The sequence below is a fragment of the Mesorhizobium sp. M0518 genome, assembly GCF_040321125.1.
In the GTDB taxonomy this organism is placed as follows: domain Bacteria; phylum Pseudomonadota; class Alphaproteobacteria; order Rhizobiales; family Rhizobiaceae; genus Mesorhizobium.
The window spans coordinates 56,767-172,109 of the sequence record NZ_JAMYQY010000014.1 but is presented as its reverse complement, the minus strand read 5'-3'; the positions used below and the strand labels follow the sequence as shown (position 1 = coordinate 172,109).

The 115,343-nt window shown below is 60.6% G+C and carries 91 protein-coding genes and 12 pseudogenes (2 of these 103 only partly in view); 56 read left to right on the top strand and 47 right to left on the bottom strand.

From position 1 onward, the window contains the following. Positions 1 to 24: pseudogene (locus NKI66_RS20960) on the bottom strand (transposase) (it extends 816 nt beyond the left edge of the window). Between the two features lie 360 nt (positions 25 to 384). Here NKI66_RS20960 and NKI66_RS20955 point away from each other — a divergent pair. The 3 genes and pseudogenes from NKI66_RS20955 to NKI66_RS32690 all read left to right on the top strand — a co-directional run bounded on the left by NKI66_RS20955 (position 385) and on the right by NKI66_RS32690 (position 5,075). Further along, the gene (locus NKI66_RS20955) at positions 385 to 1,473 is read left to right on the top strand and encodes a D-alanine--D-alanine ligase family protein (protein WP_352752838.1); all 1,089 of its coding nucleotides are present in this window, start codon (positions 385 to 387) and stop codon (positions 1,471 to 1,473) included. An 802-nt stretch (positions 1,474 to 2,275) separates the two neighbouring features. After that, on the top strand, positions 2,276 to 3,724 hold the full coding sequence (locus NKI66_RS20950) for a serine hydrolase domain-containing protein (RefSeq protein ID WP_352752882.1): 1,449 nt from the start codon (positions 2,276 to 2,278) through the stop codon (positions 3,722 to 3,724). A 193-nt stretch (positions 3,725 to 3,917) separates the two neighbouring features. Then, positions 3,918 to 5,075, top strand: a pseudogene (locus NKI66_RS32690) (IS110 family RNA-guided transposase). A 461-nt stretch (positions 5,076 to 5,536) separates the two neighbouring features. Here NKI66_RS32690 and NKI66_RS20935 read toward each other — a convergent pair. Further along, positions 5,537 to 5,799: pseudogene (locus NKI66_RS20935) on the bottom strand (ATP-binding protein); the annotation flags it as partial. A gap of 44 nt (positions 5,800 to 5,843) precedes the next feature. On the opposite strand from NKI66_RS20935, the gene NKI66_RS20930 reads away from it, so the two are divergent. The 3 genes and pseudogenes from NKI66_RS20930 (at position 5,844) to NKI66_RS20920 (ending at position 7,547) form a co-directional block, all read left to right on the top strand. After that, a complete protein-coding gene (locus NKI66_RS20930; RefSeq protein WP_352752834.1) occupies positions 5,844 to 6,101 on the top strand; it encodes a serine hydrolase in 258 nt (85 codons plus the stop codon). Positions 6,102 to 6,202: 101 nt separating this feature from the next. Next, positions 6,203 to 6,766: pseudogene (locus NKI66_RS20925) on the top strand (serine hydrolase domain-containing protein); the annotation flags it as partial. Positions 6,767 to 7,403: 637 nt separating this feature from the next. Beyond that, positions 7,404 to 7,547, top strand: coding sequence for a hypothetical protein (locus tag NKI66_RS20920; protein ID WP_352752832.1), 144 nt, complete (start codon positions 7,404 to 7,406; stop codon positions 7,545 to 7,547). A gap of 43 nt (positions 7,548 to 7,590) precedes the next feature. Here NKI66_RS20920 and NKI66_RS20915 read toward each other — a convergent pair. Next, a pseudogene (locus tag NKI66_RS20915) lies at positions 7,591 to 7,779 on the bottom strand (IS110 family RNA-guided transposase); the annotation flags it as partial. 409 nt (positions 7,780 to 8,188) lie between these two features. On the opposite strand from NKI66_RS20915, the gene NKI66_RS20910 reads away from it, so the two are divergent. Next, positions 8,189 to 9,478: an ATP-grasp domain-containing protein gene (locus tag NKI66_RS20910; RefSeq protein WP_352752830.1), complete on the top strand. Its 1,290-nt coding sequence runs from the start codon at positions 8,189 to 8,191 to the stop codon at positions 9,476 to 9,478. Positions 9,479 to 10,044: 566 nt separating this feature from the next. Here the strand turns inward: NKI66_RS20910 and NKI66_RS20905 are convergent. After that, complete coding sequence (locus NKI66_RS20905; RefSeq protein ID WP_352752828.1) at positions 10,045 to 10,401, bottom strand: hypothetical protein; 357 nt, start codon at positions 10,399 to 10,401, stop codon at positions 10,045 to 10,047. A 781-nt stretch (positions 10,402 to 11,182) separates the two neighbouring features. On the opposite strand from NKI66_RS20905, the gene NKI66_RS20900 reads away from it, so the two are divergent. The 5 genes and pseudogenes from NKI66_RS20900 (at position 11,183) to NKI66_RS32680 (ending at position 14,992) form a co-directional block, all read left to right on the top strand. Next, positions 11,183 to 12,028: an autoinducer binding domain-containing protein gene (locus tag NKI66_RS20900; RefSeq protein WP_352752826.1), complete on the top strand. Its 846-nt coding sequence runs from the start codon at positions 11,183 to 11,185 to the stop codon at positions 12,026 to 12,028. Positions 12,029 to 12,093: 65 nt separating this feature from the next. After that, positions 12,094 to 12,229: pseudogene (locus NKI66_RS20895) on the top strand (IS5/IS1182 family transposase); the annotation flags it as partial. Between the two features lie 198 nt (positions 12,230 to 12,427). Beyond that, positions 12,428 to 13,250 (top strand): annotated as a pseudogene (locus tag NKI66_RS20890) (IS110 family transposase). Positions 13,251 to 14,330: 1,080 nt separating this feature from the next. Continuing rightward, positions 14,331 to 14,753: a GDP-mannose 4,6-dehydratase gene (locus tag NKI66_RS32685; RefSeq protein ID WP_502900953.1), complete on the top strand. Its 423-nt coding sequence runs from the start codon at positions 14,331 to 14,333 to the stop codon at positions 14,751 to 14,753. Then, positions 14,720 to 14,992, top strand: a complete 273-nt coding sequence (locus NKI66_RS32680) for a GDP-mannose 4,6-dehydratase (protein ID WP_502900952.1) — start codon at positions 14,720 to 14,722, stop codon at positions 14,990 to 14,992. The genes NKI66_RS32685 and NKI66_RS32680 overlap by 34 nt, the downstream gene beginning before the upstream one ends. A gap of 203 nt (positions 14,993 to 15,195) precedes the next feature. Here the strand turns inward: NKI66_RS32680 and NKI66_RS20880 are convergent, their stop codons facing one another. The 25 genes and pseudogenes from NKI66_RS20880 to NKI66_RS20760 form a co-directional block, all read right to left on the bottom strand. After that, positions 15,196 to 15,561 carry an exopolysaccharide production repressor protein gene (locus tag NKI66_RS20880; protein ID WP_352752878.1) on the bottom strand — a complete coding sequence of 122 codons (366 nt, stop codon included), beginning with the start codon at positions 15,559 to 15,561 and terminating at the stop codon, positions 15,196 to 15,198. Between the two features lie 65 nt (positions 15,562 to 15,626). Further along, a complete protein-coding gene (gene fdxB / locus NKI66_RS20875; RefSeq protein WP_352752824.1) occupies positions 15,627 to 15,944 on the bottom strand; it encodes a ferredoxin III, nif-specific in 318 nt (105 codons plus the stop codon). Beyond that, positions 15,941 to 16,144 (bottom strand): CCE_0567 family metalloprotein, encoded by a 204-nt coding sequence (locus NKI66_RS20870; protein WP_352752822.1) that lies wholly within the window; start codon positions 16,142 to 16,144, stop codon positions 15,941 to 15,943. The genes fdxB and NKI66_RS20870 overlap by 4 nt, the downstream gene beginning before the upstream one ends. Positions 16,145 to 16,169: 25 nt before the next feature. Then, positions 16,170 to 16,638, bottom strand: a pseudogene (locus NKI66_RS20865) (NifX-associated nitrogen fixation protein). A gap of 341 nt (positions 16,639 to 16,979) precedes the next feature. Continuing rightward, positions 16,980 to 18,139, bottom strand: a pseudogene (locus tag NKI66_RS20860) (TlpA disulfide reductase family protein). A 1,325-nt stretch (positions 18,140 to 19,464) separates the two neighbouring features. After that, entirely contained in the window at positions 19,465 to 20,346 is an 882-nt protein-coding gene (locus tag NKI66_RS20855) for a universal stress protein (protein ID WP_352752820.1), read from the bottom strand. A gap of 100 nt (positions 20,347 to 20,446) precedes the next feature. Then, the gene (locus tag NKI66_RS20850) at positions 20,447 to 21,232 is read right to left on the bottom strand and encodes a response regulator transcription factor (protein ID WP_352752818.1); all 786 of its coding nucleotides are present in this window, start codon (positions 21,230 to 21,232) and stop codon (positions 20,447 to 20,449) included. A gap of 27 nt (positions 21,233 to 21,259) precedes the next feature. Then, on the bottom strand, positions 21,260 to 21,739 hold the full coding sequence (locus NKI66_RS20845) for a NifX-associated nitrogen fixation protein (protein WP_286461356.1): 480 nt from the start codon (positions 21,737 to 21,739) through the stop codon (positions 21,260 to 21,262). A gap of 17 nt (positions 21,740 to 21,756) precedes the next feature. Next, positions 21,757 to 22,254 carry a nitrogen fixation protein NifX gene (gene nifX, locus NKI66_RS20840; RefSeq protein WP_352607313.1) on the bottom strand — a complete coding sequence of 166 codons (498 nt, stop codon included), beginning with the start codon at positions 22,252 to 22,254 and terminating at the stop codon, positions 21,757 to 21,759. After that, on the bottom strand, positions 22,220 to 23,602 hold the full coding sequence (gene nifN, locus NKI66_RS20835) for a nitrogenase iron-molybdenum cofactor biosynthesis protein NifN (RefSeq protein WP_352752815.1): 1,383 nt from the start codon (positions 23,600 to 23,602) through the stop codon (positions 22,220 to 22,222). The genes nifX and nifN overlap by 35 nt, the downstream gene beginning before the upstream one ends. Before the next feature lie 9 nt (positions 23,603 to 23,611). Then, positions 23,612 to 25,102, bottom strand: a complete 1,491-nt coding sequence (gene nifE / locus NKI66_RS20830) for a nitrogenase iron-molybdenum cofactor biosynthesis protein NifE (protein WP_352752812.1) — start codon at positions 25,100 to 25,102, stop codon at positions 23,612 to 23,614. A 56-nt stretch (positions 25,103 to 25,158) separates the two neighbouring features. Continuing rightward, positions 25,159 to 26,700 carry a nitrogenase molybdenum-iron protein subunit beta gene (nifK, locus tag NKI66_RS20825; protein WP_352752810.1) on the bottom strand — a complete coding sequence of 514 codons (1,542 nt, stop codon included), beginning with the start codon at positions 26,698 to 26,700 and terminating at the stop codon, positions 25,159 to 25,161. 124 nt (positions 26,701 to 26,824) lie between these two features. Next, entirely contained in the window at positions 26,825 to 28,327 is a 1,503-nt protein-coding gene (gene nifD, locus NKI66_RS20820) for a nitrogenase molybdenum-iron protein alpha chain (protein ID WP_352752808.1), read from the bottom strand. Positions 28,328 to 28,425: 98 nt separating this feature from the next. Continuing rightward, a complete protein-coding gene (nifH, locus tag NKI66_RS20815) occupies positions 28,426 to 29,319 on the bottom strand; it encodes a nitrogenase iron protein (protein WP_023763052.1) in 894 nt (297 codons plus the stop codon). Positions 29,320 to 29,791: 472 nt separating this feature from the next. Further along, on the bottom strand, positions 29,792 to 31,048 hold the full coding sequence (locus NKI66_RS20810; RefSeq protein WP_352752806.1) for a type II toxin-antitoxin system HipA family toxin: 1,257 nt from the start codon (positions 31,046 to 31,048) through the stop codon (positions 29,792 to 29,794). Beyond that, positions 31,023 to 31,349: a helix-turn-helix domain-containing protein gene (locus tag NKI66_RS20805; protein WP_352657335.1), complete on the bottom strand. Its 327-nt coding sequence runs from the start codon at positions 31,347 to 31,349 to the stop codon at positions 31,023 to 31,025. Before NKI66_RS20805 ends, NKI66_RS20810 begins: the two co-directional genes overlap by 26 nt. A 586-nt stretch (positions 31,350 to 31,935) precedes the next feature. Further along, positions 31,936 to 33,039, bottom strand: a complete 1,104-nt coding sequence (fni, locus tag NKI66_RS20800; RefSeq protein WP_502900955.1) for a type 2 isopentenyl-diphosphate Delta-isomerase — start codon at positions 33,037 to 33,039, stop codon at positions 31,936 to 31,938. Between the two features lie 28 nt (positions 33,040 to 33,067). Beyond that, the gene (locus NKI66_RS20795) at positions 33,068 to 33,970 is read right to left on the bottom strand and encodes a terpene synthase family protein (RefSeq protein WP_352752804.1); all 903 of its coding nucleotides are present in this window, start codon (positions 33,968 to 33,970) and stop codon (positions 33,068 to 33,070) included. Beyond that, a complete protein-coding gene (locus NKI66_RS20790) occupies positions 33,967 to 35,517 on the bottom strand; it encodes a hypothetical protein (protein ID WP_352752802.1) in 1,551 nt (516 codons plus the stop codon). Before NKI66_RS20790 ends, NKI66_RS20795 begins: the two co-directional genes overlap by 4 nt. A gap of 146 nt (positions 35,518 to 35,663) precedes the next feature. Further along, entirely contained in the window at positions 35,664 to 36,653 is a 990-nt protein-coding gene (locus NKI66_RS20785) for a polyprenyl synthetase family protein (protein ID WP_352752874.1), read from the bottom strand. A gap of 147 nt (positions 36,654 to 36,800) precedes the next feature. After that, positions 36,801 to 38,144, bottom strand: coding sequence for a cytochrome P450 (locus NKI66_RS20780; protein ID WP_352752800.1), 1,344 nt, complete (start codon positions 38,142 to 38,144; stop codon positions 36,801 to 36,803). Continuing rightward, the gene (locus NKI66_RS20775; protein WP_023715666.1) at positions 38,144 to 38,986 is read right to left on the bottom strand and encodes an SDR family oxidoreductase; all 843 of its coding nucleotides are present in this window, start codon (positions 38,984 to 38,986) and stop codon (positions 38,144 to 38,146) included. Before NKI66_RS20775 ends, NKI66_RS20780 begins: the two co-directional genes overlap by 1 nt. A 168-nt stretch (positions 38,987 to 39,154) precedes the next feature. Beyond that, positions 39,155 to 39,280, bottom strand: a pseudogene (locus tag NKI66_RS20770) (ferredoxin); the annotation flags it as partial. A gap of 1 nt (position 39,281) precedes the next feature. Next, complete coding sequence (locus NKI66_RS20765) at positions 39,282 to 40,571, bottom strand: cytochrome P450 (RefSeq protein ID WP_352733934.1); 1,290 nt, start codon at positions 40,569 to 40,571, stop codon at positions 39,282 to 39,284. Positions 40,572 to 40,662: 91 nt separating this feature from the next. After that, positions 40,663 to 41,865, bottom strand: a complete 1,203-nt coding sequence (locus NKI66_RS20760) for a cytochrome P450 (protein ID WP_352752798.1) — start codon at positions 41,863 to 41,865, stop codon at positions 40,663 to 40,665. 1,633 nt (positions 41,866 to 43,498) lie between these two features. Here NKI66_RS20760 and NKI66_RS20755 point away from each other — a divergent pair. The 9 genes from NKI66_RS20755 (at position 43,499) to NKI66_RS20710 (ending at position 53,546) form a co-directional block, all read left to right on the top strand. Then, positions 43,499 to 44,032 (top strand): peroxiredoxin, encoded by a 534-nt coding sequence (locus tag NKI66_RS20755; protein ID WP_023766875.1) that lies wholly within the window; start codon positions 43,499 to 43,501, stop codon positions 44,030 to 44,032. A 69-nt stretch (positions 44,033 to 44,101) separates the two neighbouring features. Continuing rightward, on the top strand, positions 44,102 to 45,538 hold the full coding sequence (gene rpoN, locus NKI66_RS20750) for an RNA polymerase factor sigma-54 (RefSeq protein ID WP_352752795.1): 1,437 nt from the start codon (positions 44,102 to 44,104) through the stop codon (positions 45,536 to 45,538). Positions 45,539 to 45,595: 57 nt separating this feature from the next. Continuing rightward, positions 45,596 to 46,813 carry an MFS transporter gene (locus NKI66_RS20745; protein ID WP_352752793.1) on the top strand — a complete coding sequence of 406 codons (1,218 nt, stop codon included), beginning with the start codon at positions 45,596 to 45,598 and terminating at the stop codon, positions 46,811 to 46,813. A 450-nt stretch (positions 46,814 to 47,263) separates the two neighbouring features. After that, positions 47,264 to 47,635 carry a type II toxin-antitoxin system RelE/ParE family toxin gene (locus tag NKI66_RS20735; RefSeq protein WP_352554126.1) on the top strand — a complete coding sequence of 124 codons (372 nt, stop codon included), beginning with the start codon at positions 47,264 to 47,266 and terminating at the stop codon, positions 47,633 to 47,635. Next, a complete protein-coding gene (locus tag NKI66_RS20730; protein WP_023801991.1) occupies positions 47,635 to 48,030 on the top strand; it encodes an XRE family transcriptional regulator in 396 nt (131 codons plus the stop codon). Before NKI66_RS20735 ends, NKI66_RS20730 begins: the two co-directional genes overlap by 1 nt. A gap of 66 nt (positions 48,031 to 48,096) precedes the next feature. After that, positions 48,097 to 49,440: a hypothetical protein gene (locus NKI66_RS20725; protein WP_352554125.1), complete on the top strand. Its 1,344-nt coding sequence runs from the start codon at positions 48,097 to 48,099 to the stop codon at positions 49,438 to 49,440. 92 nt (positions 49,441 to 49,532) lie between these two features. Beyond that, entirely contained in the window at positions 49,533 to 50,252 is a 720-nt protein-coding gene (locus NKI66_RS20720; protein WP_352554124.1) for an RNA polymerase sigma factor, read from the top strand. After that, positions 50,249 to 51,784 (top strand): ParB N-terminal domain-containing protein, encoded by a 1,536-nt coding sequence (locus NKI66_RS20715; protein ID WP_352752790.1) that lies wholly within the window; start codon positions 50,249 to 50,251, stop codon positions 51,782 to 51,784. Before NKI66_RS20720 ends, NKI66_RS20715 begins: the two co-directional genes overlap by 4 nt. After that, a complete protein-coding gene (locus NKI66_RS20710; RefSeq protein ID WP_352554122.1) occupies positions 51,774 to 53,546 on the top strand; it encodes a DEAD/DEAH box helicase in 1,773 nt (590 codons plus the stop codon). Before NKI66_RS20715 ends, NKI66_RS20710 begins: the two co-directional genes overlap by 11 nt. A gap of 183 nt (positions 53,547 to 53,729) precedes the next feature. Here the strand turns inward: NKI66_RS20710 and NKI66_RS20705 are convergent, their stop codons facing one another. From NKI66_RS20705 to NKI66_RS20675, 7 genes are all read right to left on the bottom strand, one after another. Further along, positions 53,730 to 54,287: an endonuclease III domain-containing protein gene (locus NKI66_RS20705; RefSeq protein ID WP_352752872.1), complete on the bottom strand. Its 558-nt coding sequence runs from the start codon at positions 54,285 to 54,287 to the stop codon at positions 53,730 to 53,732. Positions 54,288 to 54,333: 46 nt separating this feature from the next. Beyond that, the gene (locus tag NKI66_RS20700) at positions 54,334 to 55,779 is read right to left on the bottom strand and encodes a DNA cytosine methyltransferase (protein ID WP_352752787.1); all 1,446 of its coding nucleotides are present in this window, start codon (positions 55,777 to 55,779) and stop codon (positions 54,334 to 54,336) included. Continuing rightward, on the bottom strand, positions 55,763 to 55,960 hold the full coding sequence (locus NKI66_RS20695; RefSeq protein ID WP_023766888.1) for a hypothetical protein: 198 nt from the start codon (positions 55,958 to 55,960) through the stop codon (positions 55,763 to 55,765). The genes NKI66_RS20700 and NKI66_RS20695 overlap by 17 nt, the downstream gene beginning before the upstream one ends. Positions 55,961 to 56,371: 411 nt before the next feature. Further along, positions 56,372 to 56,992: a nitrogen fixation protein NifQ gene (locus NKI66_RS20690; RefSeq protein ID WP_023778156.1), complete on the bottom strand. Its 621-nt coding sequence runs from the start codon at positions 56,990 to 56,992 to the stop codon at positions 56,372 to 56,374. 342 nt (positions 56,993 to 57,334) lie between these two features. Further along, complete coding sequence (locus NKI66_RS20685; protein ID WP_352752785.1) at positions 57,335 to 57,526, bottom strand: ferredoxin; 192 nt, start codon at positions 57,524 to 57,526, stop codon at positions 57,335 to 57,337. Positions 57,527 to 57,566: 40 nt separating this feature from the next. Further along, positions 57,567 to 58,784, bottom strand: a complete 1,218-nt coding sequence (locus NKI66_RS20680) for a cytochrome P450 (protein WP_352752783.1) — start codon at positions 58,782 to 58,784, stop codon at positions 57,567 to 57,569. Between the two features lie 822 nt (positions 58,785 to 59,606). Continuing rightward, the gene (locus tag NKI66_RS20675; RefSeq protein ID WP_352752781.1) at positions 59,607 to 60,698 is read right to left on the bottom strand and encodes a hemin-degrading factor; all 1,092 of its coding nucleotides are present in this window, start codon (positions 60,696 to 60,698) and stop codon (positions 59,607 to 59,609) included. Positions 60,699 to 61,375: 677 nt separating this feature from the next. Between NKI66_RS20675 and NKI66_RS20670 the strand changes: the two genes are divergently transcribed. The 9 genes from NKI66_RS20670 (at position 61,376) to nifA (NKI66_RS20630) (ending at position 70,654) form a co-directional block, all read left to right on the top strand. Beyond that, positions 61,376 to 61,696: an iron-sulfur cluster assembly accessory protein gene (locus NKI66_RS20670; protein WP_352601193.1), complete on the top strand. Its 321-nt coding sequence runs from the start codon at positions 61,376 to 61,378 to the stop codon at positions 61,694 to 61,696. A gap of 444 nt (positions 61,697 to 62,140) precedes the next feature. Then, positions 62,141 to 63,307 carry a cysteine desulfurase NifS gene (nifS, locus tag NKI66_RS20665; protein ID WP_352752779.1) on the top strand — a complete coding sequence of 389 codons (1,167 nt, stop codon included), beginning with the start codon at positions 62,141 to 62,143 and terminating at the stop codon, positions 63,305 to 63,307. Between the two features lie 25 nt (positions 63,308 to 63,332). After that, positions 63,333 to 64,541, top strand: coding sequence for a homocitrate synthase (gene nifV, locus NKI66_RS20660; protein ID WP_352581873.1), 1,209 nt, complete (start codon positions 63,333 to 63,335; stop codon positions 64,539 to 64,541). Beyond that, positions 64,538 to 64,918: a nitrogenase stabilizing/protective protein NifW gene (nifW, locus tag NKI66_RS20655; RefSeq protein ID WP_352752777.1), complete on the top strand. Its 381-nt coding sequence runs from the start codon at positions 64,538 to 64,540 to the stop codon at positions 64,916 to 64,918. The genes nifV and nifW overlap by 4 nt, the downstream gene beginning before the upstream one ends. Positions 64,919 to 65,105: 187 nt before the next feature. Next, the gene (locus tag NKI66_RS20650; protein WP_352752775.1) at positions 65,106 to 65,957 is read left to right on the top strand and encodes an electron transfer flavoprotein subunit beta/FixA family protein; all 852 of its coding nucleotides are present in this window, start codon (positions 65,106 to 65,108) and stop codon (positions 65,955 to 65,957) included. Between the two features lie 16 nt (positions 65,958 to 65,973). Further along, positions 65,974 to 67,083, top strand: coding sequence for an electron transfer flavoprotein subunit alpha/FixB family protein (locus NKI66_RS20645; protein ID WP_023760372.1), 1,110 nt, complete (start codon positions 65,974 to 65,976; stop codon positions 67,081 to 67,083). Positions 67,084 to 67,092: 9 nt separating this feature from the next. Further along, on the top strand, positions 67,093 to 68,400 hold the full coding sequence (locus tag NKI66_RS20640) for an FAD-binding protein (protein ID WP_352752773.1): 1,308 nt from the start codon (positions 67,093 to 67,095) through the stop codon (positions 68,398 to 68,400). A gap of 11 nt (positions 68,401 to 68,411) precedes the next feature. Beyond that, positions 68,412 to 68,711: a ferredoxin family protein gene (locus NKI66_RS20635; protein WP_023678245.1), complete on the top strand. Its 300-nt coding sequence runs from the start codon at positions 68,412 to 68,414 to the stop codon at positions 68,709 to 68,711. A gap of 179 nt (positions 68,712 to 68,890) precedes the next feature. Next, positions 68,891 to 70,654, top strand: coding sequence for a nif-specific transcriptional activator NifA (gene nifA / locus NKI66_RS20630; protein ID WP_502900951.1), 1,764 nt, complete (start codon positions 68,891 to 68,893; stop codon positions 70,652 to 70,654). Positions 70,655 to 70,871: 217 nt separating this feature from the next. Here the strand turns inward: nifA (NKI66_RS20630) and NKI66_RS20625 are convergent, their stop codons facing one another. Further along, the gene (locus NKI66_RS20625; protein ID WP_352752771.1) at positions 70,872 to 71,042 is read right to left on the bottom strand and encodes a hypothetical protein; all 171 of its coding nucleotides are present in this window, start codon (positions 71,040 to 71,042) and stop codon (positions 70,872 to 70,874) included. On the opposite strand from NKI66_RS20625, the gene nifB reads away from it, so the two are divergent. The 7 genes from nifB to NKI66_RS20590 all read left to right on the top strand — a co-directional run bounded on the left by nifB (position 70,960) and on the right by NKI66_RS20590 (position 77,992). Further along, positions 70,960 to 72,369, top strand: a complete 1,410-nt coding sequence (gene nifB / locus NKI66_RS20620) for a nitrogenase cofactor biosynthesis protein NifB (RefSeq protein ID WP_352752770.1) — start codon at positions 70,960 to 70,962, stop codon at positions 72,367 to 72,369. The two genes, NKI66_RS20625 and nifB, sit on opposite strands and share 83 nt — an antisense overlap. Before the next feature lie 31 nt (positions 72,370 to 72,400). Continuing rightward, the gene (locus NKI66_RS20615) at positions 72,401 to 72,595 is read left to right on the top strand and encodes a 4Fe-4S dicluster domain-containing protein (RefSeq protein ID WP_023672218.1); all 195 of its coding nucleotides are present in this window, start codon (positions 72,401 to 72,403) and stop codon (positions 72,593 to 72,595) included. Positions 72,596 to 72,691: 96 nt separating this feature from the next. Continuing rightward, on the top strand, positions 72,692 to 73,012 hold the full coding sequence (locus NKI66_RS20610) for a nitrogen fixation protein NifZ (RefSeq protein WP_023760366.1): 321 nt from the start codon (positions 72,692 to 72,694) through the stop codon (positions 73,010 to 73,012). Continuing rightward, positions 73,009 to 73,221 (top strand): putative nitrogen fixation protein NifT, encoded by a 213-nt coding sequence (nifT, locus tag NKI66_RS20605; RefSeq protein ID WP_023802030.1) that lies wholly within the window; start codon positions 73,009 to 73,011, stop codon positions 73,219 to 73,221. Before NKI66_RS20610 ends, nifT begins: the two co-directional genes overlap by 4 nt. A 33-nt stretch (positions 73,222 to 73,254) precedes the next feature. Next, on the top strand, positions 73,255 to 74,160 hold the full coding sequence (locus NKI66_RS20600; protein ID WP_031213722.1) for an SIR2 family NAD-dependent protein deacylase: 906 nt from the start codon (positions 73,255 to 73,257) through the stop codon (positions 74,158 to 74,160). A 72-nt stretch (positions 74,161 to 74,232) separates the two neighbouring features. Beyond that, the gene (locus tag NKI66_RS20595; RefSeq protein ID WP_352752769.1) at positions 74,233 to 76,077 is read left to right on the top strand and encodes an ABC transporter ATP-binding protein; all 1,845 of its coding nucleotides are present in this window, start codon (positions 74,233 to 74,235) and stop codon (positions 76,075 to 76,077) included. A gap of 22 nt (positions 76,078 to 76,099) precedes the next feature. Further along, positions 76,100 to 77,992, top strand: coding sequence for an ABC transporter ATP-binding protein (locus NKI66_RS20590; RefSeq protein ID WP_352752768.1), 1,893 nt, complete (start codon positions 76,100 to 76,102; stop codon positions 77,990 to 77,992). Positions 77,993 to 78,585: 593 nt separating this feature from the next. Here NKI66_RS20590 and NKI66_RS20585 read toward each other — a convergent pair. The 3 genes from NKI66_RS20585 to nifA (NKI66_RS20575) form a co-directional block, all read right to left on the bottom strand. Next, positions 78,586 to 79,632: an LLM class flavin-dependent oxidoreductase gene (locus NKI66_RS20585; protein ID WP_352752766.1), complete on the bottom strand. Its 1,047-nt coding sequence runs from the start codon at positions 79,630 to 79,632 to the stop codon at positions 78,586 to 78,588. An 89-nt stretch (positions 79,633 to 79,721) separates the two neighbouring features. Beyond that, positions 79,722 to 80,861: a histidinol-phosphate transaminase gene (gene hisC / locus NKI66_RS20580; protein ID WP_352441435.1), complete on the bottom strand. Its 1,140-nt coding sequence runs from the start codon at positions 80,859 to 80,861 to the stop codon at positions 79,722 to 79,724. A 218-nt stretch (positions 80,862 to 81,079) separates the two neighbouring features. Beyond that, positions 81,080 to 82,846 (bottom strand): nif-specific transcriptional activator NifA, encoded by a 1,767-nt coding sequence (gene nifA, locus NKI66_RS20575; RefSeq protein WP_050591526.1) that lies wholly within the window; start codon positions 82,844 to 82,846, stop codon positions 81,080 to 81,082. 1,280 nt (positions 82,847 to 84,126) lie between these two features. On the opposite strand from nifA (NKI66_RS20575), the gene NKI66_RS20570 reads away from it, so the two are divergent. After that, positions 84,127 to 85,455: a dicarboxylate/amino acid:cation symporter gene (locus tag NKI66_RS20570; protein WP_023736285.1), complete on the top strand. Its 1,329-nt coding sequence runs from the start codon at positions 84,127 to 84,129 to the stop codon at positions 85,453 to 85,455. 302 nt (positions 85,456 to 85,757) lie between these two features. Next, complete coding sequence (locus tag NKI66_RS20565; protein WP_023736284.1) at positions 85,758 to 86,789, top strand: LacI family DNA-binding transcriptional regulator; 1,032 nt, start codon at positions 85,758 to 85,760, stop codon at positions 86,787 to 86,789. Positions 86,790 to 87,293: 504 nt separating this feature from the next. On the opposite strand, the gene NKI66_RS20560 is transcribed toward NKI66_RS20565, so the two are convergent. Continuing rightward, positions 87,294 to 88,319, bottom strand: coding sequence for a LysR family transcriptional regulator (locus NKI66_RS20560; protein WP_352752764.1), 1,026 nt, complete (start codon positions 88,317 to 88,319; stop codon positions 87,294 to 87,296). Positions 88,320 to 88,556: 237 nt separating this feature from the next. On the opposite strand from NKI66_RS20560, the gene NKI66_RS20555 reads away from it, so the two are divergent. The 14 genes and pseudogenes from NKI66_RS20555 (at position 88,557) to NKI66_RS20485 (ending at position 103,265) form a co-directional block, all read left to right on the top strand. Then, positions 88,557 to 89,150 (top strand): NodA family N-acyltransferase, encoded by a 594-nt coding sequence (locus tag NKI66_RS20555; RefSeq protein WP_023736281.1) that lies wholly within the window; start codon positions 88,557 to 88,559, stop codon positions 89,148 to 89,150. Next, a complete protein-coding gene (gene nodB / locus NKI66_RS20550; protein ID WP_023760354.1) occupies positions 89,147 to 89,806 on the top strand; it encodes a chitooligosaccharide deacetylase NodB in 660 nt (219 codons plus the stop codon). Before NKI66_RS20555 ends, nodB begins: the two co-directional genes overlap by 4 nt. A 14-nt stretch (positions 89,807 to 89,820) precedes the next feature. Continuing rightward, positions 89,821 to 91,179 carry a chitooligosaccharide synthase NodC gene (gene nodC / locus NKI66_RS20545; protein WP_352752763.1) on the top strand — a complete coding sequence of 453 codons (1,359 nt, stop codon included), beginning with the start codon at positions 89,821 to 89,823 and terminating at the stop codon, positions 91,177 to 91,179. Between the two features lie 35 nt (positions 91,180 to 91,214). Beyond that, positions 91,215 to 91,823: a nodulation methyltransferase NodS gene (gene nodS, locus NKI66_RS20540; protein ID WP_352675660.1), complete on the top strand. Its 609-nt coding sequence runs from the start codon at positions 91,215 to 91,217 to the stop codon at positions 91,821 to 91,823. A 34-nt stretch (positions 91,824 to 91,857) separates the two neighbouring features. Further along, positions 91,858 to 92,103: pseudogene (locus NKI66_RS20535) on the top strand (carbamoyltransferase N-terminal domain-containing protein); the annotation flags it as partial. A gap of 43 nt (positions 92,104 to 92,146) precedes the next feature. After that, positions 92,147 to 93,058 carry a nodulation factor ABC transporter ATP-binding protein NodI gene (nodI, locus tag NKI66_RS20530; RefSeq protein ID WP_023736276.1) on the top strand — a complete coding sequence of 304 codons (912 nt, stop codon included), beginning with the start codon at positions 92,147 to 92,149 and terminating at the stop codon, positions 93,056 to 93,058. 3 nt (positions 93,059 to 93,061) lie between these two features. Continuing rightward, on the top strand, positions 93,062 to 93,850 hold the full coding sequence (locus NKI66_RS20525) for an ABC transporter permease (RefSeq protein ID WP_023736275.1): 789 nt from the start codon (positions 93,062 to 93,064) through the stop codon (positions 93,848 to 93,850). 66 nt (positions 93,851 to 93,916) lie between these two features. Then, positions 93,917 to 94,867 (top strand): LysR family transcriptional regulator, encoded by a 951-nt coding sequence (locus tag NKI66_RS20520; RefSeq protein WP_352752761.1) that lies wholly within the window; start codon positions 93,917 to 93,919, stop codon positions 94,865 to 94,867. 904 nt (positions 94,868 to 95,771) lie between these two features. Beyond that, positions 95,772 to 96,284: pseudogene (locus tag NKI66_RS20510) on the top strand (beta-barrel domain-containing protein); the annotation flags it as partial. A 722-nt stretch (positions 96,285 to 97,006) separates the two neighbouring features. Beyond that, positions 97,007 to 97,807: a calcium-binding protein gene (locus NKI66_RS20505; RefSeq protein ID WP_352632591.1), complete on the top strand. Its 801-nt coding sequence runs from the start codon at positions 97,007 to 97,009 to the stop codon at positions 97,805 to 97,807. A gap of 397 nt (positions 97,808 to 98,204) precedes the next feature. Next, positions 98,205 to 99,980: a type I secretion system permease/ATPase gene (locus NKI66_RS20500; RefSeq protein WP_352752759.1), complete on the top strand. Its 1,776-nt coding sequence runs from the start codon at positions 98,205 to 98,207 to the stop codon at positions 99,978 to 99,980. Further along, positions 99,955 to 101,268 (top strand): HlyD family type I secretion periplasmic adaptor subunit, encoded by a 1,314-nt coding sequence (locus NKI66_RS20495; protein WP_352720444.1) that lies wholly within the window; start codon positions 99,955 to 99,957, stop codon positions 101,266 to 101,268. Before NKI66_RS20500 ends, NKI66_RS20495 begins: the two co-directional genes overlap by 26 nt. Positions 101,269 to 101,542: 274 nt before the next feature. Then, complete coding sequence (locus NKI66_RS20490) at positions 101,543 to 101,980, top strand: hypothetical protein (RefSeq protein WP_023813918.1); 438 nt, start codon at positions 101,543 to 101,545, stop codon at positions 101,978 to 101,980. A 175-nt stretch (positions 101,981 to 102,155) separates the two neighbouring features. Beyond that, positions 102,156 to 103,265, top strand: coding sequence for a DUF4432 family protein (locus NKI66_RS20485; protein ID WP_155930618.1), 1,110 nt, complete (start codon positions 102,156 to 102,158; stop codon positions 103,263 to 103,265). On the opposite strand, the gene NKI66_RS20480 is transcribed toward NKI66_RS20485, so the two are convergent. Genes NKI66_RS20480 through NKI66_RS20470 form a run of 3 tightly spaced genes read right to left on the bottom strand, consistent with a single transcriptional unit; the run spans position 103,262 to position 107,081 of the window. After that, positions 103,262 to 104,137, bottom strand: a complete 876-nt coding sequence (locus tag NKI66_RS20480; protein ID WP_352720442.1) for an alpha/beta hydrolase — start codon at positions 104,135 to 104,137, stop codon at positions 103,262 to 103,264. The genes NKI66_RS20485 and NKI66_RS20480 overlap by 4 nt on opposite strands. Positions 104,138 to 104,161: 24 nt before the next feature. Continuing rightward, positions 104,162 to 106,213 (bottom strand): Fe(3+)-hydroxamate ABC transporter permease FhuB, encoded by a 2,052-nt coding sequence (gene fhuB / locus NKI66_RS20475; RefSeq protein ID WP_352720440.1) that lies wholly within the window; start codon positions 106,211 to 106,213, stop codon positions 104,162 to 104,164. After that, entirely contained in the window at positions 106,206 to 107,081 is an 876-nt protein-coding gene (locus NKI66_RS20470) for an ABC transporter substrate-binding protein (protein ID WP_023813914.1), read from the bottom strand. Before NKI66_RS20470 ends, fhuB begins: the two co-directional genes overlap by 8 nt. A 606-nt stretch (positions 107,082 to 107,687) precedes the next feature. On the opposite strand from NKI66_RS20470, the gene NKI66_RS20465 reads away from it, so the two are divergent. Further along, positions 107,688 to 107,942 (top strand): hypothetical protein, encoded by a 255-nt coding sequence (locus tag NKI66_RS20465; protein ID WP_031213787.1) that lies wholly within the window; start codon positions 107,688 to 107,690, stop codon positions 107,940 to 107,942. A gap of 86 nt (positions 107,943 to 108,028) precedes the next feature. Here the strand turns inward: NKI66_RS20465 and ggt are convergent, their stop codons facing one another. The 3 genes from ggt to NKI66_RS20450 form a co-directional block, all read right to left on the bottom strand. Then, positions 108,029 to 109,768 carry a gamma-glutamyltransferase gene (ggt, locus tag NKI66_RS20460; protein ID WP_023813912.1) on the bottom strand — a complete coding sequence of 580 codons (1,740 nt, stop codon included), beginning with the start codon at positions 109,766 to 109,768 and terminating at the stop codon, positions 108,029 to 108,031. A gap of 300 nt (positions 109,769 to 110,068) precedes the next feature. Further along, positions 110,069 to 111,358 carry an L-rhamnose catabolism isomerase gene (rhaI, locus tag NKI66_RS20455; RefSeq protein ID WP_023813911.1) on the bottom strand — a complete coding sequence of 430 codons (1,290 nt, stop codon included), beginning with the start codon at positions 111,356 to 111,358 and terminating at the stop codon, positions 110,069 to 110,071. 12 nt (positions 111,359 to 111,370) lie between these two features. After that, positions 111,371 to 113,473 (bottom strand): bifunctional rhamnulose-1-phosphate aldolase/short-chain dehydrogenase, encoded by a 2,103-nt coding sequence (locus NKI66_RS20450; RefSeq protein WP_023813910.1) that lies wholly within the window; start codon positions 113,471 to 113,473, stop codon positions 111,371 to 111,373. Positions 113,474 to 113,657: 184 nt separating this feature from the next. On the opposite strand from NKI66_RS20450, the gene NKI66_RS20445 reads away from it, so the two are divergent. Continuing rightward, on the top strand, positions 113,658 to 114,467 hold the full coding sequence (locus NKI66_RS20445; RefSeq protein ID WP_023813909.1) for a DeoR/GlpR family DNA-binding transcription regulator: 810 nt from the start codon (positions 113,658 to 113,660) through the stop codon (positions 114,465 to 114,467). Positions 114,468 to 114,522: 55 nt separating this feature from the next. Then, positions 114,523 to 115,343, top strand: the 5' portion of a protein-coding gene (rhaS, locus tag NKI66_RS20440; protein ID WP_023813908.1) for a rhamnose ABC transporter substrate-binding protein. The gene runs 175 nt beyond the window's last position; only the first 821 of its 996 coding nucleotides appear in the window; its start codon is at positions 114,523 to 114,525; the stop codon falls past the right edge of the window.

Here is a 115,343-nt window from a genome sequence, read left to right as displayed (position 1 = left end):
CCAAAACCCGACCTGTCCCCGCATCCGTCTCTTCCCGGCAAATCACCGGCCGATTCAATCAGAAATGCGCCGAAATGGAGAGGTTCTTCGAGGTGTCCAGCTCTGCACCGACATAGGTTCCGGCTGGACTTGGCAGGCGACTCTGAGCGCGCATCGCAATACGCGTTGTCTGCGCCATGACCTGCTACGGGACTTATCCCTCCAATTGGGATCGTTGGCCTGGAACTGGATGTCCCAAAAACCGCGTTGAACTCATGCCTTACGTGCCGTTCGACCGCCCGAAGCCGTACCATCGTGGCCTGCGTCAAGCCACCAAGGCTGGCAGCTCCTGGAAACCACAATCTACTATAATCTGAGTCCTATCGGCAGATAAAGGAGATCAATATGCCTCTTGCAGTTTCGTTCGTATTCGGAGGCATCTCAAGCGAATATAATACATCCGTTTCGTCATTAACACACATCATCTCCTCATACTTATCTATGCCTCGCAGGGATCGATCATTCTCTGTTAAGAATATGTATCACCTCAGTCGCGATGATGGTCTTGTCCGAACAATTCCGTTCCACAACGATTTTACTATTTCCGAGCTTACGGCCTACCTCTCCGATACGAGCACCCTTCCTGGATCTACCCTTTCCGCCACTTTTGATGCGATCGAACGACGCAAGGAATACGTCGTAAATTTATTGCTCGGGCAGTTTGGCGAGGACGGAGGAGTTCAGACGATCGCAGCGCTTTCAGGTTTAAAAGGCACTTTCGGTGACCCGCAGGTTGCATCGTTGACGATGAATAAGTACGCAATGTCGTCATTCGTTTCCTCGATATTGCCCACTGACATCGTGAGAGTTCCGAAGACAACACTAGTAAGACCTCGCTATGTGGCTGACGCAATTCAAAGCGCAAAGTTACGTCATGGCCAAATTGTAGTGAAACCAAATTCGCTCGGCTCATCATTATTTACTGGACTGTTCGATAGCATTGCCGAGTCAGAGTACGATATCCGCGCCCTTCTTAGCGCAATATTCAAGTACGACAGCGGCGCTTTACTCCAAGAATTTATCCCTGGTGACGATTACTCTTGCGGGTGTATAATTACTTCGTCGGATATAATACTTCTCCCCGTCATTAAGATTGAGACTGCCAGAGATTTTTTTGGGTATGATGAGAAAAGTACCGACAGTCTGGCCGAGAGGAAAGTAGTTGGATCGCATGAAGATATGTCTGATAAGTTAAAGTACATAACAAAGTCTATTGCTAATAGCAGCGATCTATGCAATATTGCCAGAGTTGATTTTAAGGTTACTGATCAATATGAGGTATGGTTTTTAGAGTGCAACTCCATTCCATCACTGACGCAAAATAGCCTCTTCGTAAAAATGCTCCACCACCATGGAAAGACCGCCTTAGATCTGATATCCATGCTAGCATCAAAGTCAAGTTCATTCAAAAGGAAACCTCATCTTGTCGAATAAGAAATATTCGATCAAACCAGAACGCGACATTGTCGTGGGATTGCCCAGATGGCGCGGACCGGAAGCCATTTACAAGCGGCAGGTTTGCGATGGCTTCGCGGTTTTGATTACGTGTTGATTTCGACGATGCAGTGCTTCGACATCTTGCCGGCAGACAAGGGGTGCGAACCAGGCCCTCGATTGGCGGCTCTTGCCTCCAGCGCTACCCTGTGCGCATGACGCAGTGGAGACGTTTGTGGAGGGTTTGGCAGAAGCCGACACATTGCCCAGCATCACCCCTGGATTTCCTACAGCTTAGGGAAGCTTGCCGATAATCTTGTGGATCGTTCCTGGCATAAGGCTTCGTCCCAAGCAGGTTCCGGAAGGCCAGTCGCCACCGATTACCTGGCGATTTGTTGGGGTCGGCGGCTCCCGGATATGTCCTCTCCTCCTGGAATTCGCCATCAACCTTCTCAATTTTTACTAATCCGGGTCCTTGCCGACGGCCCTCTCGAGGCGGCCGTCGTTAGTGGCCTTGGCTTTAGTGCCGAAAGTCGCCACGGGATGGTTCGCGCCGTTTACTCAGATCAAGATGCAGGAGCCCGGGCAGCGATATTTCAAAACCGCGCCAGTTCTGCAGTGTATGTTTCAGCAGTTGACGCCTCCTGACGCGCACTTTGCTTTAGCCAGGGATACTATCCTCAATACCTCGTCGCCCGCGCCACTAATTCAGAAGGAAACTAGGCATGAGAATATGTCGGCGCGACCTGATTAAGATGAGCGTTATGGCAAATCCACATAGAGGGAGGTAACGGCGTTGAGTGTGAGACGCCGCACAGGCTCTACCGCGCTCAAGACCGAGATCGGCCGGCTATTCCGAGCACGTGTTGAGGAGGCGCGGACACCTGGTGTTTGTTTCGTCGTGTTCGACAGGGCAGGAACACTGTTCAAAGGGGCTGTTGGCAGGAAAAATGACGCAGGCGAGCTGCCCGATGCGCAGACATTTTTTCGGATCGCGTCCTGCACCAAAAGCTTCACAGCGGCGATGTGCCTGGTCCTGAGGGACGAGGGTGCATTGAACCTTGACGATGCGATAACGCACTTCGTTCCGGAGCTTCGTCCCATGCTTCCGCGATCGACACCGGTAGCACCAACTATCAGGATGTTGATGTCGATGTCTGGTGGCCTAGCCTACGACGATCCCTGGGCCGATCGACAGGAAGCGATCTCAGCCCTCGAGTTCCGTGAAATTCTTGCGTGCGGCATTCGATTCCACTCGGTGCCCGGGTCCAAGTTCGAGTATTCAAACCTCGGCTATGCGCTGTTGGGCCAGGTCATCGAACAGGTGGCCGGGCTACCCTATTGCGAAGCTGTGGCGAGAATGATTTTTCAACCCCTCGGCCTGCGCTCGACAGTTTTTGACTTCTCCGAGCTTCCAAGCTCAAATTTGGCGATCGGTTATCGTCGAGCGGCAGGAGAGTGGGTGCGATTGCCGTTTTCGGGGCCGGGAGCGTTTTCCAGCATCGGAGGAGCGATTTCGACACCATCGGATATTGCCAAGTGGAGCCGATGGCTGTTCGCCGCTTTTGACGCGGACGCTAAGGACGGGGACGTGCTCTCGGTAGCTTCGAGACGCGAAATGCAGCAGATCGCCTGCCCTATCCTACCCGCTAGGTGGATCGGCGCGGCCTGTCCGCAGGGCTACGGATTCGGTCTTGGTATTGAGGAAGACAGGCGTTTCGGCCGCATCATCTCTCATAGCGGAGGATACCCCGGCTTCAGCGCGCATATGCGATGGAGCATACGAGCGGGTATCGGCGTCGTCGCCTTCGAGAACGCAACCTATTCCGGAGCTAGGGAGCCGGCCACTGAGGCATTGGAGAAGGTACTTGATGCTCTGCCCGACATGCACCAAAGATCGGAGGTGCCGTCGGATGTCCGCTACCTAGCTGATCGCCTGATGTGTCTTTTGTCGGATTGGGACAGCGACACCGCTGATGAGATCTTTCTCGCCAACCTAGCGCTGGATCGTCCGTACCGAGAGCGCGCGTTTGAGATCGAAGAACTCATGGGTCAAGTTGGCCGACCGAACTTGGCACTGGCCGAGATCGTCGGCAAGGATTGCGAAGCATTTGGACACTTCGACCTGCTGGTGCCCTGTGAACGAGGTATTTTGCGGTGTTCGGTGCGTCTCGGACCAACCTTGCCGCCGCGCGTTCAGGAGCTTGCAGTAAGCTGCACCTTCGGCGTCGACGGCCTCAGGGGCAAGTGAGCGGACGCGGCCGATGCCGTGGCGCTGCAGACAGCGGTGTGATGAAGTGTGGGATCGCGTCCCCACCGGGTGGTTTAGCTCGTCGGTAGCAATCGTTCGCGAGCGCGGCCTCAACAGCGCTGTAGATGCTATGGGCGGCGGCGAGCGTGTGGCACCCTCGGCGCCGTTGAGCAGCTACCTAAGGAGCGCCCCCATGTCACCATTCCTTGATGCAAGCAAATCCCTTACCGCCCTTGATCAGGACAGCACGTTGGTCGCAGTGATTGAGATGAGCCAGACAAAGTGGCTCATTGCTGCGCGGTCCCTGGCTTTGAACGTAGTCCTCTCAAGAAGCTCGTTGCCGACCCGGATTCGGTGCTCAGGCTGTTGCGCCGCTGGCGCAGCGAAGCCACCCAAGCCGGGCGCGAAGTCCGACGCGTCATTGTCGCCTATGAGGCTGGACGCGACGGCTTTTGGTTGGCGCGCTGGCTCCAGGCGCGCGCTGTCGAGGCTTATGTCATACATCCATCTAGCGTCGCGGTTTCCCGCGAACATCGGCGCGCCAGACCGATCGCCTCGATACCGAACTGCTGATGCGCGCCTTTCTTGGCTGGCTGCGGGGCGAGAAGCGCCACTGCAGGCATGGCAGCCATCCCAACCATCAATGAGGAGGAGGCTCGCGTCCGAACCGTGAACGAGACAATCTCGTCCGCGAACGTACACGGATCGTCAATCGCATCAAGGCAATCCTCGCTCGCTTCGGCATTCGCGCCTTCAAACCCAATCTGCGCAAAGCTGCCGAGAAACTCGAGGCTCTGCATACGGCGGAAGGTATGCCCCTACCGGAACGAAGCCGAGCAGAGTTGCGCCGTAATCTCGGACGGCTTCACCTGTTGCGTGAACAAATCCACGAGATCGAACAGGGAGCGATTGCGGCAGCTCTCGGTGGTTCCAGACAAGGAGAAGGGTCCGTTCGCGGTGGTTCGCCTTCTTTCGCGGATAATCGGCGTCGGTATCGAGACTGCGGACATGCTGGTGAATGAGATTCTCTCACGCGGCCTGCGTGATCGGAGAGCCGTCGCTCGCTATGCCGGACTTACCGGGGCGCCGGATGACAGCGGCCAACGCAGGCGCGAGAAAGGTCTTGCGCGGGCCGGCAACGCTCGCGTCCGCTACGGCATGATCCTGTTGGCTTGGTATTGTCCAAAAGGACAGCGCGCTGGCGCACTGGTTTTGCGCGAGAACGGCCGATGGCCGTGGCGGTACGCGCAAGACAATGATCGTGGCTTTGGCGCGCAAGCTGCTGATTGCATTCTGGCGACTTGTCACGACCGGCGAGATCCCGACAGGAGTAGCCCTGCGTCCGGTATAAAGCATGGAGGAGCGTTCGACAGGACGAGCATTGAAGTTTGGCAGATGCAATAGCGTCTGCCGATAACGATCCGAGGTGGTGGTGATCCCGGTCGCTCACATGGCTTACGACGCGCCGCTGTAGAATGGGCCCACCGCCCGGAGCTTCCCCGCCGATGCTTATGGCTGCATCATGGTTTTTGATCCGCGAGGATCGACCGCATACAAGCTTGTGGCGCGTTTACGGCGCCTGATGGCGAGCTCCCCTCGGTTTGCAACATATAGACCTCTACAAACAGGGCACCTGCCGGCTTAATGTAACGTTGCCGCCGACGTGCGTATTCCGATGAAGCCGGCCACTGATTCCGATTTGAAGCCGGCCAGTCATTCCGATTTTATTCCGGCCGGCGTTCCGATTTGAAGGCGGCCATTTCTCGGACTGATCCTGGTCTGGTTGATGTTTGGATCGGGTTTTGTTTGAGGTCAAGCTTGGGTGTTTTCGGGTGCGCTTGGCGGGCGCTGTTTTCGCATGCTTTCACCGGTGAGATCGATGCGATAGGCGTTGTGAACGAGGCGTCCAAGATGGCATCGGCAAGCGTCGGATTTGCAATAATCTCCCACCAGCGATCCACGGGCGCCTGACTTGTGACGATGGTTGAGCGTCTTTCGTAGCGATCTTCAATGATCTCGAGGAGATCACGCCGCTGGTCATCGTTGAGTTTTTCCGGTCCCCAATCATCCAGAATATGGCGCTGCGGCAGGCACGGCAGAAAGGGGTGGGCGCGAGCCATTGACGATTAGGCATCCCGTTCGAATTTCAAGCGTTACGAAGCCCTTCGTCGCCGCTGCGATATTGCGGTTGTGGGAGATCGGCGAAGTCGAACTGGATCACTCGATTGGTTCTTATATTACGCTGGCGCAGGCGAACATTCTTGCGGGTGGCGGCTATGATGTTAAGGCCATAACCGTCCGACTTCTCCTAGCGCAGACCGCCGGGCTTGGCTGTATGTTCCGCACGGAAGCGTACGCTCAGCTGGTGCCAAGCTGATGTCTGGCGAGCTCAAGCATCGCTTCACTCTGGAAGAGCAACTACAGATGGCGACGGAGGCAGGCCCGGGTCTTTCGCCAGGAGAATAGTTTAAGTACCGCGACACGAACTATATTATGCTCGGCGCGATACTTGAGAATGTAACTGGCCAATCCATGGCGGCGGCGGCGCGGAAGCTTATCGATTTCGATCGACTTGGGCTTGCCGACACTTGGTGGGAAGTGCTTGAACCGAAGCCCGGAGGCATGCTCCCGCGGGCGCATCAATATAACTATGTCCAAGGTTGGGACAGCTACGGCAACGACCCTCCGTTCGATCTCTTCGGCGGCGGAATCGTATCGACGACGATGGATCTCGCAAGGTTTTTCTACGCATTGTTTAATGGGCACGTTTTCAGGAAAGCGGAAACGATTAAGGTCATGGAGTCTGTCGTCAAAACGGCGAGTCCCCGAGATCCGAACGCCTGCTACATCTTTGGCCACGGCCTGCAAATCCAGGAAGTTGGAGATTTCACCGTCTATGGACATGGCGGCTTATGGGGTGTCTATGCAGGATACGCGCCGGCGCTGGATATGTCGGTGAGCGTCATTGGGCTGAGAAAAGAATCCCTTGAACGATACCGCTTCGGTGCCTGGGAAGTAATGTCGGAAGCGGAGCGCCTTTAGGGCGAACGATAGCTGTCGGGATTGATGCATAGTCAGTACTTGACTGGAACAATCTGCCGGACCGAGACCGGACGACGCGGTCATCCGACGTTTTCGCGAGCGTCTTCATCGGCTGATATGTCGGCGCTTCGACTGCATCCCTCCCGGCGGATGGTGTTGGTGTTCGCAAATCTATCTTCCGCCGGCGGTCCCGGCCGGGCGCAGTTAACGCCTAGCCGCGGTTGGACGTCTCTCAGGCCTTCGCAGAAGCCCCATCCCGCAGGGCAATTTAGACGATGCGTTCGACCTGGCCGTTATCCGGTATGTGATCTTTGGCGCCTATTTGTCCTGCTGTTCTTCTTTAGAAACGGGCTTATGGTGAGTCCATCCGGGACGTGGGTCACCGGGAGCACGAAAGTGTGGGCAGGCCGTCTTTAGACCGTGGGCTGAGAGCCCGAGTTCGGTACATGGCCGCCCCTCGCGACTTTCCCGAATGCGCTCGAACGCGGATCAGTAGGTGTCGTGTTGCCCTCCAGCTTCCGTCTTTCGACCGAGCCAGGAAGGAGGGAATAGGCACGCGCATCATCGGACTGGGTATTCACCGTCGCCGAAGCCGTGGCATGGGAGGAGCGCAGGCTCAGGGACTCGGCCCGTCGACATGCGGCGCGATGTACTGGCGGCGTTCGCCGCGACGCTGTCGCCGAACGATGTCGTGGTGATCGAGACAACTGGCAACGAGACGTCCACTGCAGCTGTGGTTGCGCCGCATGTCAAGAAGGTGGTGATCGCCAACCCGAAATAAGGGCGTATCGTTGCCTGTCCCAAGATCAAAACGCGGCGGTCCAGAAACGCTGCAAGCGAGGGCCGTCATTCTTCACCCGGCCCGAACGCAGCGTGTTCCCGCTGTTGTCCTGAACGACGAGATGGCGCCAAGATCTTCTGTGGCAATCCAAGCCGATGGAGTAATCGTCAGGCATGGTCGCACTTCCTGCGTTATTGATCCTCGAAACCCCAATAAGATAGCCGCAAGGCAGGAAGTACGACTGTTCCTCGAACGCCGTCAACACGTTCGGCGACCCGATGTTGCAGTGACCGCGGCCACTTTCATGCCACCTGCTGCTGTGACTACCTGCCGGTCAGAAGAGGCGAAGAAGGAACCGCTGGGAGAGGGTAGCTGGCGCTATATTTCGGACGCTGAGCGACCGCGCCCGTATTATCGCAAAAACAATAGAATCCCACCGGTCGAATTGATGGGCCCTCACAGCCGTAAATTGTTCGCCGAACGGGGCCCTCACCATCCTAGTCGTTCAGTCGAAAAGAGGCCAAATCGAGTTCCAACAGTTAGCCAAGTTGTCAAATAGCTTTACAGAATCTTTACAACCGCAAATCGCTGAGAAGGGTAAGTTCACGACTTCCGCAAGCGACGAAACAGAGGTCACGCCAATGGCAAGAAGAGCGCTCATCCTGCTTGAAGGCCATGTAACAGGTAATGGTCTGCTATACGTCCAAGCGGCCCAGCGTCTTGGCCTTCGTCCAATTACCCTGTCAGTTGATCCAACTCGGTACGACTATCTTGCGGCGGGAGGATTTGAGGCATGCCGTGTCGATACAGACAATCTCGATGCGCTCATCCGCGAATGTTCCCGGCTACGTGTGACCTATGACCTTGCTGGTATCGCGAGCGCTAAGGAGTCGGTCTATGCGACAGTTGGCAAGCTCTGTTGCCATTTCGATCTACCGGGACCGAACCCCGCATCCATTGAACGGTGCTGCGACAAATTCACTCAACGTCAGCTCCTCGCGGAGGCCGGCATTCCAATACCTGCTTATCGCTTGGCAACGGATGCGGCGGATGTAAAGGGCTCTGCTGCGGAGATCGGCTTGCCGGTGGTTCTCAAGCCAGCCGTGGGTGAAGGCAGCAGAGGTGTCCGATTGTGCCGTAACGCCGATGAGGTGGCCGAACATACGAACTATCTGTTGGGTGGGAAGCACGTATGGCGGTCTTTGCCGAGGATACTGGTCGAAGAGTTCGCACAAGGCCCCCTTTATAACGTTTATACAATGGGAAATGACGTCATTGGGATTAGCGCCGCCGAATTTCAGCCCCCACCGTATTTCGTCTGTCGTGAGACCATCTTGCCGGCTCCGCTGACTGACGACGAGCATAAGCGTATCGCCGATGTTTCTCTGAGCTGTTTGCGAGCCCTCGGCCTTGGCTGGGGGCCAACCAATATTGAACTCCGGTGGACGAAGCGTGGCCCAGTCGTCATTGAAGTTAACCCGCGTCTTGCTGGCGCGCCTCATCCCCACCTGGTTCAACTGGCGTACGGTGTCGACCTCATAGCCGAGCACATCAAGCTTGTCATCGGCGACGAATGGGATTTGCGCAAAAGGCGTTCTTACACTGCCGCTGTGCGGAGCCTACTTCCTGATCGCGATGGCATCCTCGATTGGATCGATGACGACAGTCGAGCGGCTGCGGTATCAGGTGTGGCCGAGGTGAAATTCTTTGTTGAACCCAAGATGCCGATCGTCAGGAAAGGCGATTACGGAGACAAGCTCGGATATGTCGTGGCCGCCGCAACCAGCCGTGCTCGGACCGAGGCAATACTTCAGCGCGCCGTCGACTTAATCGATTGGTCGATCATCCCATTTCCGACCCTTGGCGAACGGGTACAATCTGCAAGCCCTCACCTCGCCGCACCAGCCCAGGTGCCGTCGGGTAAAAGGTGATTGTCGCCGAATATTGCTGCATGTCAGGATGTATATGGCCCCCCTCCCGATTGCAAAAGGTTGGCTGGCTCAGATTAATAGTCACAACTGCTGACGTATATCCGGCTTTGTGATGCGGCTCGGTTTTTCTTCGCCGCGAGCCTCGATGGGTTTCGCCTGCTTCCACCTCAAAAGCCTCCGCGACACTGGCTGACGCCATGCAGGTCCACGCATTAGGTTCGGGAAGCGAGGGGGTGACCGTTTGGCCATCTCCTGCATTTGCTGCACTTGCTGGGGTAGGACCTCCTTCCTTGTTCCCTTTTCAGCTTGCCTCGGGGTGCCGTTACCGACAACGCCGGCTCATAGCATGCGTCGCCGGCGAGAATGGCCCCTACGATGCTGCGTTCTTGTTGGCCAGGGCGACGGCCGCGACATTGGGATGGCGCCGTTGCCGCAAGTTGCCGACCCAGAGGATGGGCGGATTCTACATGCCGCCGCCAAAGCGGCGCGTGATCATCAATGCGTAAATAGCGGTCGCCTCGTTTGCTGATGCCGAACAAGCAAGCTCGCTGGCCGCTCGATCGCTGCTACGGCACGGCCCGGCCATGCCGCCAACTGGCGAACATTCTTGAAACAGGTTCGGCCCCAACTGCCCCGATTAATGCTGTCGCCGTCACCGGGCCAATACACTCGATCCTGCTCAGGCGCTGGCAGGGCTCGCTGTTGCGGAAGATGTCCCTCATCCGCCGGACATAGACGGCGATGCGCCGATAGAGCTCGACCATTTCCGCGTGCAATTCGATGATCAGCGACCGGACCAGATCGCTGAGGCCGCCGCCATCGCTGCCCCCCGACATCTCAGCGAGGCGGCGGTGCAGCTGCGCGATGTTGTGGGCAATGACTGCGCATTTTTCTGATTGTGAGCAGGTATTTCGCGCAATCATACGCAGCCGTTTCGACCGACGTGTTCATTGATTCAAGTGTTTGAGGCGAGAAGATTGGTCATTCCACCGCCGCCTTCTTCCGGGCTGTCATCGCCGACCGGCCGCATCCCGAACAGGGCTTTCGCACCTGCCTCGGCATTCTGGCGCAGACCAAGAGCTACAGCAACGCGCGCGTCGATGCTGCCGCCCGATCCATTCCAGCGGATCGCGGCTGTGTGTGCCGCTTTCCGGATAGTCGACCTAGAGATCCTCGGGGAAAGGCTTCCGCGACGCACGCTAGCGTTCGAACGCCCTGACCGCCGAATAGCGTACCGCCATCTCCGCCGCCAATTCATTCATAGGAGCCCTTCCAGGTTGACGAGTGTGGCGGTCGCCAGCGGCGTCACGCTTGTCTTGCTGGCGCTCGTCCGCAGGCCCTTCTATGAACTGGCCACGGCTGCTCCCGGGCCATCTCAGCGAGCGGCTTCATCGCGTCCTCCACACATGGTCAGACGCTGATCAATCCATGTCGGGTTTGTCGAATCTGGGACCTGCATCGTCTGGTTTTGCCCCTCTTAAAACGCTGATCCACACAACAAAACGACGCTGAACTCGTCTGAGAAGTTGGCACGAATTTTGAACCTCCCTCGCTGCGCCTCCACAGAAATGTAGGCATGTGTCGGGTTCCCGTAGGTCATCAGCGATGATGGGCAGCCGAAGCCGGCGGCGCACAGTCCCCTGTAGCCTGGCACATGAATGCACCGGTGGGCCATGCAGCTTGATTGGCAACAAAGGACAGATCATGGCAAACCAGCGAACGACTGCGGTGCCTCAAGTCCGAACGATGGCAAGAGGAGAGTTCCAGCAGTTTTCACTGGTCCCGTCGGACCGGCTTCCGGCAATAGTCGGGGACGCAGTTGCGGTCGAGTTTGGCCGATTTATCGACCAGTCTGAGTCAGCTATCGATTTCAAGCAGTTGTTCGACATATTGTCTGCTTTTGCCCTGAAACTTGACTTTCCGTGGGTCGGCTATTGCCGTCTTGCATACGATCAGGAGATTATGGAGCCGGCCGGAGACTGTCCAACTATAGTATTAAACTACCCTGATAAATGGCAGGAGCGCTATGTCCAAATGGGTTTTAGGAGAATAGATCCCATTATCAAAAGGAGTCGGAGGCAGGCGTGTCCATTCCGGTGGAGCGAAGTTTACAAAGACGGAAAAACCACTGAACTCGAGCGGAGTATTCTTGAAGAGGCCGCTACGTTTGGCTTAAGATCGGGCGTGAGCGTACCACTGCATGGTCCCGGTGGGAACTTTGCTGTCATGAGCTTTGTCCAACCTTGCTGTAGTGAGACCCAAAATAAGACAGTGACATATTTGCAGTCGACTGCGTTGTACTACCACCTGAGGGTCGCACGGTTCGTCGAATTGAGCGGCCTTGATAAAGTTCCGAACCTATCATGTAGAGAAAAGGAATGTATCCTCTGGGTAGCGAAGGGGAAGTCGTCATGGGATATTGGAGCTATTATTGGGATATCCGAAAATACAGTCAATTTTCATATAAAGAAGGTTCTGAAAAAGCTGGATACCAGCAGCAGAACCGCAGCTGCTTTAAGAGCAGCAAGCCTCGGAATTATCGAATTGTAAGAAGGGAGGCCGAAAACTTATTCGCCAGACAGATCACCCTTACGCTGGGCTACCTAAAATGCTGTCGCGTCCACCAACACGCAGCCACTGCAAAAAAGGGGTTGTGACGATGGTTGCATGGGACGTTCCCGCGGCGGGCTTACGACCAAAATCCACGCGCTCGTGAATGCCGAAGGCCTGACCGCTGGGCAAGCGGATGAAATCTGCCACCGCCATGCTCATGGCGGCGATCAAACTCGCCTCTGTCCGCATCTGGCTACGCAGTTATGGGTCTGCGCCCTAGATGCCGTAATGGCCCGGCCTTCGCGAGCATAGCCAGGTTGGGTGGCTGTCCCTCAGAATGATGGTGTTGAAACGGAGTCCGAGCGATCGGCTCCAAACATCATGAGAGGAACAGCCATGGAACACTATGCGGGAATCGATATCTCTCTGGAAGAGAGCAGCGTGTGCATCGCCAGACTGCATGCCGGGCTTGTGGCCGCCGGACGCGACGTGGTTCTGCTCGAGACACGGCACGTGAAGGCGGCGCTCTCAGCGATGACGGTGAAGACCGACCGGAAAGATGCACGCGGGATCGCCCAACTGCTGGTACCGCCTGGTTCATGCCAAATCGGTGAGTTGCAGGATAGCCAGCCCTCTTGTTGGACGCCAGCTTCTGCAAAGCAAGCTTCTCGACGTCGAACTGAGCATCCGCGGGATCCTGCGCGGTTACGGACTGACGGTCGGAGAAGTCAGTCGTGGGAGGTTTGAGGCGCCTATCCGGGAACTGACAGCAGGGCACGTCACTCTGCTGATTGGTGGGATGCTGGCGGCGCGGATGGCGTTGTGGTGCGAGTTCACCAAGCTCCATCGCGAGATGCTGAAGATCGCGCGCGCTGATAAGGTCTGCCGCAGATTGATGAGCACACCTGGCGTCGGCGCCTTGGTTGCGGTCACCTATTGCTCGCCCAAAAAAATATCAATCCGGTGAGACCGATCGGGACGGCGGCGTCAGCAAGGTCGGCGACGCCATGGTGCGAACGGCGCTCTTTGAAGCGGCGCACATCATGGTGACGCGGGCGACCCGCTTCTCGGGCCTGAAGCACTGGGCGCTCGACGTGGCAAAACGCCGGGGCATGAAGCGCGCCAAGGTGGCCCTTGCCCGAAAGTTCGGCGTCGTGCTCCATCGCATGTGGTGGACGCGACTGACTTTCGCTGGAGCAAGGCCGCAGCGATGGCATAGGAGATAGAACGTTCGGAGCGAGCCGCAACGGCAGCGTTCTCCTCAGGTCCCGTCGCCGGGGGCGAGGGCTTGGCAAGGTCGTGTGTAGTGCTGTGAATGCTTCGGCAAATCACGCTTCCTAGATTGACCTGTCAGCTCTGGGTGTGGCGGCCTTCGCGCTAACCACGGACAGAAGCGATCCTGGCGATGAGATATCGTTCAGAGGGGGCTTGACGAACGAGGGCCCATTACAGAAGCACTACTTTGAGCGCGGTCTCACGGAGCAAATCTCGACGCCTTCAGGCAATTCTTCAAGAAATTTGATGGCGCCATCCAGGCTTTACAATTTCTCGCACAATATACTTCCCATCCTTTCACCAAAACGGGGCTGCTGGATGCGGTGGTGTTCATAAATTCTTCCAACATTTGAACGGCCCAATCGAGTGGGCCCCGCGGGGGCGACAGCATTTTCGGTGAGCCTGATCATTAGGACTACATCGGCTGACATGTTAAAGTAAAGGGTTGGCGGATGTGTGTTCCTATCAGGTATCCGACATTGAGGGGAAAACCTTGCGGCGGCGGCCGATTTGCACGTCGTGGTCCTTTTGCCGTAGGCTAATAGGGCAGCTCCGCACAGGAAAACGGAGGACTTAAGGACTGAGGCGGGGAAGACGGCCCTTGCCATCTCCGCGCGGTGCGGATCTCGCTGGGCTATGAGCCGCAGGCTAACCGAAGGAATATCCATCCTGTGGATGGATTGCATCGAAACAGTCCATTTTTACGAATAATAACGGACATGAGCGGACGTCGCTTCGGATGCGACGCCGGTCTGATTCTGAGGCCACACCACCTCGATGTCATCCGACCGCCTTCTTAACATCCTCAAGGTGAAGATTCCAGCCAAGACGGTCGCACAGCGTTGATTGCACCGCGATTGTAGCGCGCAGTTAATCATTCCACGCGCAGTCGACTATTCCTGCCCAGACGCTTCATCCATGGAAATATCAGAAATGAGTTCACCTCGGCGTACGGCATTCATTACAGGTACCACCGGCTAGGAACGGCGCGCTGCTTGCCGAACTGCTGCTGTCGAAGGGCTACATGGTGCATGGCCTGAAGCGGCGAGCCTCGCTGATCGGAATACCCAGCGCATCGACCACCTGTATCGACCCTCATCAGCATCATCCCGACATGGCCCTGCATTACGGGGACATGACGGATGCGACAAACCTGATCCATCTCCTGCAGGAAAAGCAGCCCGACAAAATCTACAATCTGGCGCCCAAAGCCACGTGCAAGTCTCTTTCGAGACCCCGAATATACGGCCATGCCGACGCTCTCGGCACGCTGCGGCTGCTGGAAGCGATCCGCATTCTCCGCCTTGAGGAAAAAACGCGGTTTTTACCAGGCCTCCACGTCCGAACTCTTCGGTTTGGTCCAGGGTGGCAGGGGAGGAGACTACTCCGTTTTATCCACGCTCGCCCTGTGCGGTGGCGAAGCTCTACGCCTACTGGATCACCGTGAACTACCGCGAGGCATACGGGCTCTATGCAAGCAACGGGATTCTGTTCAATCACGAAGCGCCGAGGCGCGGCGAAACTTTCATCACACGCAAGGTGACCCGTGCGGTAGCTGCGATTATGGCCGGGAAGCAGGACTGCCTCTATCTCGGCAACCTGGAGGCAAAGCGCGACTGGGGTCGACTATGTCGAGGGCATGTGGCGGTCCGGCATTTTCTCTCCGGCAACACGCGATGGAGCTGAATTAGCCATTCACGAGTCATTATAGAGGCCTCTTTGATTTGACGTCGCCTGTGTTATCCGGCACCGAAGAGTCCCATTACTATTTCCAGCGCCTCGTTCATCATTGAGAATTGCAACCGCACGCCGGCGTGCTGCGAGAGGCTACTATGGTATGGCATTCAAGAACTGCATCTCCTGGATTAACCAGAATGACCGGATTGCGGTCACGATCGACTCATCTGCTCAATGTTTGTCGTAGGCCCATGTGGCGCCAATTTGAGCACTGACCTTGTCATGGCGCCTGAAGGCAGCAGCGGCGATATGGCCCGCATTTGATCGTGCTGGAGCAAATCTGCGGATTCATTCGTCACCTCATCATGGTCCGGCGGCTGGCATCCACCTTCCTTGCAACTGCAGAAATGCTCAGCCCTTTGGCCAGCTCGGCTAACGCAGCCAGACCGCCAGATCAGAAAGAGCACGCTTGCGAAATACGCCAGCTGAAGGAGCAGCGAACAAGTCAGCGTCGTGACGACTACTGTGCCGATGGAGTGAGAAGCGAAGTAGACAGTCAGTGCGGTGCTGCACAGCACCAGCCCCAGGACGCGACAAAAGATTCTAAAGGGCAATGCCGTTCTCCTGGTTTTGTCTCCTCAGATCATGCTGCGACCTGGTCGGCCGCAACATGGGTCTGGCAGTTCTTTGGGCAGACGCGGCCGCAGGCTCCGCAGCCAATGCAGCGGCCGGCATGGTCGACGACCATGATCATGCGATTGAGCTCGCCGTCGAAATCGTCGTCTTCGCCGTCGCAAATACCGAGGATTTCACCCGCGTCATCGACGCCGTAAAGATGCATGACCTCGCGCGAGCAGACTTTGAAACAGCGGCCGCAGCCGATGCAGGTGGCGCCGTCTATAGCGGTGAGATATTCCGGCATCCATCCGGAGCCGTCGCGGGTAGTGAATGTGCTCCTCATCGTAACTTCTTCATTGCAGCGAACTCTCTCTTGGCACCATCCAACTCCGCAAAAACGGCGGACGTTTCCTTGGCGACGTCCTCTATCTCCGTCCATTTTCCCGGGAGATCCTCTGCAAGGTCGCGCAATTTCATCTTGGCAACTGCAGCGCGCAGCTGAAGCTTTCGGACTTTCTTCCCTGTCTCATCTAGGTTTGACATAAATCCTTCCTCAAAATCGGTTTCATCAGGCCGGCGCCACGTCGGGATAGGCTTCGATGGCTGCAGTCGCATCGTCGACCAGTTTCGTACCGGCCTCCGCGAGCTTCCTGAACGTCTCGAAGCCGAACCGTTGGATGTCTCGACAGAGCGACCAACCGCCCGCCAGTGAAGAGCAATCGTCCGAAGCCCCATGGGTCTCATCTCCATCGTTGGCGATGTCATCAGGCCGGAGCGCTCCTCGATCGTTAAGCCCGACGGCCGTGTAGAATATATCGACCTCCACAGCACGTCCGGATCGGGATCGCCGATAATGGGATCGCACGGCGCTGTTTTCTGGTGATGCTGAGGTCGCCCAGCAGTTCGGCGTCCGATTTGCCTTCCCGTGACGCGGAGGCAGCCTAAGCACGGATCAGCCGCACGAGGCATTTGACGAACGGGGTGGCAAGGTCCGCCTCGTCCTCGTTGACAGTAGGGCTGGCCGCGGCTTCAGGGATTTCATATTCTCCTCATTTCAGAGCTAGTCCTCGAGGGACTCTTTCTTTTTTCGGAGACGTCGACCTCGGGCACACTTGCTCGGCCGACGCCAGACTCGGGGCGGGCAATTCCACTCAATTGATGTCCCTGTGGTCGAGCTTGGATGTGTCTTCGACTGCGAGGCCTTCCACGCGGATTCGCGTCGAACATCCCTTCCACCGTGATGCGATCGCAGGTCATCGCAAGATTCGAGCCTTGACCCTGCTGCAAACAATCCATCCTGTACTGCATGGGGCCTGCTTGCGGCCATGCCAGGGAAATGGACGAATTGGGCCGTGAACATTCTGACCATCCCCCCTTTCTAAGTACTCTTCTCGCGCGGCCGCGCTTTAGCCCCTTCGGGAAGCTTCTTTTGCGGAATCGCACAGAGAGCGCCGTAACAAACCTTCCCACCCCTGTAGTTGGCCAGAGCCTGCAGCAGATCCGGGAGAAGGTGCTCTTTCAGTTCGTCCGGGATAGGCTCCGAACCGTCCAGTGACTTCAGTGCCAGTTCGACCAACTCGATCGCGCGATCGTTGTTGCCGTTCTCGTGATAGTACCAGGCGACCGCCGGATAGGACCGGAACTTAGGGCTGTCGCCTTGTGGGGGATTCAGTGCCAGGATGTGTTCGGACAGTTCCTTGCCCATCGCGAAGCGCTCAGCAGGGGGAAGGCGAGAATGGTCATTAGCCGGATGGAAAAGTTGGTCTAGCGCCGAAACCATCCAATCCTCGGAATTTTTGTCGATCGCGTCGCGAACCAACTGGCGCATCACGGGCAAGCCGGTCCACATGTCTTGTATTTTGTGAAGCAATAGATGTGCATGGGCTAGGCGGAAATTGAGGTCGTCCGGCATCAAGGCAATGCCCTCTTCGATAGCCCAGAGCGCCGTCTTCCAATCTTCCAACTTCACCGCCGCCCAGAACCTGTCATCGATCGGCTTCGTCAACGCTTGTCCGCGCGCCAGGGGTTCGCTTGTTGCGATCCGCTCCTGATCGGCAGCTTTCGCTTTGTTGCTGGTACGCCAGCTGCCGTTGAGCACTTTCGGCAAAACCTCACCGAGTTGACTCGGATGACCGATAAAGGCAATGCAGCCGTCTCGGTCGACTACGAACGAGGTCGGAACCCCGACGCAAAAGCTGGGTTCCCTCCAAAGCTTCTTCATTTCGCCTGTGTAGTCGAACGCAATCCGATGATTCAGATCCGGGCACTTTTCGGCCAACCACGCGTCCAACTTGGTACGGGCCTCGACGGCCGTTGGAGCGTCTTCATCAGCCGCGATCCCGACGACCTCAAGTCCGCTGTCCTTGTATTTCTCCTGTAGCTGCATCAGTTCGAGCATCTCCGCCGCAGATAGATCGCACCAAGTTGCCCAAAATTCGACGATATAGACTTTGCCGGGCTGGAAGTCCGCAAGGGCTCGCCACGCAGCCAGTCCTCCACTTTGATCGAAGGAGCCGGTGACCCCATCCGCAACATCATCTTGCCCTCCAAAGCTATTGCCAAAGGTTGCGTGACCTTATGCGCAAGCTTGTTCCCCTTTGAGACGGGGCATGAGGGTTCAACGAAGGGAGAGCATTGTTCGTGTTGCGCATCTGCGTGCAGTCAGCCTTCACTCAGTGTTGCTGAATCTCAATTCGCAAAGGCCGTGCCAACGCGCTCAGCGGGCAGTAAGCGCATGAATCGCTAGAAAAATCTTCCAAATGCCAAGATGGCCGGTTGTATTGAAGCCGACATGTTTTCTGCCGCTGTCAGGTTTTCAACAAGCATCACGGGCTTCGCGTCGGCAGAAAAGCGTGGCCCGGACGACTCAATATGCATTCGGGCCGAGGGACGAGGCCGATGGCCATCATAACTGCGTTGGCTAGCGTCAGGCTCGTCATCATCGTCCACGCCACCGCTTGAGCGTCTTGCCGTTCCGGTCCGGAGGCGGTAGCGATCTCGCCATTTGCGATTGCAAGGGGCCGCTCCATCCGAGCGCAGCCTGTGCCCCCTCGCCCGCCTTGCGATTGAATTCCAGGTGGCGACGCAGGAGTTCTTCACGACGACGCCGGTTATGTCCGGCCGCGGGTCGCGAGTACCGTTATCGCCAGATGATGATCGTGGGGAAGAGGGCCAGGATGAGTGCCGGCCTGTGCCGGGCCGGTGAACTCTCCCGGATCCTACTTTTGTTGTTCTGTGTCCCTGTGCGCAGGCCCTACAGTGACCACCTGGTGCGAATGTGAGCGTTGTCGGAATTGGCCGGCCTGAAGGCCGCTAGGTCGCCACGCGATGGGCCAAGGCAGACTGAAAACGCCGAAGATGCGGCGCCCTCGCCGCTGACCCGGCTATCATCCCAGGCGATGACACGTGATTGCTGCCACCGTTCGCGCCGAGGCCGGCAAGAGCCCGACCGTCGGACTCGAAGGTCGGTATCTTGGCCGCTGCACCGTCGTTGCCATGTTCCGTTCCCGGCCAGTGGCGAAGGAAATCGTGATAACGCCAATCCGATGAGGCTACGGTCCGAGCGCGGGCTGCCGCGCTGAAACGACTCTCTTTCTCGACCTGACGCCGACCCGAATATCGGTGTTTTGAGGCATTGAGGACGCCTGGGCCTCGGCCCGGCCGTCGGTCTGCGCGTTACGCGACGAGCAGACCCCGAGCGCGCGTTAGAGGCGTCCGGGGAATGTCTTCGCGACGGCGCTTGCAAGTTGCTCATGAGCTTCGCGAAACCTGCTCGTTTGCGGCGACCTTCCTCCGACTTGGTATCAGGGTAGGTGACCAGCGGAGTAGAGCTTTGAACAGCATCGGTGCTACTTCAGAACCCGTCAGCGGGCCAAAAACAGCGGCAAAGGCGTGCCAACTATCCATCTTATCACGCTACCGGAGAGCCGCTCGCGCAACCAGCGGCTGCCATAAGCGCCCATGACGATCACGTCGGCAGATATGTCGATTGCGTGCTGCGCTAGCACCGTGGCCACCGGTTTGCCGCGGCTCGCCAGCCGGTCGACCCAAACCCGAGCACCGTGCCGAGTGAGATAGGCAGCGATGTCGGCTCCCGGCTCGGCGCCGTTTCCGGTGCAGGTCGCCTCCGGATCGACGACTGCGACACGAACTTCCTCAGCACCGGCTAGCAGATGCAGCGCTTCTCGAATCGAACGGGACGCCTCGACTCGCGAATCCCAGCCGACCAGCACGCGCCGTGGAGACAGAGTCGCCTCAGCGCCCTCCGGTACGACAAGCACCGGCTTTCCGGTGTCGAACAAGCTGCCGTTGATAACAATGGGTCCGAGACTAGTCTCATTGAGAAGTGCGGGGCCGACGATTGTCAGGTCGGTGCAGAGCGCCCGCTGTCGCACCGCGTCACCGACGCCCGCCTTGTCGCAGTGTTCGGTGTCGACATCATAGCAGCGCCACGTGGCTCTCAGCACTTTGTGAATTTCCCTCGATGTCTTTTCCAGGTTGGCCATGTCCTGTGAAAATTGTTCCTGTGCGGCAATGTGGTGTGCGCGAAGTCTGGACCACTCGGGGATGCCACCGCCCAACGGCGGAGGGGACCCAATAGGCGGAGGCGACATCAGGAGCGGCGGAGGCGATATAATCAGTACGGAAAGATACGCGCCGACCTCGGCGCACAAGCGAGCAGCTATTGCGACGTCCTGATCGGAATGGTCAGCTCCCGTCACACTGAGTATTTTCTTGAAGGCCATCTGACTGCTTCCCCCTGAGATGTCGGGCCCGTAGCGCGTTTCGAACCGCAAGACTTGCCTTCCAACGAAGACGGAGAGTGGCACACCATCCGTTCGCGATTCAGTCGTCTAGCTTCTCGAGCGAGTAGCCGGCAGACCTGACAGTACGAATGACGCTACCTGGCGAGGCCGCCTTCAGCGCCTTTCTGATCCGGCTGATATGGACGTCGACAGTGCGTTCACCGACATGGATATTGTCCGGCCACGCCGCGTCGATCAGCTCGTCTCGGCTGAAGACCTTGCCGGGAGCCTCAAGAAATTGCCGCAGCAGGTTGAATTCGAGAGGTCCGAGGTGGATGTCGTGGCCATTGCCGCGAACTCGGTGGGCATCGAGCTTCATCTCAAGGCTGCCGCAGCAGAGCCAGCTGCCATTTTCGATCCCGTTTGAACCCGGCTTCGGTAGCGCCAGCTTCGTGCGTAGATAGTCGAGCAGCATCGCCGGCGTGAAGGGCCGCACAAAGCTCTCGTCAATACCTGCCTTCAAGAGATCGAGCTGCTGGTTTTCGGCGCCGGGCGCGATCAGCGCAATAACCAGCAGGCCTCTGTTCCGGAACTCCGCCTTGAGCTGGGCACAGATGGTAGACCCTGTCGAGCTTGCCGGCTGGCAGTCCAGCACCACGGCCTGCGGCTCCTGTTCACTGGCTAATGCCAGCGCTTCCTCCACGCTTCTGGCCAGTTCAATCCTGAAGCCATCCACCCCCAGAATGTGGCTGTAGTACAGATACAACTCCGCATCTTGCGAACAGATCAGTACCCCTGGCTTCATCAGCGCTACCCCAAGAACCATATCGGCCTGGACCGCCTCAATTGAGAGGGCTGGCCACCGCATGTCCTCAAGACCTGACATGATCCCCTCGATCGAAAGTCGGTTGCATCACGCCCGCGCCACCTCGGGATGAGCCTCAATGGCTGCGGTGGCATCGCCGGCCAGTTTGGTACCGGCCGCGGCGAGCTTCCAGAACGTCTCGAAACCGAACCGGTGGACGTCGCGCAGGGTCTTTGACAGAACGACCAACCGCCCGGCTGTGAAGAGCACGCGCCCGAAGCCCTCATGGCTCATCTCCATCATCGGCGATGCCATCAGGCCCGTGCGCTCCTCAATCGCAAGCCCGACGGCGGTGTAGAACTTATCGAGCCTCCACAGCACGTCCGGATCGGGATCGCCGATGATTGGAATTGCACGGCGCTGTTCCCTGGTGATGATGAAGTCGCCCAGCAGCTCGGGGTCCGATTTGCCTTCCCATGACCCGTGGGAATCATTGGCACGGATCAACCGCACGAGGCATTTGACGAACGGGGTGGCAAGGGCCGCCTCGTCCTCGGTGGCGGCAGGGCTAACAGCGGCTTCAAACATTTCGGCTACTCCTCAATTCAGCCCTCGTCCTCGAAGGAGGGTTTCTGTTCAGCGACACCTGCCTGCGCCAGCACCTTGCGCAGCCAAGGGGGAGGACAGGTCCTGAGCATCATCTGCGTGCGCAACAGCACCTCTTGGATGGTCTCGGGCTGCGGCACTTTGATCGGATGAATTTTTGCCGAAACAAGTTTGGCTGCCGAAGGTCCGCCGATCGCCCGACAAAACAGGAGATGACAGCCCTTCAGCGCCTCCACCTTCGGGGTGATGCGGTCATCGCCCTCGGTTCGGTGCTTCCCGCTCTCGTCGGAAACGTCATCGAAGGCCACGGCTTCGACGAGCTTCCACTCCTCGCGCATCACGTCGTAGACAGCAAAGCGCCTGGCCGAGCCGAAATGGGCGTTGATGTTCTTCATGTCCTGCGTGGCGATTGCCACGCGCAATGCGCCGGCTTGGCGTTCCGGCGTCGGTGCGTGAACCTCGTCAGTGACGAGCGAGAGGCGGCGAACTGAGCTCATCTGGTATTTCTCGCTTACGCAGTGGGTCAGGCGCTTCAGGCGTTGGCGCGTGCCGGTTGGCTTCAAAAATGCCGGCAACCTCGAAGATCAGGTCGCGGGTCCCCTGGTAGAGGATTGTGAGCTTGTGCTGGCTGCCGAGCCGGTCGAAGATCGGGAAGCCGACCCGCATGAGCGGAATGCCGAGGCGCTGCGCCGCCTGGCGGCCGTGGGAATGAGTAACGAAAAGATCAGCGCCGGCGCCAAGAGCTTCCAAATCGCCGAGATCGCCAATTTGAACCGACTGCGCTGGTACTTCCTCCAGAATTTTCGACATAGCGGCCGTTGTGACCGCCGCCGCGATTTCGGAGCCCATTCCGATGAAGAAGCTCACGAGTTGGTAGAGTTGGTCTGGTTCAGCAGCGATCGCAATTTTCTTGCCTCCAAAGTGGAAATGTCCGTCGAGCAACGCGTCCTGCAACTGCGCCCGGCGACGGCGCACCCCAACCGGCGCTGCCGCGCCCGAAACTGCGGATAGCAGCGAGACAAACCGGTCGGCGTCCTTCAATCCAGTCAGCGACCGGAACAGCACGTAAGGCACGCCGGTCAACCTCTGCAGCAGCTCGGCCGGGCGGCGCATATGCTCCCCGATCGCGACGCATTGCACAGCCATGCCAAGCTCGCGGATATCCTCGACGCTGGTGCCGCCATAGGTGGTCGTGACCCACCCGTCGGGCACCGTACCGTCGAGCGAGCCGGAGATGTCCGGCAGAATCACGGGCTTCAGTCCAAAGCTTTCAACCATCTCACGCAAATGCTCGATATCAGCCACAGTGAGGTTCCAGCCAGGCAGGATCACGATCTTCTTCGACTGCCGCGCCTGCTCGCCGGGCCGCGTAATCCTTTCGATCATCGCGGTGACAGCCTTGGCCCAGCCCTCTTCGATCGCGCCATCGAAATCCGGTGTGTTGGCTAGCACCACCTCCGTACCCGCGAGTTCTTCCCTGCGCTTCAGCCTGATATTGGCGATATCGCCTGCGCAGTCTTCACCCCGGGTTTCCACCAGCGCCGTGGTGCAGACCCCGATCAGCGTTGGCTTTGTGCGGGCCTTGAGATTGAGGATCGCCTCTTCCAGATGGTCTGCCCCGCCGAGGATCGTCGCCACCTCGTCCATCGCCGTCGTCTGCAAGGGGATGGCTTCCTTGAAATGTCGCACGAAGAGCACGAGGGCGAAGCTGGTGCACCCCTGGCTGCCGTGGAACAATGGCATCGCGCCGTCGACGCCAAGAAAGGCCAAGGCGGCACCCAATGGCTGCGATGACTTCAGCGGATTGACCGCCGCCGCTTTGGTCTGGGGAAGGATGCGGACCATCGACTCTCCTCAACACTCGCCGAAATCACCGGCCGTCGTGCCGGCGAATTCCTGGACAACATGCAAGGTCGCGGTCTCGCTTTTCGTGCGCGGCAGTTCCTGCCTCACCGCAGGCTGGCAATCCCATGGTGCCGGTTCCCGCACCTGGCGCCAGATCGGGTTATGAATAGCGAGGTCGATCTGGCGTACGAGTTCCACCATGCCGTGATAGCCGGCGTAAGGATGTTGGCGCTCCTGGTTGATATCGAGCCAGGGTGTCTTGGCGTTCAGAGCGACGAATTGCGTGCGCCCGCCTGATAGCAGGATATCGGCCTTGTGTTCGGAGAGCATGGCGTAAAGCTCGCGCGCTGCCATCTGCTCGAATATATGGTTGTCGTCCTTGAGGATCTGCTTGACCCGCTCTTTGTCTTCGACGGTCGACTTCTTGACAGAGGTGCCGACGATCTCGATCCCGATCTCCATCAGCGCATGGACGACCGACCAGGACTTCACGCCGCCGGTGTTGAGCAGCACGCGCTTGCCTTCGAGCCTCGGCCGGTAGGCGGCTAGCTTCTTCCAGGCGATCGCCTCTTCCTCTGCAATCAATAGCTCGGTGCGGCCGAGGATCTCCGGATCAGCACCCTGCTTCACGAGCAGCTCAGCTATGTTCCGGAGTGCATCCGAGGTATCGGTGATGCCGTAGAAGGAGCCTTCGAAGAACGGGATGTCCCAGCGCTCGTGCATCTTGCGTGCCAGATTGATGAGCGCGGTCGAGCACACCATCATAGCCGCCCGGGCGCGGTGCGCGCCGGCAATGTCGACGTAACGTGCGTCACCCGGAATGCAGGCGCGCACCCGGATCCCGAGCCGATCCAGCAGCGGCTTCACCAGCCAGAATTCGCCCGAGAGGTTGAATTCGCCAAGAATGTTGATGTCGTAAGGGCCGGCATCGTCGGGCTCGACCGTGCCGATGACATGCTCGAGCAACGCCTCGCCGGCAAGCTTGTTGCCGAGATTCTTGGAGCCGACGAAGCCCGGCGCATTGACCGGTACAACGGCCAATCCGAAGTTTTCCGCAGCGCGCTTGCACACGGCCTCGATGTCGTCGCCGATCAGCGCCGTCACGCAGGTCGGATAGACGAAGATCGCCGGCGGCCCATACGCTTCCTTGATCTCGCGGATCGCTTTGAAAAGCTTGCGCTCGCCCCGCCCCATCACAACATCGAGTTCGGTGAGGTCGGTCGTGAAGCTTGTGCGCCACAGCGTTGGCCCGGACGAAGCCGCACCGCGGTTGTCCCAGGAATTGCCCTCGCAGGCGAGCGGCCCATGGACTAGGTGTGCGACGTCGGTGATCGGCTGCAGTACGATCTTGGCGCCATCAAAGGCACAGCCACCGGCCGCCGCTCCGGGGGTCAGTGGCTTCGAACAGCCCTTTTTGCGCGCCTTGGCAACCTTGTCGCGGTTCTGCTCGCAGGCGGGTTCATTGAAGACATCCTGGATTTTGGCTCTGAGCGAGGACATTGCGTCGGTCTCCAAAGTCCCTCGGGAAGACGATCGGCCAAAGCCGACCGTCAAGCTTAGCGGGTGAGGTCATACGAATAGTCCGTCACGCCCGTCTCGCTTGTCTCGCGATCGAGCTTGTCGAAGATCTTGTCCAGGATCGTCGTCAGTACGCGCAGCCCGCCTTGGTAGCCCATCAGCGCAAACCGATGGTGATGGTGGCGATCGAAGATCGGAAACGTCAGCCGGATCAGCGGCGTGCCCGTGTCGCGCTCCAGATACTTGCCATAGGAGTTGCCGATCAGCAGGTCCACCGGCTCGGTGAAGAGCAGCGAGCGCAATGCCCAGAGGTCCTTGCCCGCCCAGACTTGAGCACCCTTGCCGAAGGGCGATGATGCAAGCAGCTCCTTCAACTCTGCTTCCCACGCCGAGGTGCCGTTGGTGGCGAGGCAATGGGTCGGCTCGCCGCCCGTTTCCATGATGAAGCGGGCCATGCCGTAGACAAAGTCTGGATCGCCGTAGATGGCGTATTTCTTGCCGTGCAGCCAGGATTGGCTGTCCGCCATGGCATCAACAAGTCGGCCGCGCTCCAGGCGGATTGCCTCGGGGATTTGCTTGCCGGAAATCGCGGAGACCTCCATCAGGAAGTCGTCGGTCGCCTGGACGCCGAGCGGGTAATGGAACGAGGCCGTCGCCTGCCCTACCCCCTGGCAATACTCGAGTGTTTTTCGGGTGTTGTAATGCTGTAGCGAAAATGTAGCCTCGGCGTTGAGTGCCTTCCTCACGTCTCCGATCTTCGTGCCGCCGTCATACATGCGGTATTCGCCGTCCGACGGCGTGTCGAACTGGTCAGAGGCGTCTTGGATCAAGGTATAGGACACGCCTATCAGGTCGAGCAGGCGCTTGAGTTCCCGGTTGTTGCCAACACAGAATCCGTCGAAGCCCGGAATGACGTTGATGGTCCCCTCGGCTTCCGTTCGCTCCTCGCCTTTCCAGAAATGCTCCAAAATGCCCTTAACCGCAACGTCATAGCCGTCGATATGGCTGCCGACAAAGGCCGGCGTGTGGGCGAAGGGCACGTCGAAGTCGCGCGGGACCGAGCCTTCGTCCTTGGCGTTCTCGATGAAGCTGTGCAGGTCGTCGCCAATGACCTCCGCCATACAAGTGGTCGAGACGGCGATCATCTTTGGGTCGTAGAGTTGGTACGTGTTGGCGAGCCCGTCGACCATGTTCTTCAGGCCGCCGAACACTGCCGCGTCCTCGGTCATCGAGGAGGAAACCGCCGAAGCAGGCTCCTTGAAATGGCGCGACAGGTGCGAGCGGTAATAGGCCACGCAGCCCTGGCTGCCGTGGACGAAGGACATGGTTCGCTCGAAGCCTGCGGCCGCGAACACCGCGCCGAGCGGCTGGCAGGCCTTGGCGGGGTTCACGACAAGGGCTTCGCGAGCAAGGTTCTTTTCGCGGTATTCCCACGTCTTGGTGAATTCGCGTTGGTCGGTAACGATCTGGTCCGGGTGAGGACATTCGAAATTCAGCCTCTTCTCGGCGAGCATCTGCCTGTATTCCGGCTCGCGGAACAGGGGCGCGTGGTCGAGAACTTTTTCAGCCGACTGCGGCATGGGTGGTTACCTCTTTCCAGCTGGCCCGCCATACGGCGGCACAGGGACGTCGAAACGTTTTCAGATCCCGCGGACAAGCGGCCACAGGCGTTCACGGCCTCCCGGCTTCCGGAAGGCCAGGGTTTCATTCGGCTGCGATCGCCGCCGACGGCTCGGCTTTTTTCTTCCAGGGGGCGTCGTAGAGGTTCCAGACCGGGTTGTTGATGGCCAGATCCATATCGCGCGCGAAGATGGCGAAGCCGTCGTAGCCATGATACGGGCCGGAATAATCCCAGGAATGCATTTGACGGAACGGTATGCCCATCTTCTGGACCGGGTACTTTTCTTTGATGCCGGAGCCCACGAGGTCAGGACGGATCCCCTCGATGAACTTCTCCAGCTCGTAACCAGTCACGTCGTCATAGATCAGTGTGCCCTTCTTCACGTAGTGGCCGGTGCGCTGATAGTCGTCGTTATGGCCAAATTCGTAGCCAGTGCCGACGATCACCATGCCCAGGTCCTCATATGCCGTGACGACGTGACGGGGGCGCAGCCCGCCGACATAGAGCATCACCGTCCTGCCTTCGAGGCGCGGCCGGTACTTGGCGATGACCGCATCGACCAGCGGCCGGTATTTGGCGATGACCGCCTCGGCCTTGGCCTCGATTTCCGGCCCGAAGTGCTTGGCTATCTTGCGCAGAGAGGCTTCAGTCTGGGAGGGGCCGAAGAAATTGTACTCCATCCAGGCGATGCCATATTTTTCCTCCATGTGCCGGCAGATGTAGTTCATCGACCTGTAGCAATGGATGAGGTTGAGCTTCGCCTTTGGCGCCCGCTCTATTTCGGCCAGCGTAGCGTCGCCCGACCAGTTGCCGACCACGCGCAGGCCCATCTCCTCAAGCAGGATGCGCGAAGCCCAAGCGTCGCCGCCGATATTGTAGTCGCCGACCACATTGACATCGTACGGGCCGGACTCGAACTCCACTTCCTTCTTCTCGAACACCCAGTCGCGGATCGCGTCGTTGGCGATGTGGTGGCCGAGGGATTGCGAGACGCCGCGGAAGCCCTCGCAGCGCACCGGCACGATTGTCTTCTCGTGCTCCTTGGCCTTGTTGCGGGACACAGCTTCGGTGTCGTCGCCAATCAGGCCGATCGGGCATTCGGATTGCACAGTCATGCCCTTGTTCAGCGGAAACAGTTCCTCGATCTCGTCGATGATCCGTTCCAGCTTCTTGTCGCCGCCGAAAACAATGTCCTTCTCCTGGAAATCGGAGGTGAACTGCATGGTGACGAACGTGTCGATGCCGGTCGTGCCGACGTAGTAGTTGCGGCGTTGAGACCAGGAATATTGCCCGCAGCCGACCGGCCCGTGCGAGATATGGACCATATCCTTGACTGGACCCCACACCACGCCTTTCGAGCCGGCATAGGCGCAGCCGCGAATCGTCATCACGCCGGGGATGGACTTGATGTTCGATTTGACATCGCATTCGGAAAGGACCTCGCTTTCCTCGCCAGCCTCGTCGCCGCTCTTTGCGACGCTGAGGTGCTTTTTGCGGCGCTTCGCCGACTTGTCAGGATATTGCGACAGCACCTCCTCGATAAGCTTCGCATGGAGGGCACCGTCATTCTCGTATTCCAGGCTCATGGGACCCCTTTCAAGGTTCAGGGTGACGCCTCACAGACGAGGCGCCGTTCTTTGAAGGGCGCACCAGGTCAGGCGGCGCCTCATGTCGGCAGCAGTCGCTACTGTGCGGCAGTCTTGGCCGCTTCCTTGACCTGAAGCTCGGCAAGCATCTGCTCGTCGGTCTTCATGATGCCGAAGTCGAGCAGCATGTCCTCGAGCTCCTCCATGGTGATCGGGGTCGGGATGGTGCCCTGGCCCGAATTCCCGTGAATCTTCTCGGCCAGCGCCCTGTATTCCCCGGCCTGCTTGGAGTCCGGCGCATACTGAATGACAGACATCTTCCTGAGCTCGGCGTGCTGGACGATGTTGTCGCGCGGCACGAAGTGGATAAGCTTGGAATTGAGCCTAGAAGCCAGCGCTTCGGCGAGGTCGAGCTCGCGATCGGTTTGGCGCTCGTTGCAGATCAGGCCGCCGAGCCGCACGCCGCCCGAATGGGCGTATTTCAGGATGCCCTTGGCGATGTTATTGGCGGCATAGAGCGCCATCATCTCGCCGGACATGACGATATAGATTTCCTGGGCCTTGTTCTCGCGGATCGGCATCGCGAAACCGCCACACACCACATCCCCGAGCACGTCGTAGGAGACATAGTCGACGTCGTCGTAGGCGCCGTTCTCCTCGAGGAAGTTGATCGAGGTGATCACGCCGCGGCCGGCGCAGCCGACACCCGGCTCGGGTCCGCCCGACTCCACGCATTTGATGCCTTTGTAGCCGACCTTGAGCACGTCCGCGAGTTCCAGGTCTTCCACCGAACCTTCCTCTGCCGCGAGATGCAGGACCGTATCCTGCGCCTTCGCGTTCAGGATCAGGCGGGTGGAGTCGGCTTTAGGGTCGCAGCCGACGATGAGGATTCTCTGCCCGAGGTCGACAAGGGCGGCGAGCGTATTTTGGGACGTGGTGGACTTGCCGATGCCGCCCTTGCCGTAAAAGGCGATCTGACGCAAACCTGACATGTAGCTTTCCTTCCTTCGTTCCATTCATCGCGGCTGCCGCGACATGAATGCCGGTCGGGCAGCTGTAGCCGCCTCGCACCTAAGGATCTCAAGACTCGTGCCAACTTGGCTGATCCACCCGAAGAATAATTTCATGGTTGCTTTTCAGGGGTTTAGCTTGAGTTCCAAGAAAGGATCGTCGGAACAGCCCGTGTAGCGGACGCGACATTGGCGACACAAAGCGTCGGATCGCGATCCTCAGTCACCGAATTCGTTTGCACCGCGTCGTTATGTTGAAGTGGACGAACAGCATCTCAACCTACTTGCGGGAAGCTGCGAAACTTTCTGTGCCAGCGAGCTGACGTGCTTCGTCTCGCGTGTCCAAGTGGACACTCCGCCGACTTTGCGCGCGATCCTAGCATGCCACCGATCCACGGCCACTCATCCGGGGCACGGGCGAATAGTTCCGCTATATCAACCCGAGGGACTCGGTTTACTTCTCGGCGCAGGAGTTCAGTATCGGCGTCATCGCCTTCACATGTTCGTCGATCCGCTCGAGCACTTTCGCTGCGACGACATCACGCTCAGGCAGATGCCACCAGTATTCGTTGACGAGTTTGACCGTCTCGACCACTGCCTTCAGGACTGCTGGCTCCGGAAGCCGTGCACGGTTCGCAAATGCTTTCCATCGCGGTGCTGCTAGCGCCTTGAACGAGCGCTCTCCTCCAAGCGACAGCGCCATGGCGTCGGCGGGAATATATGGCACGGTGGACAGGACGTCGTAGATTGGTGAAAGCGCCGGCTTGTCGCCGTTACCGGGATAGATCAAAGACCAGTTCTTCAGGTGCATGTCGCCATTGCCGGTGATGACGGTCAGTGCCAGGCGGCGGACGAACTCGAGAGCCGCCGTAGGCGAGACGGCCACGCCAAGAGCCAAGGCTATGTCGTGATAAGCAGCCCCCTCATATTTGCGCGAGGGGTATACACCGAAGACCTGAGCGAAATCCTCGATGTGTATCCTCTCGCCACCGGCGCCGCGATCGAAGCGTTTGACGAGAAGGACCTTGCCGTCAGACAGCGTGTTGAATTCTTCGGGAACGCCCTCAAAATCGGACTTCTCGACCAGTTCGCATTCAGGAACTTCCATGCCGATTGCTGCTGCCAGCGCCAGGTTGGCGAATTCGTTCTCGGAAACGCCCGGAAAGGCCGTCGAAGGGAACTTGGCAATGTACCGGCCCTGCTCGTCGTCCATTGGCAAGGTAAGGCCGCCGCCTTTTCCAATGTTCTTCATGACCGACAGCTTCATCTGCACGCCGGCAAGCGAGAACCGTGCCTTGGGCTGATCCTTTGAAGCGTCCTGTGAAACCGCTATCGCGCCGTCACTGGGCAACGCCCGTACGGCTCCCGGCAGATCGGCGCCCAGCGCCGCTAAAAGGTCGAAATCATTGCCTGGCCGCACATTGCCTTCGTGGTGCCTTTCCATCGCCTCGCGCAATTTCTCCTCCGGCAGGAGGTTCGCGAAGAAAGCGGGCAAGGCGCTTGCCACAGGCTTCGGATCTTTCCGCAATCCTCCCGTCGCTGCCCGGAACGACAGGCTGAGAACCGGAAAGCCGCCCGTCGCGCGGTAGGCCTCATCGAAGTTGAATGCATTGAAATCGCCCGGCGTCCTGACGAGTGTGCCGACCTTCACTGCGTTCAAGAGCACGTCCAGCGACGGGATCGTCTTAGGTGCGCGCAAGACTGGAGCCATGATCGTCATCGTCAGGTTGAGAAACAAAGGCGGGTCGATCGTCATCATCATGCGGACGCAATAGAGCCTGGACAGCCGGCACCATGACTTGCGGAACCAGCATCATTTCCAGACCGAGCGCGCGAGCGATATTCATGAGCGTTGTTGCACGCGCGGCTGCGGCTCCCTTTTCGATGTCGCGATATCGGGGACGGGATATACCCGCCAAATCAGCGACCTGCTCTTGCGTCATCGCAGCGGCCAGCCTCGCCTGCCTGAAAAGCCCACCGATTTCCCGTAGAATTTCCGATTGAGAGTCCATATGATATGTAAACGATCCATTCCAATGCCAGATGATATGGCGGCGTATCTTATTTAGCGATCGAGGTCAACGTGTTAGGATCTGTTCGCGTATCATGCATCAGACAAATGATACGTAAAAAGATCAATCATCCTGCCTTTTGGCGCCCCCGACGGTGGACGCCGTCCGAAGCTGACGCCCGATCAGCGCTCCGAAATCATCGGAATGTTAAATCAAGGGGTCCGGCGGCTGAAATCGCTCGTCTCTTCTGTTCATACGGCCGGCCGCGCTGACTGGGGGTCAATGTGATCGCCACTCCTTGATGGCAATGGCTTTGTACCATCTGCTCCTGCCGGCCTCCCGCCGCACCTGGTGTTCCGACCCTTTCAGGGGCTCAGCGCGGTTCGCGTGACCGATCACTGGATCAAGCATCGACATAGCCGTCGAATACCCTTTGCTCTCGGCTGTCCGTTCGAGCATGGCGGGGCGCCTCCCTGATCACGAAGCAGCACCCGAACAAGCCCGCGACCAGCGCGAATCCCCCGCTTCCGAGACTTTCTCACTCAGTAAACTAGGCGCCCGCCGCCACGTGCGCGCGACGCCTGCATCAACCGGCGGGCAGATGCGCCGAGGGCAACAAGCGCGCCTGACGCAACGCGGCAAGATCAGCCGAGCCGGTGCAGAAGCAGGCGACGCCCAACTGGCGGATGACGATCTCGAAATGCGCGACAACGGCCTCGGTGGATACCGTAGCCGCGCGCAGCACGCCGGCTGCCTGCCCGGCGATGTCCGCGCCCAGGCGGATAGCCTTGGCTACGTCGACGCCGTCGCTGATCCCGCCCGACGCGATCAGCTTCACCGCTGGCAGCGCCCGACGTACCGCCTGCACGCTGGCCGGGGTCGCAATCCCCCAATCCGCGAATGCCATTGCCACTGCGCGGTCGGCGGCATCGGGGGCGCGCTCGCCCTCCACCGCGGCCCAGCTGGTGCCGCCGGCGCCGGCGACATCGATCACCGCCACCCCCGCCTCGACGAGTGCACAGGCCACCGAGGCGGACAGGCCCGACCCGACTTCCTTGGCCGCGATCGGCACGCCGACACTGCGTGCGGCGCGAGCGATCTGCGCCAGGACGCCGCGCCAGTCGCGGTCGCCCTCCGGCTGTACCGCTTCCTGCAGTGGATTGAGATGGACAATGAGTCCATCGGCCTCCAGTGCATCCACCGCCCGGCGCGCCAGGTCCAGGCCGTCGGCCTCGCGCAGTTGCGCGGCGCCGATGTTGGCAAGCAATGGAACGTCTGGGGCCAGGCGGCGTAGCGCGCGCGTCAGCCCATGGGAGTTGGGGGATCGCAGGCTCACGCGCTGCGAACCGACGCACATGGCGATCCCCAAGGCTTGCGCTGCCTCGCTCAGATGCCGGTTGATGGACTCCGCGCGTGGCATGCCGCCGGTCATGGAGCTGATCAGCAGCGGCGCGCGCATGGTCTTGCCCAGCAGCGAGGCGCTCAGGTCGATCTGCGTCAGGTCCAACTCGGGCAATGCGCAGTGTTCGAAACGAATGTACTCCCAGCCAGCGGCCTTGGCCCGTGCCGTTCGCCGATCCAGCACGATGTCCAGGTGGTCGTCCTTGCGCCGGCTCAACTTGGTGTCGCTGATGCTCGCTCCTTCCGCGTCATCGGGCGACGGCGTTGCGTCGGATCGGACCGACGGCAGCGCGCGGACGCCGCCGTCTCCCGCGCGTTCAGGCCGGCGCACGCTCGCCTCCGCCCGCAGCGTCGCTGCGGTAGCGACTGGTTGAGGTCTCGTAGTACTGCGCGCGGATGGCCGCCATGGCCTCGATCAACGGTCCCCACGGCGCGGGAAAACGTTCTTCCGCCATCACCCGGTGCAGCATGCGTGTGTGGCCGGCCAACTCGTCCTTGAGGAACTCCACCACAGGCATGGCGGGATAGCGCTGCAGCAGCAGGATCGCCGCGTTGTCGGCCTCGCCGGCCGATCTATCCTTTTCGCGTCCATGCAGATCGTTCTGCAAGCGCCCTATTGCGGATATGAGCCGCAGGGCCTGGCGAAACGCCGGACGCGCGCGCAAGGTCGCCATGTCCAGCCCCCACAGCAACGACAGGCAACAGAACACGTTCGTGTAGGCGATCGAATCCACGCCGTTCTGCAAGTACTCGGCGTAGGACCAGCGCTCCTCCCCTGCCGCCTGCGCGTGTCCGGCGCGCAGCGCCGCGCAGTAGCACTGGGTATCCTCGAGAAGCTGGGCATAGTCGCGACGATCGTAGGCGAGCGCGGCGAGCGAAGCGCGCAGCACAGCACAGCCCTCGAATCCGGGAAGCGCGCACGGCACACCCTGCCCCAGCGCCTGCTCCACCGCGGCGAGCTGCTCCGGCGCGATCAGGCCAAGGTCGTTGCAATCGTCGAGCCAGAAGAGCAGCGCCAGTTCGCGATAGAACGCCACGATCAGCGTTTCTTCCAGCGGATCGCGGCCGGTGCGGGCGCTGGTGTCGCGCAGGCTCGGATGGATGCGCTGCAGGATGTACTGGCCGCCCCGGACTGCTTCCACGCCATGCTCGTCGGCGAACCCGGTCAGGGAACGCCCCCACTCCAGCACGTGCTGCAGGGCGCGATCGGTCGGGATCATGGCCCCCCTCCTGCTCCCTCGGCCGAGACGCGCCGCCCCCAACGAAGCGCCAGCCACAACCCGGCGAGTTCGGCCACGCGCACCACCCGGGTGGGGCAATACAGTTCCTTGCCGATCCACAGCGGTGTCTGGGGCAGTGCGTGCGCTGCGTGGCGGGCGAGCATCCACTTGAGCGCGCGCGCCACCGCCTGCGCAATGCTCCGGCGCCCTGCCGGCTCTTCGCTCCCGTCCATCACGTGCAACGCGAACAGCGCATAGGCGGTTTCCTCGAATGTGGACGCGCGACCAGCGCCCCAGCCGCCGTCGTCGCGCTGCGCCTTCAGCAGCCCCGCCAGCGCGCGCTCGTCGCGCCACTGGGGCTTGCCTTGCGCGAGCGCAGCAATCGCATGCGCGGTGGGATACAGCCACGAAACGTGCCATTTTTCGTTGTCCCATAGACCGTGCGGGTTGCGATTGGCCTCGACGAAGGCACTGGTGCGGGCGGCGGGCTTTCCCAACAGTCGCAACGCATGCAGGGCATGGATGTTGGTCGACACCGAGGCATTGCGCTCGCCGGGGAAGGTGACGAACAGCTCGCCGGTTTCGAACTGGCGCAACGCGTCGGCCGCCGGGTCGCGGCCTGCAAGGCGAAGGACGCACAACGCAACGGCGGTGTCGTCCGCATCGGCCGCGAAGTGCAAGGCCGGGCCTAGACCGCGCACGCCGAGGCGGGCGTCGAGCTGCGCGATGATCACTTGCACCGCCTCGGCGAGCGCGGGATGCGCGAACAGACCGGCCAGATGCAGGGTGTACAGCGACCAGCATGGCTCGAACACATTGATCGGCCAGACATTGGGAACGACTCCTTCAATGCCGGTGCGCGTCGCCCGCGATGCCGCCTGCAGATACCCGCCCGTGCGCCCGACCTGCGGCGTTCTTCTCTGTGTCACGGCGTGCGCACGCCACGCGGCGGTGGCCGCCGGACTGATGCCGATGCTGCCGTCGTCGTCCGGGCATGCGGTGGCCGGCGACGTCCCCCAGGTTTCCCAGGAGTGCAGCAACGGATGGCCGCTCGGCAACGTCGCCACATCCCCCAGCTTGACCATGCGTGCTTGCCGCAACGGCAACAGCGCCGGGTGGCGCGGAAACGCCAAGCCGCCCAGCAAGGATGCGGCCTCGTCGCACAACTGCGGCAGGATCAGCTCCGCGCCGATGGGCGCGTCTTCCGGCACCGCATGCGCGTAGGGATCGGGCTGGCGCTCGAGGAACCGGATTGCAGCCTGGACTGCGTCGGCAGCGCCGGGAAGAGGATCGGCACGCTGCAATGCCAGCAACGCCGCCCACGTGGGCGCATGGCGAAACAGCGGGAAGTCCGCGCTTCCCCATCCGCCATCGGCCTGTTGCTGCGCGATGAGCCACGTGTACGCGTCCTGCCGACCGGTGACGTTGCCGTGGAACTGCAGAGCTCGCGCCGTGTCGTAGATGGACGGGCCGACGCTGCCGCCGTCGCTCATCTCGTCCAGCAGGTGGCGCAATTCGGAAAGGATCTGTTCGGACAGCGCGTTCACGCGGTATGTTCCTTCTGCAGAGGGCTAACGAGAACAGAAACGGGCAGACGCCGCGCACGTCGCCGCCGACACGGACACAGTGCAGCATGCAGCGCCCGCCGGCCGATCGCAGCAGCACAGGGGCGAGTCCTTACGGATGGGCGCGCTCATGCGTATGGCGCGGACAGATAGACGTTGGCCCGCTGCAGCATCTGCGCCAACCCTTCCGCACGCGGCCCCAGAGGGGCGATGGCCTCCCCGGCGTCGTGCAACAAATACAGCGCGAACTGGCGCGCAGCCTGCAACCCCATGATCGACGCGCAGGTCGGCTTCTGCGCCGCCGCGTCCTTACCGGGGGTCTTGCCAAGAGTCGCGGTATCCGCCGTCGCGTCGAGAATGTCGTCGGCCACCTGCAACGCCAGGCCGAAACAGGCGGTGTAGCGATCGAGCGCAGCATACAGCGCAGCGTGCGCGGCATCCTCGGCGATGGAGTATAGCGCGCCCATGCGAACCGACGCGCGCACTAGCGCTCCGGTTTTCATCCCATGCATTGCCAGGATCCTGTCCAGCCCGGCGTGCTTTCCGACCAACGACAGATCGATGGCCTGCCCGCCTGCGGCACCCTCGGCGGACACCGCCTGCGCCAGTTCGCGCACGAGCGCGATACGGTTGTCGCCCGGCGCATCCAGGCTCGCCAGCGTGAGGAAGGCGTGGGCCTGCAGCGCATCGCCGACCAGGATCGCAGTGGCTTCGCCGAACTTTACGTGCACGGTCGGAAGGCCGCGGCGAAGCACGTCGTCGTCCATCGCGGGCAGGTCGTCGTGGACCAGGGTACAGGCGTGCATCATCTCGATGGCGGCGCAGACGTCGTCGAGCATGTGCGCCGGCGTGCCCGCCAGTGCGCCGGCAGCCAGACAGAGCAAGGCGCGGGTGCGCTTCCCGCCATGCAAGGTGGCGTAGCGCATGGCCGCCATCAGCTCTGTCTTACCGTCGTCTTCGGCGCAGAGCAGACGCCCCAGAGCCTGTTCGACCCGCTTTGCGCCGTCCTGCATCCAGATCTCCGGGAGCAGCCCGCCAGAGGCGCCGCGCGCCTGCGCGCCCAATCCGCCGAATGCGGAAACGCCAATTCGGTCGCGTGGAGTGGAACCGGTCTGCATGTTGTTCATGTCCTTGTAGCTGAGACGGCCACGGCGAGCGCAAGTCGTCACGGTGTTGCCGGCGTCACACGAGTGCGTGCGCTGAGTGCAGCAATGCCGCGCCCCGCCGGCGCCGCTGCCTTGCCACACAGGGCATGCGATGCCAGCTCATGAAAAGCCTATTCGAATTTTCATTGACGGATGTGCGGTAGGGTAATAGCGCCGGCCTTTTGCGACGTCGCTCAGCAACTGCGGCCGCACCCCGGCCTTGTGCATGGTCAGCGCCAAGGCGATGCAGAACTGCACCATTTCCAGCCATACCAGGTGGTAGCCGATGCAGACATGTGGGCCGGTACCGAACTGCAGCATGTCAACCGGCCGGATCGGCTCTGTGCGTAGCAGCCACCGCGCCAGGCGGAACTGATCAGGCGCCTCGTGCAGCAGCGCCGAGGTCGAGAAATGCAGCAGCGGGATGCATAGATGGGTGCCCGCGGGAATGCGCCGTTGGCCGAGTTGCAATTCCTGCAGCGCGCGACGCGGCAGGAGCGTGGTCGCCGGATGCAGGCGCAGTGTCTCGCGGAACAGCGACTCGGCGATCGGACACTGCGCCAGGTCCGCGTGCCGGGTCGGCACCGCGCCCACGCGTTGCGCCTCCTCAACCAGGGCGTCCCACAGCACAGGCTGCCGCGCCAGCTCGATTACAATCCAGGCCATCGTCGAGGCAGTGGTGTCGTGACCGGCAAGCAGCAGCAAGCGAATATTCGCGACCAGGACGTCATCGGAGAGCGGACCGTCGCTGCGGTCGAAGGCGCTCACCATGTCGTTGATCAACCCGGTGCGCTCGGCATGCGCGCGCGCATCGCGGACGAACAGGCGCAACTGCGCGTCGATCCAGTCGCGGGCGGCACGGCCGCGCCGCAAGGGCAGTCCGGGCAGGTCGACCGGTGGCGCGACGATCAACTGCAGCAATTGCCGGTACTTGCGATGCCATCCCGGCAGGTCCTGCGCGGGGATTCCCATGAGGCTGAAGATGAGCTTCAGCATCAGGTCGCCGGTTTCGCGCAGGATGGGTACCTCGCCGCGGGCGCGCCACGCCTGCACCCGCGCCTGGATGACAGGCGCGAACAGGTCGCCGATCCCGGCCTGGGTCAGCCCCCTGGGCAAGAACGCTGCCTTGATGGCATCGCGCGCCTGCCGGTGCGCGCCGCCGTCCAGGGCAACCAACGTTCCGCCCAGCAATTCGGGCGCGATCTCTTCGATCAGCGCCGAGGACACGTCCTTGTGCCTGAGCAGTGAGAATGCGTCCGGATCCACACAGGTCATCAGATGTCCGGCAGGGCCGAAATCCAGCCAGAAGTGGCTGCCCAGCGTCCGTTCTGCGCGCTCCAGCAGGCGCGGCAGGTCGCAGACAATGGCAGGAAGATGCCCGACCAGGGGGAAAGCGCCAGGCATGACCGGGATGTCGCATCGCAGCCGGTGCCGACGGTTGAGTGGGTTGAGCAGCATGTCCATCAGCAGCGCGCCGCCGCCGCCGATCCGGTGTCGCCGGCAGGGCGCGCGGCGCAGCTGTTGCCACCGTCGGCGTATGTCGGCACATGCGCCAGCATGCCGCCATCGATGCACACGACCTGGCCGGTGATGAACGCAGCATCGTCGGAGAGCAGGAACGCCACCAGCGCGGCAACGTCCTCGGGACGGCCGACGCGCGGCAGGAGCTGGTGCCGACGCAGATGGCGTTGCATGCACTCGTCCAGCTTGGCGAGGAGACGCTCGGTCATGATAAGACCCGGCGCAACCGCGTTGCAGCGGATCTGAGAGTGACCGTACTGGGTGGCGAGCGAGGCCGACAGCATGTTAATCGCTGCCTTCGACGCGGCGTAGGACGTCTGCGCCGTGTCACCGCTGAGCCCCTGGCACGACGACATGTTGACGATCGCGCCACCGCCGCGGGCGATCATCCGTGGGATGGCCTGCCGGCAGCAGAGCAGCGTGCCGCGCAGATTGGTCGCCATGGTCTGGTCCCATACCGCCAGATCCAGCTCGAGGATGGCGCGGTCGCGCGGGGTCAGATGCACGGCGCTCGCATTGTTCACCAGCAGGTCGACCCCCCCGAAGTGCCGCTCCGCCGTCTCGAACAGCGCTGCCACCGCCTGCTCATCAGCGATATCCATGGCTATGGGCAGCGCGTGGCCTGCTTCGGCCGCGATCTGCGCAGTGCAGGCGATGGCCGCCGAGCCATCAATGTCGGCCACCACCACTCTGCCGCCCCCGCGCGCGATGGCGAGAGCGCATGCCTTGCCGATGCCGGCGCCGGCGCCGGTCACCACGGCCACCTTGCCTTCAAACCGTCCCATCGTGTCTCCTGAATTGCATTGGTCTTTCGCAGCATGCCGCTCGGCCTCCACCGGAGAGGGCGCAGGGTCGGCGCTGGCGCGCTCGTCATGGCCAGCGTCGCTTTCGATGACACGAATGGCGGCGACCGGGCACTGGTTGGCCGCAAGCCGCACGGCGGCGTGCAGCGCCTGCGGGACCGTCGCCACGCACACTTCGGCCACGCCGTCCGGTTCGCGCTGGCGAAAGGTGCCCGGCAGCGTCAGCACGCACTGCCCGGTCGTTCCGCACAGATCCTGATCGACCACGACGCGCATCTCAGCCCTCCTGCCCATGCAGCCGTACCGGCAGCGCGCGGAATGTCCTAAGGAACGCGGAGGGCTCCCGGGTCGGCTGCTCGGCCAATGCCAGCGTGGGGAAGCGCGCCTGGATCCGCGGCAGGCTCTCGGCCAACTGCACCCGGGCCAGTTGCGCACCAAGGCAGAAGTGGATCCCATGGCCGAAGGTCAGCATGATCTTCCCGTCGATCGACATGCCAGGACTGGTGCCGTAGAACCGCACGGGATCGAAGCGATCGGGATCGGCGAAGGCGTCCGGGTCGCGATTGCCGGCCGCGATCAGCACGCGCACGTCCGCGTTCTTCGGGATCACCACGCCGCCCAGTTCGATGTCGCGCTGGGCGATACGCGGAATGGAGCTGAACATCGCGGGCGCGTCGTAGCGCAGAGCTTCTTCGACGAATGCCTTCACCCCCACCGCATCTCCCTTCAGCCAATGCCGCTGTTCGGGATACGCCAGCATCGCCAGGACCGCATGGCCGATGGCCGCGGCAGTGGTGGCGAAGCCGCCCAGCAGCATGCCCCACAGCATGCTGATCAATTCCGCATCCGACAGTATCTCGGCATCGCCGTCGTGTGCGCCGACCAGCATTGACACGATGTCGTGGCTGGAATCGGTGCGCTTGCGCTGTATGAGGTCGCCGAAGTAGGCCTGCACCCTGGCGCTGGCCGCGTCGCCCGCGGCGAGTTGGGGATCGCTGGCGTGCGGGCTCAGGCCTTCCAGAATGGCGCTGATGCCGGCGACGAGCCCGAACATGTCGTCCCGGGGCATGCCGAACAGTTCGCCGAAAACCAGCATGGGCAAGGCCAGCGCGAATTCCCGATGCAGGTCCACCGCATCCCCGCGCTCCAGCGCGGGCGCCATGCCGTCCAGGCGCGCTGCGACAATGCGAGCGATGGTCGGCCTCAGGTTGTCGATCTGGCCGATGGTGAAATCGCGCGAGATCAGCCGGCGCAGACGCGTATGCGTTGGTGGTTCCTTCATCGCTAAAGTGGACGCCAGCAAACTTAGCGACAGGCTGGTCGCCGCACGCGGGAAATAGCGCGCCAGTTCGCCCGGCGCCGGTCCCCGAAAAGCATCGCCCGTGGCCTTGAGCGCCCAGTAGATGTCGGCGTGACGGCTCAACAGAAAGAGGCCCGACGCCGCGCGATGTACCGGATCGTGCTCGCGCAACCACCGCATGAATGGGTACGGGTCCTGAATGCACCCTGGCGACGCCAGTTCGGCGAAGGCGTCCCGGCATGATGCCATGGTTTCTTGCACGTCCATCTTGGTCACCTGTTGGCTGGCTGATCTGGTCGGCGCGCGGCAGTCGCGCCGGCAACTCGAGAACATCGGGATTCCTGGTGGCGTCCGCGCATCACCAGAGCACCGGGAACTCCTCGAACCCGCCAGTGATGATCTCCTTGCGCAACTTCAGTTCTTCGGGCGCCACGGCCAGGCGCAGCGCGGGAAAGCGCTGGAAGATCGAACCGAACACCGCCTTGAGTTCCAGCCTGGCCAGCGCCAAGCCGACGCAGTTGTGGGGCCCGTAGGAGAACGCCAGGTGCGGGTTTTCGTCACGTCCGATGTCGAAGATTTCCGGGTCGTCGAAATGGCGCGGATCGAATGACGTCGCCGGCAGGCCGACCAGCACCTTGCTCTCCGCGGGAACATGCACGCCCGCGATGGTCACGTCGGTCCTCGGATAGCGCATGATGCCGTCCCAGCCGGCGCCCGGCGGGTACATGCGCAGGATTTCCTCTACGGCCTTGTCCACCAGGGATGGATCGCCGACCAGGCGTTCGCGCTGTTGCGGATGGCGGAACATGGCCAGCAGGCCGAATTCGATCTGCGCCACGGTGCTCTCGTGCCCCGCCACCAGCATGCCCGCCGCCAGGCCGATCGCCTCTTCCTCGGTCGCCTTGCCCTGGTCGACCGCCGCGAGCAGATCCGTCAGCACGTTGTCGCCCGGATCCTGGCGCTTGTCCCGCATCTTGCCGCGAATGTAGGCGCGGAGTTCTTCCCAGGCCAAGCGCGACGCGCTTCGCGGGCCGCTTTCATGCTGGTGCGTCATCACCTCGTCGGACAGCCCGGCGAAAAAGGCGTGATCCTCGTAGAGCACGCCCATCAGCGCGCCAATGACCATGGCTGGAAGCGGAAAGGAGAGGTGGCGCCGCAGATCGGCGGGCTGGGGCTGGGCCGCCAGCGTCTCAAACAACTGCGCGGCGATCGCCTCGACCTGCTGCGCGAGCTGCTTCACCCTGCCGTTGCTGAAGGCCGGCGCCACGATCGTGCGTAGCCGCGTATGCTCGCCCCCCTCGTGCGAGACCAGCCATCCTGGCGAACCGAGAATCACCGAATCTGGGGTGAATGCCGCAGGCGGCATTCCCGCGGGCCGGAACGCCGCGTCGGACAACACCGCCTTGGCCTCGTCATAGCCTGTCACCCACCAGCCTTCGTGCCCGGACGGGAAGCGCACGCGGTGGATCGGACCGTTGGCCCGTAGCGCCAACATCTCAGGCGAGGGCTCAATGTGATCGACGCGCCACATCGGTAGCGTCGGCAAAGGTTGTTCGGACATGGGTGGCACTTCACTCTATAGCGATGGAAGGGCGGAAGGTGACCGGCGGGCGCTGCGGTAGAGAAGACCTAAGACGGCATGTAGACGACGTCGTCGGAAGGCAGACCGATTATCAGGATCGGCTAACACTTAACTGTCTAGGCAAACGCGCGGCGAGATGCAGAACGTTATCCTGTACCTTCGAGGTCAGGATAAAGTCGGTGTGGTGGGCCTTTGACTCGCCGCCGGCCAAGATTTCCTGCGCAAGGGTCGACAAGGCCAGCGCGCTGTTTGGTAGGGGCGGTTTCGCCGAGGACCCCCTGCCCTGACGCTATCCGACGCGGATTTGACATTTTGCTTTTCTTTCTTCGTTCCATTCGTGTCATCCACGAAATGAAAGTCGGTCGGCGGCTCCCGGCCGCAACGAAGGTGCTTCAAATCTCGTGCCAATTTGGCAGCAGCAGAAAAAAATCGTGGCAGCTTCTCAGCGGCTTAGCCTGAGGCCAGAGAAGAGCTAGGCGAAATAAGCCGGTGTCGCGGGCAACAAAGGCGACGGTACAGTGTCGGACAGAACGCCTCGGGCGACCTTTAGGTCGGGCCTGCGACATTCTGGTCCAGTTTCGAACATAAGAGGGCGGCAAACAGACACGATTGGGGAATTCGATCCTCACGGCGCCAGGGCGCTTGCCCAAGAGCGCGCGCTCATGTTGCTGCGACAGGCGCGTGTTCGCGATAGCCGTGCCTGCGCACCCATGAACGCTAGCGGCACACGCTACGACTGGAGTGCCCGCCGGTGTGAGGTAGTGCATCGGCTCGGCTTCCGGTTCTTCTTTGCCAACCGGGGCGGAAGCGCCGAATATCCGCACCATACAGCATCGTTGTTGCCTGTGTGACGAGGCGGTATAGCGCGCGCCCGATCTTCTAAGACACGGCCTCCGAGAAGAAGGGGCGGTCCAACAGCACCTCTATTTGAAATGGCACGCCGCTTGCTGCTCCTGGTTAGAGCACCATCAAATCACGATGAAAGCGACTTGCACCATGCCCGACGCGCGAAGCTCTAGACAGTGGCCTGAGGAGACGGTGCCCGTTCCCGCTGAACATCGGGACATCGTCTCCTCCGGAAGGCCGTTCTCGGTGGCCGCTTTGCGCATGGCTGGTCCGATGCCGGCACGCCAACACGGGCCGCTCGCGCAAATGCCGTTTACCGGTTCTGTTCAGCATGGGAGTGCCCAAGGGCCCCGTCAAAGGGTCACCCAAGCCAAGGCCGGCGGGTCACTGCCACATATCGACAACACGCTGAACCAGTCCAGTGACCCGAGTCTGCGTGAAGTGACATTTCAGGTCGCCACATGCTTGCGATATTGGCTACTTCCGGCCGCTATCCCTTTTCCCCGGGCACGATCGCGGGTGACCGATCCCGCTTCCGGCGCCATAGCCGTGGAAAGCAAGCGGCTCGACGGTCTCCAGCTCGCTCAGATCGATTGCGTTCGCGTGGCCAAGACCAGCCGCCAAGACGTTCCCATACGTCGCGAGGTAAAAAGGAGGTTGCGAGCCGCGAGGTCCTCATCCCGTGCCGGGCATACGAGCCGCTGCTCGGTATTGCGCCAGCCTCTGCCAGAATTCAGCGCCAGTTTTCTTCTTTAGGAGCAACTTGATGACAGTTCAAAAGAAAGTTCCCTTCGTCACCTTTCTCACGCGCGTTCACGATAAGTCAGTCCAGGGGCCAAATCCATATCGCTGGGAAGAAAAGACATCTGACGACTACTTTGCCGGCAAGCGGGTCATCCTGTTCTCGCTGCCTGGCGCCTTCACACCAACCTGCTCGACCTACCAATTGCCCCAGTTCGAAGAGCTCTATGATGAGTTTGAGAAGGAAGGAATTGACGCGATTTACTGCCTCTCAGTCAACGACGCCTTCGTCATGAATGCGTGGGGGAAGTCCTTGGGCCTGAAGCAGGTCGAGCTCATTCCCGATGGCTCAGGCGAGTTCACACGCAAAATGGGCATGCTGGTCGCCAAGGACAATCTCGGCTTCGGGATGCGCTCCTGGCGCTACGCCGCCCTGATCAACAATGGCGTGGTGGAGCACTGGTTCGAGGAGGAAGGTTTCTCCGACAACTGCGAGGCCGACCCGTATGGCGTCTCATCCCCGCAAAATGTTCTCGAAACGCTGAAAGCCGCCGCTTGACCTAGAAAACGTCTCACTGGTGCCATTGCCGGTCCCAAGAGGCTCCTCGACAGGATTATCGCGCTCACCATGCAATCCTCAGCAAGCCTGCTTCAACGCCAGAAGCAATCCATGGTGGCATCGCCTCAACTCATTGAGTCGATTCGCTTGCTGCAACTGGCGCATACTGAACTGCATCAGTTCGTGGAGCGGGAAATTGAGAAGAACCCGCTCTTGGAATCTGCATCAAGCGATGGCGGGCCTTTTGACGACGTTTCGATTTCGGGAGCGGATCAACCCATCGGCCCTGGCGCAAACGCCGTTGAAGGACCGACCGGGCCAGGGTCGCCTGAACGGCTCGGGCAGTGGAAATCACTTCGCAACACGACCAACAACCCGCCGGGCAATGGCCCTTCCCTCGACGAGTTTGCCACCCTCGCCGAAACATTGCACGACCATGTCGCTCGTCAGATCGCCCTCACTGCGTTCACACCACAGGAGCGGCTGATCGCTGGCCAGCTTGCCGCCGATCTGGAAGACACTGGCTATCTTCGGGCAAACCTTTTGGAGCTGGCCGAGAGCCTGAATGTCCGTGAGGCTGTTGTGGAACGGGTTCTCGGGACGTTGCAGCAATTTGATCCACCGGGAGTTTTTGCGCGAAATCTCAGAGAATGCCTCGAGATCCAGTTGCGCCAGCGAAACCGGCTCGACCCGGCAATGGCAGCTTTGGTTGCCAATCTTGAAATGCTTGCACGACGCGATTTTGAGGCACTGAAGCAGCATTGCGGCGTCGATGAAGAAGACCTTCTCGACATGATGCATGAGATTCGGGCGCTCGATCCCAAGCCTGGGAACCGATTCCAATCCGGTGCGTCTGAATCAATCATACCCGACGTCTGGGTCACGCCCTCGCCGCAAGGCGGGTGGCAGATCGAACTTGATCCCGCCACGCTGCCAAAGCTGCTGATCAATCAAAGCTACTATGCCGAAGTCTCGCGTCAAACTGCCCAAAATTCGAAAGATCAAGCATTTCTCGACGAATGCTTGCAAAACGCGAACTGGCTAATCCGCAGCCTCGATCAGCGCGCCAAGACCATTGTTAAGGTTGCGGCTGAAATCGTGCGTCAGCAGGATGCTTTTTTGGAACATGGCGTCGCCCACCTGCGGCCTCTCAATCTTAGAACCGTCGCTGACGCGATCGGCGTGCACGAGTCGACGGTAAGCCGGGTGACCTCGAACAAGTACATGCTTACCCCGCGCGGAGTCTTTGAACTGAAGTATTTTTTCACCGTCGCGATCGCGTCCTGCCAAGGCGGCGATGCGCACTCCGCCGAAGCTGTCCGGCATCGGATCAAAGCGATCATTGCCGCAGAATCTCCCGGCGACGTGCTTTCCGATGAGGACATCGCTGTCCGGCTGAAGGAAACCGGCATCGATGTTGCGCGCCGCACCGTCACAAAATATCGCGAAGCAATGAACATCCCCTCCTCCGTGCAACGCCGCCGGGAAATGCGCTTGTGTTTTTAGATTTGGGTCAAGGCAGCCAACATCACGTTGCATTGCATCAAAGTGGAGACTTCGTTCATGACCCAATCCGCAGCAGGTGTCATGGACGCTGTTCTGCACGATCCAGAAAAGCCCGTCCCACCGTCTGGTCCCGCATGGGGTGCGGTCATTTCGCTTTCCTTGGGCACCTTCGGGCTGGTCACGGCAGAGTTTCTGCCTGTCAGCCTACTCACGCCCCTCGCGCATGATCTCGGTATCAGCGAGGGAGCGGCTGGACAGGCGATGACGGCGACAGCTATCGTCGGGGCGATCTCGGCGCCGACGGTGGCCATTATCACAAAGCGCCTGGACCGCAGGACCGTCATGTGGACCATGACGCTGCTGCTGATCCTGTCGGACGTTCTGGCGGCCGGCGCGTGGTCGCTGGCGGCTCTCCTGACTGCACGCGTCGTGCTCGGCATAGCGCTCGGAGGTTTCTGGTCGATGTCGGCAGCACTGGCGATGCGGCTCGTTCCAAGCCACCTCCTGCCGCGCGCTATGTCGATCATCCTCACCGGCGTTTCCGTAGCTACCGTCTGCGCAGCTCCAATCGGCGCTTATGTCGGCGATATCTGGGGATGGCGAAGCGCCTTCATGCTCGCCGCAGCCGGCGGCGTCGCTACACTGCTCGTGCAGTTCATAACCATTCCGAGACTGCCTCCGATTGGAGTGGCTAGCTTCAGCAGCCTGCTGGATGTAGCCAAGATTCCGATGGTCAAAATTGCGCTTTTGGTCGTCCTGCTGGTCGCTTCCGGCCACTTCGCCGGAATCACCTATATCCGCGCCTTCCTCGAGAAGATTCCCGCGCTGGATGTAGAGACGATCTCGCTTGTGTTGCTTGCTTTTGGCATCGGCGGATTCTTCGGCAATTTGGCCGGCGGGCTTCTGGCCGAGTACAGTCTCAAGGCAGTGGCGGCCCTTGCACCGCTGCTCATAGCGATAGCCGCTGTTTCGCTGCTGACGGCGGGAGCATCGGCCTTGGCCTCGGCGATTGCTGTTGCCGCGTGGGGGTTTGCCTTCGGCGCGGTGCCAGTGGGATTGCAGACGTGGATGGTACGGAGGGCCGTTCCCGAGCAGGCCCAAAGCGCCGGTGTGCTGCTGGTCACAGTATTCCAAGTGGCAATCGCAGCCGGCGCGATTTTCGGCGGACTATTGGTCGAGAATGCGGGGGTTACCAGCGCCATTGCCTACAGTGCTGTTGCCACGTCCGTGGCTGCCCTCATAGTTTTCCTGCTCGGCCCGAAGCGCGAAACCTAGACCGCCTGACAGGAGAGATCTCAGCAGCGCAGCGGGACGAGAGTTCCAATCGCATGCACGGCGCGGCGCGATCCTCCGCACGATTACGCATGGACCAGCGCAAGCGCCTCGCCGGCTTCACCTCCGGCCCACGCGACCTTCCCTGCCAGACACGCGAACCTCGCCGGCACCGGTTTCCATTTGGCGACGGTGAGCGCTGCCGGCGCGATGGAACCCTTGCTGGCGGTCATATCCTTCACGACAAGCCGGGATTCTGAGCAAGCGACAGCTACGCGCCGGCCATGCCCGTCAGAACGCCGGTGACGATGCCGCTCGAATAGCGCAGACAGGTCGGAATTGCCCGTCGTGTCAACGGCGGCCGGATTATCCCCGACCGCGCGCACCTTGTTTCGGCCGCAGACTATCCTTCGGCAGCTTGACGATGTTGACCACATAGCCTAGGAGCTATATATGACTTGGGAAGTCGTTTTTGGCGATGAGTTCGATGGGGAGTTCGAGGCGTTGCCCCAGACAGTCCAAGATGAGCTATTGGCCTCGGCTAAGCTGCTCGGTGTGTTCGGTCCCCAGCTGGGGCGACCGCATGCGGATACCTTGAATGACTCGTCGTTCGCGAACATGAAAGAACTTCGCTTCGACGCTGATGATGGTGTCTGGCGGGTTGCGTTCGCATTCGACCGGAAGCGGAAGGCGATCCTGCTCGTCGCCGGCGATAAGTCGGGCGTGAGTGAGAAGCGCTTCTATAAAAGTCTGATCGCCAAGGCGGACAAGCGCTATCAAGGGCATCTCGACCGTTTGGCGGCCGCGAAGAAGGAGAAGAAGTGATGGGACGCAAGCTTGACGACCTAATCGCTGCGCTCCCCGAGGATCGTCGGGAGCGGGTCGACGCGCGTTTCGAAGAGTTAAGGGGAGAAGTCGAGAGTCTCGGCGATTTGCGGCGTGCCGCTGGAAAGGCCCAGGCCGAAATCGCTTCGGTCCTCAAGATCAAGCAGCCTTCGGTCTCGAAGATCGAGAAACAAGCCGACATGTACTTGTCTACTCTTAAAAGCTACGTCGAGGCGATCGGGGGGCAACTCGAACTCGTCGTTCGCCTTCCCTCGCGTGCGCCCCTCCGTATAGAGCGGCTCGGCGACGTCGTGGCTCCCAAAGCCGTCTCCGTGCGTAGCGTTAAAAGAGCGGCAGGTGGACGTAATCGCACAAAGGCCGCACGCGCCGGCTGACCTCACTCTGTTTCGGCTAAAGACTACCGATGGGGCGAGATGGTCTCGTCGATGCAAGGAGTAGGTATGAGCAACGTCCTAGTTAAGCCAAAGACCGACCTGCCCGCCGTCACACTGCCCGACGTGACCCCTCTCTCCTCGCCCATGCTAGCCCAACTTACCGCCGCGTTGGGAGTCCCCCGCAATGTGCTCGCCGAGGACGACCAGATCGCCCATGCTTGGTCCCAGCTCCCACGCCTGATCAAGAAGATCCCTCCGCACCTGCGCGATGAGCGGATCGTCAAAATGTGTGTCGCCGTCGCCAGCGGTCTGTTCGACGCAGCCATCAACTACGTTTGGAACGCGGCCGTGGTGGAACTGCGTGACAAGGTGCGACGGTTCGGCATCAACGTCGTCCCTCAGATCCTCGACGACAAGTCCTTCGACGAGGACACGCTCCTCGACCTCAAGGACGCCGAGCTGCTCGACCTCTGCCGTAAGCTCAACCTGATCGGTGACGACGACTTCTTCTTCCTCGATCAGTGCAGGGCCACACGCAACAGTTTCTCTATCGCACACCCAGCTGCGGGGACGGTCGACGAAGACGAGTTCCTGAGCTTCCTAAGCCGCTGCCAGAAGCATGCGCTCTCGAGCGCCCACAACCCTAAGGGGGTGGACACAAAGTCCCTGCTCGCCGCGCTGAAAGCAACGAAGTTCAAGAAGGATCAACGACAAGAATGGGAACGCCGTATCCAGGAAACATTCGAGGCCCAGCGCGAACTGATCTTCGTCATGTTACACGGCATCTACTGTGACCCAGCGTCGGGAGAGGAAGCCCGCCTGAACGCCATCGCAATCTGCGAATCGTTCAGTAACGACCTTAGCCCCCGGACCAGGTCGGCGCTGGTGGATCGACACCAGGACTATAAGGCAAAAGGCGACGAAGCCCGTCAGAAGGCTTCGCTGCAGTTCTTCGAGACGCTGGGCCAATTGTCGCTGCTGAGCGAAGCCGAGGTTCACAGTATCTTCACATCAGCGAGTAGGAAGCTCTTAAGTGTGCACAATGGCTGGGATAACTTCCACAACGAGCCGCCCTTCGCCGATCGGCTCCTCAAGCTGTCGCGGAAAAACCGCGTTCCGGAAACAGCGCAGGCCACTTTTGTGGAGGCAGTCGTGACGGCAGCGACTGGCAACTCATACGGCGTCTCGAACGCGGCGTCGCCGTCCTACAATGAGATGGTGAAGTCGTTCTCGCCAAACGAGGTCAAGCTGATGCTGGATCTACCGAAGGCCTCAACCCTCGTGGCAAGTCGCATCAACTCGAACAGCGGCTGCGAGAAGCGGTTCCGCTCGCTCGTCGCTCTCGTTGATGCCAAGACGGTTCCTACGGGCTCGAAGAGCCTTTACGCAAAATGGGTTCCTAAGCTTTGATTCGCTGCGTTCCCGCTCACCCTGTTTCGCCCCTAGACTACTGTATGTAGGTGACCGGCAACCCGCTGGTTCGCAAAAAGGGGACGGCGAGGTTGAACGAGGAAGAACCCCCGGGATCAGATCCCGTCGCCAAGGCGTTTGCCTTCTTGTCCAAAGCCCAGAAGGCAGCCGAGGCGAAGGACGCACTCGGCATGATCGAGGCGCTTCATGCGAGTGGCTACCTCGCCGGTCTGAAGCGTATGCTCCAGTCCAAATGGTCCAAACTGCCTGCGGCCGATGTCGACGATAGCGTCGCCGAGGCGGTCGAAGGCGCGTATTCCGCTGTTTCGACAGGACGCAGGGTCGGCAGCATAGGTGCCTGGCTCTGGAAGGCGGCTGACAACATCGCGAACGGCCGATGGAACCGCGGCCACCTCGATATGCGTGAGATCGATGACGCGTCGGACTGCGCCGGCGAGATCGAACTATCCCCCGACGAGCGACGCGAGGCCGACGACCTCGCCGAATACCGGCGGACCGAAGCAGTGCGATTCGCACGCCAACTGCTCAGCGCGGTCGGTCACGGTCAAGTTCGGGACGTGATGGAACTCGTCATCGAGGCTGTCGAGGCAGGCGAACCCGACCTCTCTGCTGAAGTTGTCGCTGACACACTCGGCATTGGCCGGGACGCCGCGCGCGCGCTCATGTCGCGCGGGCTCGACCGCCTCAAGACCGCCGCTCGAAACCATGGGATCGAACTGCCCGAAGAAATCCCGTCCGACTTGGGCGCCAACGACAACGCCGAGAATATCGAAGAGGAAACCTACCAATGAATGACCTCTCCAATGAGTTCCGCGACCTCATCGCTGCAGCAGAGCGCGTCTCTGCCGACATGGGGAACATCGTCCGCGATGTATTGCAGGCTGGCCTCGATCAGCCTCTCGACCGAGACGAGGCTCGCACCCTGCTTGGTCGCGTGCTCACGGTGATGCGCGAACGCGCCGAGGCGCGCGAGGATCGTGTGGTTACAGCACAGATGACGGCGGATATCGACACGCTCATTGACCGCGTCGAGGCAGTGCGGGTCGCACTCCGCCCTCAAGAGCAGAGCCCAGCCGACCAGCCAAGTGTACAGCTTGTCAGCTATAACGGAGTCCAACCGCGACCCATCCGCCCCACGCCTGTGTTCCACGAACGGAGCGTCCCGGTATGGGAGGGCTTCGTCCGCACGCGTGACATCAATCTTTGGGGTGAGAACCAACGTATCGATATCCACCTGAACCAATTCTTCCAAGTCCATGGTCGGACGCCGGAGGCAGACGAGCTGTTGGCGATCATGCTCGGGAAGATGAGTCTGCCAGGGCTCGCTGAGGACGACCAGTTCGAGATTGAAGTGCTGGCACGCAGCATTGCGGCAAACGGCGTCCGCAAACCCCCCATAATCGACCGGGAAGGCAACCTCCTGGACGGCAACCGTCGGATCACGGCTTGTTACTTCATTTTGAACAGCAACGACTTCGACGCTGACCAGAAGCGACGCGCCGAGTGGGTGCAGGTATGGCAGCTGACAGAACACGCAACCGAGGACGACCGCGAGGCAGTCATCGTGTCGCTCAATTTCGAGCCAGATCACAAGCAGGACTGGCCTCAGTACGTGAAGGCGCGGAAGGTCTACGAACACTGGCAGGCCCTCCTCGCGCTAGAAGGACGCGCCAATCCAGCGCCGGCACGGCAGAAGGATATCCGCCGGGAGATCGCTCGCAAGTTCGCGATCGCCACGGACGAGGTCAGCCGTTATGTCGGGATGATTGAACTCGCATCGGAGTTCGAGGACTACCATGTCACGGAAGGAAAGAAGGACAAATACGCCGTCAAGCATAAGGCAGAGAAGTACTTTCAGTACTTCGATGAGTTAGGCAAAGGCCGGCGGAATGGTGTACTTGCAGCACTAAATGAAGACGATAGCTTCAAAAGCCTAGTCTACGACCTGTTGTATGACGGCAAGTTCAAGAACTGGAACCAGATCCGCGAACTCCGCTCGGTCTCTGAGAACGATGACGCGCTGACGTACTTCCGGGAAGCAGGTGACCAGCGGAACCAGAAAGAGGCACAGCGCCTTGTCGACACGGGGATTGCGCTCGCCAGGGCGAGTCGCGAAATCGAGCGCACGGTCGGTGCAAACAAGCGCGTTGAGATATTTACCAACTGGCTCGAGAACGCGCCGGTCAAAATCTTTCGCCCCGGCCCCCCGGACGCGCTCTCGCAGGAAAACCTCGACCGTTTGTACAGCGCACTGAAGCTGATTGAGAGCTACGTCGAGCCTACCGAAGCACCAACTTCGAACGAGGCCCACCATGCGGCATGAACAGTGGGCCGGTCAGACAGCCGCCGATGTACGTGTCGGCGACGGGCTCGATGGTCTGTATTTAACCGGGAGAGATCCCGCAGACGCGATAGGCCTGTTGGCCACGGTTAAGTCCGCGCTCGGTGCAAGTAACTCGGTGCGGCGCTCTGCCAACGGAGTATTCGTGCCGCACCAGCTCGCTGGCCAGCTCGAGCGGACTCAGCACCTTATCCTGCGGTGGACACCGGAGGCACGCCGTTTCGTTGAGAATAGGCGCCGTGCCTCCGAGGTCTTCGAAGAAGCTGTGCGTCACGTCCAGCGACTCAAGGCTGAGGGGTCGGACGCGGCCCGGACGGAGGTCGAGGACAGCGCGGGTCTCGCCGTCCTCGACGCGCATCAGGTTCTCAATGTCGCGGCCATGACGATCAAGAGGGGGTTCGGGCTCTGCGTTTTCGACGAGCAGGGCGCGGGCAAGACAGTCACCCTTATCTACGCGTTCGACCTTCTTGCCGCTAGGAATGAGGCTGATCGCGTCTTGATCATTGCGCCCAAGAGCATGGTGCCCGAGTGGCCGAAGGACTTCGGGCGGTTTAGGCCAGACCTCTACCGCATAGCAGTGGTCTCAGGATCTGCACGCGAGAAGCGTCGTGTGTTGCAGGATGACCCCGAGGTACTGGTCACTAACTTCGAAACTGCCGTGAGCATGGAGGGAGAACTCTCCGCACTTCTCCGCAGCCGTCCAGGCCGGACGGTACTCGCAGTCGACGAGTCGTTCTTTATCAAGTCCATGGACGCGCGGCGAACCCGCGCCATCCGGCGGCTCAGGGAGTGGTGTGGTCGCGCTTACGTGCTGTGCGGGACGCCCGCGCCGAATGCTCCACAGGACCTTGTCCAGCAGTTCAGCCTGGTCGACTTCGGCCTTGCCTTCGAAGGTGTCGAAGTCCCTACTGATCGAGCGGAGGCAGCTCCCGTCGTGCAGTCCGTCATCGACAAGCGTGGCCTCTACACTAGACACCTGAAGGCGGAGGTCTTGCCCGACCTCCCAGCGAAGAGCTTTCAACGCATCTTCGTCCCGCTCGCCCGGCAGCAGCGACGCCTCTACGAGCATACCCTTAACGAGTTGGTCTCCGATATCGAGCAGACCGACGAGAAGGAGTTCGGGCGTCGATACGCCAACTTCCTCGCCCGCAGATCTGCGCTCCTCCAGCTGTGCTCGAACCCCTCTGCGATCGATCCCTCATACAGCGAGACGCCCGCGAAGCTCGAAGCGCTAGACGCCGTGGTCAGACGGTTGATGTCTGCGAACGAAAAGGTGCTGGTGTGGTCGTTCTATACGCAGTCGATCACAGCCATTGTCGAGCGCTATAAGGCGCATGGAGCCATGCGCTACGACGGGCAGGTTACCGACATCGACACGCGTAGAGAGACGGTCCGCCGCTTCCAGGAGGACAACGAGTCGATGATCTTGGTGGCCAACCCGGCGGCTGCGGGTGCCGGCCTCACGCTACACCGTGCAAGATTTGCAGTGTACGAATCGCTGTCCAACCAAGCGGCGCACTATCTGCAGAGTCTCGACCGCATCCATCGGCGCGGCCAGCAGCGGGACGTTGAGTATCTCATCTTGCTCTGCGACAAGACCCTCGAGATCCAGGAGTATGAGCGGCTCGTGACCAAGGAACTGGCCGCACAGTCGCTCCTCGGAGACGTGGTCACCCCTCCGCCCACCCGCGATACTTTCTTGGAAGAGGCTCGAGCTGCCGCTGACCTCCTGATGAAAGATTGATAATGGGTGTGCCAAGTCAACAGCACGACGCGCTGCGACTGACGGACACATTGGCAGTCATTAACGGGTTCTAGACTAAGCAACCGTGCCTTTCCCGCGCTTCGCCTACACCTGTACGTCCGCCCGGGCAGAAGGGTTGTCGCGGCTCTCCGCATGGGATGGCTTGGTGCGACCAGCAACTTGTCAACCCGCATTGCTTTGGCGCTGGGAGTATCCCGCTGAGGGACATAGTGCCCAAAGGGGACACTCTGGGCACTTGGGACGCATGGGTCGGCACAGCTCTCGACCATGCTGGAGTACATTTACGTGGTAGTCGTACCGACAGTCCGGCGGCACCGCTGCTTCCAGATTAGCGACGAAAAGCCGGCTCGGAGCATCTCCAACAAGCATCAGTCGGCGGGACACGCGAGCAACGTGCGTATCGACCGGGAGCAGCTCGCGACCGAGGCTGTACATGAGCACGCACTTCGCGGTCTTCAGTCCGACGCCGGGCAGCGTCGTGAGGAAAGTCTCTGCGTCTCTGTCCGTCATCCGTCGGAGGGGTTCGAGTGTGACCTCGCCAAAGTCTCGGGCGAGTTGGTTGGCAATAGCCACCATACGTGGCGCTTTCTGGTTGGCGAGACCGGCATCTCCGATGAGCGCTTTTAGGACAGTCAGATCCATTTTCAGCAGTCGCGACCAGTTAGGCACAGCTGCCTTCAACCGGTTGTAGACACGCTCATAGCTCGGTCCTGTCGTCATCTGGGACAAGAGGATAAAAAAGAGCTCGTCGAGAGCGTCGTCTTTGTTATTCAGCCGCGGCGAGCGGTACCTCGCCTTCAGCAGGCCAGTCACCCGCCGCGCTTTCTCCGTCACAGTTCGTCGGCTCCTCGTACAGCTCAGGGACCTCCGCGACTGCGGGCAGGCGCATAAGCGCGCGGAGTTCATCTTCGATCTCAGGCGCCGCGTATGCAAGCGCATCTCGCCGCAGCCGGCCTGGTTCTTTGTACCAGCCAGTGATCGTCTCTGTCTCGGTATCGTTCCGCATACGCGGTGGGTTCACGATTGTCCGAGGACGCTTCATGAGCTTTGTCAACAGGTCGAGGTTGAAACACTCGACGTGCCCAAACCGTCCGGCAACCGAAGGCATAGACATGATGTTGCGGAGTGCACGGCCGGCTGCCTCGCCGAGGCCGAGTGGGACAGCGTTACCGACTTGCTCATATTTTTTGCGAACTGGGCCGGCGAATATCCAGTCGTCGGGGAACTCCTGGACACGAGCATACTCACGTACACTCAGCGGACGCAGCTCGGTCGGGTGACAGAGGCTCGTCGCTTTGCTATCGGGACGGGTCGTTAGAGCCGGACTCGGTCGATCCCAGGCAAGGCGGCGGAAGAAGCCAGACCGACCGCCCCATGAGTCGAACGCGCGACCGAGCGCCTCTTTGCGCACCTCATGTGGCAGGTCGCGCCAGTTGCCGCCCTCAGGCACCTGTTTCAGGAACTTCTCCCTGGCCGGGGAGAACGTGTAGAATTCTGGAAGCGGATCCGTGAGGCCGCCTACGGCATCCCGTAAAGTGCGCCATCGGGATTTGCCTTCCGCACCGTCCCGGATATGCGTCGGCACCGGCATCTTGAGGGCTTCACCGTCGCGGCTCCCCAGCAACAGGAGACGTTGCCGCGTCTGGGGAGTCCCGTAGTCCGCGGAGTTCAGGATGTCGAAGACAGTGTAGTATTTCAAATCTCGCAGGTGCTCCACGACGACCTGGAATGCCGAACCGAGCTCTTCGTCAGGTGCAAGGGGCGGGTGTCCCGGACCACGCTTGCTCAGCGGCCGGTGCCGGGCGGCTGCCGACAGAAGCCCGCGAACGTTCTCCATGACGAAGAACCGCGGCTGGCTCTCGCGCACCACCCGGACGAAATGCTCGAAGAGCTCCCCGCGAGGATCAGCGAGCGAGCCGCGTGCTCCGGCCGTGCTAAAAACCTGACACGAAGGGCCGCCCGCAACCACAACAGGGTCACCCGGCCTTAGGCCGGCTACCTCTAGGATCTCCTCTGTCGACACGCCCTCGATAGGACGGTCGATCAGCGGCAGATCCGGCCGGTTCTTCCGGATCGTTGCTACCGCATAGGGGTTGCACTCCAGAGCCACAGCCACACGGAAGCCAGCCCTCTCCAGGCCAAGGTCCAACCCCATAGCCCCTGAGAAAAGCGAGATCACCGGGAGATCCGGCGCGTCAATTGCGTCGGCCACTCTGCACCTCCAAGCCAAGTTGTAATTGCCCGCGGTTCACGTCCTCGAAGAGTCGGGTGAGTGCGAGTTCGATCACGTAGCGTTTCGTCAGCCGCGGGTGTCGTCGGTCGGTGACATCTAATAAGCCCTCATAGATCTTAGGCTCGACCGTGACTGTGAGCCGCGGCTCGTCCTTTTTCATATCGCGTATACCCCCAAGTGCTTCGGCACAAGAATACACCAAGACTCACCAAAGGTCACCAAATATCTGGCCCCGGTAGCGGGATTGCGCCGGACGAGGCTCCAGTGATCAGGCCTCATTGCGTGATCGAGGCGAAACTGTGCACCGCGAACAATCACGGCGGTGAACCGCGGCCGTGTAGCCGCCGCAACCGCCAGGCAGGCGAGCAGCAACGGCCCGGAGAACACCAGTTGCTCGGGGGCGATGGTGCGGGTCGCATCCTGCACCGCCATCATGACGGCGCCCGCCGAAGCATGGCGAGTAATCGGACAGCATGCACAGCATTCAATCCCCGAAGGGGGCAGTCGACATTCGACAACAGACATATGGCGCGGCGCGAGCGCTGGCGCTGTACAATCTACGAAGCGGCTCTCAATCCGAGGCGATGCCGTCCTTGATCCGTGTGAGGCGGCTTTCGCCTTCCTCCGGGCCGAAGCAGCTTTCGAAATCATCGCAGTCCCGGCAACTGGGGGAGCTGCACAGCGAAAAGCCTTCAGCCTCGCAGAGCTTTCGATAAAAGTATTTTTTCCATTTCATGTTTTGGGTGTTGCCGGCCGCCAGCGTCGGAAAATGCCAGGCGAGCAGGCGGCCGAGGTCGGTTCGATTGAAAAGGCCAAGGTCCTGCCAGAGGTGGTCATTGCGCATGGCACGCCGGGCGATGATCTTGGCGAAGCGGGCGCTCGCCGGGTCGCCATGTCGGGCATGCGCCAGCAGCAGTCCATGCAGAAGTTCTTCTTCCAGATCCGGCTCGGGCTCGCTCACCTCTTTCAAGGCAAACGCGTTGATAGGAAAAGCAGGGAAACAGCGGACCAGGACATCGCGCAGCTCGGCGCGCGAAAGTCCGGTTGCCTCCGTCGCCGTTGCCTCGCCGGCCTCGATCTCCTCGAGCGCACGTGAAAGCACACAGGCAAGCACATGCTGGTCGAACCTCCTCTCCAGCTCAATGTGCGGCCATTGGCCGGTGCTGAGCCGGGCATAATGTTGGGCAAATATGGTGCGTTCTCCTGGTTTCGTCCTATCAATTCATGCAGAGACCCGGCCTGCCGCAACATGGGTCGGGCAGTTCTTCGGGTGTACGCAGTCGCGGATCGCCTCGCGGTCGAGTAGTTCGGCAATTCTCGTCTGGTCCACTCGGCTCTGTCGCAAATTCTGTGATTGGAAGGAGGCGTTTCGCGAACCCCGGGCCCTGCCGTTTGCGCCTCACGGGGAACACAGGCGCCGGAAATGCCCCCGCGGGGTGGGACGTGAACCGTGCGGGACAGAGGTCGCGTGCTGAGTGCGGCCACATGGTTCAAGCCGCCAGACTCACGGTTGAATGACGTCTGATTCAGAGCGTCAGCGAGTGAGTTCCAGCGCACGTTCAGGACAGGATCGCGCGCCTCGCGATGCAGGCAGTTCCTCCCCTTCCGCAACTTCAATGTCACCAGGCAGGACATAGCCCTCGTCATCAAGCTTGAAGATGTCCGGCGCTTGCGCCGCGCATCGCGCGTGACCCTGGCATTTGGCCTTTTGGACGATGATGCGCATGGCGCTGCCTCCATTGTCTGTGCCCCGGCTCGGGGCGGGCCTAAGACCAGTCCAGGATCAAATTTTCGATCCCGAACACATGGCCGCCAGAAGTTATCGGCGCCGTACCCTGCTTGATCCTGAAAGCCGGGACGCGCGCCAGCCACTCCTCCAGGCCAATGACAATCTCCCGCCGGGCAAGGTGTGAGCCAAGGCAACGGTGGGGACCATAGCCAAACGCTGCGTGGCGGTTGTCCTCCCGCTCTAAATCAATCGTGTTGGGGCATTCGAATTCCGCCGGGTCACGATTGGCAATCATCGTGGCGCAGGAAACATAGTCCCCCTTCCGGATCGGCGCGCCTTCGAAGTCGATATCTTTCGTGGCCACGCGGATCAACTGAATGGGCGGATAGGCCCGCAGCAATTCTTCGGTTGCGAGCGGGATGCGGTCCGGTTCGCTCCGCAGCAATTGCTGATCTTTTAGGTTGCGTGCGAGGTACGCCAAGTCAAAGCCTATAGCTGCTGCGACCGTGTCGAGCCCAGCGACGAAGACAAGCACGCCGATGCCGCGGACTTGGGTGTCCGTCAGCCGGCGGCCCTCGACCTGTGCCTGCACGATGAAGGTCATGAAATCGTCAACCGCCTCCTGGCGGCGCATGGCTGCGAGTTCGTCGATGAATGCCACGATCGTCCGGGCAGCCACAGGTCGTTCCTTATCGTCGCCGTGGAGCAGATCTTTTCCCCAGCCGACGAATGTATCGAGTCGGTCATCGGGCAACCCCAGAAAGCGAAGAAAGGTGCTCACCGCGAAAGGAAAGGCAAAATCCTTCATCGCGTCGCAGCTTATGCCCGATGCGACAATTCTATCGATCAACATGATCGCTTGCTCGCGGACAGCCGGCTCCAACACCCTCACCCGCTTTGGCGAAAGCAGCGGACTGAGCAGTGAGCGAAAGACGCCATGGGCCGGTGGATCGAGCTCAAGCGGGATCGTCGGCCAGTTTTCACCCATTATGGAGGAGAAGATGCTGCGATGGCTGGAAAAAGTCTCTGCGTCCTGCAGCACCTTCCGCTGGTCCGCGGCACGGGTGATGACCCAGGTACCCCGGCCATCTTGCGTGTTGTAGCGGGAGTAAAAGATCGGAGGCCCGTCATGTACGCGAGCGACAGCTGCGTGTGGATCCCCGTTGAGTGTTGGTGGCATCCCTGGCGATGTAAACAGGCTGAAATCGCTCACCATTTCGGGCGGGACATGATCTGGAACGGGGTTGGTTGCCATTTTGCTTTCTCTACATTGGCGTTCATGGCTCGATCGAGATTGCACCGCTGTTCATAAAGTCGATATCCAGCATGGGTGCGTCTCGTGTCGGGCGCCTTCGAGATTCTGTCGCCCGATCAGCCCACTGCCAGCGCGGATGAGATCGGTTGCGAAATCAATCAAAAGGCATCTCCGCCGCGCTGCGGTCATGAAGCAAAGCCGCCGCTTATCCCCGATAGGGTTGAGAGGTGGTCAATCACCGCTGAGCTCCGTGACGCACTGCTGACGCCCCGCTGACCAAATTATCGAAGCAAGTCGCGTGCCGGATAGGCGTACCCCTAGCCTGCGCCAAGCGACGCCAGCCAGCACTGGGCCCGCCGCCACTAAGTTGATGATCACCTGTCCACCATTCTCAGGACAACGTCCGACAACCGACATCCACGGTCGGTTTCGAGTCCGCGACATCGGCCTGTTCGGCCTGGCTGCTGCTGCACTGCCTTCCGGTGACGGGCGAGAAGATCGCTCGCACGGCCTGGATTGAGCAACGACGCAATCCAGCGCACGGTTCGGGTGCGGTCCGATAAGACCCGGCGGCGCTTCCGCTTCGGTTCGGCGCTGATGGCATATGCGTTGTTGTAGCCGCTGCAAGGATTTCCGTCAGACGGCGATGCACTCGTGCGCACCGGTCCGGCCGCGACGAGCTTGACTGTATCGATGCGGTCCATTCCGGCGTGCACACCCAACCGTCCGTATGCGCTTATGAAGGCAAGCCTTTCCGCACATGGACCTAAATTCCTCGCGAGCCGCTGTCGGAACGTGCTGCCGAGTCCTATGGCGGCCGGTTCAATCCGAGGACCTGTCGGCAGTCAACACACCCCTGGACGTCGGACCGGGAACGCGTGGCAGACTCTCGGCCAGAAACCGCCAGTCGCTGCCCTCGCGTTCGCCTTCCTTGCGCCTGCCGAAGAACTGGATGATCATCTTGCCGTCCGCGCCATAGGCTTCAATGGACGTGACGTGACCGTCCCTCGTCGGCTTGCGCACGGCCCAGACCTCGCGGATGCGATGGGTCCTAAGATGCAGATGGAAGGTCTCGTCGAGCACATTGATCCGCGGCCCGATCTGCTTGACCGACTTGATCGGGCCGGAATGGATCTGGATGCAACCACGATTGCCGACAAAGCACATGATCGGCATCTCGTCTTCGGCCGCCTGTTGGAACAGGGCGCCAACGGCATCATTGTCGAGCAGCCAGGCGTTGTCCTCGTCGGCCATACGCATAGCCTGGCAGCGGCTGAGCTTCAGTGTCTTCAACATATCGTAGAACTGATGCACGTCGCTTAGCCGGCCCCAGTGCTCGCGTAGGTCGTCGACCGTGGCGGCGTGGTCTGGACTCACTGCGTTATCGCGCGCCCCGCTCGGCTCGAGCGATATGATCGGCTCCTGATCGGAGGATACAAGCTCTGCCGTCAGATCCTGATAGGCCTGCAGGTTCGAGGCGGGCCTGAGATGAGCTTTGTGCATCGCCTCGCCGGTGGCATCAAAGAATTGCAGGCTGCGGCGGATCTCGGCTCCCTCGCGCTTCTCGACGGCGAAGCCATACGCCCACGCTTTCGGGAAGATGCGCAGGTCGATCCCGTCGCCGAGCAATATGGCATGCTGGTTGCCGGTGACCACTTTGCCGTAGACGCCGATCTTTTGGTGCACGGCACTATCGTTGCTGGTGACTGCCATCACCTCGCCGACCGCTTCGAGGCCGGTCAGCAGATCATCGACGCGCGGCTCGATGCGCACCGCGCCATGACCACAATGCGCCGCGACCAACTCGACTTCCGAAATGCCCAATCGAGCGGCGAGATCATGCTCCCGGATCTTCGGATTGTCTTTGCACGCCCGCCGGATTTCGTCGGGCGACGGTTTCTCGCGTTGGTCCATGCTTACCCCTGTTTCTACGACGTGTGAGGATCATCTGCCCTGCCCGGGTATCTTCAGCCGATAAGGCGCGCCGAAAGATCCTGATCTGCTGCTGGCCCATGAACAAGGTGTCGCTGGACAGCGTGCGCACGGCGTCGCACCCGCGCGAAAACCGGCGAGCAGGCACATGCCAATGGCATCCCATCGAGCCGGTCGGCCGCTACTGGGCGGTGGGTGAGCGAGTGTGGGTGTTGTCGCAATCGGCCAAGCGGGCATTCGGATGCCACGGGCGGCGCTGCTTTGCCAAACAACGCGTGTCTGACCCGGTCCTGACATGTTGCTCCCTTGGCTTCGCCCCATCCATCGCGCGGGCACCCACGGCATGGTTGTGGATCGGCATGCTCTTGCCGTCTCGCCAAACGGAGCTTCAAAAACCGTGCCAATTGCGCCGAAGCAAGCTCAGAAGAAGTTCTGTACTTGGTGATGTGAGTTCAACCGGGAACTCAGGCCCAACATCCCTGGTGGCGGGACCGGACAAACGACAGTACGTGTCGGTTTGCCGACACCTTCGCTGCAATGCACTCACAAGAAGCACGGCAGTGTCAGAGATGCCGCGCTGTGTTGAAACGTTTTTTCGCTTTGGCACGGTGCATGCGGCGTGATGCGCAAGCCGGTCCTGGACTGAGGAGAATGGAGCCATGATTACGCTCACCGACAACGCCGTTGCCGCCTTCAAGACTGCTCTTTCCCGCGCCAGCGAGCCGGCGGAAGGCTTTCGCATCATGGTCGAGGCCGGCGGCTGCGCCGGCTTCAAATACTTAATGGGCCTGGAGAGCGTGTCGCGCGAGGGCGACGCGATCACTGACACCGATGGGATCAAGCTGTTCGTGGACACGGGCTCCCAACCCCATGTAGCCGGCATGACCGTCGACTTCCTCACCGGGCTCGAATCTTCCGGTTTTGTCTTCGATAACCCCAATGCGCGCGAAAAGTGCGGCTGCGGCAAGTCCTTCAGTTAAACGCCCGAAGCGCCTGTGCGGCCGACAGACTGATTTTGCGGCAGAGGAGACTTATATGGCCGGCACAACAGATGTCCGCGTCCTAAAAAGCAAGACAAGGTCAAAGCCGATCTCGGGACCGCCATTCGCTCCCAGTAGGATTCAAAGAAAGTCGCCTCCCGAAGCAGCTCGGTTCCTGGTGGCACCCGAGCTGCTTGCGGGCAAATCGCGCCGCTGCGCCAAATTCGGCTCATCGGTAGCGTTATCGCGTTCGGGCGTCCTTACCTGCGGGCTGACCTGCGGCCACTGCGAACATGTCCATATCGACGGAGATCCGATTTACGCAAACACTCCGGGCGTCTGCGCGCGCTGCCAGTTCAGGCCCATTATCATCAACGGCATGAGCAGAGGCTCAACGAGTCGGTCTAGCGCTCGCGTCATTCTGTTTAACTGAGGATCGCACCTATGAAGCCTGTCTACCTCGACAACAACGCAACCACACGGGTCGATCCTGAGGTCGTGCAAGCGATGTTGCCGTTCTTTAGGGATCAATTCGGCAACCCTTCGTCGGCACACGCTCTTGGCGCTTCAGTCAGTGCGGCGGTGAGAAAGGCGCGGAGGCAGTTGCAAGCGCTGATCGGCGCGGAGTTCGACGATGAGATCACCTTCACCTCGGGTGGGACAGAAAGCGACAATGCAGCGCTTCTTTCAGCGCTCGAGGCGGCGCCCAACCGAACCGAGATCGTGACGTCCGCGGTCGAGCACCCCGCCGTGCTGACGCTCTGCGCGCATCTTGAGAAGACCCGCCGCGTCAAGGTGCACAGCATCCCGGTGGACTGCCGTGGTCGGCTCGACCTCGACGCCTATATGGCCGCCCTCACCCCACAGGTGGCAATCGTATCAATAATGTGGGCGAACAACGAGACTGGTGTGATCTTCCCCGTGGCCAGGCTTTCCGAGTTGGCCAAGGAAGTGGGCGCCCTATTCCATACCGATGCTGTGCAGGCGGTCGGCAAGCTTCCGATGGACCTGAAGTCGACCGTAATCGACATGCTGTCGCTCTCCGGCCACAAGCTGCACGGGCCGAAAGGGATCGGTGCCCTTTTCGTAAAACGTGGCGTCAACTTCCATTCGCTGATCAAGGGGGGGCACCAAGAACACAACCGGCGTGCTGGCACCGAGAATACGCCCGGCATAGCCGGGCTCGGCACGGCGGCCGAACTCGCCTTGAAGTTCATGGACGACGAGACCACACGGGTAAAGTCGCTCCGCGATCGTCTGGAGGGCGGAATCCTCCAGCGCATCCCAGGCACCTGTGTCACTGGTGATCCCCTGGAACGGTTGCCCAACACCGCAAACATCTCCTTCGAACATGTCGACAGTGATGGAATTCCACTTCTCCTCAGCCGCATTGGCATCGCGTGTTCCTCTGGCTCGGCCTGCACCTCCGGCTCTCTGGAACCAAGCCATGTCCTAAGCGCGATGAAAACGCCGCACGCGGCAGTCCGCTTCTCCTTGGCGCGGGACAACAGCGAAGAGGATATCGACCGGGTGCTCGAGGTCATGCCGGCAATCGTGGGGAAGCTGCGCAGCTTTTTCGGTTCTGGGCCGGGTAATCCGGTCTATGCGTGAGCGGCAGAAGAACAGGCTACCGGTCATGACCCGTCATGTCTCTCTCAACGATACGACGTTGCGCGATGGCGAGCAGGCGCCGGGCGTCGCCTTTACCACGACGGAAAAGCTGGAGATCGCTGAGTCTCTTGCGGCGGCCGGCGTGACAGAGATCGAGATCGGCACGCCGGTCATGGGCGTCGACGAGATCGAAACAATTCGCGCCGTGGTCGCGCGGCGTCTTCCGGTTCGGCTCATGGCCTGGTGCCGGATGACGTCGTTGGATCTCGATGCAGCGATCGAGAGCGGGGTCCAAGCGGTCAATTTGTCGCTGCCTGCGTCGGACATCCAACTTGCCGCCAAGCTCGGCCTCGACAAGGCGGGAGCGCTCCAGGTCATCGATGATATGGTCAGGCGCGCCGCCGCCGCCGGCTTCTTCGTCGCGGTGGGGTGCGAGGATGCCTCGCGGGCCAATCGGGATCATCTCGCCCGCGTCATCGAGACGGCCGCACGCGCCGGCGCAAGCCGCGTGAGGCTGGCCGACACAGTCGGTGTTCTCGACCCGTTTTCAACCTTCGAACTTGTCGCCCAGCTGGTGGTGCAGTCTCCAATCGACCTTGAATTTCATGCGCACAACGATCTCGGACTTGCTGGCGCCAACACGCTAGCCGCGATCCGCGCAGGCGCGCGCCATGCCTCCGTCACCGTCCTGGGGCTCGGCGAGCGTGCGGGCAATGCCGCGCTGGAAGAGGTGGCCGCCGCGATGGCGGTCTTCGGCGGCGCAGATACCGGCATCGAGCTGACCGCATTGCCCGGCCTCGCCGCCGAGGTGGCCTGGGCCGCCCGCCGGCAGACCGCGGCCACTAAGCCGGTCGTCGGCGCCGATGTTTTCACCCACGAATCCGGCATTCACGTCGCAGGGCTGCTGAAGGACTCGCGTACTTATCAGGGGCTTGATCCGGCTCTCGTGGGCCGCTGCCGGCGGATCGTCATCGGCAAGCATTCCGGCGCCACTGCGATTGCCCATGTGCTGAGCGAAAGCGGTCGCGATCTCGACCCGGATCTGGCAGCCGCGATGGTAGCCCGCGTTCGGCGCGAGGCGGCCGAGACCAAATCGACGCTCACTGCAACTCAACTGGTCGAGCTCTACGATAAAATGTGCAGCGAGGCGTCCCTCTTCGAGCTGTGCGGGTCCAGGTCAGCCGTGCGAGCGCGCGCAAAGGCCACAGTTTTGCGACCAGGGAGAATGCAATGAGTTGTTCCGCTGACAGCCGCCCCATCGATGTCACAGACATCCTCGCACGACTGAAGCGCCTGTCGGCCGCGGAGGAGTTCTTCTCAGTCCTTGGCGTCTCCTATGACCCCAAGGTGCTGAATGTCTCGCGGCTCCATATAATGAAGCGCGTGGGCCAATACCTTGCCGAAGAAGATTTCTCCGGTCTGCCCGACCAGGTGATTGCCGCGAGGGTGCGCGCGACGCTCGAACGCGCTTACGAGGACTTTGCGATTTCCTCGCCGCTCACGCATCGGGTCTTCAAGGTGCTCAAAGACCACGATCCGAACAGACCTGCCGCGCCGGGTCACACCTTTGTCCCGTTCGACTCGGTACTGAAGCGGTTCGGACGGGAATGAGCGGCGACAAGGGTTGCGACGCGACAATGTCGAGCAGCCGACAAATCCGGTCATCACCACAGCGCCGTCAGAAGCAACCAGCCGAAGTTGTAGGAAGGGGGCAGCGCAAGAGACTTGGCACGAATTATGCGGATCAAGGAGATAACCTCAATGCCCGCACCCGGACAGGAGCCTAGAGAAACCGCCAATGCACATCGTAATCTGCATCAAGCAGGTGCCGGACTCGGCACAGATAAGGGTCCATCCGGTGACGAACACAATCATGCGCCAGGGTGTTCCGACCATCATCAACCCTTACGACCTGTTCGCCCTCGAAGAAGCGCTCAGACTGCGCGATGCCTATGGCGGCGAAGTCACTGTGCTCACCATGGGTCCGCCCATGGCAGAGGACGCGCTGCGCAAGGCGCTCGGCTACGGCGCCGACCGAGCGGTGCTCTTGACCGACCGCTATTTTGCCGGCTCCGACACGCTGGCGACCTCGTTCGCCCTTTCCCAGGCAATCGCGAAGGTCGGCGAGACGTTCGGCACGCCAGACCTCGTCTTCACCGGCAAGCAGACGATCGATGGCGACACCGCCCAGGTCGGGCCCGGCATCGCCAAGCGCCTCGGACTCCTGCAACTGACCTATGTCGCGAAGATCCCCTCTATTGACCTTGCTGCAGGCGAGATCAAGGTCGAGCGCCGCTCCGAAGGCGGCACACAGATGCTGAAGAGCAGCCTGCCTTGTCTCATCACCATGCTAGAAGGCACAAACGAGATCCGCCGGGGCTCGATCCACGACGCCTTGTGCGCCGCGCGCAGCCAGGTCTTGAAATGGAGCGCGGCCGACGCCGGCATTGAGGATCTCACCAAATGCGGCCTGCGCGGCTCACCGACGGTCGTCAAGCGTGTTTTCGCCCCTCCTGCTCGAGCTGAAAAGGCGGCGCTAATCGACACCGCCGAGATGCCCTTGCGCGATGTCGCTGACGAACTCATCACCGCAATCTTCACCCGCCAGCCGGCGCTGGAACATGAGCTCGCCTTCAACGGCGGCGCGTGACGGCAAGGAGCAAACGATGTCGACCGCGAACCGAGAAACCCCTCGCCCTGCCGCCGGCCGCGCCGGCATAAAGAAGGAGCTGCCCGCCCATTTCAAGGACTACCGGCACGTCTGGGTCTTCATCGAGCTCGAACGCGGCCAGGTCCATCCCGTATCATTCGAACTGCTCGGCGAAGGCCGCAAATTAGCAGACAAGCTTGAGGTCCAGCTTGCAGGCGTCGTGCTCGGACCGCCGGGAGAGGCCGTCGGGAACGCCGTTGCCGAAGCATTCGCTTATGGTGCTGACCTTGTCTACATCGCCGAGGCGCCCCTGCTCGCCGACTATCGGAACGAGCCTTTCACCAAGGCGATGACGGATCTGGTCGATACCCACAAACCCGAAATCCTTCTTCTCGGTGCCACCACACTCGGCAGGGATCTTGCCGGCTCCGTGGCGACGACCTTGCAGACGGGGCTCACGGCCGACTGCACCGAACTCGATGTGGATACCGACAGTTCGCTCGCCGCCACGCGCCCGACTTTCGGCGGTTCCTTGTTGTGCACGATCTATACGCTCAATTTCCGCCCGCAGATGGCGACAGTGCGACCGAGGGTCATGCCCATGCCGCAGCGGACGGATAAACCGGTCGGGCGTGTCATCCGGCACAAGCTCTCGCTTGCCGAGGACGAGATCGCTACCAAAGTCCTCGGCTTCCTGCCGGACAATCAGTCGGCGAAGGCAAACCTTGCCTATGCCGACGTCGTGGTTGCGGGAGGCCTTGGTCTTGGCGCGGCGGAGAACCTGCAGCTTGTGAAGAACCTCGCGCGAGCAATCGGCGCCGAGCACGGCTGTTCGCGCCCGTTGGTCCAGAAGAGCTGGATGCCAGCTGATCGGCAGATCGGCCAGACTGGCAAGACCATCCGGCCGAAGCTTTACATAGCGGCCGGGATTTCCGGCGCCGTCCAGCATCGGGTTGGCGTCGAGGGGGCGGATCTCATCGTGGCCATCAACACCGACCCGAACGCGCCGATTTTCGATTTCGCTCACCTCGGAATCGTCACCGACGCGATCCGCTTCCTGCCCGCACTGACGGAAGCCTTTACCCGGCGGCTGTCGCCCCACAGTCGCGATAAGCTTGCGAGCTAAGGGATGGACATGATCGAGGAAAACTTCGACGCCATTGTTGTTGGGGCAGGCATGTCCGGAAACGCAGCTGCTTACACCATGGCCAGCCATGGCCTGAAGGTGCTGCAGTTGGAGCGGGGTGAATATCCGGGCTCCAAGAATGTCCAGGGTGCCATCATGTACGCGGACATGCTGGAGAAGATCATCCCGGATTTCCGGGATGATGCGCCTCTCGAGCGGCATTTGGTTGAACAGCGGCTTTGGGTGATGGACGACACATCCCATACCGGGATTCACTATCGGTCGGACGACTTCAATGAGGCGAAGCCCAACCGATACACGATCATCCGTGCCCAGTTCGACAAATGGTTTTCGCGTAAGGTGCGCGAGGCCGGCGCGACGCTTCTGTGCGAGACGACCGTGACGGAACTCATCCGTGATGCCAAGGACAGGGTGATCGGCGTGCGCACAGACCGGGCGGGCGGAGCCATCTACGCGGACGTGGTCGTTCTCGCAGAAGGTGTCTGCGGACTGCTAGGCACTCGAGCCGGCCTGCGCGAGATGCCGAAGCCGCAAACCGTGGCGCTCGCCGTCAAGGAAATGCATTTCTTGCCCGAAGAGGTCATTGAGCAGCGGTTCGGCGTCAAGGGCGATGAAGGCTGCGTGATCGAGGCGGTGGGCACGACCTCCCGCAGCATGGCCGGGCTCGGCTTCCTCTACACCAACAAGGAGTCGATCTCACTGGGCATTGGCTGCCTCGTCTCCGATTTTGCCGCGATGGTCGAGAGCCCCTACGTTCTCCTTGATGCCTTAAAGAGCCATCCTTCGATCCGGCCGCTGATCGCCGGCTCGGAAGTGAAAGAATATTCCGCACACCTCATTCCCGAAGGCGGCTACAAGGCTATTCCGCAGCTGTTTGGCGATGGTTGGGTCGTGGTCGGCGATGCCGCGCAACTGAACAACGCCATTCACCGCGAAGGTTCGAACCTCGCCATGACCTCCGGCCGCATTGCGGCTGAGGCAATTGTCGAGGTCAAGAGCCGCAACGGTCCGATGAACAAACGGAATCTCGCCCTTTACAAAGCCATGCTGGACAAGTCCTTCGTGGTCAAGGACCTAAAGAAATACAAAGATATGCCGGCCTTGCTCCACACCAATTCCTGCAATTACTTCACAACTTATCCGCGGTTGATGTCGCAAGCCGCGCAGAACTTCATGCGTGTCGACGGCACGCCGAAGATCGAGAAGGAAAAGGCGACCACGGCGGCCTTCATCAAGGCGCGCTCGCGTTGGGGGCTGGTCAGCGACGCGGTCCGCCTTGCATTGGCGTGGCGCTGAAGGGAGACGAAATGACGATCGCAGTGACAAAGTCACGTGTCGAGGACAAGCTTTACCAGAACCGCTACTTGGTGGATTCCGGCCGCCCGCATATCAAAGTGCGACCGCACGAGAGGCCAAGCGCGAACTTGCTCGCGCTTACCCACGTCTGCCCGGCGAAATGTTATGAGTTGAACGACAAAGGTCAAGTGGAGATCACTGCTGACGGCTGCATGGAGTGCGGCACCTGCCGGATTTTGTGTGAGACCAGTGGCGAGATCGAGTGGAACTATCCACGCGGCGGTTTCGGAGTCCTCTTCAAATTCGGATGACCGACGCACGCACGTATTAAGAGGGTTGATCTTGATACAGTTTAGGTCTCGCCAAACGCCAAGTCTATCTTCGTTGCTTCGATCGTCGCTTCGACGAAGAGAAGCTCGTGAATACTGTGCTTTCAGAATTCAGATAAAAAAGGAGGAGCACTCTGGACGACAACCCCTGAGGTGTTTCCATGACCCACGGACCGCAAGATCGGGTCGACGAGGTTGGACCTCGGGAGACCCGCCCTGAACCGCCCATCAAAAGCATGCCCCAATCAGATATCGCGCTCAGAGGACTCTACGAGATATCGAAGGTGCTGACCGCCCCCAGCGAGCTGGAGATTACGCTCGCCAATGTCGTGAACGTCCTGCCTTCATTTCTGCAGATGCGTCACGGAGCAATCGTCGTCCTGGACGCTGAAGGAGAGCTGGAGATTGCCGCGACTGCCGGCAATACCCACGTACGTCAATCAGGCACTCGCCGCGTCATACCACAGGCCGTAACAGATCAAATCGTCGCTACGGGGACGCCGCTCTTCATACCGGACGTGCGCAAGTCCCAACTATTTCAGGCTGACCTTCAAACGTCTTCGAGCATCGGAACCATCCCAATTGCCTTTATCGGTATCCCGCTAAAGGCTGATCATGATATCCTTGGGACATTGTCGATCGACCGCGCCGGAGACGGCGCCACCGACTTTCGCGACGACGAAGACATTTATTTCCTGACGATGGTCGCCAACCTTATCGGCCGGACCATCCGCCTCCATCGCGCCCTGAGTACAGATCGTCAGCGGTGTGGCCATGAGCAATCGGGACCGGAGAAATCGCCCAACGAGGGGAGGACCTACGACCCTGCCCGGCATGCGGATGCCAAAATCGACGGGATCATCGGGGAAAGCCCCGCACTCAAGCAGGTGCTCGAAACCGTCTCGGTCGTAGCAGGGACCAATTCCACCGTGCTTCTGCGGGGTGAAAGCGGCACCGGCAAGGAATTCTTTGCGCAGGCCATCCATAAGCTCTCACGTCGGAGGAAGAAGTCTTTCGTCAAATTGAACTGCGCCGCACTGTCTGAAAGCGTTCTGGAGTCAGAACTGTTTGGGCATGAAAAGGGCGCTTTCACGGGTGCTATCTCCCAGCGCGCCGGTCGTTTTGAATTGGCAAATGAGGGAACGCTGCTACTTGATGAAATCGGCGAGATTTCGCCGGCCTTTCAAGCCAAGCTGTTGCGTGTCTTGCAGGAAGGCGAGTTGGAGCGAGTCGGCGGCACCAAAACGCTACAGGTCGACGTGCGCCTCATATGCGCCACCAACAAGGACCTCGAGACGGCCGTCATAAAAGGGGAGTTCAGGGCCGACCTTTATTACCGCATCAATGTCGTGCCAATCATCCTGCCTCCGCTCAGAGAGAGAACCGGCGATATTCCACGCCTTGCGAACGCCTTCCTCAACCGGTTCAACAAGGAGAACGATCGCGCACTAGCCTTCGCGGCGCCGGCGCTTGACCTGATCTCGCAATGTTACTTCCCTGGTAACGTCCGCGAGCTGGAGAACTGCGTCCAAAGGACGGCCACACTTGCGCGCTCAAGGACGATCACTCCATCCGATTTCGCCTGTAAGAAGGGCCAGTGCCTTTCCTGGCTCCTCTGGAAGCGAGCCGACCGATCGAATGGCGGCAATGCCATCGACGATCTCGCACGGGTCAACGCAGTGCCGGTCGGATTGCGGCTGCCGGCCAGTTGCATCGGTGCCTCCGCAGCCAAGATATCTCCCTTTACGGCCGGCGATCCGAACGATCCCACTTGTCCCCCGCGTCTGGCGGAACGCGACCGGGTGATCGACGCGATGGACAAGGCCGGTTGGGTTCAGGCCAGGGCGGCTCGTATCCTCGGCCTCACGCCGCGGCAAGTCGGCTACGCCCTGCGCCGGCATGGTATCGTGGTGAAGAAATTCTAGACGTCGTGATGACGTCAACCGTAAGCAGCCCGGAGTGGTCTCGTTCACACTTTGCGCGCCCAAGGCTGGTAGCCTCGCGACCCTATTTGCTTGTCCACTGTCGTAAGCCCGACAAAGGTGTGTCGGAGCAATCCGAAGGAATCTGACACGACAAGCCTATTCGTGAACCGAAACAGCTCTTTGAGCTGGCATAGCTCTTGCGCTTTGAACTGCGACATCACGCAGCAACGGAGCCGTTCATGTCTGCACCGGCAATTTCGCTTGAGAGCCTCAGCACGACATTCGGTGACCAGTTGCTTGGCACCATGAAACCCGGTGGCTGCGCGTCATCCTGCGGCTCGTCGATAAAGCCCGACGACACGGATCCGGCTGTCTGGGAGAAGATCAAGGATCACCCCTGCTTTTCAGAAGAGGCGCATCACTATTTCGCGCGCATGCACGTCGCGGTCGCGCCGGGCTGCAACATCCAGTGCAACTACTGCAATCGCAAATATGACTGCGCCAACGAAAGCCGGCCTGGGGTGGCCTCTGAAAAGCTGACGCCCGACCAGGCGCTACGCAAGGTGATCGCGGTCGCCAGCGAGGTGCCGCAGCTTTCCGTGCTCGGCATCGCCGGACCGGGCGATGCCTGTTACGACTGGAAGAAGACGAAGGCGACCTTCGCCAGGGTCGCCAGGGAAATCCCAGACATCAAGTTTTGCATCTCCACGAATGGGCTCGCGCTACCGGACCATGTCGATGAGCTTGCCGACATGAATGTCGATCACGTGACGATCACCATCAACATGGTTGACCCTGAGGTCGGTGCAAAGATCTATCCTTGGATCTTTTACGACCATCGCCGCTACGTCGGCATCGAAGCCGCCCGGATGCTGCACGAGCGGCAGATGTTGGGCCTGGAGATGCTGACCGCGCGCGGCATCCTCACCAAAATCAATTCGGTGATGATTCCTGGCGTGAACGATGAGCATCTGATCGAGGTGAATAGATGCGTCAAGGAGCGAGGCGCGTTCCTGCACAACCTCATGCCGCTGATTTCGGACCCGGCGCACGGCACGCACTACGGACTGAGTGGGCAGCGCGGCCCAAACGCAAAGGAGCTGAAGGCTCTTCAGGATCGTCTCGAAGGCGGCGCCCAGTTGATGCGCCACTGCCGGCAGTGCCGGGCAGATGCCGTCGGCATGCTTGGCGAGGATCGTGGCCAGGAATTCAGGGCCGACCGGATTCCCGGCGAGGTCACCTACGATGCCAGCAAGCGTAAGGCCTATCGGGAGCTGGTCGCGCAGGAGCGCCGTGATCACGTGGCGGCCAGAAGTGAAGCGATCGGATTGGTCAAGGCAGCGAGGCCCGGCAAATCCGTCCTCTTCGCGGTGGCGACCAAGGGCGGCGGCCGCGTCAACGAACATTTCGGCCATGCGAAGGAATTCCAGGTTTATCAAGCCTCGCCGAGGGGGATCAGCTTTGTTGGGCATCGCAAGGTCGAGCAGTATTGTCTCGGCGGCCGGAGCGCAGAGGCCACCCTCGATGGCGTCATCGCAGCGCTGGAAGGCATAGATATCGTGCTGTGCGCCAGGATTGGAACTTGCCCGCAGGATCAGCTCGCGGAGGCTGGAATCCAAGCGACCGATGCTTTTGCCCATGACTATATCGAGACGGCAATCAGCGCGATTTACACCGCCACGTCAGGGGCCCCCGCACTCGCGGCGACGGCCTGAGCTGTCTCATCCATTCGGACCAGGAGTTAAAATGGCTTTCAAGATCATCGCATCCCAATGCACCCAATGCGGCGCCTGCGAATTCGAATGTCCTTCCGGCGCGATCAAGTTCAAAGGCGAGAGCTACGTGATCGAGTCACAGAAGTGCACCGAATGCGAGGGGGTCTTCGATGCGCAGCAATGTGCCTCGGTATGTCCGGTGCCGAAGACCTGCGTTCCTGCGTGACCACATGGGCTGCCGACATGGTTGGGGCTGCCTATGCAGGACGCCTGGAATGCCTTGTTCACAATCTGCAGCCCCAAGAGAAATCAGGGAACGGACATGTCGCTCGGACGCGAAGAGGAGATCGAAATCCGCAGGCCTCCACGATTCATGCCGGGAGAGCGGGTACGTGCCACTCGCCACATAAAGAATGACGGCACCTATCCCGGCAGGGAAATCGGGGAAAATCTCGTGCGGAAGGGCGACGAGGGATATGTGCGCGACATCGGCACCTTTCTCCAGCAGTTCTTCATCTATGCGGTCGAGTGGATCGACCGTGGCACCGTCGTCGGCATGCGAGCGCGTGAACTGATGAGCCTCGACAAAGCCGAGGCGTCCTGCAGTGCTGAAAGCAATTCCAATGAAGGGACGGCCAGATGAAAGTCATGATCCGCAGGACCGATGCTGGCTTGTCGGCGTATGTCCCCAAAAAAGACCTCGAAGAGCCGATCGTCAAGCTCGAGAAGGAAGAGTTGTGGGGCGGAACGGTCACGCTCAGGAACGGGTGGCGGCTCCTCTTACCCGATCTTCCACGGGATACGCGTCTGCCGATCACTGTCGAGGCAAGGAAGGTTTCCGAAGAGGACTGATGCTGCCGCTAAGTGCGTCGCGAGGAAACGAGCATGAATACGATCCTGACATCGGGCCACCTTGTCATAGTGCGGGACAGTTTTGCCGATAAGCTGCTTGACCTGGCGAAGGCAGCGCTCGCCGCCGATGAGGTGATCCCCTATCTCGGTCCGGGTCTTCTTGGGTTCAACTGTGCGGAACCGCCTGTGCCGCATACTCCGGAGGTCGTTGCCGCGGCACTCAATGCACGGGCGCCCGCCCCTTCCAGGATCCGCACCAATATGTGGTCGGTTGCGCAGTTCATCGAACAGCGCCGGCATCGCCGGACGCTTCAAGCTTGGATGACCGAGATATTCGCAGCGCCGGTGAGGCCAACCCTCCTCCACGCCTGGCTCGCAAGGCTGCCGCTCTCCCTCATCATCGACAGCTGGTATGACAGCGCGATGCGCACGGCTCTCGTGGAGACCGGCCGAACGGACGTCGTTGAGATACAAGGCGTCACGCGGGCGAACGAAATCGGCAACATTTGGACAAAAACCTACGATTTGTCCGGGAGGGAGCTCGACGCCCGATCGGGGGCAAAGACGGTCCTCTATGCACCTCACGGGAGTAGTAGGCCCTCGCAAAACTTTCTCGTCGCAGATTCCGACTATGTCGAAGTCCTGACCGAAATTGATATCCAGACACCTATTCCTGACGTGGTGAAGGAACGGCGCATCACCCGTGGATTTTTCTTCGTTGGCTGCCGCTTCAACGATCAGATGCTGCGCACCTACGCCAGACAGATCATGAAGCGCTCCCGCGGTCCCTATTGCACCGTAATGGACGCGGAAACCCTGACCAGAAACGAAGCGCGTTTCCTTGCGGCAAGCGGAATCACGGTGATCGACATGCCACTTAGTCAAGCGGCGGCTCGGCTTCTGGGAACGGGCAAGGCTGCAGGTTGTGGACAGGATTAAAATGGCGGTCGCCTTTGATGATGCGTCCTTCGGCTTTCCTCGAAGGCGCAAAATGCAGTCGGGAATACACCCGTGAACAGTGATGCTGTCGGCAGCGCAACGAACGCTCTGAATTCGTTGACCCATGTTGAAGCGGCGCGCTGGGGCCGGGATTTGAGTACGCTGTTGCGCATAACGCGCATGAATTTTCGGCATCCCTGGCAGGTCGCCTTCGCTATGGGCTCGACGATCATGGCGGCAATCCTCCAGTTGCTCATTCCCCAGCTTCTCGGCCGGGCTGTCGACCAGGCCCAGACAGCCATCGGGGGCGGTGTCGCCGGGAGCGCGGCAGGACAAGCGCTCTGGACCCCGGCTCTCCTGCTGCTCGCCGTCAGCGCGCTACGCGGCCTTTTCACGATGGCGCAGAACTATTTTGCCGAAGCCGTCGGGCATCATGTCGCGTACGAACTGCGGCTCGCCTACTACGACAAGATCCAGCGTCTCAGCTTTTCGTTTCACGATCGGGTCCATTCAGGCGATCTGATCACCATCGGAATGCTCGATCTCCAAGGCGTGCGGATGTATTTTTCCACCGCGCTCGTTCGCGTGGTCCTGCTCACCATGCTGATCGGGATCGGCGCCTACATGATGATCTCGATCGATCTCATGCTCGGCCTGGTCGCGCTGAGCTTCGTGCCTTTTGTCGCCTGGCGCTCATCGACCACACAGCTTAGGCTGCGCGCCACCTGGCTCGACCTCTATGAGCGCCTTTCGGTACTAAGCCGCGTGATGAAGGAAAATCTCGCAGGCATCCGCGTGGTCCGCGCTTTTGCGGCTCAATCCTATGAGATGCTGAAGTTTGACCGCGCTTCCAAGACCGCGCTCGGCCTCGCCAACGATCTCGTTGACATCTACGTACCCAGCACGTCGGCGATGACCCTGTCCTTCTTTTTCGCAATGGGATTGGTGCTTTGGATCGGTGGCAACAAGCTCATCGCTGGCGAGATCAGCGTCGGAACGATGGCGACCTTCCTGACCTTCATGACCATCCTGCAAATGCCAGTCCGCCAGATCGGCCTCATGGTCAATGCCTTTGCCCGCGCTTCCAGCTGCGGTTCGCGGCTTTTCGGTCTCCTCGATCAGGAGATCACGATCAGGGATGCTCTCGAGGCCAGACCGCTTGAGATAAGCGACGGCACTCTGCGCTTCCACAATGTCTCATTTGCGTACCCCAATGTCGAAAACCGCGCCATTCTGAAGAACCTCAGCTTTGAGGCCCGGAGAGGCGAGACGATCGCGATCGTCGGTCCGCAGGGTTCCGGCAAATCGACGATGGCTCATCTGATCCCCCGCTTTTACGACGTGACCGGTGGCGCCATCACGTTGGACGGCCAGGACATACGCAATGTCACCCTCGAGAGCCTTCGCAAGGCGGTTGCCGTTGTACAGCAGGATGCGTTCCTGTTCACCACCACGATTGAGAACAACATCGCTTATGGCGACCCCTGGGCGAAGAGACAGCGAATTGAACGCGCTGGCGAATTCGCCCAGCTCCACGACTACATCCTCGGGCTCCCAGCAGGGTATGAGACGGTCGTGGGCGAACGCGGCGTCTCTCTCTCTGGCGGCCAGCGCCAGCGTCTCACGATTGCTCGCACCATGATGCTGCGCCCCTCTGTCGTCGTTTTCGACGACTCGATGGCCGCGATCGATGCCGGCACCGAGCAGCGCATTCGCGCGGCGACGCGGCGCTTCGCCAAGGATCGGGTGACGATCATCATCGCGCACCGGCTGAGTGCGCTTATGCATGCCGATCAGATCCTTTTTGTCGATAACGGCGAAATCGTAGAACGCGGCACGCATGAAGAGCTTCTGGCGAAGCGGGGACGCTACAGGGCCCTTTACGATCTCCAGACGCGCCCAGGTGATAGCATATGACCCAGTATGGGGGCGCCCGCTGATGGACCAGGGCCCCGGCGAACTCGAAGCCGAACGTGACGACGGCAGACGCCCTCCGCGCGCGGTCGTCGGCTCGCACCGGATCGAGGAGGAGATGTTCGGCCGGGCTTTCGACAAGAGCATCCTCCGCCGGATCTGGGGCTTCGTCCATCCCTATCGGGCAAAGGTAGTTGTCACGATTGTCGCGATGTTGATCTTCACCGGGACGCAGCTTCTCATCCCCTTGATCATCCGCTACGCGATCGACCAGGGCATGAACCCGGCAGCGAGCGATCGCTCAGCCCAGCTTGCGGCCGTCGGCGCGTTCCTTTCGGCGATTTTGGTCAATTTCGCCGCCGGTTACATGCAGGAAACCTTGGATGGGAAAATTGCCGAAACTGTCCTGTTCGACATCCGCCGCGCCATGTTTGGCCATCTGCAAAAGGTTTCGCTCTCTTTCATGGACAAGACTGAGGTCGGACGCCTGATGTCGCGCCTGCAAGGCGACGTTAACTCCATACAGGAGTTCCTGGAAACCTCGGTATATTCCCTAGGCGATGTTGCACTTCTCTTCGGCATCGTTTTCGTAATGCTGTGGCTCGACTTTCGCCTCGGCCTCCTGACGCTGTCGGTTCTGCCGATCCTGGTGATCGTCCGCATTGTCTGGCTGCCGCGTGCCCGCGACGCCTTCATGGCTGCACACGAAACCAATTCCGTCGTCAATGGCGCGCTGGCCGAAGCCATTCACGGCGTGCGGACCATACAGTCGATGGATCGCCAGCAGGTGAATTTCATTCTTTTCGACGACCGGGCCCATGCCAACCGCAGGACCCAACTGATCGCTGCCAGATATGCACTGGTCATGGTGCCTATCGTCGATGGCCTCACGGGCCTCGCCTTGGCCGCCGTTATTGTGGTCGGCGGCTCGATGGTCGTGAATAGCCGTATAGATGTGGGCGTGTTGGTAGCCTACCTGTTTTACATCCAGCGCTTCTTTGACCCGATCCGCTCACTCACCCTGCAATATTCGATCATGCAGCGCGCAATGGCCTCAGGCAAGCGCCTGACCGATGTGCTCGATGTCAAGATCGATGTTCAGGACAAACCCAATGCGGAGGTACTTTCGCCCGAAATGGACGGCTCGGTCGAGTTTAGGGACGTCACATTCGGCTACGATCCGAACCGTTCGGTTCTGAAAAATGTCTCCTTCAGGGTCAACCCCGGCGAGACGGTCGCACTGGTCGGACCGAGCGGTTCTGGCAAATCGAGTGCGATGGCCCTGGTCCACCGCTTCTATGATGTTCAGCAGGGTCAGGTGCTGGTCGGCGGGCATGATGTGCGCGACCTCACCCAAGAATCGCTCGGCCGCCAGGTCGCCATGGTGCTGCAGGATCCATTCCTGTTCACCGGGACGGTCTTCGAGAACATTCGATACCAGAAGACGGAAGCCACGCGCGACAAGGTGATCGAGGCGGCGAAGGCGGTCGGCGCGCATGACTTCGTCATGAGCCTCGCCGACGGGTATGAGACCCAACTTGGCGAACGCGGCGACAACTTATCTCTCGGCCAGCGCCAGCTTATCAGTTTCGCCCGCGCCCTCGTCGCTGACGCCAAGATCCTCGTGCTCGACGAAGCTACCGCCAACATCGACAGCTACACGGAATTGCAGATTCAGAAGGCTCTGATCAAGCTGCTTGAAGGGCGGACTGGCCTCGTCATCGCCCACCGTCTCGCCACGATCCGGGGGGCCGACCGCATCATCGTGCTCCAGAATGGCCAAGTTGTTGCGACTGGCAACCACGATGAGCTAATAGCCATGGGCGGCCTGTATTCCAAACTCTACTATCTCAACTACGCCTCCTTCGACGACATCCCCGAACACGAGACCACCGTGCAAGCTGGCTCCCAGACCTGACTTTTTGGCGGCCTTGTGGTAGTGGCGTTGACTTTCGGGCGTGTCGGCGGACCACTCAGGCACCGCAGACGGCCAGCAGGCAGCATTCAAGGACAAGCACTCCTCGCAGTCGTGAAGACCGGCTGCGAACGATTTCCTCCAGCATCGTATCCCGACCGCGGTGCACCCCATCATCGGGCGAGCTCGCTCCCGGTGGTGGCTGGGCGTAGCAAAGCCGCTCGCGAGCGCGCCCTCAACAGCGCCGTAGCGAGTGGCGGCTTTGCTACCGCCGGGCCGCTGATGAAGCTGGAGGCGCCGCACCGACGCCGCCCCGGGCGAGAAGAACCTCTGCGGCGGGCTATGGGCAACGGGTAGCGCGAGCGCGACGAGCAGACGCGTGCCTGCATCGTGACGCGCTCGGCCATCATCTCCTTAGGATCATGCAGGTTCACAAGATGGCCCAGACGCCAGCCAACGCACAAACCTGGTATTCTGTGCCGCCGGCTCGTCGTCAGTTTGGCCTCCCTCCCGATTGCCCGTCCCCACCACGTGCACGCTCGAGCACGTGGATGTGAAGGAGCGCTGTACAACGATTCAACCTCAGACTGCGAATTTCATGGCCAGCCAAATCGAGCCATGATTTCGGATTGAATGGTCGTCGCAGTGTACAGGGAAGCATCTAGCGGCAGATTTCCAAATGCCAGTTGACAAAGCAGGTAGTTGGCACCTGCCTCTTCCAACTGACCTAACAGAGCTTTTCGCACAGATTCTGCTGATCCTACCACGCACAATTCACTCTCGACTGCCGCATCGAAGGTCAGCGGCAGGTTTGGTGGAGTGGGGATAGCGTTAAGCTCGTAAAGAAATTGGAAGCTCTTGAGCCAGCGTTCGTAAGCAGGTGCCGCGAGCGAATAGGCATGTGTGTCACAACGCCCAACCACGACCATGCGGAGCAATCCGATAAATTGCGCCTGATCCCCCGCGCCAGCGTTGTCCTCTCGATAGGCGCGGAACGCATCAGTAGTTTTGCGAACAGAAGAGGAAGGTCCTACACACGCGATATTGGTTCCATTCGCAGCCGCCCAAGCTGCGGACTCGGGTCGATTGGCAGCAACCCATGTCGGCGGATGTGGACGCTGATGAGGTTTTAACGTCAAAGGAACGTCATTGAGATCAAAATGGCGGCCTTGATAGCATAGCGTGCCGACCTTCATCGGATTAACAAGTATTTCCATGAGGATTTCGCTGGCTTCGGCATAACGGCCCGGCACCGCGTCCGCACCAATCCCGAAGTAGCCCAATTCGATCGGGAGAGCACCGCGCCCTATGCCCAGTTCGAGCCTGCCACCGCTCAACTGGTCCAGCATACAGATCTCTTCGAACGCACGCAGCGGATGATAAAGCGCAAGCAGCATCACCAAGGGTCCGAGACGCAAGCGCCGGGTGCGCTGGGCGACGCTCGATAAGAACAGATTCGGCGATGGACCTCTCCCATGGGGAGTACAGTGATGTTCTGCGAGATGATAGGCATAGAACCCTAGTTGATCGCACGCCTCTGCTAATATCAGGCGATCTTCGTATTGCCGACCGATGTCGCGGCCATCCTCGTCGAGATGATCGAAGATGCCGAACGCTAGGTTTGAAGGAAAGACGTTTGTCACTCGATAAGTCCCCGATTTTAAAAGCAGGCTGTTCTCTTGCTGGGATGACCAAGCAAGTCGGAAGAGATGTGTGTGATCGCCGATTTGCGTCAGCGTAACGAAGAAGCAGAGCCTGACGCTTCCCTGCCCTTGGAGCTTGGCACCGTTAAGCTTCCAGCAATGTCGCCAGCGGCAGCAAGAAATGCATCCATCTGCTCTTTTGTGCCGATGCTGACGCGGATGCAGTGTTCCAAGCCTTTGTCCGGAAAAAACGCGACAAGTATCTTTTGCCTTTCCAATGCTGCTTGCCACCATGAGCCGTCCTGTCCCGCGGGCACACGGGCCAGCAAGAAATTTGCGCGGGAGGGCGTTACGGAAAATCCGAGTTGCGACAGCGCGACTGTCACTCGCTCTCGTTCATCCTTGATGTGCTTGTGGTTCTCTGCGTAGGCGCCGCGATGCGCAAGCACGCTGATACCAACGGCATGCCCGATGACGTTCATGTTGAAGACGTTCTGGATGTTTCGCAGCCTGCCAATAATTTCAGGGTGACCGAAACCGAAACCGACGCGAATGCCGGCGGCGGCATAGCTTTTCGAGAATGACCTCAAGATCAGAACGTTCGGATACTGGTTGATGAGGCGCAGGCCATGATCGGGTGCAAAGTCGACGTAGGCTTCATCAAGGACAACCAAGCGGTCTGATTGTGCTACGAGGCGTTCGATATCGCTTATCGGGAGGAATGTTCCGGTCGGATTGTTTGGATTGGCCAACATAATGAACTTGGCGTCTTTTGCCGGACCGGAAAGCAATTGCTCCATTGGCAGGGAATGAGCTTGACATCCGATTTCGAGAAACTCGGCGCCCTGAATCATGGCAAGTTTGCGGTTGAACGAAAACCCTGGCGACATCATCGCAACCTTGTCGCCAGGCGCGAGGAAAGCTCTGTAGATCAGTCCGAGCAGTTCAGACGACCCGTTGCCTGCGATGACCTGATCCCTGGAAACGCCATAGGTGCTGGACGCCGCTTCCCTCAAGCTGATGTTATCGTCATCCGGATATAGATACTGGCACTTGAGGGCCGCCACTGCACTTTGCATTATGATTGGCGGCAACGGAAACGGGTTCTCATTCGTATTCAGCTTGACAAAATTTCCGTCCGGTGCTGGTCCGTTGGACGGCAGAGCATCTAACTGTCGCGTCACTGGCGGAAGAGCCGAAAGCACAGTTTGCAGTTTTGCATCGGACATATTTTAACTCCGTTTTAGTCACCAGGGGCATCCGTATGAGCTCGCAACGAGAGCAACATGGCGGACAGGATTGACGATGGAAGCGTTGCCTCTCACACGATGGTCGCAACGCAGACACGGGAATTCGGCCAGGCTGTCCTCGATGAATCGAGTGGAAGCGGACGCGGACCTGCATCGCTGCCGCAAGGCGCTAAGCAGCTCAGCTCATCTCCTCGGTTTCAGATACGCTTGATCTCGACGCCGTATTTCCTCAGCACGTAGCCAATCTGGCGCGGGGTCAGTCCAAGGAGGCGCGCTGCCTTTGCCTGCACCCAGCCACATCTTTCCATGGCAGCAATGACGCGCTCTATGTCGGGGGTCCTCGCACCAATTGGGTGTGTTGCGCCGGCACGCGGGACTGTGGTCGCGGCCGAACAGGCTGCCGCATCCGGCGGCGTGGCCGGATTCGCTGACTCCGGCAGGATCGGCGCTGGTTGCATCGCGGCCTTGCCCGATCTGCACTTCCACAGCGCCTCGGCAAAGCATTGGCCTTGGGAGCAGGCAAAGTCGTTTCTCCCGATTGATAGTCCCTCGGCCAGGATCGCTGTCCGGTGCACGCAATTTTCAAGCTCGCGAATGTTGCCGGGAAACTCACATTTCATCAGCACTTCAATCGCACACGGATCGAAGGTAAGCGTACAGCCGTTCTCGTCGTTGAACTTCTTGAGAAACTCAGCTGCGAGCAGCGGAATATCGCTGCGCCTCTGGCGCAATGCTGGTACCAGCAAGGGAACCACGTTGATGCGGTAGTATAGGTCGGCGCGGAACTCATTCCTTGCAACCGCCTCTTCCAGGTTCCTGTTCGTGGCGGCAATCACGCGAACATCGACCTTGATGGTCTGATTGCTGCCGACGCGCTCAAACTCCTGCTCCTGCAGCACGCGCAGCAGCTTTGCCTGGAACGAGGCCGAGATCTCGCCAATCTCATCCAGAAACAACGTCCCCTTGTCAGCGAGCTCAAAGCGCCCCTTGCGGGAATTGAATGCGCTTGTGAAGGCACCCTTCTCATGACCGAACAATTCGGATTCCAGGACTGTCTCTGGGAGCGCTGCACAATTGAGTTTAACGAAGGGCCGCTTGGCGCGCGGCGACAACTCGTGAATTGCCTTGGCAGCCAGCTCCTTCCCGGTACCGGACTCGCCTCGCAACAGAACCGTGGTTTTTGCCTTGGCTACGATCGCGATCTTCTCCAGCAGCGCACTTATCGCCGGACTGTCACCAATCATCCCCTCGACATGAACCTTTTTGCGCCGGGGTGCAGGGTGCTTAACATCGGAAAATTTCGTCTGCAGCCGATCTTCCAACTCCGGCGGTCGCTCGCGGTCCCCCGCGCAGAAGCGGTGCAACTTGACTGTCTGTCCCACCATGTTGGCAATCATGGTGAGCAGTCGGACATCGTAATCGAGCCGATAGCTTGACCTGCTTTCCAAAGCCCTGTCCACAGTCAGCGCGCCTACGGCGTTCCCATCAACACGAATGGGAACGCCGATGAACGACACGGTGTCGGAGGCCCCAAGCACCTCAATGTCAGCGGCAGTGAAGGCCGGATGCATCGCTATGTCCTCGGCGATGAGCGGCGTGTCCGTCGTCACAATCTGATCGATGGCGTTGCGCGGCACGCGCGACCGGGAGGGCTCATTGCTGTTCGTGTCGCAGTCGCTGGCCACGGTGATGTCCAGTCCGGCCTCGGCATCGCAGAGAGTGATGATGCCGTGCCGCATCTGCACTAACGAGTGCAGGAGATCAACGACCTTGGCCAACGTGAGTTCGAGCCGGGCGGGACCGGTGAGTATTTTCGATATTTCGAAGATTCCGGTGAGGGCGCGCTCGTGCAATGCCCCATTCGCAGGATTCGTCTCGGACGTTGGACAACCCCTTATCGCATCCGGCAGCGATATGCCGCACTCGCTGGCATTTTGTTCTGATTTGCGAATGTTGTGGTGCATGTGATCCTCGATCTCGCGCCATCAAACGTAGGCCGGCGGCATGTGCGCCCGCGACGTCGCGAGCAAGCGCGAAAATACTCCGACGTGAACTCGTGCCGCCGCCGTTTGGTCGAGTGCAAAGCGGATCGAACCCTGATGCATCGCTTGGCTCTCCCCTCCACGAAGCTTGGCCATGGTCTCGGCTTGCACCAAGGCAACCACACGTTGTTTTCAACAGACTGGAGCGAGGCGGGATAGTCAATCGAGCTTTCTTTCATTCGTGAAAGGAAACCTCGCGGCATATGATAGAATTCATCAATTCTGTTTTTGCCGTTGAACGACGGAAATACTTGCGCCGGCGATGCGGTGCCCGAGCGGCTGACCGCGCCGAGTGTAAAAGCCGGGCCGTGCCATTCACCAGCGCCCGCGACGGAGGGGCGGAAGTGATAATAACCGCCAACGGCACTGGTCGTTTGCGGCAACCGCCATTTTGCTCGAGTTGATCATACGGCGGCGGTGTCGCGTGTGAAGGCGCGAAGCTGGCGTCGAGTACGGCTTGGTAGGCGGTGCTCGCAATTTCCAGATCGCATCGTCGTGGTCAGCGCCAACGGCGTCAATCTCTACGTCTCGACGTGGCTTTCATGCAGCGGGAGCGCTGCAAAGAGCACAGCCATTCTCGGCTCTGATGCCACCGATGAACCGCGAGCCAGAGGGATCGACTGGCAGCACTCTGTCAGTGAACATCAACGGGTCGTGCTGGACCCTCGTCGTTCCCGCCTTGTCCCAGCGCATTCATTCCATCATGGGTGCCACGGCTAGTCAGGGAAAGCGAAGCTCTCGGCCTCCTCTAGACCAACGGATTTCGTCATGTGGCGCAGGCGTTCCGGCGAGAGGAACTCGCCTCTCACAGCGCTTCCGAACAGGGGTAAGTTAGCCTGTCATCTGGACGGGCTTATGAACAGGCGACCTATTTGGTACGCGCTGGCGCCAGCGATGCGGCCCGGTCCAAAGCCGGCTAAAACGAGGAACCCACCACGCTCTGTGCAGCAAAACCGCTAGCCAGAGGGATCGACCGGCAGCACTCTGCCAGAGACCATCAAGGGCGTGCCGGACCGCGGCCATCCCGCTGGTCTGACACCGCATTCCTCCATTATTGGCGAGCCCACGTCAGTTCAGGTCATGCGGATTCATCTGGCATGGGTATTGCGGCGGCGTTGGTGCAGCGTTCGACCGGAGCGCCGCGATAGGGAGAAGCCCGGGAGAAGTCACGCCACCTCGATCCGGTCAGGGAGAGAGAAACAGTGTCAGCTGCACAAGTCCGCGGCGCGAGTCCCGCGCCCCGCAAACCCTTCTACACCAAGCTCTACGCCCAGGTGCTTGCCGCCATCGCGCTCGGCGTCGCAATTGGCTATTTTTATCCGGAGACCGGCGAGAGCCTGAAGCCGCTGGGTGATGCCTTCATCAAGCTGGTCAAGATGATCATCGCGCCTGTCATCTTCCTGACAATTGCCACCGGCATTGCCGGCATGAACGATCTTCATAAGGTCGGCCGGGTCGCCGGTAAAGCAATGGTCTATTTCCTCACCTTCTCGACGCTCGCGCTGATCGTCGGCCTCATCGTCGCCAATGTCGTCCAGCCTGGCGCCGGCCTCAACATTGATCCGGCCTCGCTCGATGTCCAGGCCGTGAATACCTATGCCGCAAAAGCCAGCGAGCAGTCGGTCACCGGCTTTCTGATGAACATCATCCCGCCAACGATCGTCGGTGCCTTCGCGGAAGGCGACATCCTGCAGGTGCTGTTCTTCTCGGTTCTGTTCGGCATGGCGCTTGCGATGGCCGGCGAGCCGGGCAAGCCTGTCGTTTGCTTCCTTCAGGCGCTCATCGCGCCTGTCTTCAAGCTCGTTGGAATTCTGATGAAGGCCGCGCCGATCGGCGCTTTTGGCGCAATGGCCTTCACCATCGGCAGATATGGCATCGGTTCGGTGGTCAACCTCGCGATGCTGGTCGCGACGTTCTATTTCACCGCCTTCCTCTTCGTGTTCGGGGTTCTCGGCGCGGTCTGTCGCTACAACGGCTTCTCGATCTGTTCTCTCATTCGCTACATCAAGGAAGAGCTGCTGCTTGTCCTCGCAACGTCCTCCTCGGAGGCGGCGCTCCCTTCGCTGATGCAGAAAATGGAGAAGGCGGGCGCCAGGCGTTCGGTTGTGGGTCTCGTCATCCCGGCCGGATACTCATTCAATCTGGACGGCACGAATATCTACATGACGCTGGCGGCCCTCTTCATCGCGCAGGCGACGAACACGGATCTGTCCATCGGCGATCAGGTGCTGCTGCTGCTCGTAGCAATGCTTTCCTCCAAGGGCGCTGCAGGTGTCACAGGCGCGGGCTTCATCACCCTGGCGGCTACGCTCGCCGTAGTTCCGAGTGTTCCCGTTGCTGGGATGGCACTGATACTCGGCATCGACCGCTTCATGTCCGAATGCCGGGCGCTGACGAATTGCGTCGGCAACGCAGTGGCATCCCTCGTCGTCGCCCGCTGGGAAGGAGAATTGGACCGAGCACAGATGAAAGCCGCCTTCTGCGGTCATCAGCTTGCCAAGGCATCAAACCGGCTACCCTCCTCCAAGTAAGGTGGGCGGCCCACGACCTGTTAAGTCGCCTAGCTGGTCACATGAACTGAACGACCGACCCGCAGCCTCTAAACGGCTCCTCACGGACCATGTAGCCGAAGCGCTAAATGTGTGAGTGCAAACCGTCACCGCCCTTTAAGCGAATGAGCCTTTCAGTATACCCGGCCGGTTTACGTCTGGAATGATGTTCGTCCAACACGCTGTTGGCCGTTCGTATGGGACGTTTTCACTTTGCCACCCGAAACCGAAACCCGTTAGGCGACAGAGAGCCGGCCGGCGTCAAAAAGATCAGAATAGGACCTATGACCAAGCGCCCCACAATTGCCGATCTCGCCCGCGAAGCCCGAGTCAGCGTAGCAACGATCGATCGGGTTCTGAACGCCCGCCATCCGGTGCGCGAGGAGACCGCGCGGCGGGTCCACGACGCCGCCCACGCGATCGGCTATCATGCTGCCGGGCTAATCAAGCAGCGCTTGCGGCGAGACCTACCGCACTACCGTCTGGGCTTCATCTTGAGAAAACCGGCCCAGCATTTCTACCAAGATTTTGCGCGCGAGGTCGAAGCATCGGTCAATTTGGCCCAGTCCTTCCACGGCATTCCGCTCGTCGAATTCGCCCCGTCACATATGCCGAGCGACCTGATCGCGCGGCTCAAGGATTTGGGCGCACGCTGCCATGCGATCGCGATGGTGGCACCGGACCACCCGAAAATTACAGCAGCGGTTGAGGACCTCAAGGCCAAGGGCATTCCGGTTTTCTCGCTGCTTTCCGACTTCGCCGCCGGCGTGCGACAGGGGTATATCGGCCTTAACAACCGCAAGGTGGGGCGCACGGCCGCTTGGATGGTGTCGAAGGTCGCAAAACGGCCCGGCAAAGTGGCGGTTTTTGTCGGCAGCCATCGTTTCCAGGGGCACGAGCTCCGTGACGTCGGCTTTCGCTCCTATTGCCGTGAGAACGCGCCCACGTTCGAGGTGCTGGATCCTGTCATGAACCTCGAGAAACGGCAGATCACCTACGAGGCAACGCTTGATCTCATGCAGCGAGAGCCCGAGCTCGTCGGCTTCTATGTCGCCGGCGGCGGCATGGAGGGCGCCATCTCCGCGCTCCGAGAAGAGGGCAAAAGTCGCGATCTCGTCGCGATCGTGAATGAAATCACGCCGGAGTCTCGGGCGGCGCTCGCAGATAATATCGTCACGATGGCGGTCGCCACGCCAATGCGCCGACTTTGCCGGGAGCTGATAACGCTGATGACGCGGGCTATCGAGACCGGCACCGCTGAAACACCCGGACAGACATTTCTCCCGTTCGACATCCATCTGCCGGAAAATATATGAAACTCATGGACTCTATCGTGAGCGGGGAGTTTCCTTTCATAAACGAGAGAAAGTTGAATGATGATCCCATCCCGCGGGGTGGCCGCACCCACGGACCTCAGCCGGGCAGAATGTAGCGCCGATTAGATGAACGGATCGGCCACGCGTTCAGGCAGAAGCGCGGGGTCAATTGCCTGGGTCCGCAGCGTCAAGCTCGACCGGCTTCATTGCCAAGTGCCCGACTTTCTCGGTGCAGGGGACTGTCGTCGACGCCAGTAGCCGAGCGAGGCTGGCACAGATGATCGACCACGTGGACCGCCATCTCCTCGCCTGGCCGCGCGTGAAAAGCCGCGGCAAGGCCTGCGACGTTGGCAATTAAGTGGGGCTGAGCATCTTCTGGGACTCCGCAAGCAAAATCGGAGGCGGCAGTCAATTCAGTAGCAACCCCGGGCGTGTGTTCTGCTCGTTCCTGGCCCTCGTACTTGACAAGCAACTGCGCCGCTCTGCTGGGCAAAGGCCCGGTGTTTAAGTGGGGCTTAACATCTTCCGGGACTTCGCACGTGAAATCGAGGTGGCAGTCGGTACCAACAACCGCAAGGTCGGATCGGCGTGCCCGAGACGCTCATTGATTTCAGGCAAAGGCGCCAGGCGAGATGCCTCCTGCAACATCATTTCCCGCATCCACATGCTTGCCGGATCAGTATTGTGAAGCTCAGGCCACTGGACGGCCTCCGTGAATGCGGGAGGAGGAAGTGGCGGCGGAAGTTGGACAATCCGCAGGGGTGTTGTTTTTGCGAAATGCTGCGCCAGCCGTAAGGGCATGGTCCCGATGCGGTTGCTGCCTGACAGGACGGGCGCGATCAGGCTAAAGCCCTGTACGACGACCTCGACACGTCTCTCGAAACCGTGCTCGAGCAAATACCATTCCTCCATGGTGGGCTGCCGGGTGTGCCTGAATTTGAGCACGACATGCCCCATGGACAAGTATCGCTCGAATGTAAGTGGCTCTGACAGCTGCTTGTTCGTGCCGCAGCCTACGCATACGAGCATATCTTCGAACAGGGCTGCGCGAGGATGTTTCGACATGAACACTTCCGGCATAATCAGAAAATCAAGGTCGCCGCGCCGGAGAAGCTCCTCGGGGTCGTCGCAAATAGGCAGACATTCAAAGCGAACGGCGGGAGCTTCCCGCGCAGCACGCTCTACGATCTTCTTAAAAAATACGAGCGTGATGTAATCGGAAAGCATCATTCGGAAGAGACGATCCGATTGGGCCGGGTTGAAAGCGTCGGAGGAAATAATCGATAGCTGGATGTGCAGCAATGCCTCCCGGACTGCTGTGGCGAGCCCGTCGGCGCGCGGTGTCAAAATGAGCTCGCGGCCGTTCATCGTAAATAGCTCATCGTTGAAATAGGCGCGTAACCGAGCAACGGCGGCGCTCATGGCCGGCTGGCTCAGGTTGATACTGCGAGCCGCGGCAGTGACTTTACGCTCCCTCATCAGAGCGTCCAGCACAACGAGGAGATTTAGATCGAGTCCCTTGAAACGCATGTCATGTTCTATCCAACGTGTGGATGCGTATCATTCAAACAATCAATTTTACGAATTTACGAGCCATGCATTAGAGGAACGTTAATGAGCGACGTCAAGCTCAAATCGACGACACGGGCCGGAACTTCGAGAGAGCGTCTGGCTCACCGTCGCCAACGACAACGGCTGAATGCAGCCAACAGCGCCGCTTTGGTCGGGTAATGCGGCCGCAAAAACTAATATGAAGAGAGGTCCTGAATGCGCCACCAGGTGCAGTGGAAGTTGTGCTGGGAAAACGAGTTGCAGCTCTCCGATCACGTTGAGCTCGCCGAGTTCTTTCGTGATACGTACGGGCCGACTGGGGCGTCCAACGCAGAACCGTTCGAAGGTAGTCGAAGCTGGGCCGGAGCCAGGCCTGAACTCCGCGTGATCGCCTATGATTCAAGTGGTGTAGCGGCTCACATGGGCATACTGCGCCGTTTCATCAAGGTTGACGCGGTCGACCTGTTGGTGGCTGAGCTGGGCCTGTACGGGGTACGTCCGGACCTTGAGGGTCTCGGAATCGCCCATTCAATCCATGTCATGCTTCCAATACTGCAGGAGCTTGGCGTTCCATTCGCTTTCGGAACGGTCCGGGACGCGCTGCGGAATCATGTTGAGAGGTTCGGGCGGCGATACAGGCCTTTGGCCGTTTTGTCGGGAATTCGCGTGCGCTCCACCCGACCAGAGGCCCGCCTCGACCTGCCGCCCACACGCATCGATGACGCACTCACCATTGTTCTGCCGGTTGGACGGCCGATCAGCGAATGGCCCACGGGCACGATGATAGATCGGAACGGACCAGAGCTATGAGCCGTCCCGATTGCTTGTACGAAGTGCGCCGTGAGTGCTCTGACGGCACCGGCCGTCGCAGCGTTTATCTAACGTTTGACGACGGTCCCAATCCACTGTTCACACCGGAGATTCTCGATGTGCTGGCAGAGCAGCGGGTGCCGGCGACTTTCTTCGTCATCGGCGCCTACGCCTTAGAGCACCCAGATCTAATCCAACGGATGGTCGCAGAAGGGCACGAGGTAGGCAACCACACGATGTCTCATCCGGATCTGTACCAATGCGGTTTCGGCGAAGTGCAACGTGAGGTCTTTGAAGCGAACGACGCCATCATGAGAGCGTGCCCGCAGGCCTCGGTGCGCTATGTTCGCGCGCCCTACGGCGCCTGGAGCGAAGAAGTCTTCACAGCCTCACAGATCGCCGGGCTGGCGGCCCTCCATTGGTCCGTCGACCCTCGAGATTGGTCTCGCCCTGGGGTCGACGCGATTATCGATAAAGTGCTCGCCTCTGTCCGGCCGGGCGCAATCGTACTCTTGCACGACGGATGCCCTCCCGGCGAGTTAAGCCAGGGCGCTCACGCCGGTCTGCGCGACCAGACGGTCACGGCGCTGTCCCGGCTGATTCCAGCATTGCGTGAGCGCGGATTTGTAATCCGCTCACTTCCTCAACATCACTGAACAAACGAGATCCCATGACTCTTCTTGGTACAACCAGCACTGTGGCCATATCGCTTTATGCGCTGCTCTCGACTGCTTATAAGAGCATGCAGGGGATTTATGCTCTGCCGACAAACGACTCATCGGCGTTGGAGGTTCTCGTCGGCTCCGATCAACTGCCCAGCGTGGATGTCATCGTCCCCTGCTTCAACGAGGATCCGCGCACGCTTTCAGAGTGCCTGGCTTCCATTGCCGACCAAGAATACGCCGGAAGACTTCGGGTCTATGTGGTTGATGACGGTTCTGGAAATCGCGAAGCCTTAGGAACTGTCCACGAAGCCTACGCGCGCGACCCCAGGTTCGACATCATTTTGCTTCCCGAGAATGTTGGAAAGCGCAAGGCGCAGATCGCCGCGATACGCCGCTCATCAGGGGATCTGGTGCTTAACGTTGATTCAGACACGTTACTCGCGTCCGACGTCATTGCCAAGCTTGTACCGAAAATGCGAGATTCAGCGGTCGGCGCAGTCATGGGTCAGTTGACGGCCAGTAACCGGACCGAGAGCTGGCTGACCAGGCTGATAGACATGGAGTACTGGCTGGCTTGCAACGAGGAGCGCGCGGCGCAGGCTCGCTTCGGTGCCGTTATGTGCTGTTGCGGCCCATGTGCCATGTACCGCCGGTCTGCGCTCCTTTTATTACTGGACCAGTACGAGTCGCAGTTTTTTCGGGGCAAGCCAAGCGACTTCGGTGAGGATCGCCATCTTACTATCCTTATGCTGAAAGCAGGCTTTCGAACCGAGTACGTTCCGAGCGCCATCGCGGCCACAGTCGTCCCGAACAGACTCGGACCGTATCTGCGCCAACAACTCCGTTGGGCACGAAGCACATTCCGGGACACGCTGCTTGGGCTGCGCTTGCTGCCCAGCCTGAATAGCTATCTCACGTTGGACGTGGTCGGACAGAATCTCGGCGCGCTACTCCTCGCCGTATCGGTATTAACGGGCCTCGCACATTTCGCACTGACAGGCTCTGTGCCTTGGTGGACAGGACTGATGATTGTGTCCATGACCATGCTCCGATGCAGCGTGGTAGCAGTTCGGGCCCGACAGTTTCGATTTCTGGGCTTTTCGCTGCACACGTTCATCAACATCTTTCTCTTGCTTCCGTTGAAAGCCTACGCGCTGTGTACATTGAGCAATAGCGATTGGCTGTCGCGAGGCTCTGCTGTCGCTACATCGAACACTGGGGCAAAACAGGCCCCCACCCAAACTCCGATCACTGGTTCCAGCAGGGCAGAATTCTCGCCGCATGCGGCTCCGCTTCGCAGGCTCAATCTTGCGCGGGATTCTTCGGAATTAGTGCTGTCGGGCAACATTTGCGGCGACGAGTGATCGCTAATTACCTAGTGGACGAGAGGTGCACGAGTTTGACCCCGAACGTGAATCATCAGTTGCTTGATCGGGAATTGGCCGCAGACGATCCGTGGCTTCTCGACGGCAATCCGTTCGAGCGGAAGCGCCACACGCAAATGCTCCAGCTGGCGCTTGCCCAAGGCTCCATTTCAAATGCCCTCGAAGTCGGGTGCGCTGCCGGCGCATTCACGGAAAAACTAGCCCCCTACTGCCAAGGGCTCACCGTCATCGATGTCGTGGCGCAAGCGATTGCTCGAGCACGTCAACGGATAAACGAGCCGTCGCGCATCAACTGGATAGTCTCCGATGTTCAACAGTTTTCGACCGACGAGTTGTTTGACCTGATCGTTGTGGCGGAGGTCCTCTACTATCTCGAAGACATAGCCGAGATGCGCGCGGCCGTCAAAAACCTGGTGCGGGTGCTTGCGCCTGGCGGGCATCTGATCTTCGGATCGGCAAGGGATGCTAATTGCCGTCGCTGGGGTCACGCCGCTGGTGCTGAGCCGGTCATCGCCATGCTGAACGAAACGTTGATCGAGGTAGAGCGTCTTGAGTGTCGGGGCGAGTCGGTCAACGAAGACTGCTTGCTCGTCCGTTTCCGAAACCCGCTTTCCGCTTCCTGATGATCGAATCTATCGCCGTTAACCTGGAGACACTATGCGCATCTTTGGTATCAAGCTGACCCATGATGGGGCGATCGCCCTGGTCGAGGATGGACGGCTCGTCTTCTGCGTTGACCAGGAAAAGCGGCACAACGATCCGCGTTACCAAGCCATCGATAATCTCTACGCAATTGTCGCCGCTTTACCGGAACAGGGGCTAAATCCTTGTGACGTCGATCAGTTCGTTATCGACGGCTGGGATGGCGAAGACGAGTCACAGTTTCAGGTCCGGCAGGCAACCAAGCAACCGCCAGTCTTGGCGTCCCTCTCGGTAAAATGAACCCATGTCCATGGTAGCGATCGATCTTACTGACGTAAGCAAAACTTATGACAAGCTCGTTGTCGACAGGCTGTCGTTCCGCGTTGCGGCGGGGGAATGCTTCGGGCTCTTGGGACCGAACGGCGCGGGCAAAAGCACGATTGCGCGTATGGTCCTCGGCATGACATCGCCCGATGCGGGGAAGATTACTGTGCTCGGCGTTCCAGTGCCGGCGCGCGCGCGTTTGGCACGTATGCGCATCGGCGTGGTCCCGCAGTTCGACAATCTTGATACCGCGTTCACTGTACGCGAGAACCTGTTGGTGTTCGGGCGCTACTTCCGGATGAGCAGACGCCAGATCGATGCGGTCATACCATCGCTGCTTGAGTTCGCCCGCCTCGAGAACAAAGCGGATGCGCGCGTCGCCGAACTGTCCGGCGGCATGAAGCGGCGCCTGACGCTCGCGCGTGCGCTGATCAATGACCCGCACTTGCTGGTGATGGACGAGCCGACCACCGGCCTCGATCCGCAGGCCCGCCACCTGATCTGGGAACGGCTGCGATCGCTGCTGGCGCGGGGCAAGACTATTCTTTTGACTACCCATTTCATGGAAGAGGCCGAGCGGCTGTGCGATCGGCTGTGCGTTATGGAGGAGGGGCGCAAGATCGCCGAAGGCCGCCCGTCCGCACTCATTGACGAGCAGATCGGCTGTGACGTGGTCGAGGTCTACGGCGGCAATCCGCATGAACTGGGTGCGCTGATCCGGCCGTACGCACAGCGCATCGAGGTGAGCGGTGAGACGCTTTTTTGCTATGCACCCGATCCGGAGCAGGTGCTGGCGCAGCTACGCGGGCGCGCGGGTCTACGCCTTCTGCAGCGTCCCCCCAATCTCGAGGATGTGTTTTTGCGGCTAACCGGGCGCGAGATGGAGGACTGAACAATGGGCGAACGTTATGCGGCGGGCATGCCCGCCAATGCGTGGAATTGGGTCGCGGTTTGGCGCCGCAACTATCTTGGATGGAAGAAAATCGGGCTTGCATCGGTGCTCGGCAACCTCGCCGATCCGATGATCTATCTGTTCGGTCTCGGCTTTGGAATCGGAACAATGATAGGTCCTGTTGAGGGCACTTCGTACATTGCGTTTCTCGCGGCTGGCATGGTTGCCACAAGCGCGATGGCATCGGCGACCGCTGAAACGGTTTACGGGAGTTTCGGCCGCATGGGCGACCAGCGCACCTGGGAAGGAATGCTATGCACTCAGCTGACGCTCGGCGATATCTTACTCGGCGAATTGGCCTGGGCAGCCACCAAGGCCCTGATGGCGGGCACAGCAATCACTATTGTTGCGACCACGCTAGGCTACGCATCGTGGCCATCCATCCTCTGCTTGCTGCCAGTCATCGCTCTCAGTGGCCTCGCCTTCGCGAGTCTAGCGATGGTCGTCACGGCGCTTGCGCCCAGTTATGAATATTTCATATTTTATAATACCCTTGTTATAACACCCATGCTCTTCCTTTGCGGCGCGATGTTTCCGGTCAACCAATTGCCCGGCGCTTTTCAGGACGTCGCCTCCTTGTTGCCCCTCGCACATGCAATTGACCTCATTCGTCCGGCGATGCTTGGCCGTCCGGCCGGCAGCATGGGCCTGCATATCGGCGCGCTTTGCATATACACGGTTTTGCCGTTCTTCCTATCGGTTGCTCTGTTTCGTCGTCGGCTGATGCGTTGACGCTCTCACCATTCGTGAAATTGATTGTTTGGGCGATACCCATCCACGGGTCGGATAGGTCAATGCATGCGTTTTAAGGGACTCGATCTAAATCTCCTCGTTGTGCTGGACGCTTTGATCAGGGAGCGTAAAGTCACCGCCGCAGCCCGCAGCATTAACCTGAGTCAGCCGGCCATGAGCGCCGCCGTCGGTCGGTTACGCGCCTATTTCAGCGATGAGCTATTTACGATGAACGGCCGCGAACTCATTTTGACACCGCGCGCGGAGGGGCTCGCCACAGCAGTCCGGGAGGCATTGCTGCACATCCAGCTGTCGATTATTTCCTGGGACCCCTTTAACCCGGTCGGATCGGATCGTCGCTTCCGCATCATCCTTTCCGATTACCTCACACTCGTATTTTTTAAGAAGATCGTAAAGCGTGCTGCGCGGGAAGCTCCCGCCGTCCGCTTCGAATGTCTGCCTATTTCCGACGACCCCGAGGAGCTTCTCCGGCGCGGCGACGTTGATTTTCTGATTATGCCGGAAGTGTTCATGTCGAAACATCCTCGCGCAGCCCTGTTCGAAGATATGCTCGTATGCGTAGGCTGCGGCACGAACAAGCAGCTGTCAGAGCCACTTACATTCGACCGATACTTGTCGATGGGGCAGGTTGTGCTTAAATTCGGGGACACCCGGCAGCCCTCCATCGAGGAATGGTATTTGCTCGAGAACGGTTTCGAGAGACGTATCGAGGTCGTCGTACACGCCTTTAGCATGATCCCGCCCCTTCTATCAGGCACCAGCCGCATCGGGACCATGCCGTTGCGGCTGGCGCAGCATTTCGCGAAAACAACACCCTTGCGGATTGTCGAACTTCCGCCGCCACTTCCTGCCGCATTCACGGAGGCCATCCAATGGCCTGCGCTTCACAATAATGATCCGGCAAGCCTATGGATGCGGGAAATGATGTTGCAGGAGGCATCTCGTATGATTGCCCTGCCTAAGAGCACCGGACGTCTCAGTTGTCGGCCGAATTGAGAAACTGACCCCTCGGTTATGAGAGGAGGCATGGATGGCGATTGGGATTGGGCGATTCCTGCATTGTCGAGAACGATGCAGGGAGAGCAGATCCTTCAGCCTGAAGAGGTGGCAGCGATGCTGCGGCGGCATGAGGTTGGCGGGGAACCGACGGGCGAAGGAATTCGGGTGCGCGCGCAACACCATGCATCGGCATCTAAGCGAGGGCGGGACTGTTCCGTTTCGCAAGCCCGTGCGGCCGACGGCGTTTGACGGACTGGACGATTGGCTGCGGGAGCGCTTCTTCCCCCATGGGTCGAGCCGGATGACGATCTCGACCCGCTCCAGATGCACCGGGAACGCCTTGCGCGGTCGCGCAGCACGTCGCGGCTCGCCTGTCGGTCTTGCGGCCTTGCGGCCTCGAGTTCGGACTCAATCGCGCCGAGCCCGGTCTGGATTCGAAGGCGAAGGCCTGCTGGGCACGTTCGAGCTTCTCGGAGCTGCGACCGAAGCGCCGCGCTCCAGCTGCTTGGCGATCCCTGAAGGTCGGCGAGCCTCTCCTGGGCACGCTCGTTGAGTGTCGCCATCCGGACGATCTCGGCCTTGAGTGTTCGCTCCGGAGTTGTTGCAGTTCGGCCTTCTCCGCCGCCATGGGGACGAATATCGCCTTGAGCGGAACGATTTCGTGGAGACGGGCCAAAGCGCTTCTCTTCATGACGCCGACAAAAGCTTATTTTGCACGGCCAGAGGCCCGCCTTTTGCGCCTGAGTCACTTCGCCACGGCCTATCCGGCCAACGTCGGACGCCGTCTCCGTTCGGCTTAAGCGCGCCAGTCCATGCCTTCGACGAGCGCCATCAGTTGGGCGCGGCAAGCCGGATCACGCCGTTCTCCACCCGCGGCCAGCGGAACTTGTCCTCGTCCAGCGAGGCGCAGGTCGGGGAGTATGGTGAGCGCAAGGTGGCGGCTGAACAGGAACTGCGACGGATCGATATCGTCGCGCCGCAGTCAGGCACCATTCAACAACTCGCAGTTCATACGCTCGGCGGAGTGATTACGCCCGCCGATCCGATCATGCTAATCGTGCCGGAAGGCGACGATCTTGCGCTGGAAGTACGGATCACCCCGAAGGACATCGACCAAATTCAGCTTGGTCAAAAGGCCGTGCTGCGGATGTCAGCCTTCAATCTGAGAACCACGCCGGAATTGAACGGATATGTCAGCCGGATCGCAGCCGATCTGGCGACGGACGAAAAAAACGGCATTTCGTATTACCTGGTGCGTCTATCGGTTCCGCATGCGGAACTGACGAAGCTCAACGACCTGACGCTCGTGCCCGGCATGCCGGCCGAAGCGATGGTCCAGACGGGCGAGCGTACGGCGCTTTCCTATTTTGTGAAGCCGCTGTCGGACCAAATCAGTCGGGCATTCCACGAGTAATGAAAGTAATTCTATTAGCTTGGCGTAGGCCGCGTCGCGTAGAGCCCGTGCGGCCGACGTGCGGAAGCTGTCGTTCCGAGATCCTTGAACTCGCGGCTCGCGCGAACGCGCTCCCTAATGTTCCATTGCTCGCAATGGGCAGTGCTGGCGAGATACTCGGCAACACAGCCCTATGCCTGTTCTTCCGAGGCCGGCTTGACGGTGAGCGAATGCGTAACGCAGCTGTGAGGACCCGTCAGTTGTCGTTTCAGCTCGGCTTCGTCAACTTCGACAGCCTGTCGGCGAAAGGCGCTATCACGAGGCCATTGGCGGCAAATTGCCCTCCCCTTGTTGCGCGGTAGCAGCATGCGTGTCGGGGAAGGAACCGTCTCCGGCCCCCATTCATCGCTGAGGCCGCGCCGTACCCGCCGCCACCGGAACTTGTCCACGTCCAGCGCTTACGGTGCGGGTATGCCGGCGTCGAGCAAACAGAGAGAGATTTGGGCCCAACCAGGGCGGCCGGTTACCAAGTTTTCCTCGTCCGCTTGAGTGTGAATGTTCGGGTCGATCGTCTGGGCGCGTCCCCGCCGCCTGCGAGCCCGCTACTGCTCAGCGGAAGGGCGAAGTGAACGTGAATGCATCCATTTCGTAAATGTGTGTCTATCCAAGCAATCGATTTCTCTAATTACCCGATGAGCAATATGAACGCGTCAGGCAGGGTGCATCATCAGGAGTATTTTTCGATGGCAAACATTATCAAGGGTAGCCCGGATGCCGAAACACTCCTCGGCACCAAGGGTGAAGATTGGATGGAGGGTTTCCAGGGCGGTGACTGGATTGACGGTCGTGGCGGCAACGACGAGATCTCGGCTGGCCCGGGCAGTGACCGAGCCCTTGGCGGCGAGGGTAACGACCGCATCTTCGGCGGAGATGGCTGGGACGATCTCTCCGGCGACAACGGCCGCTTCAACGCGCGCATCTCCGGTGAGGACAATGACAGGCTCAGCGGCGGTCCCGGCCAGGATGTCCTCTACGTGGGTGACGGCCAGGATACGTTGACCGGGGGCACCGACAATGACACGTTCGTGTTCCAGTTCCACAATCCGGTGCCTGGGGTCGATCCGAGTGTCGGGTCGAAGCCGGACATTACCACTATCACCGATTTCAACCCGGCGGAGGACAAGTTCGCCTTCGATGCGGTGGGCCTCTACAACGACGGTTTTGGCGCGAACTTCGTCAACAACGCCAGTATACAGTCCGGCTACCCGGTGAGCAGCTTCTACAGTGGCGCGGCCTCGGGTGCGAACGGCGAACATGTCGTGGTAATCACTGGCGAATCTTTCAACTCTGCTAATGAGGCAGCGCGTGCGATCTCCGGCGAGCACGCCGGCGACATCATTGTCTACCAAAGCAGCTACACCGACAGAGTCGCAACTCTGGCCTATGTCACCGCCGACGGCAGCGCGCACGAGTTCGCCCACCTGGGCGGTGTGGTCACCGTGGCCGACCTAGGCCTGACCGCGTCGGACTTCACCTTCGTTTGATCCAGAAAACCGATACGGAACCGCGCCCCGCCCCCCTGGGCGGGCGCTTTCCCGTTTCCGCTACTTGCCATGGGCCGGGGCGGCCGAGGGGCGCCCGGGAGCAGTTGCAGCGTGGATAGCTTGACGAAGCCCTGCGCGTCGCGCTGGTCGTGCACCGAAATCTCCTGAAAGTGTGGAGGCGGAAGCCTGTCCGGGCCCTTGCGGCCGGCCACGATGACGTTGCCCTTCCAAACCTTCAGCCGGACGGTTTGTTGACCCGCTCCATTAAATGCCGGGACCAAACATATTCGGCGGGAGCACTGATCCTGAACCAGCGAGCGGATGCAGTCGGTCGCCGGTCGGGGAGCAATATGGGGCTGAGTCGCCAGCCTCCGGAACTTACGTGAGAAGCCATTCCTTGAAGGATTCAGCTTTGAGACCTTTCCCTCTGAGTTCCGCTATTTGGGGCGTTGTGTTGATCAGCGGCGCGGTCAACGTGCTTGCGCTGATCTCGCCGCTGTTCATGCTTCAGGTCTATGACCGCGTTCTGGCAAGTGGCAGCGTATCGACGCTGGTGGGGCTCGTCGTGCTTGCTGCGGGGCTTTATGCGTTCCAATGCCTGCTCGACATTTTGCGCGCCCGCGTGCTGCTGCGGATTGGCGAGCGTTTCGATGGAGAGTTTTCCGGACGCGTTCACGATGCGATCGTTCGCCTTCCGCTTTCAACGCGCATGCCGGGCGACGGCTTGCAGCCGCTTCGCGATCTCGACAATGTTCGCGGCTTCTTGGGTGGAAACGGTCCGACAGCGTTCTTCGATCTGCCATGGATGCTGTTTTATCTTGGCATTTGCTTCCTCCTTCATTTCTGGATCGGCATGACGGCACTTATCGGGGCGGTCGGCCTCACATCTCTGACACTCCTTGCCAACACTCTCTCGCAACGGCCGATAAGCGATACCGTTGCCCACAACATGGCACGCAATGGTCTGCTGCAAGCAGCGCGTTGCAATGCCGAGGTCGTGCAAGCTCTCGGCCTTGGAAAGCGGATCGCTGCCCGATGGCAAAAGGCCAATGCCAAGTGTCTGGCCGCCAACCGGAAAGCTGGGGACGTGGCAGGTGGGCTGGGTGCCATTTCAAAATCGCTGCGCGTGCTGCTGCAATCGGCCATTCTTGCCGTCGGCGCGTACCTTGTCATCAGACAGGAGGCTACGGCCGGGGTTATGATTGCCAGTTCGATCATGATGGGGCGTGCGCTGGCTCCGGTCGATCTGGCCATTTCAAGCTGGAAACCTTTCCTCATGGCGCGCCAGGGTTGGGCGCGGCTGGAGGACCTCTTGGAAAAGGTTCCTGAATCCGCTCCTGTTATGCCAATGCCTGCACCTGAACGCGAACTGCGCCTCGAAAGCGTGACAATCGTTCCGCCCGGCGAAAGGAAGCCGACCGTGACCGGCCTTGCGTTTGCCATTCAGGCGGGAAGCGCACTCGGGATCATCGGTGCATCGGGCTCGGGCAAGTCGACACTCTCGCGCGCCATCGTCGGCGCATGGGCGCCGGTCGCCGGAAAGGTTCGCATCGACAGCGCAAGCCTCGATCAATGGGACCGGGAAGCACTAGGCCGTCATATCGGCTATCTGCCGCAAGGTGTTGAACTGTTCGACGGCACCATTGCCGAAAACATTGCTCGTTTTGAAGATAATCCTGACCCTGACGCTATTGTCGCCGCGGCGAAGGCAGCGGGCACGCACGAACTGATCCTCCGATTTGAGCACGGCTACGAAACTCCGATCGGTGAGGCCGGATCGGCACTTTCCGCCGGGCAGCGCCAGCGTATCGGTCTTGCCCGTGCTCTTTATCGAGACCCTTTCCTTGTTGTGCTGGATGAACCCAATGCCAATCTAGACGCGGAAGGCGAGGCTGCGGTCGTTAAGGCGATCGCCTCCGTGCGCGAGCGCAAGGGCATTGCGGTTGTCGTCGCCCATCGGCCGAGCGCCATCCGCGCCGTGGATTTGGTGTTGGTGATGGAAGGTGGACGGCAGCGAGCATTCGGTGCGCGTGATGAAGCACTTTCCAAAGTCCTGAAGGGGACAGCGATGGCACGAGGCGCTGGCGTCAAGGCCATCGAATCTACACAGGATCATGTGGGAGAGCGCGCTGACATGGAGGATCCCGGTGTCCGGCATTCATCAGAACAATGACGTTTCCAGCTCCATTCGCCGCCACCTGGTGGCGGGCCTTCTGGCGAGCGTAATCTTTGTGGGAGGAGCCGGAGCCTGGGCGGCCTTCACGAATCTCTCCGGTGCGGTTGTCGCGTCCGGACACTTTGTCGTCGATTCCTATGTCAAGAAGGTGCAGCACCCGACCGGCGGGGTGGTGGGAGAAATCCTGGTGCGCGAAGGCGATAAAGTGAAAGCCGGCGACATCCTCATGCGGCTCGATGCCACCCAGACGCGCGCCAATCTCGCCATAGTCACCAAGCGGCTCGATGAGCTCGCCGCCTACCAGGCAAGACTCGATGCTGAACGTGACGATCTCGCGGAGATCGCCTTCCCGGACTGGCTGCTCGTCCGAAGAGATGTTCCGGACGTAGCTTCGGCAATACATAGCGAGACGCTGCTGTTCGAATTCCGCAGACAATCCCGCGACGGAAAGCAGGCGCAACTGGCGGAACACATTACTCAATATCACCACGAGATCGAAGGATTCGAGGCGCAGGAAATTGCCTGTGAAAAAAGGATCGAGGTTCTCCTTAAGGAAATTGCTGTTCTGAGTGGGCTGCGCGACCAAGGCATTGTCTCGGACCAACGGTTGAACAGCCTGAAGATCCAGGTTGCCACTTTCGGTGGCGAACGCGGTGAGAAGATCGCACATCAGGCACAGACAGCAGCCCGCATAGCCGAAACGCGCCTGCAGATCCCGCAGATCGATCAGGATTTCAAGACCGAAGTCGGCCAGGAGCTCAGAGAGGTTCAGGCGCAGATCGGGGAGTATGGTGAGCGCAAGGTGGCGGCTGAACAGGAACTGCGACGGATCGATATCGTCGCGCCGCAGTCAGGCACCATTCAACAACTCGCAGTTCATACGGTCGGCGGAGTGATTACGCCCGCCGATCCGATCATGCTAATCGTGCCGGAAGGCGACGATCTTGCGCTGGAAGTACGGATCACCCCGAAGGACATCGACCAAATCCAGCTTGGTCACAAGGCCGTGCTGCGGATGTCAGCCTTCAATCTGAGAACCACGCCGGAATTGAACGGATATGTCAGCCGGATCGCAGCCGATCTGGCGACGGACGAAAAAAACGGCATTTCGTATTACCTGGTGCGTCTATCGGTTCCGCATGCGGAACTGACGAAGCTCAAGGACCTGACGCTCGTGCCCGGCATGCCGGCCGAAGCGATGGTCCAGACGGGCGAGCGTACGGCGCTTTCCTATTTTGTGAAGCCGCTGTCGGACCAAATCAGTCGGGCATTCCACGAGGAATGAAAGTAATCCACAGAAATATATTGTTGGTATTTATGTTGGTTGTTCGCAGGCTACGTGGGTAGTAACATCCTGAAAGTACTGGCATACTTTCCTCACTTGGATTCCGCCTCTGGGCACCATTTTCCCAAGGTCCGTTCTGGACACACCCCATCGCGTCGCCGCCAGCATCGCCAAGTGAAATCACTTTGCGCACATTGGCCCGCCGAAGGATTTAATTTGCTTGGCCACCCCTCAACCCTAGGGCAAACTGCCTGCCGGGGCTGCAGGAGGTGAAATGAGAGCACGCGCAGCAACGCTTGGGGATCTGGAGGATGTCTTTCGTGGTCTGTCCAAGCGGATGTCGGACGAATACGTGGCGGCCGGCAAGGACAGCAAGATCGCCTACGACAATCTGATGATGAATTTGAAAGAGGGCCGCGCGCACGCGCTTGTCGAGGGCGACAAGGCCGTGGCGATCATCGCCTGGCATGAGAACAGCGACGCCGCCGACACGCTGTTCGCCGCACGGGAGGACTTCTTCCGTGCCGCGACCGTTCGCTTCTGCAAGCGGCATATCCGGCACATCCAGGCGCTCGCCGGCAACCTCGCCATCCACTCGCGCAGCTGGCTGCAGGGGCCGGATGTCGCAAGATGGTTTGGCGTCATCGGCTATGTCGAGCGCGGCCGGGAGAATGGCGCCACTTTGTTCGAGCTGCCGCCGGCTCGCGGATAGGCAATCGCGGGATATTGCCTGGCAAGCTTGCAGTTTCGAGCGCTCTCCCAGGAGGGTGCGAAGAGACTTTTCCACCAGCCGTCCTGGCAGAAGCTGTGAGGCGTGCTGCCGTTGATTTCCAGATATTTCCTGCGACTATCGGCACGCACACTTGCGGAAGATAGAGGTCGAAACAATGCATCTGGACCACTCCGATCACGTCTTCGTCGACCTCGTGCCCGAGCAGTTCGGCCCGTCGGAAACCATCGTCGCGCGCTATCGCGGGCTTGTCGCCACCGCCTTTCGCTATCGATCCGGCGTTGCCGGGCTTCGGATCAGCAACGCGAAGGGCGAAATCGTCATGCTGCCGTTCCAAGGACAGCAGATCTGGGACGTGACCTTCCTCGGCCGCTCCCTGACCATGCGCTCGATGTTCGATGAGCCGGTCGCGACCCGGGACTATCTTTCCAACTACGGCGCGTTCTTCATTCACTGCGGCGCTACCGCAATGGGAAATCCGGGCCCGGATGATCGTCACCCGCTTCACGGCGATCTGCCCAATGCGCCTTATCAGGACGTGCAACTGATCGCCGGCAGCAATTCCGAAGGACCCTTCATGGCGCTGACGGGGCGCTGCCGACAGACCGTCGCTTTCAGCCATGACTATGTGATGGAGCCGACCGTACGGCTGCAACTCGATGCCAGCAGCGTCGCAGTCGACATCGTGATCGAGAACCTGAAACGCTCGGCCATGGAGTTGATGTACCTGGCGCACATCAATTTCAAGCCGGCCGACGGCGGGCGCCTGGTCGACACCGTAGCGGATGATTCCGCGGACATTGTCGTGCGCCAGACGCTGCCGCCCTTTTTCACACCGAGCGAAAGCTACCTTGCTTACCGCGATGCCGTTGTCGCCGATCCTTCGCGGCATCGCCTGCTGACCAAGGGCGAGCCGATCGACCCAGAACTCGTGCTGACGATGAGGGCTAAGGCGGACCTCCAGGGCTGGGCGCACGCCTTGCAGGTCCATCCGGACCGTACGGCGGATTTCGTCAGCTTTCGCCCCGACGAGCTCAATTATGCCGTCCGCTGGATCACGCGCGGCGCCGACCAGGACGCACTTGGCCTCGTGCTGCCGGCCACCGCCGAACCAGACGGCTATCTTGCGGCCAAGGAAAGAGGCCGCCTGGTTCGCGTCGTACCCGGGGAAAAATTCCGCTGTGCCCTGCGTTTTGGCGCTATGGACGCGGACGCAGCCGCACAACGGCAACAAGCCATCGCAGCGTTGAGAGGTGAAGGCCGTTAGTCGCAAGCCCTGACCGCAAACGCTGCCTGAACCGCGCGATTGACCGTGACCGGCAGGATCGACATGTGGTTCTCGCCGGCGTGCAGCTCGAAGCGCGCGCGCACGCCCGGGAGAGCATCAAGCCGCTGCGCCATTGCCCGCGCGAATTCGTCGGTATGTGTCACCTTCTTCTGCCGCAGGCGCTTTTCCTCGTCCTCGGCGCCAATCTGGAACGGCGCCAGCTTCTCGGTCTCGTACTCGCCGGCCGACAGGATCATGGTCGCCGCCAAACCAGCGGGAACGGCGGCCTCGAAGGTTTCGAGAAAGCGGTCGATGGCACGCTCTTCCCAATAGAGGGCGGGGCTCGCCGCGATCCAGGTCTGGAAGGCAGAAGGCCGCGTGAACAGGGCATAGAGCGCAAACAGACCACCGAAAGAATGGCCATAAAGCGCCTGGCGGCTTGTGTCGACCGTGACCCGACCGGCGACCCATGGCTTCAGCTCGTCTTCGATGAAGGCAAGGAATTCCGCTGCCCCACCCGTCCGGACTTCGGGCGTGCCCTCGTAAAAGGGCGGATAGGTCTTGCCCGGCGGCGGGCCGAGGTCCCATGAGCGGCGCAACGGGTCGTAGGCGCCCTCGACGGGATAGCCAATGGCGACGATGACGCCCCAGCCGACATTGGTGCCCGTTGGATAGAAGGCCTGCGCGCGCATGGCGTCGACCGCCGTGCCGATGACTGCATTGCCGTCGGTCATGTAGAGGACCGGCCAGCCGGCTTCTGGCACCGGCCCGGACGGCACATGCAGGAATATCCGCCAGGGGGCGCCGCCCTGCGCCGGAACAAGATCGTGGACCGTCGTGTCGGCGATCAAGGCTGGCATCGACGTGGACATCGATATCTCCACAAGGGCTAAAGGTCAGCGGCGGCGCAGCAGCCACATCAGTACCGGGCCGCCGATCAGCGTGGCGACGAGACCGGCCGGGATCTGGCGCGGGAAGATGGCGGTGCGGCCCACCCAGTCGGCGGCGACCATGATCAGCGCGCCGGCGAGCACCGCGCCAATGGCCTGCGGCAGCGCACGGGACAGGCCAAGGCGACGGGCAAGGTGCGGCGCCATCAGGCCGATGAAGGTCAGCGGACCGACGATCAGGGTCGAGGCTGCGGTGAGTGCCGCGACCACCAGCAGCACGAAAAGCCGCGTCCTCTTCAGGTCAATGCCAAGGCCCCGCACGGCGGCGGGGCCGAGCGGCAGGATGTCGAGCCAGCGCATGAAGAAAGGCGCGAGCGCAAAGAGGCAGACGGCGATGCCACCGGTGAGCAAGGCGTCGCCGACATCGACGCCATAGGTCGAGCCGGTCAGCCAGTTGAGCAGCAGCATGGCACGCGGATCGCCGGTGGCGGTGAGCACCAGGATCAGCGCGTCGAACAAGGCCGTCAGGGCAACGCCTGCGAGCAGCAGCCGCTCCGGCGCATAGGCGGCACGGCGGCCGATCGCCAGCGTCACCAGCAAAGCGGCGAAGGCGCCGATGGTTGCCGCCGCCGTCTGAACCGGACGTCCGGCATCGGAGAGCGCGAACAGCGCCACCATCATGCCAAGGGCGGCACCGGCGCTGACGCCCAGCACTTCGGGGCTGGCCATCGGATTGCCGGTCAGCCGCTGCATCATCAGCCCGGCAAGCGCCAGCATCGCCCCGGCGCTCAGCGCGGCAAGCACGCGAGGCCACCGCCACGACAGCAAAGGCTGCAACTGGTCGCCGAAGGCGAGGGTCCAGCCATGCGGACCCGGTCCATAGAGCAGGGCCAGCCCGAGCAGCAGAAGCAGGGCCAGGCCGATCGCCGCCAGCACAAGGCCGGGCTTGCTTGCGCGCGGCAGGCGCGCGGCCATCAAGGTCGGGGCTTCCGAGCCAAGCGCAAGGCGTGGCAGCAGCCAGAGAAGCAGCGGCGCGCCGAGAAGTGCTGTGATCGCTCCGGTCGGCAGCAGGTCGCCTTGCGGTCCAGTGGCGATCTGTACGGCCTGGTCGGCTGTCCACAACAGCGCCCCGCCGATCAGCGGCGCCATCACCAGTTGTTGGCCCAGCCGCCGGGCACCGCCGATGCGCGCGAGCGTCGCCGCGGCCAGGCCGACGAAACCGATGACTCCGACAGCGGCAACGACAAACGCGATCAGGGCGACCGCGGCCGCCAGTCCTGCGAAGCGATAGGCGCCGAGCGGCACGCCGAGGCTGCGCGCGCCTTCATCGTCGAGACCAAGCAGGGCCAGCGGCCGCACCATGAGGAAGATCGCCAGTGCCGCGCCGCCGATGCGTGGCAACAGCCACAGTGTCGTCGACCAGTCCTGCTGGCCCAGCGAACCGGCGCCCCAGATGAACAGGCCGGCCAACCATTCATGCCGCAGCACAATGAGGGCAGCGCCGATAGCGCCGGCATAGAGACTGACGACAAGCCCCGCCAGCACGACCGAAAGCGGTGACAGGCCTTTGTGCCAGGACAGAGCGATGACGGCGGCAAGGGCAACGAATGCGCCGCCCAGCGCCACCCATTCGCGGCCAAAGGCAAGCAGCGACGGTGACAGAAGCGTTGCTAGTGCCAGCGCCAGATAGGCGCCGGCCGAGACACCGACCGTTTCGGGCGAGGCGAGCGGGTTGCGCAGAACCTGCTGCAGGACGGTTCCGGCAAGCCCGAGCGCCGCACCGCATAAAAGGCTGACGGCAAGCCTGGGCAGGAAGGCGTAGTGGACGAGCACCTGCCGCATATCATCAATGTCGGGGGCGGCGAGCGATTGGAGCCAAAGCGCCGATGGCAGCTGCACGGTGAGGTTCGAGACGGTTGCCGCGATCGCCGCCACGACCAACATCACGCAAAGCAGGATCGCGCCTACCGGCTGATTGCTGAAAAAGCTCCACGCGGAGGCCCGGCCGGCAGATGCATGCTTTTCCCCTTGGGCAATGGCCGCAGCATCCTCAGCCACGGGCGGCCTCCGCGGTCATCGCCGACGCCAGGACCCGAGCAAAACGGCGCGCGGATGGAAGCGCGCCAAACATCAGGACGGCAGGAAGGCGCATGATCGAGTGGTTGCGCACGAAGGGCATGGCGTTCCAGACCGGACTTTCGGTCAGCGTGCCGCCAGCGCCCTCAGGCAAGGGTTCGAGATAGGCGAGGCGCGCATCGCTGGATGTTGCCAGCCCGTCGATACCGACGGTCGAAAACCCCCAGTAATTGGTCTCCGCCGTCCACGCGTTGCTGAGCCCGATGCGGTCGAACACCTCCTGAAACAGGCTCTTTGCGCCGTAGACGCGCACATTGCGGGGGTCCAGGAAGCCGACGACATAGATCGGCCGTGCCGACAGCGGCGCCAGTTGCTGGCGAATCTCCGTAAAATACGCGTCTGCCGCCGCGATCAGCGCTTCGCCTTCGCTTTCCTTGCCGACAAGCCCTGCAAGCTGGCGCGTCGCCTCGACGGCGCGCTGATAGGGCTGCCCGGCTTCGGTGTAGAGACCGATCGTCGTCACCGGAGCCACGCGTTCGAGCAGCGGCTTGATGCCGTCGAGATATGGCATGGACAGGATGATGTCGGGCCTGAGCTGCTGCAGGAATTCAAGATTGGGCTCGAGCAGCGTGCCGACATCGGCGATGTCAGGCGGCAGCCGCGGCTCGACCACCCATTTCTCCCAGACCTCCCGATCGGCAATGGCGACCGGGCTGACGCCGAGCATGAGCAAGGTCTCGGTCAACCCGTCATCCAGGCAGACTATGCGCAACGGACGGGCTTCAGCCGTGGAGAACCCCATGCCGGCGAACGGCAGCGTGAAAAGCCCGAGCGCCTGGCGCCGGGTCATTCGGCTGCGCAAGTGATCGGACGCGGCTCTCGACTGGGGCTCTCGGTCTCTCTGCAATGCGGCGTGCCCTGGTTTTCGGGATACGGTCTCCAGTGACCACTGCCCGGTTGACTATGAAACATGAGTTTAATAGTCAACATTTTGATGGCCTGACAAGTCAACTTTTACGCAACCGCATGCCAGGCGCAGCCGCCGCTTGGCCGCAAGGCGATTCGCCCGTACAACAGCGCTGTGCGATGTGGCCGCCAAAAAATCACGGCCCGCGAAGCCCAATCCGCGCCTCGCATCATTTTTCCTCCACGAAGGCATTCCATGATAGACGAAGCCACGGTCGCCTTTGGGCAGCCGTTTCCTGATTGCCTGAGAGACCAAAGACGGCCAAGGAACGAACCAAAAAAGCCGGCAGCAAGCCGCCGCCTGAAGACGTCAAGGACCGGTCGAACGCATCAAGGCAGCGCGATCGGGTTGCACTCGGCAAGGCTTGATGATTTGTTGCCGCTATACGGAGAACGAATGATGCGAGAGCCTGCCGGTCAAGACGAATACGGGTCGACGAACCCCTTCGATCCGGACGACCTGCCGACGTTGAACGCAATCGGCCCGAGCATGGGTAGCGGCAATGATTTCGAGAGATATGCCGTTGCCGTGATCATCGTGTTCGGTGCGCTGATCATTGGCGGGCTGATGGCCGCATCGATGGTCTTCGGGCACCGCAACGGCTTCCTCTTCGCGCTTGGCGGCGCCACGTCCGCCTGGATATCCGGAAACGCGCTGCTGCTCGACCGGCCGCGTATCTATGCGCTGTTCGTCGGCATTGCCGCCTTGATGCTGGTTGCGTCCACCCTCACGCTGGTCTTGTGACGGTCAAATCGGTGTGAGCCGATCCACTTGAGCAGCGGGCGATCAACCCGAATCGCCGCGCGGCACCAAGCTTTTCCTCCGAGCTGTCAGTATCCGAGCGCCTCGCCAGAGGCCGCGCGGCTGTCGATGGCGCCGTTGTAGCGCGCGCCGCCGCCCTTCTCGATTTCCGCCAGGCTCTTGCCGCCGACCAGGATGCCGGCCGCCTGCCCCCAGGTCTGGTCAGCGAGATCGAGGTGATATCCCATGCCGGCCAGCAGCTTTTCTGTGTCCGGCGACAGGCCGAACGGCTCGACATAAACCTTGTCGGGCAGCCATTGATGGTGGATGCGAGGCGCGTCGATCGCCTCCTGGATGTTCATGCCGTGGTCGATGACATTGACGATCGCTTCCAGCGTGATGGTGATGATGCGCGAACCACCCGGGCTGCCGATGACCATGAACGGCTTGCCGTCCTTGGCCACCACGGTCGGGCTCATCGACGACAGCGGCGTCTTCTTCGACTGGATGGCGTTGGCCTCGCCCTGGACCAGGCCATAGAGGTTGGGCACGCCGGGCTTCTGGGTGAAATCGTCCATCTCGTTGTTGAGCAGGATGCCGGTGCCGTCGGCAACGACGCCGGCGCCGAAGGACCCGTTCAGCGTGTAGGTGACCGCGACCGCGTTGCCGTCATCGTCGATGATCGAATAATGCGTCGTCTCCTTGCTCTCGCCAAAGCCCTTCGGCATCAGTTCCTGCGACACGCCGGCCCGGAACGGGTCGATCTTGTCGCGGATATCCTTGGCATAGGCCTTATCAAGCAATTTCGAGACCGGATTGTCGACGAAATCGGGATCGCCGAGCGCGGAATTGCGGTCGACATAGGCGTAGCGCATCGCCTCGATCATGACGTGGATCGTCTCGGCAGAACCGGCACCGAGGTAGGATAAGGGATAGCCCTCCAGAACGTTGAGGATTTCGCAGATGATGACGCCGCCGGAGCTGGGCGGCGGCGAGGAGGTGATCTCGTAGCCGCGATAGGTGCAGGTCACGGGCTTGAGTTCGCGCACCGCATATTGCTCGAAATCCGGTTTGGCGAGAATGCCGCCTTTGGCGCCGCTCGCCTTGACGATGGCGTCGGCGATGGCACCTTTGTAGAAGGCATCCGGACCTTTTTCGGAAATGGCGGCGAGCGAGGCCGCGAGGTCGGGCTGGACCAGCCGCTCGCCGATGCCATAGGGCTTGCCGTCGGGTTTCAGGAATATGGCGGCGGCCGCGGGGTCCTTCGCCAGCCTGTCGGCACTGCCGGCAAACGAGGTGGCGTCGCCTTGGTTGAGGATGAAGCCGTCCTTGGCATAGCCGATTGCCGGCGCCATCAGATCCTGGCGGGACAATTTGCCGTATTTTTCACGGGCCAGTTCCAGACCGGCCACCGAACCCGGCACGCCGACCGCAAGATAGCCGTCGAGACTGGCCCCCTTCACCGGGTTGCCGTCCTTGTCGAGATACATGGTTTTTGTCGCCGCCAGCGGCGCCCGCTCGCGGAAATCGAGAAAGGTCGATTTGCCGTCCTTGAAGCGGATGGTCATGAAGCCGCCGCCGCCGATATTGCCGGCATTGGGGTAGACGACCGCGAGCGCATAGCCGACGGCAACCGCCGCATCGACAGCATTGCCGCCCTTCTTCAAGACGTCGATGCCGACTTCGGACGCCAGATGCTGGGCCGTCACCACCATGCCGTGCTCGCCCTTGGCCGGTTGCGGGGAAGCGGCAAAGGCGCTCGTCAACGGCGCCAGGGCAAAGGTGATGGAAAGACTGGCGGCGATCAGTGTTCTGCGGGTGAGCGGCATGGCGTGCCTCCGGGAGCGTGAGGGGTGCGCCTAGAAGAGCCTCTTGGGGTGGGTTAGTCTAGCCAATAATAACGGGTGGCGATCCTTCACACCCCCCTCTGTCCTGCCGGACATCTCCCCCGCAAGGGGGGAGATCGGTTGTTGTCTCTGCTTTCGCCAATCTCCGACGTTGCAGGAAGAGCGCTGCCGATGAAGCGGCCAATCTCCCCCCTTGCGGGGGAGATGTCCGGCAGGACAGAGGGGGGGTGCTCAAGTGCTGTCCTCGCCTCTGTCGGATCGACGGAAACGTCGAATTATGGGCTACACGATTCCCCCTGAACCGCCGGCGACCGCCGGCCGTTCGGCCGCGACTTTCGCCCGGTAGCCCGCCGCACGATACGCAGCGACCGGGTCGATGGCGCCACCCGCCTTCAGCCGCGCCATGGCGAGGATCGGCTCGACATCGGTGCGGTAGGCGGCTTTCAGCGTCTGCGTCGCCATCAGCGCGTCGTTCAAGTCCTGAAAACCTTCCAGCGCCTTGCGGTCGACGAGCAGCGCCTGCGCATAGGCGCGCTGCACCTCGACCGCCGACAGCATCAGGCTTTCGATCGGATCGGTGACGTTGTGGCTCTGGTCGAGCATGTGGGCGGGGTCGAAACCCTCGGCGCCGGAAAGTTCGGCATCGACCAGTTCGTTGAAGACGAGGAACAGCCGGTAGGGGTCGATCGAACCGGCATCGAGATCGTCGTCGCCATATTTCGAGTCGTTGAAGTGGAAGCCGCCAAGCTTCTTGAACTGGATCAGCCGCGAGACGATCATCTCGATGTTGACGTTGGGGGCATGGTGGCCGAGGTCGACCAGACAGAACGCCTTGTCGCCCAACTCCTGCGCGATCATGTAGTTGGTGCCCCAGTCCTGCACGACGGTGGAGTAGAAGGCCGGCTCGTACATCTTGTGCTCGGAAAACAGCTTCCAGTCGGCGGGCAGTCCGGCATAGATCTCCTTCATGGCGTCGAGATAGCGCTCGAACGCCCTGGCGAAATTGATCTGGCCGGGAAAGTTCGAACCGTCGCCGATCCACACCGTCAGCGCCTTGGAGCCGAGCGTCTTGCCGATCTCGATACATTCGAGATTGTGCTCGACCGCTTGCCGGCGCGTGCCGGCATCGGCATGCGACAGCGAGCCGAATTTGTAGGAAAGCGCTTGGTCCTTTGCATCGGAAAAAGTGTTGGAATTCATGGCGTCGAAGCCGAGGCCAAAGCGCGAAGCCGCCTGCTTCAGCCGGTTCGGGTCGGCCTTGTCCCACGGAATATGCAGGGAGACGGTCGGCGTCGCCTGCGTCAATTGCTGGATGACGGCGCAATCCTCGATCTTGTCGAAGATGTCGCGCGGCTCGCCGGCGCCGGGAAAGCGGGCAAAGCGCGTGCCGCCGGTGCCGACACCCCAGGACGGGATCGCCACCGCGAATTTCTCGACCTTGTCGCGGATGGCGTCGATGGCGATGCCGCGACGGTCGAGGCGTTCGCCGAGCGAGGCGTAGTCGCGTTCGAGGTCGGCCTTGCGCGCGGCGTTGTCCTTGTCGACGAGGTCGGCGGAGATGATGTGTTCCATCGTCCCCTCCGCTCAGCGCGTGAACGACTGGGCGTTGCCCGCGTCGACATTGATGATGTTGCCGGTCGACTTGGCCGACATGTCGGAGGCGAAGAAATAGATCGCCTCTGCGATGTCTTCCGGGAAGACCGAGCGCTTCAGCATCGAACGCGAGCGGTAGTGCTCCTCCAGATCGTCGGTCGACATCTTGTAGGCGGCGGCGCGCTGTTCCTTCCACTCGCCGGTCCAGATCTTCGAGCCGCGAAGCACCGCGTCCGGGTTGACGACATTGACCCTGATCTGCGCCTCCGCGCCCTCCAGCGCCAGACAGCGGGCGAGATGGATCTCGGCGGCCTTGGCGGTGCAATAGGCGGCAGCGTTGGGCGATGCGGCAAGGCCGTTCTTGGAGGCGACGAAGACGACGTTGCCGCCAATCTTCTGCGCGCGGAACAGCCGGAACGCTTCCCGCGAGACCAGGAAATAACCGGTCGACAATATGTCCATGTTCTTGTTCCACAGCGCCAGCGTCGTCTCCTCGATCGGCGCCGAGGAGGCCAGCCCTGCGTTCGACACCAGAATGTCGATGCCGCCGAACTCGACCGCCGTCTCGGCAAAGCCCGAAATGACCTGATCCTCCGAGGTGACGTTGATCAACACCGGGCGGACGAAATCCTTGCCGTAGACTTTCGCCAGTTCGTCATTGGCGCCGGCCAGCGCTGTCTCGTCGATATCGGCCAGCACGACGCAGGCGCCTTCGCGCAGCAGGCGGTTGGCCGTGGCGCGGCCGATGCCGCCGGCGCCGCCGGTGACCAGCGCGATCTGGCCGGCAAGCGACTTCGGCTTCGGCATGCGCTGCAGCTTCAGGTCCTCGAGCAACCAGTATTCGATGTCGAAGGCTTCCTGTGCGGGCAGCCCGACATAGGACGAGACGGTGGAGGCGCCGCGCATGACGTTGATGGCGTTGACATAGAATTCGCCCGAAATGCGCGCCGTCGCCTTGTCGCCGGCGAAGGTGAACATGCCGACGCCGGGCATCAGGTAGACCACGGCATTGGGATCGCGGATGGCGGGCGAATCCGGATGCTTGCAGCCCTCGTAATAGGCCTGGTAGCCGACGCGATAGGCTGCGATGTCGTCGGCAAGCCGCGCAATCACCGCATCGACATCGGGCTTGGCCGGATCGAATTCGATGACCAGGGGGCGGATCTTGGTGCGCAGGAAATGGTCGGGGCACGACGTGCCGAGTGCCGCCAGCGGGCGCAGATCCCTGGAATTCACAAATTCGAGCACGGCGGCGGAATCATCGAAATGGCCTGTTTTGTGGCTCTTTTCCGAGATCAGGCCGCGAATCCTCGGCATCAGTTTGGCCGCGATGGCACGGCGCTCGGTGGCGTCGAGTGCCTTGACCTCCTCACCGCCGAAGATAGCGACACCCTCGGAGCGGCGCTCGAACCATTCGATCGCCTGGTTGATCACCGAGATCGTCGTCTCGTAGCATTCCCGGGGAGTGTCGCCCCATGTGAACAGGCCGTGGCTTTCGAGGATGACGCCCTTGGCATCGGGGTGTTCGAGGCAGAATTTCTCCAGCCAAAGACCAAGCTCGAACCCGGGACGCTTCCACGGCAGCCAGCCGATGGCGTCGCCGAAGATTTCTTTCGTCAGCGCCTTCGAATCCTTGGCGGCGGCAATGGCGATGATGGCATCGGGATGCATGTGGTCGACAAAAGGCTTCGGCACGTAGGCATGCAACGGCGTGTCGATAGAGGCCGCGCGCGGATTGAGGTTGAAGGTGCAGTGGGGCAGGAAGCCGACCATTTCATCTTCGTGCTCGACGCCGCGATAGAGGCCTTTGAGCGCGCGCAGCTTGTCCATGTAGAGCGTGGCAAAGCCGTCCAGCTTGATCGAGGCGCTGTCGCCGCCCGAGCCCTTGACCCAAAGCACTTCGACATCCTCGCCGGTGAGCGGGTCTCTCTGCCATATCTTCGAGGAGGTGTTGCCGCCGCCATAGTTGGTGACGCGCTTGTCGGAACCAAGTGTGTTCGAGCGGTAGACCAGAAGTTCCGGCCCGCTCATAGCGTGAGCCTTGGCTTCGTCCCACAGATTGGCGAGGCGCGCGCCGGTGCGCTTGTCGAGCATAAGAAATCCTCCCGAAGGCACGCAAAAGGCGCGGCCATTTGGTTCGAATTTCCACGGAAGCAGCCGGCTTGTCAATCACAAACGATCAAGATCGATCATATTGCACTGCACAATGAAATTATATGATCGGAAATGATTGACACTGCGCGTTTTGGGTGCCTAGATGCTCTGGCAGGGAGGAACCATGCACGAAAAAGAGCGCCATAGGATCATTCTGTCCGCCGTCCAGGAAAAGCCTGTTGTGACGGTGCAAGAGATGGTCGACCTGACGGAGTCCTCCGAGGCGACGATCCGGCGCGATATCGCGGCTCTCCACGTCCAGAAGCGCCTGCGCCGCGTCCGCGGCGGCGCCGAGGCAATCTCGCCGCCGCAGTTCATCGGGCTGGCCGGCCGGCCCTTTTCCGTCAACGAAACCATCAACGCCTCGCAGAAGCGGGCGATTGCGCGTGAAGCGGTCGAGCTGTGCAAGGACGGCGAACCGATCATCATCAATGGCGGCACCACCACCTTCCAGATGGTGCATTTCCTGACCGGCCGCCGCATGCCGATCTTCACCAATTCGTTCCCGATCGCCGAGCACCTGCTCAAGCACTCCAAGAACACGGTGATGCTGTCGGGCGGCACCATCTATCGCGAGCAGAACATCATCCTGTCTCCCTTCGACAATGACGTGACGCGCAATTTCTATGCGCGCCGCATGTTCATGGGCGCGCAGGGGCTGGGGCCGCTTGGCCTGATGGAAGGCGATCCGCTTTTGATCCAGGCGGAGCAGAAGCTGATCGACCAGGCCGACGAGTTGGTGGTGCTGGTCGATTCCTCAAAATTCCGCAAACGCTCCAGCCTGATCCTGTGCGGCCTGTCGCGCATCGCCACCGTCATCACCGATGACGGCATCGAGGATCGCGAAGCCAAGATGCTGGAAACCGCCGGCGTGACGCTGATCGTCGCCCGCACATCCGCAACCAACAAGGAAGAATCTTCACTGCAGGCCTGAGGCCAACTCGCGCTCGCAGCGGCGATGGAATGCAACGCTCAAGGGAGGAAATTCGATGAGCTTCTTGAAGAAATTGATGGTGACGGCTGCATTCTCAGCCGCCATGTTCGTGAATGCCGCCTATGCCGAGAACGTCAAGATCGCGTTGGTGGTGAAGTCGCTCGGCAACGGCTTCTTCGATGCCGCCAACAAGGGCGCCGAAGAGGCGGCCAAGGAACTCGGCGATGTCGACATCATCTACACCGGCCCGACCAAGGCGACCGCCGAAGCGCAGATCGAAGTGGTCAATTCGCTGATCGCGCAGAAGGTCAACGCCATCGCCATTTCGGCCAATGACGCCGACGCGCTGGTACCGGTGCTGAAGAAGGCCATGGAACGCGGCATCACCGTCATCTCCTGGGATTCGGGCGTCGCCAAGGAAGGCCGCCAGCTTCACCTCAACCCGTCCGACACCGGCCTGATCGGCGAGACCATCATCAAGCTTGCCGCCGATTACCTGCCGGAAGGCGGCGAAGTCGCCATCCTGTCGGCCTCCTCGACCGCGACCAACCAGAACGCCTGGATCGATGCGGCCAAGAAGATCCTGCCGGAGAAGTTCCCCAAGATCAAACTTGTCGCCACCGTCTATGGCGATGACGATTCGGCCAAGAGCACTGATGAGGCCAAGGGCCTGTTGAAGTCCTATCCGAACCTCAAGGCGATCATAGCGCCGACCACCGTCGGCGTCGTTGCCGCCGCCCAGGTCGTCACCGATGAGAACTTGATCGGCAAGGTCAATGTCACCGGCCTGGCGCTGCCGTCCGAGTTCAAGAAGTTTATCGACAACGGTTCCAGCCAGGCGGTTGCGCTGTGGAATCCGATCGACCTCGGCTACTC

What these genes read in the sequence shown, in the direction of transcription:
- NKI66_RS20735 (WP_352554126.1), top strand. Translation starts at nt 47,264, where the DNA reads ATGACTTGGGAAGTCGTTTTTGGCGATGAGTTCGATGGGGAGTTCGAG.
- NKI66_RS20640 (WP_352752773.1), top strand. Translation starts at nt 67,093, where the DNA reads ATGATCGAGGAAAACTTCGACGCCATTGTTGTTGGGGCAGGCATGTCC.
- NKI66_RS20635 (WP_023678245.1), top strand. Translation starts at nt 68,412, where the DNA reads ATGACGATCGCAGTGACAAAGTCACGTGTCGAGGACAAGCTTTACCAG.
- NKI66_RS20905 (WP_352752828.1), bottom strand. Translation starts at nt 10,401, where the DNA reads ATGATTGCGCGAAATACCTGCTCACAATCAGAAAAATGCGCAGTCATT.
- NKI66_RS20910 (WP_352752830.1), top strand. Translation starts at nt 8,189, where the DNA reads ATGGCAAGAAGAGCGCTCATCCTGCTTGAAGGCCATGTAACAGGTAAT.
- nifT (WP_023802030.1), top strand. Translation starts at nt 73,009, where the DNA reads ATGAAAGTCATGATCCGCAGGACCGATGCTGGCTTGTCGGCGTATGTC.
- NKI66_RS20465 (WP_031213787.1), top strand. Translation starts at nt 107,688, where the DNA reads ATGGGTAGCGGCAATGATTTCGAGAGATATGCCGTTGCCGTGATCATC.
- NKI66_RS20755 (WP_023766875.1), top strand. Translation starts at nt 43,499, where the DNA reads ATGACAGTTCAAAAGAAAGTTCCCTTCGTCACCTTTCTCACGCGCGTT.
- hisC (WP_352441435.1), bottom strand. Translation starts at nt 80,861, where the DNA reads ATGTCCGATGCAAAACTGCAAACTGTGCTTTCGGCTCTTCCGCCAGTG.
- nifA (WP_050591526.1), bottom strand. Translation starts at nt 82,846, where the DNA reads ATGCACCACAACATTCGCAAATCAGAACAAAATGCCAGCGAGTGCGGC.
- NKI66_RS20760 (WP_352752798.1), bottom strand. Translation starts at nt 41,865, where the DNA reads ATGTCCGAACAACCTTTGCCGACGCTACCGATGTGGCGCGTCGATCAC.
- NKI66_RS20590 (WP_352752768.1), top strand. Translation starts at nt 76,100, where the DNA reads ATGGACCAGGGCCCCGGCGAACTCGAAGCCGAACGTGACGACGGCAGA.
- NKI66_RS20520 (WP_352752761.1), top strand. Translation starts at nt 93,917, where the DNA reads ATGCGTTTTAAGGGACTCGATCTAAATCTCCTCGTTGTGCTGGACGCT.
- nifB (WP_352752770.1), top strand. Translation starts at nt 70,960, where the DNA reads ATGAAACCCGGTGGCTGCGCGTCATCCTGCGGCTCGTCGATAAAGCCC.
- NKI66_RS20525 (WP_023736275.1), top strand. Translation starts at nt 93,062, where the DNA reads ATGGGCGAACGTTATGCGGCGGGCATGCCCGCCAATGCGTGGAATTGG.
- NKI66_RS20705 (WP_352752872.1), bottom strand. Translation starts at nt 54,287, where the DNA reads ATGACGACAGGACCGAGCTATGAGCGTGTCTACAACCGGTTGAAGGCA.
- NKI66_RS20845 (WP_286461356.1), bottom strand. Translation starts at nt 21,739, where the DNA reads ATGTTTGAAGCCGCTGTTAGCCCTGCCGCCACCGAGGACGAGGCGGCC.
- nifK (WP_352752810.1), bottom strand. Translation starts at nt 26,700, where the DNA reads ATGCCGCAGTCGGCTGAAAAAGTTCTCGACCACGCGCCCCTGTTCCGC.
- nodB (WP_023760354.1), top strand. Translation starts at nt 89,147, where the DNA reads ATGAGCCGTCCCGATTGCTTGTACGAAGTGCGCCGTGAGTGCTCTGAC.
- NKI66_RS20780 (WP_352752800.1), bottom strand. Translation starts at nt 38,144, where the DNA reads ATGGACATGCTGCTCAACCCACTCAACCGTCGGCACCGGCTGCGATGC.
- NKI66_RS20715 (WP_352752790.1), top strand. Translation starts at nt 50,249, where the DNA reads ATGAATGACCTCTCCAATGAGTTCCGCGACCTCATCGCTGCAGCAGAG.
- NKI66_RS20920 (WP_352752832.1), top strand. Translation starts at nt 7,404, where the DNA reads ATGCGGCGCGATGTACTGGCGGCGTTCGCCGCGACGCTGTCGCCGAAC.
- NKI66_RS20600 (WP_031213722.1), top strand. Translation starts at nt 73,255, where the DNA reads ATGAATACGATCCTGACATCGGGCCACCTTGTCATAGTGCGGGACAGT.
- nifN (WP_352752815.1), bottom strand. Translation starts at nt 23,602, where the DNA reads ATGGTCCGCATCCTTCCCCAGACCAAAGCGGCGGCGGTCAATCCGCTG.
- NKI66_RS20795 (WP_352752804.1), bottom strand. Translation starts at nt 33,970, where the DNA reads ATGATCCCGACCGATCGCGCCCTGCAGCACGTGCTGGAGTGGGGGCGT.
- NKI66_RS20670 (WP_352601193.1), top strand. Translation starts at nt 61,376, where the DNA reads ATGATTACGCTCACCGACAACGCCGTTGCCGCCTTCAAGACTGCTCTT.
- nifV (WP_352581873.1), top strand. Translation starts at nt 63,333, where the DNA reads ATGACCCGTCATGTCTCTCTCAACGATACGACGTTGCGCGATGGCGAG.
- NKI66_RS20565 (WP_023736284.1), top strand. Translation starts at nt 85,758, where the DNA reads ATGACCAAGCGCCCCACAATTGCCGATCTCGCCCGCGAAGCCCGAGTC.
- NKI66_RS20645 (WP_023760372.1), top strand. Translation starts at nt 65,974, where the DNA reads ATGTCGACCGCGAACCGAGAAACCCCTCGCCCTGCCGCCGGCCGCGCC.
- NKI66_RS20505 (WP_352632591.1), top strand. Translation starts at nt 97,007, where the DNA reads ATGGCAAACATTATCAAGGGTAGCCCGGATGCCGAAACACTCCTCGGC.
- NKI66_RS20610 (WP_023760366.1), top strand. Translation starts at nt 72,692, where the DNA reads ATGTCGCTCGGACGCGAAGAGGAGATCGAAATCCGCAGGCCTCCACGA.
- NKI66_RS20650 (WP_352752775.1), top strand. Translation starts at nt 65,106, where the DNA reads ATGCACATCGTAATCTGCATCAAGCAGGTGCCGGACTCGGCACAGATA.
- NKI66_RS20695 (WP_023766888.1), bottom strand. Translation starts at nt 55,960, where the DNA reads ATGAAAAAGGACGAGCCGCGGCTCACAGTCACGGTCGAGCCTAAGATC.
- NKI66_RS20450 (WP_023813910.1), bottom strand. Translation starts at nt 113,473, where the DNA reads ATGCTCGACAAGCGCACCGGCGCGCGCCTCGCCAATCTGTGGGACGAA.
- NKI66_RS20485 (WP_155930618.1), top strand. Translation starts at nt 102,156, where the DNA reads ATGCATCTGGACCACTCCGATCACGTCTTCGTCGACCTCGTGCCCGAG.
- nifH (WP_023763052.1), bottom strand. Translation starts at nt 29,319, where the DNA reads ATGTCAGGTTTGCGTCAGATCGCCTTTTACGGCAAGGGCGGCATCGGC.
- NKI66_RS20675 (WP_352752781.1), bottom strand. Translation starts at nt 60,698, where the DNA reads ATGGACCAACGCGAGAAACCGTCGCCCGACGAAATCCGGCGGGCGTGC.
- NKI66_RS20850 (WP_352752818.1), bottom strand. Translation starts at nt 21,232, where the DNA reads ATGTCAGGTCTTGAGGACATGCGGTGGCCAGCCCTCTCAATTGAGGCG.
- NKI66_RS20490 (WP_023813918.1), top strand. Translation starts at nt 101,543, where the DNA reads ATGAGAGCACGCGCAGCAACGCTTGGGGATCTGGAGGATGTCTTTCGT.
- NKI66_RS20470 (WP_023813914.1), bottom strand. Translation starts at nt 107,081, where the DNA reads ATGACCCGGCGCCAGGCGCTCGGGCTTTTCACGCTGCCGTTCGCCGGC.
- NKI66_RS20725 (WP_352554125.1), top strand. Translation starts at nt 48,097, where the DNA reads ATGAGCAACGTCCTAGTTAAGCCAAAGACCGACCTGCCCGCCGTCACA.
- ggt (WP_023813912.1), bottom strand. Translation starts at nt 109,768, where the DNA reads ATGCCGCTCACCCGCAGAACACTGATCGCCGCCAGTCTTTCCATCACC.
- NKI66_RS20745 (WP_352752793.1), top strand. Translation starts at nt 45,596, where the DNA reads ATGACCCAATCCGCAGCAGGTGTCATGGACGCTGTTCTGCACGATCCA.
- NKI66_RS20445 (WP_023813909.1), top strand. Translation starts at nt 113,658, where the DNA reads ATGCACGAAAAAGAGCGCCATAGGATCATTCTGTCCGCCGTCCAGGAA.
- NKI66_RS20480 (WP_352720442.1), bottom strand. Translation starts at nt 104,137, where the DNA reads ATGTCCACGTCGATGCCAGCCTTGATCGCCGACACGACGGTCCACGAT.
- NKI66_RS20710 (WP_352554122.1), top strand. Translation starts at nt 51,774, where the DNA reads ATGCGGCATGAACAGTGGGCCGGTCAGACAGCCGCCGATGTACGTGTC.
- NKI66_RS20615 (WP_023672218.1), top strand. Translation starts at nt 72,401, where the DNA reads ATGGCTTTCAAGATCATCGCATCCCAATGCACCCAATGCGGCGCCTGC.
- nodC (WP_352752763.1), top strand. Translation starts at nt 89,821, where the DNA reads ATGACTCTTCTTGGTACAACCAGCACTGTGGCCATATCGCTTTATGCG.
- NKI66_RS20870 (WP_352752822.1), bottom strand. Translation starts at nt 16,144, where the DNA reads ATGTCAAACCTAGATGAGACAGGGAAGAAAGTCCGAAAGCTTCAGCTG.
- NKI66_RS20765 (WP_352733934.1), bottom strand. Translation starts at nt 40,571, where the DNA reads ATGGACGTGCAAGAAACCATGGCATCATGCCGGGACGCCTTCGCCGAA.
- NKI66_RS20685 (WP_352752785.1), bottom strand. Translation starts at nt 57,526, where the DNA reads ATGCGCATCATCGTCCAAAAGGCCAAATGCCAGGGTCACGCGCGATGC.
- NKI66_RS20810 (WP_352752806.1), bottom strand. Translation starts at nt 31,048, where the DNA reads ATGGCTCCAGTCTTGCGCGCACCTAAGACGATCCCGTCGCTGGACGTG.
- nifW (WP_352752777.1), top strand. Translation starts at nt 64,538, where the DNA reads ATGAGTTGTTCCGCTGACAGCCGCCCCATCGATGTCACAGACATCCTC.
- nifD (WP_352752808.1), bottom strand. Translation starts at nt 28,327, where the DNA reads ATGAGCCTGGAATACGAGAATGACGGTGCCCTCCATGCGAAGCTTATC.
- rpoN (WP_352752795.1), top strand. Translation starts at nt 44,102, where the DNA reads ATGCAATCCTCAGCAAGCCTGCTTCAACGCCAGAAGCAATCCATGGTG.
- NKI66_RS20680 (WP_352752783.1), bottom strand. Translation starts at nt 58,784, where the DNA reads ATGGCAACCAACCCCGTTCCAGATCATGTCCCGCCCGAAATGGTGAGC.
- nifS (WP_352752779.1), top strand. Translation starts at nt 62,141, where the DNA reads ATGAAGCCTGTCTACCTCGACAACAACGCAACCACACGGGTCGATCCT.
- NKI66_RS20855 (WP_352752820.1), bottom strand. Translation starts at nt 20,346, where the DNA reads ATGGCCTTCAAGAAAATACTCAGTGTGACGGGAGCTGACCATTCCGAT.
- NKI66_RS20805 (WP_352657335.1), bottom strand. Translation starts at nt 31,349, where the DNA reads ATGGACTCTCAATCGGAAATTCTACGGGAAATCGGTGGGCTTTTCAGG.
- NKI66_RS32685 (WP_502900953.1), top strand. Translation starts at nt 14,331, where the DNA reads ATGGTGCATGGCCTGAAGCGGCGAGCCTCGCTGATCGGAATACCCAGC.
- nifA (WP_502900951.1), top strand. Translation starts at nt 68,891, where the DNA reads ATGACCCACGGACCGCAAGATCGGGTCGACGAGGTTGGACCTCGGGAG.
- NKI66_RS20560 (WP_352752764.1), bottom strand. Translation starts at nt 88,319, where the DNA reads ATGCGTTTCAAGGGACTCGATCTAAATCTCCTCGTTGTGCTGGACGCT.
- NKI66_RS20775 (WP_023715666.1), bottom strand. Translation starts at nt 38,986, where the DNA reads ATGGGACGGTTTGAAGGCAAGGTGGCCGTGGTGACCGGCGCCGGCGCC.
- nifX (WP_352607313.1), bottom strand. Translation starts at nt 22,254, where the DNA reads ATGAGCTCAGTTCGCCGCCTCTCGCTCGTCACTGACGAGGTTCACGCA.
- nodI (WP_023736276.1), top strand. Translation starts at nt 92,147, where the DNA reads ATGTCCATGGTAGCGATCGATCTTACTGACGTAAGCAAAACTTATGAC.
- NKI66_RS20555 (WP_023736281.1), top strand. Translation starts at nt 88,557, where the DNA reads ATGCGCCACCAGGTGCAGTGGAAGTTGTGCTGGGAAAACGAGTTGCAG.
- NKI66_RS20955 (WP_352752838.1), top strand. Translation starts at nt 385, where the DNA reads ATGCCTCTTGCAGTTTCGTTCGTATTCGGAGGCATCTCAAGCGAATAT.
- nifE (WP_352752812.1), bottom strand. Translation starts at nt 25,102, where the DNA reads ATGTCCTCGCTCAGAGCCAAAATCCAGGATGTCTTCAATGAACCCGCC.
- rhaI (WP_023813911.1), bottom strand. Translation starts at nt 111,358, where the DNA reads ATGGAACACATCATCTCCGCCGACCTCGTCGACAAGGACAACGCCGCG.
- NKI66_RS20730 (WP_023801991.1), top strand. Translation starts at nt 47,635, where the DNA reads ATGGGACGCAAGCTTGACGACCTAATCGCTGCGCTCCCCGAGGATCGT.
- NKI66_RS20785 (WP_352752874.1), bottom strand. Translation starts at nt 36,653, where the DNA reads ATGCAGACCGGTTCCACTCCACGCGACCGAATTGGCGTTTCCGCATTC.
- fdxB (WP_352752824.1), bottom strand. Translation starts at nt 15,944, where the DNA reads ATGAGGAGCACATTCACTACCCGCGACGGCTCCGGATGGATGCCGGAA.
- NKI66_RS20900 (WP_352752826.1), top strand. Translation starts at nt 11,183, where the DNA reads ATGGCAAACCAGCGAACGACTGCGGTGCCTCAAGTCCGAACGATGGCA.